Raw genomic sequence first — 98,978 nt, 5'->3', positions numbered from 1 at the left:
GTTTTTGCGGTGTAAGGCCCACTCGATGTAACAAATCTCCTACAGCAGTTAATCCTAAAGGAATACCTAATCTGTCTTTAATGAGATCGGCGATGATTTGCCTTGTCCATAACCCAAAGTCGAAACCATACTGTCGTGGATCACCACTAATTACCCAGCGTTTAACTTCTTCTGCCTCAAAATCACTCAGCGATCGCGCTCGACCTGGACGAGGTTTTGGAGCTAATGCGTCTACCCCCTCTGTTCTAGCAATTTTTAACCATTTGAAAATACTCTTTTCTCCCAACCCATAGCTACGGGTAACATTGGCTGGTGACTCACCGTCAAATACTCTCTGAACGGCTAAACGTCTTAATAATGCTTTTTCTTCTGTTGATAACTGTCGGGCATCATATTTCATACTAATAAGTATGGCATAATTCTAGAAAGTATCCATTATTTCCGACTCATTAGTAACTTTTGTATCACAACTAATATCAGCGTCAGGACAAAGCTTGGAACGAATGCGCACAAAATTGTATACCATAAACCTATACTATCAGCTAAGTTCTGTTTTTCTAAATACAATTCAATAAAGAAAAAAATGATAAAAAGTACTAAAAATAACCCTATATGTTTTTTCAATTTACCAGCGCCACCGTGTTGTTTACATCGCCTGAAAATCCTGAATACCAAATAGAAAGCAAATAAGCATAAAGTAGTCGAGTAAAAGGACTGCTAATATAAGCCCTAAAAACAAGCCCAATACTCCCGCAATCCACCCTTTGCAACTGACTAAAAATAGCCTTACAAATAAATAAGCATATAGTGGCAGACACAGTAAAGAATAAAATAATACCAAAGGCCCAATTGATTCAAAGGATCCAACCTTATACAGCAAACATAGTACAAGTGGGATAAAATAAGTGATTACTGTTATAAGCAGTGTTCGCATCAGCATAGTCATCAATTACAAGCCTAACCTGAAACAAACCTAACCAATGTATGATTTTCACCTTCGAGCTCTTGGTCAATGATTTGTGAAATCCTCGCCCAGTCACCTCCTGCCAAGCCTGCACCAATTAATGGATAACCTATTCGCAAACCTGTGAATTGTTTTTTCACCGCCACCATCACTTTACGAATTGCCTCATAGTCAGCTTTAACTCCTGTTCCACGCCAGTGAAACTGTGTATAAGCATTGACGATAGTGAAGTGGTGTCCACTGTTCTCTACTTCAGCAAATGAATATGTCCCCAGTTTGCCTTTGGAAGATTTTTCAGTTTCACAGTCCGCTGCATACGCATCAGGGAATAGTTTCTTAATCGTTAATGCAATCCCCTTCCCCATCTGACATTGACAGTTACAACCATGAATAATGACATCAAATTCACCATCCATCGCAAGCTTGATTAGGTCACCACAAATCTCTTTCACCCTGACCCCCTCAGCTATTCTTTATCAAGCTTACTACCAGGAAAATAACAATTGCCCCAATGACTGCAAATAAAGCTACAATCCACTTTTCTATCAAAAATCCTAAACTCATAATAATCTATTTATTTAATGACTTTAAATTTATGCTCATTTTAAAATAAGGCACATTAGATTTGAAGAAACGCTCACCAAATACTTCAAAACCTAAGCGCTCATAAAACAGACATGCGGACTCTCGAGCATCACACCACAAATACTGGATTTTACATCTTGCCAAGTACGCCAGTACATGCTTAATCAGTGCAGTACCAATGCCTTGTCCTTGATAATCGTTCAATGTAGCAAACTTACGTAATCTCGCCTGCGTTCCATCAATATAAATAGAGGTAACTGACACCAACTGCTGACCCAAATAAACACCGAAATGAATACCCGCTTCATCCTCATCAACACAGCAAAACGCAATTGGTTTATCAGGCCAAAGCACCTGATGTCTTATCGGCAGAGCATCTTCAGCACTAATTTGTGTTATGTTCATAAGTACCACATTTATCCAAAATGAAAATATGGCCTATTATATACAGCCTCAACAACCTTTGTTAAATCAGCAGTTTCTTCAATATTTAATCATCAACACAGTATTTGCTGCATTTATTAGTTGAATCAACGTTAGATAAATTATCTAACTTCAGCACAAATGACCCTTGCTGCTTCTTTTGGTGCTGCTTGCAAAATGAAATGTGGTCCTTGTATTTTATTGACAGTTAGGCTTTTTAAACCATACTGAAAAACCCTTAGTGAAGAAAAAGTAACCAGCCTGTCATGGGTAGCTTGAATATAACAACACGGTACGACGATACTCTCTAATTCCTTTGTCTTATCAATAACTGAAATAATTTTAATTCGTTGCGCTAGCACCTTTGGATCAACTGCATCAACCGTTCTCCTAAAATGCTTAACAATCTCAGTTGGCGCATTTTTACCAAGACAAAAATAACGAATAAGGAAATCAGGTATATGCCACTTAAGAAGCATTGAAAGAGGTAATTTAGAAATCAAGCTAAGCAACATTGGTCGAGGAGGTTTAGCAAAAGAGGCTACAAAAAAAGCTTTCTCAATTTGATGACTTCTTGCTTTTAGTACTTCGATTGCTACGGGTCCAGAAAAAGATTCTGCCAGTAAAATAAACGACTCATTACTAGGTAAATTCTCTAAAACATACTGAACATGTTCTTTGAATGTTTGTACTTGTGAAGCTGGGTAGCATATGGTTTGGATAATACAATTTGTGGGTAGTTCAGCAATCAAGTCCTTGAATAGTAACCCTGTACCATCAAGACCAGGTAAAAGGATCAGCTTTTTATCGGTAGGCCATTCGCTCATATTGTTTCTAATTAATCCCTGAAGTAGTTACATATGCTCTTCAATGCAGGTACTTTAACAAAAATATGATTCACAAAGACTGAAATACTGCCCACCATGCTCAATTGGGTGTCTCTGTCCCATATTTAGGGCCATCATTATGGAACCATGACTTGAACGCCTTATCGCCAGCTATGGCCTACCAAGTAATAAACTCAGGGCATCCAATGTATTAGCCCTCACATCTGTGCTATCTTCTATAGCATTTGCAGTAGACGTTAATGGTTTTTGATTAAATGTTAGACACTGGCAAAACTTATGAAACGCCTGAAGGTATTCGGCTAGAATTAGACGTCGCTGGTCCACTGGTTAGAGTGACTGCATTTTTGATTGACTTTGTCATTCGGGCTGTTGTCTTTCTCATACTTTGGATTATTCTGGAGATTTTCGGCGACTTAGGCTTTGGATTATTCTTAATTTTTGCGTTTATTATCGATACCTTTTATGGAGCATTGTTCGAAGCCTTTTATAATGGCCAAACTCCAGGCAAACGGGCCATGAATATTCAAGTGATTAATGAAAACTTCACGCCTGTCAGTTTCTCCCGAGCTTTCCTCCGTAACTTAATTCGCTATGTCGACTGGCTGCCACTCTTTTATGTAACAGGATTAATTACAATGGCATTGCGGCATGATTTCAAACGGTTAGGTGATTTAGCCGCTGGCACACTTGTCGTTTATAATGAACCAACACCTAAGTTGAATACACTGCCAGATGTGACGCCAGTTAAACTTCCTATCCCACTTGCTATTGAAGAACAACGCGCCATTATTAATTTTGCAGAACGCTACCGAACAATATCAAATGCGCGAGCTGAGGAGCTTGCCAATATTGTTGAGCCTGTCTTCAAACGTGAAGGTACATCAGCTGTTACCTATTTACACCAATTAGCTAAAGGTCTGTTGTCATCACAATGAAGCAGCAAGATTTTGAACGACGCTATCAAGCTCAGTGGGACCGCCTGCAAACACTTGCCAAACAAGTGACTAAGATTTTTCCAAAACCACTGAGTACTGAAGAAGCGGAAGAGTTTATTACACTCTATCGACAAAGCTGTAATCACTTAGCACTAGCGCGGCAGCGTCAATATAGCCGCTTTTTAACCGAGTACCTTAATCAACTCTCACTCCTGGGTCATCAATGCCTTTATCGACAACGCATAGGCTTTTGGAGCAAACTTGGTCGTTTATTTTTGTATGAGTTTCCACAACTCATACGTCAAGAGTGGCGTTTTTTCTGGCTTGCGACCCTTGCACTGTATTTACCTGCATTGCTCTTTGGTTTAGCGGTATGGATGTCACCGGATGTGTTATACAGCTTTATCGACCGAGAGACAGTTGTCAGTTTTGAGTCTATGTATGAGCCCTCACGTAAGGTCATTGGTTTTGAGCGCGACTCAGCTGGCGACTTTGCGATGTTTGGCCACTATATTAAAAACAACATTACTGTTGGCTTTCGAACCTTTGCTGGTGGTCTGTTAGCAGGTATCGGCAGTTTAATTATTCTGGTTTTTAATGGGCTTATTTTGGGTGGTCTTGGCTCCCATATGATTAACATTGGCTACGTTGAAACCTTTTATTCCTTTGTCTGTGGCCATGGTTCGTTTGAGTTAACCGCTATCGCTATTGCTGGTTGTGCCGGGTTAAAGCTGGGCTGGGCACTGATTAGTCCAGGGAATCTAAGTCGTAAAGCAGCATTGATGAATGCCTCTCAAATATGTATTAAGCTCATTTATGGCGTCATTGGCATGCTGGTGATTGCTGCATTTATTGAAGCATTCTGGTCTTCATCCACCTTATTTCCTGCATACACAAAATACTGGGTTGCTGTCGGGCTGTGGACGATCGTCATCTGCTATTTTATAGGGGTTGGTCGGAGGAAGTCACATGGATCTGAGTAAAATTACGGTTACCGTCCGTCCTCGTAGTAGCTGGCAAGCGGTTGACTTAGGGTTGGCGATGACTAAACGCTGGTTCTGGCCTCCGTTAGTGGTCAGCTTAACGACAACACTCCCTGTATTCTTACTACTTTGTTGGTTCTTTAATGAGAAACCTTATTGGGCCGTGGTGATTATTTGGTGGCTCCAGGGTATCTGGGAAAAGCCAACGCTTTTTTACTACAGTCGTCTACTTTTTGGTGAGTCGTTAAACTATCGGCAGCTACTTTCAGCGGCGGGTAAAACCTGTCGTATTCAGTGGTTTTCTTCGCTGCTTTGGCGACGGATCAGCCCTCACCGCTCGTTCAATTTACCCGTCAGCGTATTGGAAGAATTAAATGGTTCAAAACGCCGCAGACGCTTGCAAATTCTGCATATTCGTGGTGGAGCCTCTATTTTACTAACGCTTATTATGCATGGATTACTTTGGCTTTTTTTAGTCGCCAGCGTCGCGTTTATCAATATAATGATTCCAGATGAAATCGTTCAACACCAAGACCGTGCAGCATTTTTTGGCCTTTTTTCGACAGATATAGCGCTTTGGCTAGGTTGCACTCTGATGTATGTGTTTATTATTTTATTTAACCCTTTTTATATCGCCTGTGGTTTTTCTTTGTACATCAATAGTCGTACTCACCTAGAAGCCTGGGATACCGAAATTGCATTTCGTCGTCTGCTAGCTCGCCACCAGCAATCTCACTCAGCCACTACTAAACTTGCAGGTATTCTCCCCTGGGGATTAAGCCTACTGCTTATGACCTGTTTGAGCTTACCTAATGCTAGTTGGGCACAAGCACCAACGCCTACAGAGGTAAACCAACCTAAAATTGAAGCCAAACAGCAAATTAATGAAATTCTCGCGGATCATGACTTTGGCTACCATAAAACAGTCACCAACTACCGTCTTCCTGATTTCAATTTAAAAAAAGATATTCCAAAACCAAAACCTGATCTTGATTTTTCTGGCGTAGATTCATTTATTAAACTCTTTGCGCAACTGATTGAAATCTTACTGTGGGGGACAGCGATTGCACTCGTTGTCTTTTTGCTTTATCGCTATCGCCGCTGGGTTAATTATTTAGTACCTAAACAGTGGCGCTGGAAGAAAACAGTCAAAGAAAAACCTATTACTGAAATAATGGGGCTGGATATACGACAGTCTCACTTACCTGATGACTTGTTGGCACATGTTCGTACACTCAGTAACCGTCATCCACGAGAAGCCCTAAGCCTGTTATACCGTGGTACCCTCAGCAGGCTACTTCACAACTATCAAATTCGCTTTCAATCTGCTCATACTGAAGGTGAATGCTGCCAGCTTGTTGAGCAGGATACTCCACAGTTCAGTGATTTCTTTCACCAGCTCACCCTGTGCTGGACAACCACTGCATATGGGCATGAATTACCAGATCGAACTACGCTTTTGGCACTTTGCCAGCAATGGCAACAGTTATTTATGCAGGGTGACCAATGACCCGTAAAGCATCATTTGAAGTCAATTGGCCGATTGTCATTATTTTAGGCGTTATTTTACTCTTTGTACTCCTTTTCTGGTTATTGTTAGAACCCTATGACGACACCGAGTGGGTACCCCCTTCAACTGAAGCAAGGCTAAATGAATACCTGGCAGCCGAGCGTTTTATTCAACGTAATAACATTCATATTGAAAGCCACAAAAACTTAAAACTGCTTGATCACCTTCCTAAGACAAGTGATGCCATTATATTAAGTAGTTCAAGAGCTTCTTTATCAGAACATCGTCGCCAGCAGTTAGATACTTGGGTACGCCAAGGGGGTCATCTGTTAGTCAGCTATAGTGAGCCCTGGTTGTTTGACGACCAAGTGCTTGATCCTCTTTTAGCGTCCTGGGGAATAAAAGCTGTCTATCTTCAAGAGGATGAGCTTGATGCATTATATGGGAAAAAATCATCCAGCAAATCTGAAAAAGACAAGAGCGCGAAAGACGTTGCACAATGTGAAACACCTGTCCACTTACCTATTACATTAACCTGGCCTACCGAAAAAGAACCGTTAGCCATCGATTTACGCACTGACTTTGGTTTAGTCAGCACTAAAGGTGAACTACTGTTAAAAAACAGCTTGGAGCCACCTTATCAGCTTATTCAAAAACCCATCGGTGATGGTCGCGTTACCGTACTGACCTATATGGGTATTTGGCAAAATGATGAAATTGGCGATTATGATCATGCCTACCTGCTGCATTTATTACTGAAAGATCACTCATCTGTTTGGTGGTTATATGGGCTGGAATACCCATCCCTATGGCAGTTATTAGTACAACATGCGTTGCCTATACTGGTTTCATTGGGGACATTTATTCTTTTTTTCTGCTGGTATCGTGCCAAACGTTTTGGACCTACAAAACCAGAAGCAAGCCCAGAACGACGCCAATTACTGGAGCATTTACAAGCTGTCGCCAGCTTCTTTTGGCGTAATAAGCAATCAAGTTATCTCATTAACACCTTAAAACAACAGGTTGAACAACGTATTCGACTACATCATAAGCAGTACAGTGAATTGCCTCAAGCAAAACAATATAGGCTATTAGCCACATTAAGTGGCTTACCCGTTGAGGAAATTCAGTGGACTATGTCCCAGGACAGCCTACAAAATGAAATTGAATTTATTCGTGTTACCAGAAACCTGCAACATATCAGGAACCAGCTATGAGTAGCCTTAATCCAGAAATATTCAGCAAGGCCTCGGAACAAGTTAATGCCATCCGTACAGAAATAAATAAAGCCGTTGTTGGTCAAGCATCGGTTGTTGACCAAGTACTTATGACGCTACTTGCCTCAGGTCATGTACTCATTGAAGGCGTTCCAGGATTAGGGAAAACACTATTGGTGAGAGCATTAGCCGCCTGCTTTGGTTGTAAATTTGGCCGCATTCAATTTACCCCAGATCTTATGCCCAGTGATGTCACCGGACATGCCATATACGACATGAAAAGTGAAGAGTTTAAAATACGCCGTGGGCCAGCCTTTACTAACTTATTACTTGCCGATGAAATTAACCGGGCGCCGGCAAAAACCCAAGCCGCTTTATTGGAAGTGATGCAAGAAAAACAAATTACCATTGAAGGTCGTCCGTTACCCCTTCAGCCTCCTTTTATGGTGCTCGCTACTCAGAACCCTATTGAGCAAGAAGGAACTTATCCATTACCTGAAGCAGAGCTAGACCGCTTTATGCTGAAAGTAAGTATTGACTATCCTTCACTGGAAGCCGAAAAAAATCTTGTTGCACTGGTAACTACCAATAAGTTATCTGATGTACTGGATGTGTCTGAACTACAGCAAGTTGTCTCACCCGAAGGGGTTATTCAATTACAGAAAATTACGGCACAAGTTGATGTCGATGACCAGGTAATGGACTACGCCATTCGTATAATTCATGCTACACGTGCCTGGCAAGGGTTAAATCATGGCGCAGGGCCACGAGGCGGTATCGCGTTAATTCGGGTGGCACGCGCTCGGGCTTTACTCAGAGGACAGCATTTTGTCACACCCGATGATGTAAAAGCCGTTGCACCTGCCGCACTTCGTCATCGGCTGGGCTTAGCCGCAGAGCTGGAAATTGAGGGGCTTTCTGTTGAGGAAGTATTGAAAAATCTACTAGACAGTGTTGCTGCACCGAGATCATGACGCCAAGTAAGCACTTACTTTTAATTTCAGGTGGCATTACCGTGGTCACCTGTCTTATTTTTATGGGTAACCTTTTTGGTTACAACCTCAATGTTTTAGCCGCTTATGGACACTATATTTTTGCAGCTATTGTTATACTTTTACTTATTGATAGCCTCACGTTAATCAAATCACCGATCCTACAGATTGAGCGCGAAGCACCTGTCTCAATGTCTCTTGGAGAATGGCATAAAATAAAATTAACCCTGAGCAATCGTGAGGATAGTCTACGACAGTTAAGTGTTATTGATGGTTATCCTCAGGGACATGATGTTAAAGACCTCCCTCAGGCAATTACAATTCCACCATCAAAGCGGTTGGTAATACACTACGAGTTACGCCCTTTACATCGTGGTGAATACAGCTTTGCGCCCAGCTACATTAAAGCCTTCAGCCTTATGGGACTATGGCAGCGCCAGTTTCGTATAGGGCCCACCACGAAAACCCGTGTCTACCCCAACTTTGCCACCATCAGTCATTATTTATTATTGGCCACAGATAATCATGTCAGTCAGATGGGTATTCGTCAAAAGCCTCGTCGTGGAGAAGGTTTGGAATTTCACCAATTACGGGAATACCGTGAGGGTGACAGCATGCGTCAAATTGACTGGAAATCCAGTGCACGAAAACGTAAGTTGATTTCCAGAGAATACCAGGACGAGCGTGACCAGCAAATTATCTTTATGCTCGACTGTGGTCAACGCATGCGCACACAAGATGGTGACCTGAGCCATTTCGACCACTGTCTCAATGCTATGCTACTGCTTGCGTATGTTGCTTTAAAACAAGGGGATGCTGTAGGCCTCATTACCTTCAGTGGGCAACACCGTTGGTATCCCCCTACCAAAGGTCTTCATACCATTAACCAGTTACTGAACCAAATCTATGATTTGCAAGCAACGACACAAGCCAGCGACTATTCATCAGCCGCTAAACACTTAATGCAGTATCAACCAAAGCGTTCATTAATCATCACCTTATCTAACGTGCGAGATGAAAATGCAGATGATTTAATTCCAGCATTAAAATTACTACGTCGTCGACATTTGGTACTACTGGCTAATCTGCGGGAACATATTCTAGACAGCTTGCATATCCAACCGATTGAAGACTTTAACGGTGCACTAAATCATGCTGCCAGTGAAGTCTATTTAAAACAGCGCAAAGCATTACATAATCAGTTAATCAGCCAGTCAATTTTTACCCTGGATAGCTTGCCAGAAAAGCTGCCACCTGCAATTGTGAATCGCTATTTGGATATTAAACGGAGTAATCAGTTATAAGGAATTCAAGTAAGTGTACTGGTTAACCCAAATTGGACACATTTAGTTGAAAATTTTCAAACTCTACGGGTGACACATCACCATTGGCAGAATGCAGTCACTCTATGTTGTAATACTTCATATAAGCAGCCATATCTTGTTTCATAAATGAAAAAAGTTTAGCGCCCTTTTCGGCTTGATGCTTACGATTATTTGTTACAATTATATGATCTTGAAATATTTATCAGCCTCAGTACTTTTGACATAGACTTTAATAAACTAACTATATACTCACTTGTTAAAATATTATGTCATGATATAACAATAAGCACTATAGTGTTTATTTTTTTAAGTTACCCAATGCAATGTTTAGTAATCCGCTAAAATCACCAAAGGCTTCATCTGTTAGATTTAATGCTTGCTGATTGTTAGCAATATAAGTAACAAGTTTAATCACCTTACTTAAAATAGGTTGTAAGTAATCTGGCTTATGTTCAGCGATAGAACAAAAAATAGCAAAGAAACAAGCATAGGATGCTTTTTCGTTATCTGGTTTAAATTTATTGGCTAAGACATAATCTTGATAAGCCAGCATGTAGTATTGGAATGGTTTTTTTGCCATATGGCCCAGGTCAAATGCACGCTCAACTGGGTTCTTATATATAGCTTCTATGGCTTCATCATGGGTCTTGCCATAAAATTCATGAAAGGCAAATATTGCTGGTATATCAAAAGCAATTTCCTTCCATTCAGATTCAGTGGGAGGTGTCATGTATACCTCTCTCAATTACTTTATTAAGAAGTATATCAGTTAATTCTTGATAGATAGAATTTTTAAGTTATCAAGCTAAATTAAAAAAAATTTTAAACGGGTATTGATTAATCTTAACTTTCACTAACGTTGGGTATAGGAACTTAAAACTTTACCTAATTATAACTCACCCCAAGCTATCCTCAGCAATTTTCCTGGTAGCGCAGACGTTCTCAGTGCAACGTAGGCAAGTCTTGGTATAAAATCTTTTAAATTAAACTGTTGATTAAATCGATACTGAAACTCTGCAAGATAACGTTATGCGTACTTAGGCCGAATTGTATGGTACGTACTGCGTAATGCACATTTTAAATTCCTCAAAATGGTATTAACCCAATAAAACTCAGACTCTTCTACGTAACATAAACTCCATGAGTTAACATTATTCGCGGTTCAATCTTTACATAGGAGATATTTCCATTAAAAAAAGACTGATAGCACCCTACCTCACCATCAAGTAATCCAGACTTAATCATTTGCAAGGATCTTTTGTTTGGTACCTGTACCGCATTCAAACACAACACTCTAAGTTAAAACATATACTATATTTCATACAAAGTCAGCAGACATTGTTTTTAAAAGCCATCCTAGAACAGTATTTTTAGTGACAACTCAATTAAAGCCACAATTAGCACACCCTATCATTAACAATTAAAAAGTCACTTCTTTATTTACTTACTCAAAAACAACAAAACAAATAGACACAAATAAAATCTCACCACACAACCTTTTAAACCCAACCAACATAGCAAACCACTATTTATAATTAACACCCTTTTCATTTATTTTTAACAAACCTATAAACATTCTGCCTTTTATCGTTCACACTCTTAACAATAACAAGTGTTAACCTTATGCTTATATTATATAGCATTACTTATCTAACACACTTTTTAACATAGATAATCTTGACGGTTAAACTAATATGAGTATATATACCATGCCTAAAGATTTAAAATACTTTTCAATCCTTTTGTGCCTTTTAAATACAAAATACGTTATTGCAGACACTGCTTCTTTGGGTATTGGAGTTGCTCGCGTACCAGATTATATAGGTTCTGAGGATTATGAAGCTACTCCGATCCTACAAGCATCCTATGAATGGGATAATTTTAACTACATAAAGTTTTCAGGTAATAGCTTAAAGTGGAATATTTTACAAAGCAGTACAATTCACTTTGGCCCCATGTTGCATTATACACCTGAACGCTCAGATGTAGACGATGATCGTGTTGATGCTTTAAAAAATGTAGATAGTTCTAAAGAAGTTGGTTTTTTCATCCAAGGAAATTCACTACCATGGTTATATGGTCTTGAATATTACCATGATATTACAGCAGGGCACCATGGTTATGTTGCTTCAACATTTTTAAGTTATAAAGTATCAATGACAAATAGTGATTTTACAGTTAAAGGTAATGCTGATTACTTAAGCAGCGATTTTATGGATAGTTTTTTTAGTATTGATAATAACGATGCAAACCGGTCAGGACTACCTTTATTTAATGCTGATAGTGGTTTGAATAGAGTTGGACTTACCTTTTCTTATAAGAATATTTTCTCCGATAATTGGCAATTGAATACTTTTTTTAGCTACCAACGCCTTCTAGATGACGCAAGTGACAGTCCAGTAACAGATAATCAGGGAGATAAAAACCAATATCTTTTAGGTTTAAGCTTTGCTTATGTTTGGTCTCTTTAATGATATTAAATAGCTTTTAATAATTAAATATATATGACACTATAACTCCATAACACTGTAGACACTTTTAAGCGGCTATTGAGCTATGGCCTCTTAAAAGTGTCTACAGTATTACTATAAATATCCTGCTTACGATACCCATAACTTCACCAGTCAAGCATTACTCAATGAACACCAATTGTATTTTAGTGTACACTGATGGCAAACAACAGTTGGATAACTTATGTTGAACTGCTTTATCAGACTAAAATTAATTCGATATTTTTCTTTTTAAACCACGCTATATCACTTTCCGGTATACCCTGGTTCGTTATTACTGTTGCAAAATCATCTATTTTTCCTAGTGTTGCTGGGCATATTTTACCGAATTTACTGGCATCGGTTAGAATAATATTACGTTGTTTTTTCTTTAAAATGGTATGAACTACATCAGCACGCATCATATTTCGACTGGTAAAACCTGAATCTTGATGAAAACCATCAACACCAATAAATGCCGTACTGAAATTAATATGCTCAATACACAGTTTTGTTAGCGGTCCAACTAAACTCTCACTTTGCGACTGATAAACGCCTCCCAACAAAATAACATCCACATGATCATTTTTAAGCGAGTGCGCAATATAAGCACTGGGAGTAATGATAGAAACATCACCACGCTGTGCTAATGCTTGGGCTAACAGCGCATTGGCACTTCCTCCTTCGATTAAGACTGTTTCCCCTGGTAATACCAAGTCAGCTGCACGAGCTACCAGCCGTTGTTTTACATCAAAATGAATCGTCAGCCGTTCATTAACATCATCTGTCTGTATTGAAATAGCACCACCATGAACACGCTTTAAGTGCTCTTGCTGTTCAAGGTAAGAAAGATCACTACGAATAGTGACCTCAGAAACACCTGTGTGCACTGCCAGTTCATTAACAGTTAAACGTTTACGCTCATTAACTAAGTGGATAATTTCCAGGTGTCTCGCGTTCACAATGATCCTTAAAAATTATTTCAACATCAAAATGGATGAATTTACCAAATGTAGCTACAACCTGTACCCACAATATTCACACTATGCTTTTAGAAAAGTTTATATTACAAACAATGTTCCGTACGAGCAATAATGTCATTTTGAGCTTCCACGGATAATGCCGTGAAAAAGGCTGAATAACCTGCAACACGCACCACTAAATCACGATATTCTTGTGGATTAGCCTGTGCCGCTAACAACGTTTCGCGAGAAACGATATTATATTGCACATGCCACCCTTTATAGACACAAAAAAAAGTGCGTATCAACATAGATAACTTATGAAAATCCTGAACCGTTTCCAAAGTGCCTGGTGTTAATTTTTGGTTGAGTAATACCCCACCTAAAATCTTATCCGTAGGTAGTTTGGCAATTGAACTATACACTGCTGTAGGGCCATGAATATCAGTGCCTGAAGCAGGACTCGCACCTTCCGCAAGGGGCGCATACGCTTTACGACCATCTGGTGTCGCCATTGTGTTAGCACCAAAAGGAACATTCGCCGAGATGCTTGATGTTCCTGCGTAATACCCACCGCCAATGGGTCCCCGACCAAAACGGGTATTTTTATGATGCTTTAACTCATCAATATACATTTCATAGGCTTCAACCAATAACGTATCTACTTCACAGTCATCATTCCCGTATTTACTGGCATAATTAATCAACACTTGGCGTAACTGTTCACCTTCAATACCACTAAAATTATCTGCCAGTGCTTTAGCTAAAGCGTGCTGTGAAACTTTTTCTTGATCAAACACAAGTTGCTTCAATACCGCTAAACTGTTGCCTAAGTTCGCAATACCCACTTGTAATCCTGATACCCAGTCATATACTGCACCACCCGCTTTTATAGACTTAGCGCGACTAATGCAGTCATCAACCAATGCCGAACAAAAGATATCAGGTGCTAACTGTTCTAATGCCGTATCAACAACGGCATCAATCGCAATCGAATGTCGTGTAAAATACTGAACCTGCTGCTGCCAGGCGGCCATCACCTCATCAAAGCTTTTAAAGTTGCCTTTATGAAGGGATTTTTCATGGGGTAAAAATACCTGCTGGGTAGTAGCATCCTTTCCTTCATCCAGAGCCGCTAATAAAACACGCGCAAAATTCAAAAAACTCATTCCTGTACAACGATAGCCCCATTTACCCGGTACTGCCGTTTCAATACAACCAATGGCCGCATAGTTGTAGGCATCTTCACGGCTTACGCCTAAGTCTACAAATGCAGGTATAACAATTTCATCATTATTAAATGCAGGCATACCAAACCCACACTTAACGACCGCCAAACAATTGAGAAGAAAATCCTGACTGATGCTTTGGTGATAACGTACACTTAAATTAGGTTGTGTTGAACGCAGCTGACCACAGGATTCTAAGATGGCAAACGATAAACTATTCACGGCGTCAATGGGTGAACCCTGCTGATCAAGCTGCTGCCCACCAATGGTGACGTTTTGATATAAAGGACTTCCAGCCGAAGCCTTAGAATGCGTTCCAGAACGAATTTTGTTCACTTCTAATAATTTTAACCAACAGCTTTGCAGCAGTTCTAATGCAAAACCATGAGTGAGTTGTTTTTTTTGCTCAATATCTTTTTTATAAAAGGGATATAAATATTGATCCATTCGACCAAACGAAACAGAATGGCCATTGGACTCAATTTGTAAAATAAGCTGTACAAAGTAGCACAACTGTAGTGCCTGCCAAAAGGTTTCTGGTTTTCTATGAGCAATGTGGTAGCAGTTTTCTGCTATGATTTTCAGCTCATGCTTTCTAAATGCCCGGGTTTCCTGATGAGCCATTTCAGCAGCCAGTTGTGCGTATCGTTCAATATGACTTTGTACTGCCTCAATAACGATATGTACCGCTTCTAAAAAATGCACTCGCTCTAAACGCTCATCATCAGCATTATGAGTGACTAACTGCTTTTGTTGTTTAACGTCTGCCAGTAACCCATCCAGGCCTTTTGCTAATAATTTTTCATTATTGATTGCAAGGTGTGCATCACCAGAGGTCATATTACCTTCGGCTTTAATAATACCTGAATCTAATATGGCCTTTTGTTCGTCATTATATTCCGCATAACACTGGTCTTGTACTGTTTTACCTTGCCAAAAGGAAATAACATCTTTTAAGGTATTTTTATTCTCTTCAGACAATGAAAACCCGGCACCAGGTCGATCTGCAAGCGCATCAATTTCATCCGCTAACCAAGTAACTGTATATTCAGGAAAAATAGGTGCTGCGCGTAAATAGCTTGCCTGATTACCAATAATTAACTCATCATTATCAATCCAGATTGTTCTCGTCGCAAGATGTTCAGCTAATGCTAAGGCTCGCTTCGTCGTAACAGGCAATGCAGGATTTTGTTGATAAATCCGTGTATATGCCACTGCTCGTTCAGGACAAATCGGTGGTTTAATAATATTAATTAATGCATCTTTATGTTTTTGTATACGCAACGGTAAATAGTCAAGATTCATAGCTATCCTCTTACTGACGTTTGAAGCGGTTTTAAAGGATGATGCTCGGCATACGCACACGCTTTTTGTAAAAGCCCAGGATTATCCAATGATTTATCTTTTCCTTGATAGCGTAATCCCAACATTTTATATTTCTGAATACCTAGCGTATGGTATGGTAAAAAATGGATTGCCTTACAACTTGATATTGTTGCAGCAAAATCAGTAATTAATGCCAATTCCTCTATAGTATCATTAAAATCAGGTACCACTGGGACACGAATTGTTAATCCTTTAACTTGAGCTGCCAGTTTAATCAGATTATTTTTGACGAGTGATAACGTGCCACCAGTCCAACGTTTAAATTTATTGTCATCCATGTGTTTTAAATCAACCAGCCATTGATTAATAACAGGAATATTTTTCTCAATTTTCCTCCAACTGACATGTAATGTCGTTTCAATGGCTACATCAATGTTTTCTTCCTGCATTTTTTGGGCAATAGCGTAAACAGCATTTGGGTGTATAAGCGGTTCCCCTCCTGAAAAGGTCACACCACCACCCGATGTTTTATAAAAAGGTTGGTCACGCTTTAATTGTTCACAGACTGTATGAATATCAACAGGCTCACCCGTCACTCTTAAGGCTTTGGCAGGACAACATGTTTTTAAATTTTTTATATCGAACTCATCAATTTGTTGATGATCTATTAATAAATCAGCAGGTCCATGTCGTGTAATTGCACTGCAGCAATCTTGGCATAAGGTACACCCTGCAATACAAGTAGCGGCATCATACATAAGATCAACGTTGCGGCTTCGACTTTCTGGATTTTGGCACCAAACACAGGATAGAGGGCACCCCTTTAAGAACAAAACGGTTCTAATCCCTTCACCATCATGAGTTGAAAAACGCTGCATATCAAAAAAGAGGGAAGCTGACATTTTCATTTCCACACCGACATTTCACTTAACAAAAGTAGATTACTTTTGTTCGAAAGCAGTATTGATTTATATCAACCTTTGTAATGAGAAGTGGAGTATAGTTTAATGAACCAACCAACGGAGTTAGTGTTATGGTAGAGCTTTACCTTGATAGCGCAGATATTGAAGACATACTCAGCTTACACACGAAGATTAAATTATCAGGTGTTACCACTAACCCATCAATTCTTGCCAAATCCAACTGTGGAGTAAATCATTTACTGTCTACCTTAAACACACAACTGGAACCTCCCTGCCGTTTTTTTGTACAAACTATCAGCACCTCCGTTGAAGGTATTATCTCTGAAGCCAAAAAGCTTCATTCCCTGCCTTATAACATTGTGGTAAAAGTTCCTGCGACTGAAGCTGGATTGGCTGCTATCAAAGCACTCAAAAAGGATAATATTCCTGTACTCGCAACAGCTATCTATACAACCGCACAAGGTTTGCTTGCTGCACATAATGGTGCAGATTACATAGCCCCTTATGTTAATCGCATAGCACAAATGGGGGGAGATGGCATTGGCGTTGTCTCTAAATTGCAAAAACTCATTACGACAGCAAATATAAACTGTAAAATACTGGCCGCCAGTTTTAAAAGTGTGCAGCAAGTGGTATCTGTTTTAGAAGAAGGCGTCAAAGCAATTACATTGCCCTGCGATATTATGCAGGCAATGTATACTCACCCAGCAGTAAACATTGCCGTAGATGAGTTTAATGAGCACTGGCAAAGTGCTTTTCCAAATCAGCTTTCCTATGAAAGCTAAGTAATAATATTGTAGTCTCTTTTACCCTGCCATAACCTCATAGTCGCTCATACACTTGAGCGACTTTTGCGTACTGATAACTTTCACTGAGTTATAAATATAATGTGTAACCCACCTATTTGACTCCCCCCAATATCGATAATTTTTATTCTGATGTAAAAATCAATCTACATAACATTAACAGCTTCTATATAGGTATTATTAAAATTTATAGTTCCTTCAGCAATAATACCATTATAGACGTTTGACTCACCTCAAAATTTAATACAACTATTGATTTATAATAATAACGTTTAATCAAAAATAATAATTATGTAAGGGAGGGAGAAAAATGTTACGGACGGCAAAATTTCTAATCCTAACCGTGGTATCAATACTCAGCTTCATTATTCAGCCAAGTACCAGTATTGCAGAAAACTATCTGCCTGCATTCTCAGGCATGAGAATGGAATATGTTAATAATGGGCACACTGGCGAACATGTAAATATTTCAGTCTCTAAAGAAAGATATGGCTGGTACTTATTTGAAGGTTTCCCTGGCTTAATGGGTAAAAAAGTATGGATTCGTCCCAGCCAGGATGGAAAGCTATATATGTGGAATGATAAAACAAAAGAAGCTAATGTCTACGTTAACTTCAATGCAGAAGTAGGTACCACAAACAGCCATTCAGGAATAATGTGCTCTGCAGGAACTGTAATTAAAAATTTTTACCCAGAGTTAACTATTTCTTCAGGCACTTTTTTTGATGTTACCGAAATCCATTTTTTCACTGGCCCACAGCGTTGCTATGATAGTGGAGTTGAAAATATATTCTTTGCAAAAGATGTAGGCATCATTAAATGGCAGGATACAACTATAGGGGGACCAAGGTACTTTGAACTCATTCAATAACCAGCAAACATAATTATTAACAAAAAACTCAATTACCCTCTTTCAATACCCATATATTACGAAGGGTATTCAACATTTGTTGGGTAATGGTATGGTGGCTGGCTTCAGCTGAAGCTGGCCTTTGGAAAAGCTCGTGACACGCTCTGCAAATGACTTGAGCTCATTTACAGGAACAGATAAGGTATAACACACTGACACACCATATGTGCTTTCCAGCAATTCAACGCCATACTCCTGCATCAGCATTTTAAATCGAGATTCTTGGTCATACCCAAGCTCAACGACAAATTCTTCAGTGGCTACTTTAGGTGTTGTTTGTAACGCTTCCATTGCAGCTTGCGTGGCTCCTGAGTACGCACGAACTAAACCACCAGCACCCAGTTTGATCCCACCAAAGTAACGAACCACCACTGCTAAAATATTTCCTACACCATGGTGTTGCAATACATTTAAAATAGGCTTACCTGCTGTTCCTTGCGGTTCTCCCGCATCACTCCAAGCAATTTGAGTAGCCCCCTCAGGAGGCCCTGCAATATAAGCCCAACAATGATGGCGTGCATCAGGGTACTGTTCCGTCAATGTGACCACTTGAGCCAACGCCTGCTGGCGATTTTCCACGGGATAAATCCAACATATAAAACGACTTTTTTTAATCACAAGTTCAGTCATCACTGGCTCAGCAGGTACTAAATAACTGTTTGGATCTTTTTCTCCCAGCGACATGTACTCAGGCAACTCCCTCAACAAACATTAAACCAGGTATACCCTTCGTTATGGGTATATAATAAGGCATTTTAAAAAAACAGTTGTTAATCATTATGAATCAAGATTGTATCAAAATTGTCGTTGGCTCGCAGAATCCTGTAAAAATCAATGCAGTACGTAATGCTATTGCTTCACTCTACCCCAATAACTCCGTTGAGTGTACTGGTATGCATGCACCGTCAGGAGTACCTGACCAACCCATGACAGCAAAGCAAACCCGCGAAGGTGCAGAAAATCGCGTACGGTTTTGTCAGCAACAGATAGAAGCTGATTTCTATGTTGCGCTTGAAGGTGGTGTAGATGTTTTTGAGTATGGACCTGCCACATTCGCCTATGTCGTTGTGGCAAATGACTGCCGCCTTTCCGTGGGCCGTAGTGCTATTTTGCCACTCCCTATGTCCGTATACCAGGCATTACAACAAGGTGAAGAGCTAGGTCATGTCATGGATAGATTATTTAACACACAAAATATCAAACAACAAGGAGGAGCTATTGGCTTATTAACCAACGGACAGGCCACACGAGAAAGCACATATACTGAAGCATTCATACTCGCCATGGCCCCTTTTCTTTATGAAGAACTATACGATAAATAACGTCTACCCTTCATGAATAAACTTTAGACTTTGCTGTGAGTATTTTACTGTTTTGCTAACAGCAGAATATGATTTACGATAGGTACAAACTGAAGAGTTTATTACACACTCACAGCCAAGCCTTGATCAGAAAACAAACGCTGTTCTAGTTCTGTCAAAGAAGAAACCTGATGCCCTGGCGTAATGCTCTCAGGTGTTGGGTTCTCATTTACATTTAACCAACAGGTTTCAAATCCAGCGTTTATTCCCCCCAAAATATCAGTATCGGGGTTATCTCCTACCATCAGCACTTTGTTTCGCTCTGGCTGTCCCATGACAGATAAAGCATGCTCAAAAATAGCTTGATGGGGTTTAGCAAAGCCTACCTGCTCAGAAATAACTAATACATCAAAGTAGTCTCTCAGCCCCAGCCGCTCCAAACGAATCTGTTGCAGCTCTGTGAATCCATTAGTAATAATACCCAGCTTTACCTTACCATAAAGCGCACTCACAAGGCTTTTCGCACCTTCCAATGGTTTACAAATATCAGCCATGGCTGATAAAAAAGCACTATTTAAGTCCTTAGCTGAAACCTTTAGTTTATCTGACCAAGTAGCAAAACGCTGATGCTGAAGCTGCTGGGCACTTATATCACCGTTCTGATAATCTACCCAGAGAGGCTTATTAACTTCCTGATAGGCTTGATAATCATCAGTAGAAAACTCAACATCAAATTGAGCAAACATACGCTGTAGCCCACTGAATGCATCAAAGTGAAACAAAGTTTCATCCGCATCGAACAAAATCCACTCATAGTGCTTCATTCCGTCTTTCGCTCCTTTACTACATTGCCCAACGTGTAAGTATCATCTTAACACTATTTTTTATCTCCTCTCTACATATCGAAATTCTTGTTATACCCATAGCGAAGCGTTTTTGATCAATGCACTAGGGCCTGTTAACACTATTTGAATCACCACTGCCGTAGACTATTTTTTCGCCTAGCAAGGCGCAAGGAATGCCGTGTAGTCATTCTACATAAATGACGTGTAACACCGCTAGGTGGAAAAATAATCACGGCCCGAAGGGTTATGACGGTAAAAGCACTACTCGTTGTGGCTCATTATTCATTTAGAACAACTAAACTTTACGCTTCGCGCCTAGATTAGTGCTTTTACCGTCATAACAGTGATATTCAAATAGTGTTAACAGGCCCTAGGATAGATATTAAAGAAAACTAACCACACTGATACTAATTAAATTAACGACTAAAAAACCAGGCATTCAACTATCAAATAATTACATTATAAACAAACAAAATAATATTAATGACTTATCGCTTTAATTAAGCGTAATACTGTATCTCTGTAAAAGAAAATATCTAAACTAACGAAAGCTAAAAAATTCTCTAAGAGAAGATGCTAGATTAATAATACCTTGGTCGGCTTCAACAATTTCAAAACCAGAGTCAAAATACCGCTGATCTACATCTGGCTTACTCCACTGACTGACAGCTTTAAAATCAATATATACTTCTGTAGGGCTAACTTCATGAGGAATTTTAATACGCATTTCAAAAGCTTCCCCCACCATAACTGGAATTTCACTAATCAGCATAAGTCCTTGAGCAGAAATATTGCCTATATACCCAATCGGACGATCAGTGAAACGATTATATATTGTTAAATAAGCATTTAACTGGTGTCGTGTAATAGCACGTTGTTCTCTAGAAGGATACGCTTTACCCATCGCCGCCCAATACCAAGGTAATAAGCCCACCTCAAATCACCACAAAAAATATGCGAACACTTACCCAAAAAACATGCATTAACTTTCAATCTTAATGCATATTGTTTAATGTTTCTCCCTTATTATGGGATACATTAGTGGGTAAAAATCAAGAACGTATATTTTCGTTAATTTAAGGTATAAGACAATTTAGTTAAACATTAATGACGCATAAAATATACTATCGACCAAATTGCCAAAAGTGCAACTGCTTTAACACCTTAATAAAACTTTTTCAATAAACACATTATACCCATAACGGGGTTCTTTTAGTGTTTAGTGGGGCTAGTCTGGTTTATAAGACGAGCGACAGCAACAATCGCTGTTTTTAAAGCGCTAGCTGGGCCATCAAATGTTGAAACCTTAGGGGGATAAAAATGATTCGTGAAGGGTATACGTTAAAGAATGCCCTTTAATAGGGGAATATTTTATGGCAAGTATCTTATTTCAGAGGGTTTTGCGCACCACCTAACACTTTAAGTCTGGCCCTCGCCCGAAATGCATATTCAGACTCAGGATAAAGTTTCACAATATAGCGATAAGTCTCTACAGCATCCATAAGATAACCTTGCCTTTCCAAGCATAATCCTCGCAAAAAAGAGACCTCTGGCTGTAAATAACGTCGAGCACGGATTAGCCGATCAACGCGACTTAATGAGTGCAATGTCGCAACACAGTCACCGTTATTATAATGCTCATACGCCATATCTAACTGGTTGCTAATACGGTGTGTAGTACAAGCCGATGTAAAACAAACAACAGCCACAATGCTACACCATTTATAACCTCGTGCTAGCAACAACCTCATAGTCAACCACCATTCCCATCAAAGCCAAGACTGTTATAGGCATTATCGGAGTATAGTGCAAAAACTTTAGTATCTTTGGTAAGACATAGGCTTACAGACAGTGAGGCCGACTCATATCTCTGTAGATATAAGCAAACAAACAAAAGTATTTTAGAAGAAGAAATCAGAAAGGATGGAGCAAGCTGGCACCCAAAAACTCAGGTACCAGCTCCATAAAAAAATGACTATTCAGTTATCACTTTTTTAACTTTTTCAACCGCTTTAATATTTGCCATAACACGACGGTTACGCTGACGGCCTTCTGGTGACCCATTATCAGCTACAGGCTCAGACTCACCTTTACCAATTGCAGTTAAACGCCCTGGTTGGATGTTATATTGCTCAATCAGTGCTTGACGAACTGCATCTGAACGAGACTGAGACAACATAAGGTTATATGCATCATTACCCACAGAGTCTGTATGACCTTCTATAGTCACATGGATATTTGAGTAACGTTGCAAGAAAGAAGCAACTTTTTCCAGCTCAGGGTAGTACTCTGGTTTAATAACGGACTTATCAAAGTCAAATTCAATATTTAAACGAATACTAACGGGTTTATCTACATAGATTTCTTTTGGTTGTGGTGCTGGTGGTGGTGGCTCTTTGCGAACAACAGCTCGTTTGGTTTCACCAAGTGCCAACTTCACTGACAGCATTACAGCCTGGTCATGTGTTTCATTATCAAGACTATAGTAATCACGTACATCAGCACGTAATGCGACACGATCTGTCAGCTCACGCTCAACACCAACGCCTAAGCCAAGCAATGTTTCATCATCTGTACTGGCATCACTGGGATCAATACGCATATGAGCGGCACTGGCTAATGCATAAGGTTTCCATTTACCGACAGGTGCAATGTAATACATGCTGTCTAAATGATACCACTTGGCATCAATATTGTTATCCAATCCAGGGTTTTCAGTATCATTAATTTTACCAAACCCCAATTGAACAGCCAGATTGGAATTAATTTGATAACCAAAGTCTAAGCTGTAAAGGTAGTCATCTTCGATATCACGCTCATTATCAAAGAAATATTTGCCGAATGAAGGCGCTACATAAGCATGTGGAACAACTTCCTCTTCAGCCATAACTGTGTGGCTTGCTAGCGCAAAAATAACGCCTGTAGCAAACAGGGATAATTTTTTCATAAGCTTAAAACTTCTCCAGTACTATCACGTTTCTGTGAAAAATTATATTTAATCAATCTGCACAATAACAGTGAAATAATGTAACCTGATGGTAATAATTAGACTTTTTTCTTAAATTTACACAACGTAAACTTTGTAAAAAAAAAAACTACAATAGTTAAAACAACAGTTTAAGGAATGGAACGCCTGTGTCCCAAGAATACTTAATGCAACAAACAACACAGCATGTGCTGCTATTCATTGATTTACATACCAATATTGCATCAACAACAGCAAAATTATCACTCATCCCCAAAAAAAATATCAAACAAGTCACTCTATTTTTGGAATACTATCAACATCACTTTTTTGTGAATCACTTTTTACCAGACTCACTTCAAACAAAGCTGCACCAACAATGGAAAGTACAGCTTGAGCAACACATTAAACCGATCCTAAACTGGTGTATTCAGCATCAATACCATCATCATATTATTTACGGAGAACACGCACACTCGCTAGAAACACTCATTGACTTTATCCAAAAGCAACACGTTGATCTTTATATAAAACCAACGTCTTATCATGAGCAGAAAGCCAACATACTGAATCACAATGATATCTACCTACTTAATACGTGTAGGGTTCCCATTTATATTAGTGATACATCGACATTTGAAGAGGCGCCTGAAGTAACGACTCAGTCAGCCTTAAATGTTCTCATTTGTGTAGATCCGTTACCTGATAATGATGTGTTTTCTTTTGATAGCACACTCATTGAGTATGCCGAGTCTTATTTTAATAACTTACCGGTACATTTTCATATCGTACATACGTATTCGCCCTTACCTGAAACAATTATGCTGGAAACTGATCTTGTTTCAGAATACAAAAAGCATACAGAAAATATGCTCCGACAACGACAAACAGCGCTTTCCAAACTACAACAACAGTTTTCCATTGTAAATCACGGCAGGTGTCATATGCTGCAAGGGATACCCGATGTTGTCATCCCTAAACTTATAGAAGAGTTTAACATAGACATTTGTCTACTGGGTTATCACCCACATAGCCACTGGCAACAAGCTATCTATGGCAACACTACAAAAAAATTAATTGAAAAAATGCGGTGTGATCTACTAATAAAACCAAAAACAAATCACATAAAAAATGCAAAATAAGACAAGCACCAATCTATTGTAAGACAACAGATATACTTAAGATGTGGCCAAAGTTATTTTTTTAACATGTTAAGTCATCTTCACTGGCCTAAACAGGCCAGTGCTAAAAATTTCGTATACAAAGCAAATTATCAGTGATTAAAAAAAAACAGTATTGAATTCACCTTACATACCCTTCGCTTTGTGTACCGTTAACGTCAGACACGACATGTAGATGAACTGCGAGTGATTGTTAGATGAAGAAAAAAAATGGACTACCACTGATGTACTTGTGATAAAGTTTGCATCTAATTATGTAAAAATCTCACTATAAACGGTTTTACCAAATTAAAAAGCCAATAACCTAAAGCGCCCCCAACAACAATAACAGTCACTATTGACCAACCTGATACCCAGTTATTTTTGACTTCATTTTTCTTGAGTCGATGATCAATCTTAACAACCGGTATACTTAGAGGTTGTCCGAGCTTCTTCTCTTGATAATTACCCTCTTGACTAATAGCCTCATTAACTCCACATTTTTTTATTTTATGAGTTTGCTCAATTTTAATTTGTGATCGTCTTAGCGTATTATGCTGATTATCTGGTGGGCCAATTATCATAAACTCTAACTGATCGAGTCTGATGCGATCCCCTGATTTTAAACGTTGTTCAGCAACAGGCGTATCATTGACAAAAGTGCCATTTATTGAGGAGAGATCCTTAATAAAAAGAACGTCCTCCAACAAGCATAATTCTGCATGACGACGAGATAAGTAGGGAGAGTTAATTTTAATATCACAATCAATGGCACGCCCTATAAGTAACGTATCGTTTACAGGATATGTCTTTTCAGGCAAGGAACGATCAACGACCTTTAAAAACCAGCCACTCACTGCTTTTTTTGGGAGTTCAATGGGGGGTTGAATATGTTTTGGGTCACTGAGTAACAACTCAACATGACCCAACCTAATCGTATCTCCCACATTCAACTGACAGCTTGATACGACAGGTACATCATTTACCCAAGTGGTACCCCGTTGAGTTAATTCAACGAGTGTCACACGATTATCTTTAACAATTAAATCTACATGTTCCGGCAAAATACTTGGGTCTTTAATCACAAAATCACAATCACCATGACTGCCTATTGTTACACGCTGAGAAACCAGCCACATCGACTGTTTTGTATGGTATTTATAGCCCAGTTTTAACATGTATAGATTTTCCAACGAAGGATGTTTAGCCTTCAGTACAAGTATGCTCTTAACAGATACTCATCGCGAAGAGTATAAATAACACCACTTTTTTCTCAGTCTGCTAAACACGTACTTAACAGGTAACAAAGCTGGCGTCATAATAGTTTATTTACAGTAAAACCTGCAAAATTTCTACACATTATTGATGAATCGCTGACGATACCCATTATAAATGACGTATTAACCAAGGGTATATACTAATCTATTAATACTATCTACAATATGCTCAAGCTAAATAACTACACTTTACTCTCTCTTATTGCAGGTAACGATAGAAAAAAAGCTTATTATGCTATTGATCGTTTAAAGCAACGTTATGTTATTGTTAAAGTTATTAATCCTTCAAACGGTAATCAAAGCAAATTAGACACAACATTATTTAAAAAAAACGCTGCACTCACTTCAGATCTAATCCACCCCCATATCATCAGTATTTATGATTATGGCTTTACTTCGAGTAACTTCCCTTATTTAGCGATGGAGTACTGTGATAATGGTAACCTCACAGATAAAATTCAAGAAGGTTTAACATTAGACAAAACACTACAAATACTCCAACAAATTGCTAATGCACTCACCTTTGTCCATAAAGCACATATTATTCATGGTCAATTAAAACCCAATAATATTTTATTTCGCAGTGACGGCTCTGTGGTACTCTCTGACTTTAACAATACCTCACTCAACACAATTACCAAGCGACAATCTGCAGCATTTTTTTCGTCTAGCTATACCCCGGAATATATGAGCCCCGAGCAAGCAAGGCGTGTATCATTTGATAGCCGAAGTGACTTGTATAGCCTGGGCATTATCTGTTATGAAATGCTTTTGGGATTTCCCCCTTTTCGAGGAGATAGCCCACTCAGCGTTAGCTTAAAACATTTAAATTCAACTGTTCCTCAACTCCCTGAAAAATACCGTGGATTACAACTTTTTCTTAACCAGTTATTGGCAAAAAATCCCCTACATCGCTTTCAAACAGCAAAAGAGGTTTCATTTGCCTTACGCCAGCTACAATATCAATTTCTTGAGCATGGTCACCTTCGTGCAGCCCCCCCAGAAAACAGAGCTTCCGCCCCTTATATCGTTGCCAACGCACTACCATCCCCCAATGAGCCTCAAAAACAATCTGCAGGAAAATCCTATTTAATTGCAGGTCTGGTCTTAACCATTCCAGGCATATTACTGCTCAATAACAACGGGCTAAAATCTGATACTCCCCATAGCTCAAATGAGCAAGAACACTCAGTGATGAACCAAAATAGTGATATCGTCATCAGAATGCCTTTGATAATTAATGTCACCCCCAAAGATGCGACTATTCAATTTAATCACTCTACCCAGTCATTTCATCAAGGGATGTTACTTGCATCTGGTCATTATTCTCTCAGCATTACCAAACCTGGCTATCAATCACAACAGGTCGAAATACACCATAATAAGCAAATACCAACACAACTAAACCTAACACTTTCTCCTGCTCTTTATTCTGTACATATAAAAGCTCACCCTCCTGGCAGCACCATTCGTATTATTAATATAAAACCTAAGTACACAAAAAATTTGCAATTACCTCCTGGGCGCTACCTTGTTGAGGTTTCTCACCCAGGCTATCAAGCTAAACGGCAATGGTTAGAAATAAAGTCCTCTACAATCAAACAAACTATCAACCTGTCACCGGCGATGAAACAAGGGAAAATTCTTCAACACTCTTTAGCCAAAGGGGGTTATGGACCGAAAATGGTTGTAATACCTAAAGGCCGCTTTCGGATGGGAGATAATGATGGCATGGGTTCGGCAAGTGAAAAACCGCTCCATTGGGTAAACTTAGCTAATGACTTCGCGATGAGTCAGTACGAAATCACTCAGACAGATTTTGCCCAATTTATTAAAGAAACAGGTTACGTATTTCATAATAAAATCAATAAAAAAGATAACAAAAAACCTATAACCCACACATCATGGCATGATGCTCAAGCCTATGCCCAATGGATCAGTAAGCAAACAGGATACACATATCGCCTTCCCAGTGAGGCAGAGTGGGAATATGCTGCCAGGGCGGGAGGATACACGCGTTTTGTTTGGGGAAACCAGCCGCGCACAGATAACGCTAATTGTTTAGAAGACTGCTGGGAAAATCCCTTGAAAGGCTTACTGAAAGGCTCACAAACTCTACCTGTAGGGCAATACCCAGCAAATGACTTTCAATTATTTGACATGGCGGGCAATGTTGCAGAGTGGACACTGGACTGTTACCAAAACTCATATCGTCAACATCCAGCCGATGGTCGCCCAGTAAACAAAGCCCACTGTAGTCATCGCGTCATTCGTGGTGGTAGTTTCACTGATCCTATTGAAAACCTTCGCATTGCTCGAAGAGCAAAGCGAACGCCCGCATACAGGGATGAACAAATTGGCTTTAGACTTGTGCTTGAGCTAAAACGTTAGTCAAGCACATATTCCTTTCTTATTTTATCGAGCCAGCTGCTGAATCACTTTACCACAAAACTGCTGTGCAATATTGTCAGTAAATTGCTTAGCTTTTTCTCGCGCATAAATGTTGGGTGCTGTAGCAGGATTATATTGATCAAGCGCTTCCAATGGGAGGAGTTTAACCTCACAATAAGCACTTTCTTCAGTCATTCTCTCCGCAAGCTCTCGCCTACTCTGGTCAGAATTTTTAACAATAACAATGTCCCAACGGCTTCGATTCCAATAAGGTTTTATTTCTTGAGCACGCTTAGCAGGTGTAGCTTGCTTCATTGATTTGGAACTGTTTGCAAACTTCATGTTAACCACTGCTGGTGACTCTACGACAGGTTGATCATTAAGTATAATGTAACCCAATTTAGGCCACTCTTGATTTAACAGTCGGTTCAACAATGTAACGTTATAAGGGTTATCTGTATTAAAAACATTACTTAAACTATTTGATAGCATCCAGCTTTGCATAACACAGCTGGTAATACCTTCTGACTCTCGTGTGGGACACTGACTTTCCACACTTGCAACAAATCTAACGTGATATTTCAAAGTGTTTTTTAAGGACACTAACCGTAAGCCATAATTATTACGATATTCGTGAAATAAACGTGTTGTGCGATCAATATCAGGAATAATTTCCAGCTCATCCGTTAATTTATAAGCTGGTGTTAGCAGTCCTTTTTGCTGCTTTAACAAACGTTTAATGAGCTGATGATCACCAGAAGGTATGAAAAAAGTAGCAACTGCGTAAGGTTTAGCAATAAGTTGCGATTTAACAACACGACTGGCTTGACTGAGTTGTGTGTTCGTTAATCCCGTTGGTTGGCCTGCTGCATCAAAGAAAGCAAAGTAATATTGCCCATTCCCTCCTGTCAGCCACTGATGAGGCCGCTTAAACTGTGCTTCATAGGCACCTAAACGTTTTGCGTAATCATCACCTTTATAATCAAATGGAGCATCTTCAGGACTTACAGAGGAAAATCCTCCTCCAGAACGAGTGCCTTGCGATCCACACCCCACCAACAACACACTCAGCAGTAACAAACAACTCTGTGACAACTTCAGCATTGCAACACACTCTCAAATAGCATTTATTATTTACTGCTAATACAACAAGAAGCAGAATGTTGCTTCATAACTGATGAAGCTATGGATACAGCAATGCGTTACGCTATACCCAAGCAACCTTGCTCAGCAACACTAAAATTAGCAACTTGTTACCCCGGATAATACAACACCGCTTGGTGCCATTAGCTAATTACCAGTGAAAACTGTTTTCTGTCACTAAAATACTAGCAAACTGTAACTTTATCACTGGGTTACTCTATCATTTTTCTTAAAAACGTAGCCATCCTACTCTATTCACTTTGAGTTGACTCACTTGGCGTGATAGAGCTATCAGAGGATTATATCGCTATCCGATTGATATGCTGTGATGTCTTATAACTAAGAACTGTGACTTGATTTAGCATTTTAGTACTTCACGTTCCTATACGTCAGCAATAGTACTCCAGATAAATCCATAACGAAGGGTATAAAGACGATAAACTATAGGGTGAGGGCCTTATACAGGCCCTGTTAACGATTACGTAACTGTCGCACTTCATTTTTGAGTGCTAATAACTGGCTATTAACCTGGCGGCGGAAAGCATCAATCGAGCGAATCGATTCATCGACATTTTTCAATTTGGCGGCTACATCAGACTGTAACTGCTTGCCAGAAACCTGCTTGTCGAGCTGAGCAAGTTGCTCTTGTAACGCAGCCTGAGTTGCTAATTGCTCAGTACTGGCAACTGACACTTGGCTAGACAATGATTGTAACTTACTCTCCAAACTTGAAAGCGCCTTTTGTAAAGCCTGCACTTGCTGAACGCTCTTTTTGGCCTGTTGAGCATCAGCAGAAATTTGTTTATAGCTTTTTTCAAGTGCCTGCAGCGACTGATTGGTTTGTTTTAGCTGATTGGATACAGGTTTTAGTTCTGCTAAGCTTTTTTCTTGCTGAGCCAGCTGCTCAGTCACTTTAGCAATAGCAGGCTTATTACGCTTATTTGATAAGTCCCATAGCTTACGAATTTCTGAATGAGCAAGCTTTAAATCTATTTGAATTTGATCAATGGCCTGCTGAATTTTGCTGCCAGATTCCGTAATAGATGCATCAGTCTCTGATACTTTACCTGTCACATCCTGCAATTGCTGAAGTGCTTGGTCATAAGCTTGCTTTGTGGTATTCAACTCAGCTCGTAACACTGTCAGCTGCTGATAACCCAAAAATCCACCACCAGATACAACTACGACTAAAACCAGTAACAGTAAAACCCAAAAAGGATTGGTGCGTGTCTTAACTTCAGGTTGATTAACCTTACCTGGTGAGCGTCGATGAATTGCACGGTCAGCAATATCGTCCCTAGCAATTGCCATACTAGGCAGATCGTCATCGATGTCTTCAAGGTGTCTACTCATACAGTTGATGCTCAATAGTTACTCAATAAATACTGTACCGCTGATTGTAGTGTAATGCAGTACTTAACCCAAGTACTGGCATTAGCTGCCTAAACCTTTGATAATGATTCTCTGGTAACGTGCCATGATGAAAAGCAAAATGAATCATAAGATTGCACTCGCGCCAAGGTAACACTACAAGATAATTTAGGAGATTTCACAGTGTTCCGAAAATCTCTGGAACAATTGTCGCATAGCGACTTTAAGGAACTACTGAGTGGTAGAAAGTGTTTGTTGTATGGCGCAAATGGCTACACAGGGACCTTAGTAGCTCGTAAAGCACATGCGCTTGGATTATCCCCCATCCTTGCAGGGCGACAAGAGCAGTTTATTGTACCCTTAGCGACTGAACTTGGCTGCTCTTATCGTATTTTTAATATTTTAAAAGCCGACGAGGCCAGTGAACAGCTTAACGATGTTGATGTTCTAATCAACTGTGCAGGACCATTCCCCCAAGACACGAGTGCAATTATCCAAAGCTGCCTCGCAAATGCTGTACACTATTTAGATATCAATGGCGACTTAACGACTCTCGTCAATGTGCAACGCTTCCATACCAAAGCACAGGAGACTGGTGTTGTCTTATGTCCTGGCGTAGGCTTTGATGTCATCCCCACTGACTGTATTGCAGCAACCTTGAAGCATGCCTTACCTGATGCCATTTCCTTATCCTTAGGTTTTGAAGTACATGGCAAACTAAGCCCAGGCTCTGTTAAAACGCTTTACAATGTTGTCGCGAATGGCTGTCTGATAAGACAAAATGGCCTGCTTACGCCAGTACCCTTTGGCTATCATATGCGTCGTTTTGATGATAAACAAAGCGAAAAGATGGTAACGGCTATTCCATGGGGAGATTTAGCTTCAGCGTATTTCAGTACTCAAATCCCCAACATTGAGTGTCTTTACCCTATCGATCCTGAGCATCTTCCTTGGCTGAAACGTTTACGCTGGTTTAGAAGTCTACTTAAGTTACCTTGGCTTAAAAAACTTGCTTACCTGCTTATATCTTCACGTTTTCAAACACCAACCCCTGTAGAACGTCAGCAAAGTGTCACTTATTTCTGGGGGGAAGTTAAGAACTCAGCCGGGCTGGTTAAGCGAGCGTCTTTGAAAGCCGCTGATGGCTACGATTTAACGGTTGCAGGGGTATTACTTGCCCTGCAGTTTCTACTAAATTATGCCGGTGATGGAGGATATTTCACCCCCTCACAACTTATGGGGCGAAACTGTGTAGAAAGCCTTCCCAACACATCCAATATTCGTATTACTACTCAATTACCCTCTTGAAAAGTCTCACACTAAACCCCATACCAGCAAACAGGACATACTGAATGAAGTGTACAAATAACCACACACGAATCACGTAGATAGGCAATGGGCAAAATGCTAAGATTGCAGCATAAACTATAATGTACTGCTTAATGTTTATTTTTCAGACAATATAGGTTTTTTAAGCAACGGTATTGAACTTAGCCTTTAGCGTTTTAACTAATACCCACAACCAGGGGGTATTAGTAACAACATAAGTTTGCATAAAAACTGACTCCCTAAATGAATGTTTTACGGGTAACATCATGTGACCTCCTATACGGCAATATACCCAAAGCAAAGGTATACACGTATCTGAGTAAAGAGGAATATTAAAATACCTCTCTATAATAACTTTCTTAAAGGGAAGACCTTATTGCCTAAACTACAGTTAACGTATTTTTGTAACTGTAGTTTAGGCAATCCGTAATTGATTAGCACCTAATGATGAGATAATTGGAGTAGCATATGGCTATCGAACTACCTGCTTTACCTTATGAGCGCAATGCACTTGAACCTCATATCTCTGAGGAAACCCTCAACTACCATTATGGCAAACACCATAAGACTTACGTTGATAAATTAAATGGTTTACTGCCAGGCACAGCACTAGAAGGTAAAGATCTGGAATACATTGTTAAACATGCTGAAGGTGGTATGTTCAACAATGCAGCACAAATTTGGAACCACACATTCTACTGGCACTGTCTAAGCCCTAATGGTGGTGGTGAGCCAACAGGTGAACTTGCTGATGCAATCAATAAAGCATTTGGTTCATTTGAAGAATTTAAAGCACAGTGGAATGATCGTGCAGCTAATAACTTTGGTTCTGCCTGGACATGGCTAGTAAAAAATGAAGATGGTAGTGTAGAAATTGTGAACACCAGCAATGCCGCTACCCCTTTGACGACTCACCAAAAACCTCTGTTAACTGTTGATTTGTGGGAACATGCCTACTACATCGACTATCGTAACTCTCGCCCCGACTACCTGAAAGCATTTTGGGCTTTGGTAAATTGGGAGTTTGCTGCGAAGAATTTTGCAGAATAATGCGCGATATAAAAGTACAGGTTAAACCTTAACCTGATACTTACCCTCAAAAGCCAGTTACACTCTCGCAACAAGTAGCTGGCTTCAAAAAACAACAGTGTATGTCAATCTTACTTACCCTGTTGATCAGCAATACTCATAGCTCCCACTAATAGGTAGTTGACGCCCAGCCCCAAAGGATCGACGCTGTACACGAATGATAGGTGGAGCCTGGCGACGTTTAAACTCTGCTCGGTCAACTAGCTTTTTGACCTCCGCAATCTCTTCAGAAGACACCTGCTGTAAGATAGTACTAGCCTGTTGACGCTCATGATCTGAAATTAAATCGCCTTCAATATATTGTTGTAAAATGGCATCTAATACTGGATAGTCAGGTAACGAGTCACTGTCTTTTTGATCTTCAGCCAACTCAGCGGATGGGGCTTTATTAATAATTTCCTGAGGAATAACAGCTTCAGGGTGCAGCTCGTTATAATAGTTTGCTAACGCATAAACTTGTGTTTTATACAAATCCCCCAAAGCATTTAATCCACCACACATGTCGCCATATAAAGTGGCATAACCAACGCTAAGTTCACTTTTATTACCCGTTGATAACACTAAATAACCTGTCTGATTACTGTACTCCATCAAAACTCGACCACGAATTCTGGCCTGGATATTTTCAGCGGTAATTCCTTTTGCTGGTTCACTAAAAACACTCGAAAAAGATTGCAAAGATAAGGCAAACTCATCATCAATAGAATATGTATAAAGCTTAATGCCTAAGTTATCACAAAGCGCTTCCGAGTCTTGTAGACTGCCTTCTGAAGAAAAGCGCGATGGCATGGTGATAGCGATAACCTTATCGGCTCCAACAGCTAGCTTCGCAAGCGCTAATGTCAAAGCGCTATCAATACCACCAGAAGAACCAATGACAATGCCCGGAAAACCACACTTAGCCACATAATCCCTGATTCCCATAATGAGCTGCTGATAATAAAGTGCCGTATTATCCATGGTGAGCAAAGAGATACTGGGTAATTTTTTTTGATCAGAATCAGGCAAGGCTATTGTCATAACATGCTCTTCAAATGCCGGCAGTTGCAGCACCCCTTGCCCTTTTTCATCACACACAAAACTGGCACCGTCATAAACAATATCATCATTAGCCCCTGTTTGATTCACATAAACCAAAGGTGCCTGACAGTGTTTTGCAATATGCGTAAAACGTAAAACCCGTTCTTGTTGTTTTCCCGTATTTGAAGGCGAACTATTAATTGAAACCACTAGATCGGGCTTTTCCCGTGCAAGATCCTGCACGGGGTTATTCTCATAATAAAAAGGCGCTTGATCATTCCATCCATCTTCACAAATTAAAAAACCTAACCGCCGTCCACGAAACAGGCAAACACCCGGTATTTTTCCAGGTTCAAAATGACGAGCTTCAGAAAAAATATTATAAGTAGGTAATAGTTTCTTGTGATAAATAAAACGGCAATTGCCTTTTTCAATTAACATCAATGCATTATGATAAGGTTTCCCCGTAAATGTGTTGCGATCCACAAACCCTATGATAATGCCTGAGGAATATTGTTCAGACAGTTTTTTAATCTTTTCGATATACTTTTCCTGATTTGCAATAAACGCAGGTTGATCTAGCAAATCTAAGGGGTAATACCCTGTAATACAAAGCTCTGAAAAAATAATTAAATCTGTTTTATTTCCCAGTTTTTTTATAACTTCAATTATTTTTTTACAGTTTCCGGCCAAGTCCCCAATACGATAATTAAGCTGAGCTAAAGTTACTTTCATCATCACTCTCCTTTAGGCTGCAACCGCAAATACCTGTTTTAAATAAGTCACAAATGCTTCGTCATGACACATGACTTTTCCTGGGCTATCCGATAGTTTTGCAACAGGTTGACCATTACACTCCACTAATTTTAATACCATATTTATCGCAGGCACGCCTAAGTCATGACTTAGATGAGTACCAACACCAAAACTGGTTTGTGTCCGTCCTTTAAAATGCTCATAAATATTAAGTGCTTGAGTGATGTCTAACCCATCACTAAAAACCAGTTGTTTGGTTTTAGGGTCTATATCAAGCGCTTTATAATGTGCTAAAGCCTGCTCTCCCCATCGTATGGGGTCTCCAGAGTCATGCCGTAAACCATCAAACACTTTTGCCAGATAACGGTCAAAGTCACGTAAAAAGGCCTGCATGCTAATTGTGTCTGTTAAAGCAATACCGAGTTCACCTCGATACTCTTTCACCCATGCTTCAAGTGCTGCTTTTTGACTATCCACAAGCCTGACATCTAATCCTTGATGAGCCTGAATCCATTCATGTGCCATCGTACCTATAGGCACAATATCCATTTCTCTGGCAAGATAAACATTACTTGTGCCAATAAAAAGGTCTGGCAATTCGTGCTTTAACACGTCAACAACTTCATAATGCCAATTCCGGCTAAATCGCCGACGCGTTCCGAAGTCAACTAACTTAAAACCAAACCGACCAGCTTCAGGTTCCGCTTGCTTAATTCGCTTTATTTTTTGATAAAGTCTCTGTCTACCTTCATCAATAGATACTGTTGAGTAATACTTACGACTATATAATTCACTGATAATGGCCAACAGATAAATCTCAAAATGCGTTACTTGAACCCAAGGACCCGCAACAGTGACCGCAAGCTGACCATCTTCAATACCCACATTTATATAGTGAGCCTGTAGCTTAAAGGTTGCTAAAAAATCAACAAAATCAGGTTTCAAATACGGCAACTGTTTTAAAAAACGTATCTCATCCTGTTTAAACGTTAAGCCTGCTAACGCCATCACTTGTTCACGTAATTCAGGGAGTAACCCTTTTAAGTCAATAGGACTACGGCATTTAAACTTAGCAACAACATCAGTATTAGGGTATTGATGCAACATAGCCTGTTGCATGGTGAATTTATATAAATCAGTATCTAATAATGAGGTAATAATTTGTTCTCTCATGTTACCTCTCCTCTACAACTCGACCTTCAAATCACTACAACAGGTAATAAATATCACGCCAGCGTTTTCCATTTCAGCTTTAGCACCAGCAACGGAGTCAACCGTAAACCCTCTTGTTGCCGCTAAATTAACAATAACTTTGAAACCAGCAGATCTAAGTTGTAAAGCTGTCGTTTTAACACAATAATCCAATGCCAGTCCTCCCAACACAATCCATTGAATTTGGCGAAAATGTAAGAACTCGATAACACCCGTACTGAGTTTATTTGATAAATCGTGAAAACATGCTCCATAAGGATGCATATCCAACTCAACCCCTTTCCAAACAAAAAAATCATATGCCGCAGGCTCTGGTAACCCAGATAGCAGCGTAAACCCCTTTGTTCCAGGTACAGCATGTACAGGCCAGCGGATATCAACATGCTTGCCTTCAACTGGCTGTAATGGAGGGTGATGCTCATCGGCTACCCAAATAGCATGGGGACTATGCGCATCTTTGGAGCCAAGGCGCCAACCCGCCAATTGTGCCTGAGCATTAAGCTCTTTCACAATAGTATGTCCATCAGGCACGGGTAACTCATTTGGACATAGTGGGGTAAATGTTTGCTGGGCATCTACATCAAAACTAGCGACAAACTGCTTTTTACCGAGGAACATGACACCCTCCTTAATGAACTAAATTCACTTACATAGTGAACCTAATTCATTTACATGTCAAGCTTATCGCTCAACTTTCGACTTTGTTTAAAGTGCTTACATAGCGTAAACTGGCCTCCGGCTGATGAGTCTTGTGTTAAACCATGTTTATTTAGTCAAAACGCAGTGACAACCGAAGAAACTAAGTTTTAATGTAAGTATCATCCGAATATTTAATTAAAAATATTTGCAGATCAACAGCATAAGCTATATATACATGACACATGGCTTAACACGATTAATATCCGTTGTACGGTGCTGATAACAGGCGGAGGCGAAGTTAGATGCCCATTGATCACACTATGATCAGTGAAGAAGAATACTTGCAACAGTACAATATAAACCACTACACAACACCACTCTGTAGTGTCGATGTGGTGATATTTCGACTTCACAATCAACATTTACAGGTGCTTACGTGTGCACGTAAACAGCACCCTCATATAGGGCAGCTTGGTCTACCGGGTGGTTTTATTGATATTGATCAAGACAGAGACTTGGATGCCACGGCTCATAGAAAACTTCATGAAAAAACAGGCATGAAGGCCCCTTACCTAGAACAGGTTGGAACCGTTGGTAACCCTCAACGAGACCCTCGCGGTTGGTCTGTCACTGTTATCTACTATGCCCTGTTACCAGGTACTGACATTCAACAGCAAACAGAAGATGTACGTTGGTGTAATATACTTGGAGACAGTGTCACAGAGCAGTTAGCATTTGACCACAACCTCCTTATTTCCCAAGCGCTAGAAAGACTCCGTAACAAAATTCAATATACTTCTTTGCCTGTCTACTTATTGCCCGAAGAGTTTACACTTGCTGATATACGTGACGTCTTTGCCGCTATTCTGAAAAAAGCCCCTCCTATGCGCTCTATTCGTAATCGCTTTTTACACGAAGACTTACTCGAAGATACAGGGAAAAAACGCTATGGAAGTAACCGTCCAGCAGCACTTTACCGCTTGAAAAAAACGGCAAAAGCCCACTTTTATAATCGGCTTTATCACACAACTCAGCAAGAATAAGTAGTTATCCTAATATAGATACACTATTTTCTTGACAAAATGTCTATTACAGCGTGTTTTTTAGACATGTGGTCATCGCCGTCAATGTATCCGCTAGTTATGTTATTAACTTCATAGCTTTTAAGTCTCAGACTCAGTCATAATAATAAGGCTAATAATCCTAAATTGATGTTTAAGGAATAAGCAGGCTAGCGGTATTAAAACCTAAATACTAAAAAATGTGAGGAAGGCTATGCACACAAACACTACAACTTGCTGGCATAAACAGTTGTTACTTTTCTTCACTGTGTTTTTATTTGCAAATACTGGGATAGCGGACGTTCCACCAGAACAGCAAACGGAAATCAACCATCTTGTTGATTTTGTCCGAAACTCTGCTTGCCTCATGGAACGAAATGGCGCCAAACATAGTTCAACTGAGGCTGCATCCCATATTTTAAAGCGTTATGATTATTTTCGTGATGAAATTAATAACACCGAAGATTTCATTTTAATGACCGCCTCACGCAGTACTATTACAGGTAAAGATTACCAGGTACTTTGTCCCAACCATGCGCCATTACGAGCTCAAGACTGGCTACTTGCAGAGTTAGATAAGTTTAGAGCATTACAAAGCAAAACGACTTCCGTCTCTCTTAATTGATCTGCGATATCTAATGATAATGTGATTGCTCAGTTTAATTACCTAGTGAGAAGCAGTGTTGCTAATAAATGAACGCCGCAAAAATAGAACTATGGTAATATGTTAAGCATTTATAAAATAGGAAAAGTGAGCAATCACATTATCATCATCAGCTTTCTACAGAGTTCTAAATTTCTCTCTTTTCAACCCTTCCCCACTTCAACGGTTATTCACACCTACCTGCTAGTGTCTAATACTCTTTATTTTTTGCTAAGCTTACAAAAGCGCTTAATCACCTAACTCAATAAACAGGAGCATTATGATGAAAGTGATGGTCGATCTTTGCATTATTCCCTTAGGTGTTGGCGTTTCGTTATCTCCTTATATAGCAGCCTGTAAGCCTATTCTTGATCAAGCGGGACTAAACTGGGAGCTACATGCATATGGCACAATTATCGAAGGCGATTGGGATGTAGTGTTCAAAGCAATTAAAGCTTGCCACGAAGCCATTCATGCCATGGGAGCACCACGCATCACAACAACATTAAAAGTTGGTACCCGAACTGACCGAGAACAATCCATGACAGATAAGGTATCAAGTGTACAAAATAAATGGTAACCCTTCTCTTCAAACATTAACTGCGACTTTAGGTTTACAGATTTGTTTTTCTAAACTCACTGCCAAGAAAATAACGAGGGCTGCACAACCAATATATCCCCAGTCCTGCCATGTCAAAGGAGCACTGTGGAAAATTATCTGCATTGGGGTCCAATAGGTGTAAAGTACTTGCAGTCCAGTCATAAACATGGCGCCCAACAGCAACCAAGGATTACCAAGCAATGTTGTAAAAATGGGCGAAACATACAGCTTACGACAATTAAATAAATACAACATCTCACCAAATACAAACACATTAACAGCCATCGTATGTGCTTTAGCCACATTACCTGAATCAACTAACGCTTGGTGAAAGAGCCAAAATGCACTTAATACCAGTAACACTGAAACAATAATAATGCGTAAAATAAGTTGTTTCCCTAAAATAGGTGCATTCGGCAACCTTGGCGGTCTGATCATAATGCCCTGCTCTTTAGGTTCAAAAGCCAACATTAACCCCAGACATATCGCTGTTGTCATATTAATCCATAAAATCTGTACGGGTAGTATAGGCAATGTGGTACCCAGTAGCACTGCCATCAAAATAACGAGCCCTTCCCCTACATTGGTGGGTAATGTCCAGGTAATAAATTTAATCAGATTATCATAAATACCTCGTCCTTCTTGTACTGCAGAGACAATAGAAGAAAAGTTATCATCAGTCAGTACCATGTCTGCAGCTTCTTTAGCAACCTCAGTGCCTTCTCGCCCCATGGCTACTCCAATATCGGCCTGCTTTAGTGCAGGAGCATCGTTCACCCCATCCCCCGTCATCGCTACCACTTCACCCTGCGCTTGTAATGCTTCAACGAGACGTAATTTTTGTTCTGGAGCAATACGCGCAAACACTGACACTTGTTGTACTTTTGCTATCAGCTGCTGTTCATTCAGTTGTTGTATTTCAGCCCCCATCATTACATTATGGGGTGATTCCGAAGTTAATAAGCCAATTTGCTTGGCGATAGCCAATGCCGTCACACCATGATCTCCTGTAATCATTTTTACTGAAATTCCAGCGGTGTGACACTGTTGAATCGATTCAATCACTTCTTTTCTGGGCGGATCAATCATGCCTTGCAAGCCAAGAAAAACTAACTGCTCAGCAACATGATCATGGCCTATAGCCCCTAACGCAACCTCATGTTCAGTGCGCGCAAAAGCCAAGACACGCATTCCCTGTGCGGCTAATTGTTGCATTTGTTGTTCTATTAACTCAGTCTTTAATGCCTGCTCATTACCACTTTCATCAAGCATGGACTGACAGCGGGACAAAATACTTTCAACAGAACCCTTTAAATAGACTAAATGTGTATCCTCACTTTCATGATGATGGACAGTCGCCATATACTGGTACTCAGACTCAAAAGGTATTGCATCACAACGAGGATGATCAGAGTGTAAAACTTCATGATCTAACCCTCCTTTATTTGCAGATACGATAAGTGCCGCTTCTGTCGGGTCTCCCTCAATACACCAACTGCTTTCTTTCTGAAAAAGCCGGGCTTCATTACATAAAACCCCCGCTTTTAAGCACTGAGACAGCGCTTGATTTTTAGTTAAATCTGCGGTTTCCCCCTGATAATGAACCTTGCCATGAGGAGTATATCCCGCTCCCGTTACTTCATACTCTATTCCTGCCGCTATAATTCTGGCAACAGTCATTTGGTTCTGGGTTAATGTCCCGGTTTTATCAGAGCAGATAACAGTGGTACTACCTAATGTTTCTACGGCAGGCAATTTTCGAATAATGGCATTGCGCTGAGCCATACGTGCAACACCAATACCCAATGTAATGGTCATCGCGGCAGGCAATCCCTCTGGTATAGCTCCAACGGCTAAGGCAACAGCCGCCATAAACATATCCAGCCAAGACTCACCATGCATAATACCAAATAAAAATGTCATGCCAGCCAGAAATAAAATCACCCAAAGCAATGCTTGGCTAAACTTCTCCATTTTTTTTAATAATGGAGTTTGTAGCTTGGTTGTCCTGGCTAATAATGCATTTATTTTCCCTATTTCCGTCGCATCACCCGTAGTTACGACAACACCCTTACCAACGCCATAAGTCACAAGTGATGTTGAAAAAGCCATGTTATGTTGGTCAACCAACATCGACTCTATAGGTAAAAGTGTTGTATTTTTTGCAACAGGTACTGACTCACCCGTTAGCGAAGATTCATCGATATATAAATCCCTGCTGTGTAATAACCTTAAATCCGCTGGAACCTTATCACCTGACTGCAGTAAAACAAGATCTCCAGGAACAAGTTGCTGAACAGCAATCTGTCGTTTTTGTTTATCCCTGATAACCGTTGCCTCATAATTCATCGCATTAGCAAGTGCTGCAATAGCTTTAATGGCCTTACGTTCTTGCATAAAGCCAATAACCGCATTGACCAAAACCACACCAAAAATAACCGAGGCATCTACCCACTCTTTAAGTAACAGTGTGATAAGGGTTGCTGCTAATAAAATATAAATAAGAGGCTGATTAAACTGACTAAAAAACAATCGTAAGTTGCTTTTTTGTTGCTTCACTGAAAGCTGATTCAAACCAAAACATTTTTGGCGTTCATACACCTGGTCACTGGTTAAACCACGTATTTCATCCGTTTCTAACGCATCAATACTCTCTTTATCCGTCAGGTGATGCCAGTGCTTCTTTTCCAAACTAAGCATAATTCGTCCTTCCCAACATCAGTGAGCTTTGATAATAAGATACACTATATGAATATTACTGTCTTCAAGAAAGGAGAGTATGAAAGTTTGAACGAATAAAGGCGATACAGAATAACTGAAAGCGGACAACCAGCTGTAAAGAAAAACAAATAACCTATTAATTAACTAAACAATTACCCCTTATAATCATAAAGTCATTTTGCAGTGAATGTAACATTATGCCGGCTATAAATTGCTTTAATCTGTCCCGAGCTGATGAGAGACTGTATTGTTGAATTTAATGCGTCTTTTTGATTGGCGTAAGGTGACTTCTTAGATAACGCAAAATAAACAGGTTCTTTTCTGACATGGACATAGTCAGCATACACATATTGACTGCCCATAGCACCGCCAAGTTCTTGTTCCTGCATTTTACGGTCAGACTCAATCACAGCCAAGACATTAACCTCACCACTTGATAATGCCCGTGCCATTGCAGAATAATGCCCATACAACTTTTTATTTAAAGAATCATCATTATTAAATTCCTCAAAGTAGAATGAACCTCGTTTCGCGCCTACAACCAAGCTATATAAGTTGTTATAGCTTGATATTTTTGCTTTAAGCGCAGCCTCAGTTAAAAAAAGCGTATTAGCAAGTCGATACCCTACAGGCCCTAAAAAATGCAAGAATTTTTCTCTTTCTTCATTGAGAGATACTCTAGGTATAATATCAACTGATCCCAGTTTGATATCTTTAATACTGCGTTGAAAGGGACTCTTACGCCAGGAGATTCTGTAACCTCCTTCTTTTGCCACTAAGTTCAGAACATCAACTAAAGGGCCTCCAGGCTTACCATTAACCAAAAACATCAGGGGAGGACGCTCACGAAAATCTGCACGTAATACTTTAATCTTCGCTGCATGAGTAAGCTCACTGAACATCAGCAGCGCTGATAAAACAACTATTATTTTTTTCATCATTCTTTATCCTACTCATAACTTGTTCAGTATTCGCTGTTCCTTTTGCGCCCCCCCTTTTTAGGGCCCGTTAATAGGCCCTGACTAAGGTTAATTATACCACCTTTACTAAGTTTTCACATGACAGGAAGTCACATCAAAGAATAAGATAATAATGATGATTCACTCATTAATGATATACCCTTCATGAATCATTTTTAGGGTTTGTTATGGGTATAATATGCTTAATATTAATTTTTTTATTTACAGGCGTCGCAACCGCACATGCAAATAAATCTTGGCGGTTTATCAACTGAAGAGAACAATATGACTTCTCGTTATTAAATTCATAATAGACTTTTTGCAATTCCTTATCAGGGTCAATGCAAAAACTATTGATGGGTAACGCCATACCTAGTCCTGATAACTTCATCACCGCTTCTTTGCCTACCCAAATACGATAAAACTGCTGGATCAGATCTGAACAATCTACATCATTAGAAAAAATGTTATACTCGTCAGGGTGAAAATAATCTCGTGCTATTTCCTGCCAGTGTTTTCTTGAATTAATGTATTCAATATCAATTCCCACTGGGACATCACAAGAAAGCAAATATATATATTTATTTTCAGCGTGAGATACATTAAAAAACAAAGACGCTTCTTTAAGCATGGGTTTACCATGGGTTCCTAGCGTAATATCAACCGAACATGGAGAACAAGATAAGTAGTGCCCCAACAAAATTCTAAGCACCGCTCTACTTACGATCACACGATCATATGATTGAACATATTTTATCGATGAAACATGTTTTTTTTCAGAAGGCGTCAGATAGTGTATAAGCTCATCATGTGTAGGTAAAACATGTCGATCCAATTCAATTAAGAAAGCAGACCCGCCCTTAAGTTGCGAAGGAATAGAGTTCAACAGCAAATGACTAATAGTATTACTCACTCCATGCCTTCCAGTTCAATATTGAGTGCTTCTCCAGAAATCTGGATCTCCCATAGCGAACATAATAACGACAATGTAATAAAGGCTAAGCTCAACCCAAATAGAGCTTCACCAATACCTGAATATTCAAGCAAAATAGCTATCATAGAAAAGGTACATAACAAGAAGCTAAAGACACCAAACCATTGCATGCTACGAATCAAATTAACCCTTTTTCGTAAGTTCGTTATTTGTCGTTTTGTATTACATGCTTTGCCCTGGTCAATACGTTTACGTAACTCCCTGATAAGTTGGGCAATCACTAAAAAACGGTTCGTATAGGCTAATAGTAACAATGATATTGCAGGAAATAATAAGCCAGGTGTGGTAATGGTAATCTGCATAAAAAAATACTTCAGCTAAACAAGTTTTATCAAAATTATACAACGAACTTACGGCATTGAGCTGTTAGAAATCAATGAGTAGAGGTTATATAGCCTCTATACTCTCTCCCACTGTGCCTTTTGCGATAAGTCAGATATAGCAGACAAAGCAACTGATAACCGTTCTATCAGTCTATATCTCAAACTGCTCAGAGTTTGCTTATACAACACACTACAGTAAAATAAGATATATAGTTATAACAAAATAGAATAACCTTTGGTGTTCACACTATGCTGACAACTTTTGGGGATTTTGGCGACAACACCACATATATACTGACAACAAAGGTGACGAGCCCTACGGCTAAGGATTGCACTCATACGATATGCCACCACAGTAAAGGTTATAAAACCAAGGGTATTTTTCTCAGACTAACATTGGAGTCATTATGACAATAGAAGCACGACACTGGGTAAATACTGCAATTCAAAAAATTGAGGCCGACTTTAAGCGCTCTGCAGATACTCATCTGATTAAACTGGACATTCCAAGTGTTCCAAATATTGATCTCTACTTTAAAGATGAATCAACACACCCTTCTGGAAGCCTGAAACATCGCCTTGCCCGCTCACTCTTCCTTTATGGCCTTTGTAACGGCTGGATTAAGGAAGGCACACCGATCATTGAAGCCTCTTCAGGCAGTACGGCCATTTCAGAAGCTTACTTTGCTCGGCTATTAGGTCTTCCATTTATTGCTGTAATCCCTAAAACCACAGCCCCCCAAAAAATCGCACAGATTGAATTTTATGGTGGACAATGTCATTTAGTTTCACCGGACCAAATTTATGCTGAGTCAGAACGTCTCGCACAAGAGTTAAATGGCCACTATATGGATCAATTTACCTTTGCTGAACGGGTCACAGACTGGCGCGGCAATAACAATATTGCTGATTCTATTTTCAGACAAATGAGCGCGGAACGTTATCCTGTCCCCAACTGGATTGTCGTCAGTGCGGGTACCGGTGGAACATCAGCCACTATTGGTCGATATATTCGCTATCATCCTCAACGACACCATAATACCCAGTTAGCCGTAGTAGACCCTGAGCACTCTGTCTTTATTGACTACTTCAATAGTGGCGATGCAAACTTAACAAGCCACCAATGTTCCCGCATTGAAGGCATTGGCCGCCCCCGTGTTGAGCCTTCCTTTATTGCAACGGTCATTGACCGTATGCAACGCATCCCTGATGCCGCATCATTTGCCAGCATTCACTTTCTTGAAAAGATATTGGGACGGAAGCTAGGTGGCTCCACAGGTACGAACTTTTATGGAACCTTGCAAATAATCAGTGAGATGCAGCAACGTGGAGAACACGGAAGTATTGTCACCTTAATTTGTGACTCAGGTGACCGCTATTTAAACACGTATTACAACGATCAATGGCTGAAAGATCAACAATTTACCTTAGCCCCTTATACACAAGCATTAGAATCATTTTGGAATACCGGTTACCTACCTAATATCCAACAATAGCATTCCTAATCACCAGCATATGAAGAGCAGAAAAGATGATAGTCTACTGACTATCATCTACATATGAACTTAACGGCTTACAAGGCACAATAAAATCTACATGATAGTGCTCATCATGCCTGACCCATGAGCGTCGCTTGGAAAACGTTAAATTTTTGCGTAAATAAGCGCCATCTGCTGTTTGCCAAAGATAAGGTTGTAGTTTGGGGTCAAAAATTACCCGCCAGATCTTAATACCATGCTGTGCTGCAGCCTGGTGCAATGCTTTTAAATGTGCTGCTACAGCAGGAAAATCAATATAGAAATCTTCTGTTCGACCCGCATTATCAAACTCAATGTCATAACCAAACTTATTAAAAATATGGGTTGGTAAAATACCGGGCTGTCCGGACTTATCTTTCACAGGCACCATAAAGTCAACAGATAAGCCATTTTGGTGAGTTTTATGCGGTCTAAAACGTCCACCCTCTTTAAAACCTGTTTCAGCATATTTGAACTGTGTTTTTGGCAATGTTAGGGAAAGCGTTTTATACGCATCCAAAATCACGTCACGCACAGTGGAATGTACATAGGTTCGCCCTAAAGCAATAGCTGTATCACTATAGGCTACGTAGTTTTTACCTTCACCAGGTAAGGATACACCATTTAATAGACGCCCCTTTGCTGTTGTGCCATAACACGTGCTATCAACTTGCGTGCTCGCTAAAACCACACTACAACAGCCACCGACAACAAAACCAAACAGCGTTTTTACTAACATGACTTATTACTACTCAGCTCATAATACACCACATACAATCTAACATATTCAACGCTTGAATACTTTTAGTTCCATATTCTAATGCTAAAACAGCTGAACTTCTTTCAAGTAAATTAGAGACTTCATACCCTTAAATCTTTAAACATAAAAAAACGATAGCTTTCGCTATCGTTTTTTTGACAACTCGGCAGCTGTATGGCTGCTTATACACTACGCCTTATGGAATGCTCCACGTTCCACTCCCTGCATTTCTATTATTTTTGGTTGCAGTCCACCGCCCATGCCCCGTACATGTTGGTGCACCCACAATGGTTCCAGTAATGTTAATGGAGTAACCATCCTGTTGGATCGTTACATTCACATCAAACTCAGGGGGAGGACCAGGCTTAGTTGTCACTAAATTCCCACTACCTTTACGACCACTCACAGGGTCTCTAGGTTGAGATTGACCGTTAACTGTCCAGTCAATACTAACAAACTTATTATTGGTTAAAGAAAACGTTGTGTTGACATCCATTGATATGCCTGTTGTCACATCAGCTCCAACCCCTTTCATGGTCCCCGTCATAGCACCACAGTTTGCTAAAACCGCAGGAGGAGTCACGGGTGCAGGTGTTCCACTACTATTCCAACATCCTGAAAAAAATGATGATAGTGCAACAACCCCTATACCTAAATATGCCTTCATATGCAGCTTCCTTTCATTTTTTTTACACGCTTAGTGTCTTATTTAATGTAATATTGAGACAGTCTCTAAATCATTTGCTCAAACTCTAAGAGTAGCCTACAAAACTATTTTGTATTCATCACTTGACTGTTAACATGATTATTTGGTGACAAATACTAAATACACCTTTATTAAAACTTTCACCAAAGAGATAAACACTAATTTCCAAGGAGGAATAACAATGAACAACTCAGACAATTTAATTACTGTTGCAGAAAATATATGGATTTGTAATGGGGAAGACGTTAATTTTTATGGATTTTCTTATTCTACACGTATGACTATTATTAGACTAGCCAATAATGAGCTATGGATTCACTCACCGATTCGCTTAAATGAGTCATTACAACAAGCACTAAAGGAACTAGGCGAAGTACGTTACTTAATTGCACCCAATAAGCTACACCATTTATTTTTATCTGACTGGGTAGTTTCATACCCCAAAGCATTAACATTTGGCACACATGAAGTTTGCCAAAAAAGAGATGATATTTCCTTCACTGCGGAACTAACGGATACTCCAGAAACATATTGGCAGCAAGAAATTGACCAAACCATCTTTCATGGCAGTCCAGCAATGGAAGAAACCGTCTTTTACCATAAACCATCTAAAACATTAATAGTGACAGATCTTATTGAAAACTTTGACCCTGATCATTTTAACCGTTGGCAGAGAGCCATTGCTCGATTTACAGGGGTTCTTGCCCCCCATGGCAAAATGCCCGCTGATTGGAGACTGAGCTTTTCCTTTGGCAGCAAACAACAAGCCCTACAATCTCTTGATTTAATATTAAGCTGGGATATTAAGACGATCATTCTTGCTCATGGAGAATGTATTTTTCAGGATGCTCGTTCCTTTCTAATAGAATCATTTAAATGGTTAGAAGCACATCATTGATATGTAAAATAGGGCAATAAGCGTACCGTTTGAAGACCGTAAATCAGATCTAAATAACGCAATATTAAATCAGTTCCCTCGCATAAACTAAGAATAAACAGCAGTATGAATACTTTGAGCAGTGCGCCTGGGGCTGATATCTTCAGGTGTCTTTATATAGCCAACACGGGCAACAAAAACTATACGCTCATTATGACACTGCAGTAATCTTTGCAGAGCTTCTCGAGGTTCATCATGTTGCAACAGTACACTCAATGGATGAAATGCCACGCCAGCGTGATGAGCCTGTAACCACACCTCCATCAATCGGGCTCCTGTCATCACCAAATTTCGCTTACTTAAACGTTCAGTGTTCATTTTAATAACCAACAACTGAGCTGATTTCTCAACCAGCTTACTCAGCTCTTTAGCCATATAGTGTGGTACATTAACCAAACGCAGAGCCTGCATTACTAAAGGGGATAACATATATTCGTAAAATTTTATTTTTCGCTTTGGCATGGGGCCAAATAAGCTTTGCAAATAAAAGCCATCTTCGGTACCTGCCTGTTGATCAAAACGTATATATCGATAGGTCTCTTTCCAGGCTCGATAACTCGAAAAATCCAGTGCAGCATACTTTGCTATAAGCTTTGTAGTATTACGAATAAACCCACTATTTTGTTCAAGTTGAACTAAAGCTTCTCCCCCCGTGATAGCCTGTGGCCAGCGGCGAGATAATAAGTTCTCTATCATTTCATGATCAAATGACTTCTCTTCAAATAAACCCCGAAACGTACGTCGTGTACTGACCATATCCAGTAAATGATTAAGCTTAGATTCGACAGTGCTCACTTGATTATTTCTTATCTGGTCACGATTTTCAGCCGTAATAACCATTGCGACCAGTAATTCACTTTCATGTTCAGAAGCCACCTGTAACCATGATAGATTTAACTCAGCATCACATAACCAGTGAAAGCGGCAATGTGCTTTTTGCTGACTAACCGCCAACCAAAACAACCCTAAAAAAAGACCGCAACTTATGTACATTTCAAACTGTAAACTAGGTAAAGCACTCAATTGACGTTTTTTATCCAATGCTAAGCAACATAATAATTCATTTGACTTTAGCGGCTGGTTAAACAGTGCATCATATTGCTTACCTGCATCTTTTAAAGTAATAACCTTCCATGGCTGACAATTATGAGATGAAGGTGCCCATCGAGCAATTTCAATCGCTTTACTTACGACATCCAACAAATTTTTGTTCATGATGGCTCCTCAACAGGAAAATAAATACTAACAAACGTGTAAATTAGAAAACAAAAAAACGATATTCATAGCTATAGGTAAATTCATCACGAACTATTTTTATATACAATTGCCCTGAGCATACCCCTTAAGAATTGGCTCTATAACCAAGCCCCAACTGAACGCCTGATACTTCCTCAACAACTTCAGCCATGGAAGTAAAACGAGAAACAAGTCCAGCAAAAACATCAGTACTCATATCATTATTAAAATCAGTGTGATTGGTCACTTTAATAATTTCTACATAATGATACGAAGCATCAGGTGCTTGAGAGACTCGATGCACATCAAACTGTAAAACACTGGGTAAATCGGGGCATGTCGCATAGTCTGTTGTTTCTACCCAGTGCTCGAAATCAGCTGCTTTATTTATATCTAACAGTCGTATTTTATGTATAATCGTATCCATAGATCTTCTCCTTTGTAATTAAAATTTAATTGTTATTACATGCAGAAACTAATAAATGGTAATTAATACCTCCTGTACCAAAGGAGCTTACCGCAGCATATCGCCTATTATTATTTTCTGGCCATTTTTTATTGCATGATACTATTTCTGCAGGTATTTTGATTAATGGTAACTGAGGATCTATCTTACGTCTTAATAATGTCGCTGGTATTATCTTATGATGTAACGCTAACACCGTCTTCATTAAACCAGCTCCACCAGCCGCAGCAAATGTATGTCCATTACTCGCTTTAACAGAACCTACCATCAATGGTGCAGTTCTTGAAACATAAGTTTCTACTTTATTACCATATACATTTTTAATTGCTGTCAATTCAGCCATATCGCCTAAACGTGTTCCAGTACCATGAGCCTCTACATACTGCACATCACTCGGTTTATATTTTACTTGAGCAAATGCTCGCTGGATAGCAAGGGTTTGCCCTTCTGCATTAGGAGCAGTCATTGACCCCGCATCAGCAGATCCACCAATAGCATCTATTGTTGCATAAATTTTATCACCAGCACGCTGCGCATCTGATAGCCGTTTTAATACAAAAAATGCTGCGCCATCTCCAGGTGAAAATCCATCAGCTTGATCAGCAAAAGGAGATATTTTGTCTTTAGAAAGCATCATTTGCGCAGAACAAAGTACCAAATCTCGCAGGTTTACAGGTAATTCAATGCCTCCAGCCAACACAAAGTCATAGCGCCGTAGCTGGAGTGCAAGTACTGCATTCTGTAAAGCGGCAAACGTTGACGCACAAGCAGCCTCAATTGCATAGGGTGCCGCAGGTAAGTGCATACATTGTGCTATTAAACTTGCCGTACCACTTGCCAAAGAACCATCCAACATTAAATGATTTGTAAATTCTACTTCATTAGGAGTATTTTGATGGGCTATAAATTCAGGATAAATCTGCTGAATAATTCCGTTTAATTTATGTCGACATAAATTCACAACACGTTCACGCTCTTTCGAGAGAGACAAGTTACTCGCAACGAGTATCGCAGCATTAACATCCTGTTGGTGTTTGTCACTAAAACCATAATCCTGTAATGCTTCATCAGCAATCGCCAACGCAACCTTTTGCACTTTATCCATTAATTCTAGGCGCTTTGGAAATAACTTAAATCGCGCTAAATTAAAATCTCGTTTCCTCAATGCCGCTCCAATTTCAGCATAACTTGATAAATAGTGTGACTGTCCCTCTTGATAAAACTGTTTTCTTGGTAATAAATCATTAGGAATCTGTTGTAAGTGATCAGTTGAAGCCAATAAATCCTGCCAAAAATCATTTACAGAATCACTTTGACCAAATGCACCACCTAAACCGACAATAGCAATAGGTTCACGATCCAATGTTATATTCTTTTCTTTAAGAACAGCGTTATGTCTCTTGCTAGCCTGCTGGTTTATAACACTTGATGTCTTTCTGGATTCTATTGGATTACTTAATATTATATTCCAGTTCAGTCCATTTAATGCTGATCCCATAATACTTGCGATATATCGGTTATTTTCATTATACCAAGGTTGGGCATGTGGAATATTATCAGTAACAGGTGACTGATGAGATAAAGTCGTGACGCTTTTATTTTTATCTAATACTGATGTTGGAAAGTTTTTATGGTGTATAGCCAAACTTGTGGCAAGTACCCCCGTCATGACAGCATTTGCAAAAGTATGCCCATATATTGCAACTGAACTATTGATATATAACGGCTTGTCTTTCACTGTTGCTGAATAAATGCTGTCGATCGCTCTTAATGTGGCTGTAGCGTCTGACTCACCACCTGCAAAAATACAGTCAAAATACTCAATATCCTCTGTTTGGATACTTGCATAATGGCAAGCTTTTTCTAAGGCACTCACTTTAGCTTTACTATCTGGGTTATATTTCAAGCCATTAGCAGCAGTGCTTGTAGCAAAGCCCGAAATAACTGCATATATATGATCACCATTATCTTGAGCATCAGCTAACCGCTTTAATACAATACCTGCGGCACCTTCACCCAATAAAACGCCATTATTTTGTGATGAAAATGGGTTGCTTGTTCCTGTTCCTGCAAATCCTTTTTTACTCAACAACAGTGGCATCAACAAACTTTCAATGCATTGGCCTGTGATCACCATTACAGCATCACTTAATCCTGCTTGTAATGATAAAGCAGCAGACTCCAACGCAAAATATCCACTTACATCAGCACTTTCAATCGCCTGTACGCGTCCACGCAAACCAAAATAACTCGCCACACGCGCAGGAATACTACTCGCCATTTCTCCGACACGATCATGCGAAGTACAACCAAAATATTCCTGAAGCAAGTTTTTCAATAACTGAAGTTTATGTTTGTCTTTTAGTAATACATCATCCAGTGATGCGACACCCTCTATTTTTAATGCATTTAAATATGTACTATCAAATCCAAAACATGCTCCACATATCACATCAATTTTATTCGTTGATGTCGCTATGTTTGCCAATGCTGCACTCTCAAAGCACTGTTTAGCAACATCTAAATACATACCTGTAATTGAGGCAATCGCTTTCCTATAAATAGGTGGAATTCGGAATCGCTTTAAATCAAATTCAACTGTTTCAAAAAACGATCCCTGCCAATTAGAAAAAAGTGACTTTAGATTATCATTATAATGAGGAAAGCGCGATGGTGATAATGCACTAAAACGACTTTCTGCTTGAACTAACTGATGCCAAAATTTTTCTACATCACTACCTTGAGGATATAAACAACCTACTCCTACAATGGCAAGTGGTTGTTGGCTATCAACGACTTTCATACTTTATTCCAATTAAGTCAGAAGCTATTCTTCTCTGTAGATATACCCTTTACAAATCAGCTCTGAGGTTTAAGTAACCTTTTCAACAGTTTCAACTTTAACATTGCTAGTCTTAGCAGACTTTCCTTGATGTATTTCAGAGAGTTCTTTTAACGCTATATAATCTATCTTACCATTAGCATTTTTGGGTAACTCAGGTAATCGTCTAATAAACTTTGGAATCATATAACGCGGAATTTTTTGTGTACAATATTGTTTAACTGTAATAGAAGTAATCTTATTGTCCTGCTCAGCTAAACTATAATAGGCGACAATATGTTGAGATGACTCCGTTAACTCTGTAATAACAGCGACTTCTTTTATAGCTTGCATTGAGCTAATGGCAGCTTCGATTTCACCGAGTTCAACCCGATTACCATTTAACTTTATCATGCGATCTTTTCGCCCTAAATAGGTTAATAGACCACGTTCATAACTAACCAAGTCACCAGTAGCATGGTAACCTTTTGCATGATGCTCTGAGTTTACACTATCATAATGCCGCCAATAGCCCGGAGTAACACAAGGCCCTTTAACCAGTAACTCGCCGATACAGCCTTCTTTTGAAATCGACTGTCCATGTTCATCAATAACATCTATGGTTAAACCAGGTAAAGGTCGACCAATATATACTGGCTTATTACCTTGTAATACACTTTTCTCTACCTGATAGTAAAGACAAACATTCGTTTCTGTGGGTCCATACAAGTTAAATAATTCACACTTATCAGGCAAATAGTTTTCCAGATCACGTAGGTGCTTGATAGGAAAAACCTCTCCAGCAAAGAGTACATAACGTATTGAAGACATAACCTCATGTCGATCAAACTGCGTATTATTTAATAAAATTAATACTGAAGGCACACTGTACCAAACTGAGATATGATATGTTTTAATGCCTTGAATAAGGGCATGGACATTGCGCTGTTCATCATCTCTTATAACCCAAACAGCTGCACCCACCGCAGCCGCTGCAAATAAATCAAATGTACTTAAATCAAAATGATAACCTGCATGATTAGCAAAAGTATCTTGACATGAAAGGTCAAAAGTATTTATTGCCCAGTAAATAAAGTGATGTAAATTACCATGACTAATTTTTACGCCTTTCGGCACTCCCGTAGATCCTGAGGTGAATAAAATTGCTGCAAGATCGTGTTTATCACATGCTATAGGTTCAGGTAATGGAATACCCATATAAGGTAGTCTTGATAGAGGAATTACCCGTGCAGAAAAATCAGGCTTTATTTCAAAACCCAAATCAGCATCTATTAAAATAATAAGTTTAATACTCGATGGATATTCAAAATCTAAAGCTTCAAAGCGTGCGCAATCTGTCACCAGAACCATTGGTTCTGATTTATCAAGAATTTTACAGGCTCTATCTAATGGTTGTGAGCCATCCATAGGCACATAAACAGCACCTATCTCCATTGCAGCATAAATAGCTAAAGGATATTCACCACATTTAGGCAACCAGATAGCAACGCGTTCTCCTTTTTCAACCCCATAAGTTTTAAAACATCCTGCCAAGGTCTGAACACGACTATAAAATTTTTGATACGTAATTTCATCAATACCAACAAAAGCGTTATTGTCAGCATAATAGTGAGCAGACAAGCGTAAATAATCTATTACTGGACAAAAAGTATTAGTCTCCATCGTAGCCTCCAGCATATACCCTTTTGTAGTAAAAAAATCCTTTATCAGCAATACCCACAGAGAAGATCTTTAAACGTTTTAATTCAAAATGTCTCTATGGGTATGTAAACAAACATCTCTAGTGACTATTTGCTACAGGTATATTAACTTCTTTTGCCGAGTCTACTAATATTTGAGCCGCTAGATCCAAATCTTCTATGGTATGCTCACTCGTAACACTAATACGCAAACGTGCATCACCCACAGCAATACCAGGATATACAACGGATTGACAATACATTCCTTTGGCTCTCACAGCACGACCGAACTCTAGCGTTTTTTGGTCATCTCCAATCACAATAGGTAATATTGCACTTGCAGAATTTTCCAAATCAAAACCTGCTGATAATAAGTGGCTTCTTAAGTAGTGAATATTACTCCATAACTTACTTAAACGCTGAGGCTCTTTCTCCATAACGTCAATAGAAGCAATTAAGCCTGCGGCAACTGCAGCAGGTATTGTTGCTGCAAAAACATAAGAATTAGAGTAAAAACGCAAGTACTCGATGACATCCTCATCACCACAGATAAAACCACCCACACCTGCAAGTGCTTTACTCATAGTGCCAAGTTCTAAGTCAACTTCTCCTTTCATACCAAAGTGCTCTGTGGTTCCAGAACCTGTTTTACCTAAAACCCCTGTTGAATGGGCATCATCAACTAACACTCTGGCATTATATTTCCTAGCAATCTGCATCAACCTTGGTAAATCAACAATGTCACCATGCATACTAAACACACCGTCTGTAACAATGAGCTTACCCCCCTCATGTTCAGCGTATTTATCAAGCATTTGTTCTAAGTTATCAAGGCTATGTTGATAAATCTTACGCCCTGCGCCTGAAAGCTTACAACCATCCTGAATGCTCATATGGTTAATAGCATCAGTGAAAACAAGATCTTTTGGTCCTGCTAATGCAGAAATACCACCTAAATTAGCAGAATAACCAGATGGATAAACAATACAGGATTCTCGACCTTTTAGTTTAGCCAGTTTGGTTTCTAACTCCTTATGTAGTATATTACTACCTCCGATTAAACGACATCCCGTATTTGTTGCCCCATATTGACGAGCACCCTCACAAATTGCGTCAATAACACTTGGGTGATTAGCCAGCCCCAAATAATTATTTGATGCAAACATCAAAAACTCTCTTCGTTTACCTGTTGTCTCATCATAGATAAGGGCACGGTTTTGGCAACGTGACTCTAATGGCATTCCATACCAATAGAGTTGCTGTCGTTGTTTTTTCTTATAAAATTTACGAAATTCACGTGTTTTGTGAAAAAGATCTTTATGCTCGATAGCCACAAAATCCTTCATGGTTCGAGGATCATTATCTCTTATTTCTTCGTCTTCATTTACATGCGATACTTGATTTATTATTTCTTTTATTGGTGCTAGCTCAAACTCTTTACTTGCCTGTATGTAGTGCAATATTTTTTCAGGCGTATCACAGTCGCTAAGCCTTATTTGATTTGGCATATGAAATTCATGCGTCAACTTATTATACAACTCATTAACATGGTGCTGATTAAAACCTAGCGATGAAAAACTAAATTTAACTTTATTTTCAGTTAATGTGCTATCATCATCAGTCGAAAGCAATTGACTTAGAAAATGTTTCCAACTACTATCATCGTCCTCATGATCACTGTCTATACTTTTTTCCACTTTAGGTTTATTGATAGTTTCTACTTCAACACCATCTTCTTGATTATATTCTTCCAATACAGATTTTTTTTCACTATCAATATTAGTATCAAGGTAATGAATAAGTGCCTCAATGGTTCTGAGATTTTCAGGTAGTTTAAGCCCATCGATAGCTAAGACACTTGGAATATCAGCGAGTATTGATACCAAAGTAACAGAATCAATCCCTAAATCACTTTCAAAATCAACATTAACATCAAGTTGGTCAATCGAGTATCCTGTATGCTTTGCAAACACTGACTGAATCTTCTCAACTAATAACGAATTACCAGCGTTATCATCTTCATGTTTGCTATTCACTGTTTGTGAATCTATCTTTTCAATATTTAATTTTGATGATATAAAATCAAAAATATCATTTAGCGTATTAATGCTATCAGGAACTTTTGACGTAGGTATTCTATACTCTTTTATAATATCCGATAACAATGTCGTTAATGTTATTGAGTCAATGCCATAGTCACTATCAAAATGATTATCTAAGACTATGTCAGACTTTCCATAACCCGTATGACTTGAAAATAGCTCTAGTACTCGTTGCTGTACACCTTCAAAGCTCTCAGCTACACCATGCTCTTCCATAACCACGTCAGACATAACACTTCTCCGTAAGTCCAAATTAATAGGCCTTTTTCTTAGGCTAAAGACCTATCAAGCAACAATTGCTTCCTGTTGTTTTATTATTTTTGAAACAAGTTTAGTAATATGTCGTACCGTAGAAAAGTTGCTGGGCGTTATTTCATTGACAGGGATTTGCACACTTGTTTCCTTTGATAGCATTGCCACTAAATCAAATAATGCACTTGAATCAATAATATTAAACTCAAGAAGTGGCGTATCTAGATCAAAGTCATCTGCATCATCCTCAAGGTAATTTTCCGCAATATAGTGAATCAATTTATTTTCTAACATATCAGCCACCCACCTTTAATTATTTTTTTCTTTTGATTATTTTTTTTCACCAACAAACAGTGTTCTTGGACCTTTAATTGAAAGCACTCTTGTATTAACAAAGCCTGCCTCATTAAAACGTTGTAAATACTCCTGACGCGTTGACTCTACACCTCCATCGGTAGAAACGAGCATGTTAATCGAAAGCAACGTCGTAAATAATGGTCCTGATTCATCATCATTTAATGGAGTTTCACTTGCAATAAATGTTGCACCATTTGGTAATGAGTCATAAATATTTTTTAATATTTTACTCTGAATCGATGGACTATAATCATGAAGCATCCAACCTAAATGAACCAAGTCAAAGTTATTACTTGATAATTTGTCATCAATTATATTTCCAGTAATTACCTCGATATTTTCGCCGCCTTCTGTGACCATAAGACGATCACGCAGGTAACTGGCCGCTTGAGGAAGCTCACAAATTGAAATCTTTAAGTTTGGATAACGTTTAGCCACAGCGACAGGCAATGAACCAATACCGCTACCTATGTCGAGAAAATGCTGATATTGTGAAAAATTAAACTCTTCAACCATTCCATCTATAAAGGGTCTGGCAAAAACGCCAAGGAATTCTTGAAAGTCAACAACATCTTGTGGGTTTTGATAGAGAATATCGAACCAACTTCTTGTATCTCCAAATACCGTGTTCCGCTGATCAGAGTCTTCCTTTATTGCTTTAGCTGTCTGAGCCCAAAGGGGATATAAAAAACTGTCAATATGTCTTGCCAACCATCCTAACCACTCTTTTGAATCACTGATCAAGTAAGATTTTGCACTCTGATTCAGTAAATAGCTATTATTTTCCTTGTTAACCAAACCCATTGCTGTTAAAGCGATCAGCAGACGTTTTCCAGAATCCACAGGAATATTACAACGAGTACAAATATCATCTAACGTTAGCGCTGTATCACTTATTGCATCAAATATTTTTAATTCAAAAGCAGATGTAATGACCTTCGCTTTAAAAAAACCCATCATCTCATCGACAATAGCTTCTTTAGAAAAATCCATTATATTTCTCCTAGTTTAGGAATGTTGACATCTCTTCACACACCATTGAAAAAGATGCTATAAAATAATCTACTTCCTGTTTAGATATCACAAGAGGTGGCTGAATACGTATAACTGTTGAGCTATTCGCCGTTACAAATGTTAAAATTTGATGGTCATTATTTAATTTGGACACAAACCTCATACAAAACATTTCTGCTAGCGACTCTTCCATTTTATCGATCGCAGCGCTGAGATGCTCCCTAACCTCATCAGGGAAAAATCGATAAGTTAAATGCCAGTCACCCGGTAATCGTGTACCAAATTCACGAGCACATGCTTCAATTGCACCTTCAAACTCATTTGCAAACTGGATACCAATCATCAATCCTTGGCCTCGCACTTCTCCAATAAATGGATAATCCTTGGTTACACGTATAAGTTCATTCTTAAAATACTGTCCTAATTTTTCTGCATTATCGTAGAGTTTATTTTGAAATATCCCTTCTAACACTGCTAATCCAGCAACTGCAGCGATATTACATCCACCAAAGGTAGAGGTATGCAATAAAAAGCGTCCAGTGGTACCATAGGCTGCATCCCAGATTTGTCTAGAGCTTAATGTTGCGCCAATGGGTATTAAACCTCCAGATAACGATTTAGCTAAAACCAGTATATCGGGTTTGATGCCTTCCCACTCACAAGCAAACATACGCCCTGTTCGCCCTAAACCCGTTTGAATTTCATCGACAATAAGCAAACAACCAGCATCATTACATAATTGTTGAACACGAGTTAAATACCCTTCTGGTGGAGTATATACACCACCCTCACCTTGTATAGGCTCAACAATAAATGCTGCTACATCACCCGATTCAAGTACATTCTTCAACGCGTCAATATCACCAAAGGGGACTGACTCACAACCAGGTATCAATGGGATAAAATGTTTACGATGCTTTTCCCTGCCTGTGACAGATAACGCACCTAATGTTTTTCCATGATAACTATTTTTGGCATAGATAAATCGTGATTTTCCCGTTGCAGCTTTTGCTAATTTTAATGCTGCTTCAACTGCTTCAGTGCCAGAATTACTGAAAAAAACACGTTCCATGTTTCCTGGTGCAATTTCACAAAGTTTTTCAGCTAATAAAGCTGTTTGTTGTGGTACAGATACATATTGAATAAAATTCGCTGTTGAATTTCCCAAAAAGTCTTGTAATGCTTTTACAACAATATCAGGATTATGACCTAAGTTTAAACAACCATAACCTGAAACCATGTCAAGGAACTTATCACCATTCGTATTTATAAGAGTACAACCTTTAGCGGTATCAAAAACCTGATCACAACGCTGCATATGTAAAAAATCAGCCATCATTGGATTTATATGGTTTCTATATCGCTGTAAAGCTTTTTCACGACGAGAAATTTCACTCTGCTCAATGGTATAATGAGCTGCGCTTGACTCACGATGATAATAACGACGTAAGTTTATTACTCGATCTTTTTCAACTCTCTCACCAAATGATGCAAAAGGATAAGCATGAAAGCCATGTCTCTCAGCAATAGCACCTATTTCAAGTACTTTTTCCTTTTCCAAATAGCGACCAATAGAAAAGCACTCATTACGTTGTTCGAGCGTTAATACTATTGTTTCAGCCAAACACCCATTGATTTGCTGCTTTAATGCAATATTTAATGATTCTCCGCCAAACTTAACCTGTCGAGCAGCAGTGACACAACCCCCTTCTAGTAAAAGCACATCGTTTCTATCAGCACCAGCTCGAATAACATCATGAGGTAAAGCAATATCAACAACAATGGAACCGGCTTGTAAACGTGCTGGATCAATAATTCCTCCAGAGGAAGTTGCTGCTGCAAATAGTTGATTACGTTGATAACAAGCCTCAATATTGCTAACTAAATTGACCTGATCATGATATTTATCAGGAAGATGCTTGAGTAACTCTTCTTTACTTTTTTCTGAACCAGAATGCACCAAATCAAGTTTACAGCCTAAGTCTAGTAGTAGTTTCGACAACGCTAAACAAATCGAACCAGGATAACCAATAATCGCAACTTGTGTGTTTTCAGGGTGTATTTCTAACCAATCAAATATCTGGCAAAATGCTTTGTAGGCTGCATAAGTGGTTAATGAATTACCACTAGTAACAGGAATATTCGACTGATTAGCGGTCTCTATGCCACGTTTTCCAACAATTGAAGTAAAGCCACCTAAACCGACCAGTTCAGCACCTTCTTCATGCAGCTTTTCTATACCATTTAAAACTCGTTTTTGTACTGTACGTGCTGATGACAACATTTCTTCAGCTGTTAATGGTAGATAATGAATTACCCCTTCACAGCTCGCCCCATTTATGGATTTAATTCTACAAAAATCAATAAATGGAATTAGATTTTCACGTTGCCAAATTTCACGATGATAACCTATTTCCAAATCACGAGAAGTTCGCTGTAAGATATCCAACATTTTCACATAACGTTTTAACGAAGTTGAAGTTGGATGAGCAATAAAACCAAATTTCATAGCTTTTCCTTAGCCTATTACTTCAGAAGAAAATACAAGCTTTATGAGCAAATATATCTATTTATATCAATAGCTATAATTTTCAGTATTTTTTATACTGGCTCAAGCTGTTTTTCAACTTTATCTGAATTTATAGTGTCAGCAGTATTCTTCACGCTATCTCGCTGCCACCCTGTAGCCGTGGCTAAACTAATCCCATCACCTTCATTGTTATGTGATACAATAACAGAAAATAAGTTAATGCAATTTTTTTCTTGAAGAGCCGCCCTCAGCATATCGTGATCAAATACATCAATGGTTCTTGACTTAACTTTTAAGCCATATATCTGCTCTTCCCAGTCAGGTGTATTAATGTTAATCAAACGCATCTGTCGTGATGTTCTGTTAAAAAGGATTCTTTCTTGATAAGTATTTATCACAGAATGTCCACCATTCATGAAATAAAATATCGTAATATTCTTATCTAAACACTCTGGATAAGTTAAGGCATTTTCCACAAGGCTTGGCAACACGTCAGGAACGAGCCCTTTTGCTCCATCACCAATAAAGGCAACTAGATGAGTCGGACACGTTGAAGCAAGACTTACAACTGACTGTAACGCATCGCCCATTAAACCACGGCCATACCACCCCGAAAATCCTCTTCGCGTTCTTACAACATTCCGTACTGCAGATATTCCACAACGTCCAACATCATATAATCCAGTATAATCGTAGTTATCTTCAACGATCATTTTCTCAAACAAACTATTTAATCTAGAGAAAAAATAATTAGGAGATATAGGTATTTTAGGTAGTTTACTCACAACATCTGATGAGGTTTCATTCACACATTGAATTGCAGACATTCTTTTATTCTTTAGTTCTACAGACACATCAAGATGAGCATCCACATACCTTAAAAAGGTATACAAATTCATCACTAAAGGATAATCAGTATAAGGTGAAATATGTTCTGCATTATTTGTCAATTGTACAATATTCAATCTCCGCTTTAGCCGACCATCTGAAAATGGTGTTGCAGCCTGATGCAATTTGCTTTTCAAAAAGAATAAACATTGTTCAGATGTTGAGTTCAATTTATCTTTTGTATGTAAAAAGTTATAAACTCTTGGGCTATAACCATATACAGCTAATGTACCGAGATAATTTTTATTGAGTATACCATTGTGATATTTTGATACACTTCCTGGATAATTTAATGAATCAACAAGTGCAATACCAGCTCTTTCTGCTATTGATAATACTAACTCATGCTCATTGTCAGATAGTGGTCCACATTGCCATACAATTTTTTCGGGTCCTCTATTAATAATATCCATAACTTCATCAAGCAGCTGAATCAGTTCAGGCTCAAGAGGTAAATCACTATATTCGTTCTCCACAGCAGGCAACTGTAAATTGATTATACCACTAGCATCTAATACTGCTTGTGTTGCCATAATGACGACTGGCCCTTGATTTGAATTATATAGCTCAATCGCTTTTTTGAAGTCCTCTTCAATACTCTCTGAGTCATCCATAAATATATGCGGAATACGCTTTGCTTTAAGTACATCACGCGTATCCTCGTCTTTAGAAACAGTCCCCTGAAACGCAAACCACTGATTAGGCCTGTTTTCTGCACATACTATAAAACCTTTAGCGCGTGCTTCTCGTAAGTTTGCCAAGGTCCCTTTAAATTCATCGATCATGCCACTCGTGACAACAATTAAAAATGCTTTTTTATAAAGCTGCCAGTTAGCCATAGCACCACATGCCAGACTATGTTCACTTGGGCCGCGTAATAACTTAATACCTGTTCTTTTTGCCTCTATTTCGAGGTGATTAATCAAATTTGAAACGAGCGAACCTGTAAAGTAATAACCATTCCAATTATCTTTTGACGTATCTGTTAAATAACCACATAGTAACTGCCCAAGCGTATTATTTGCGAATCCCTTAATCTCTGGTTTTACTCGTCGATTAACCAACGCCATTTCTATAAAATCCATCCACAAACAAAGGAGCTCAGCTTGTAATATAGCTCTGTTATGTGGAAGACTGCATTCTATAAACTCCATGGGCTGATAACGTATTTTTTTCTTGCAAGGAAGAGTAAATGCAGCCACAGAGAAAGACGAGTAAAATGCAGAAATATTATTTTCATTTAGAATGTTATAGAAACTGGAAACTTCCTCATCAATATCCTTGATAGATAACATTTCATATTTAGGATTAGCATAATCCAAATAAATCATGCCAACCTGAAATAATTCATTGTCACTTATACTTTTTGCAAGACTTACAATTTTTGAGGTTGCTTCACTCAAAGTACTGGCCTGAACAACTCTCATCGATACCCGTTCTTTACGTTTAGTCATAAAACGTATTGCTTTTTCTCTGGCTTCATCATAAACAGGATGATGACTAGGTGTTAACTGTTCAGCACTAATATCTGAGTCAATAGTTACTCGCTGAAAAAGTTCCCCACGTATATCACTTAAAACACTTAATCCTGTTTCAAAGAAATAGCGACTTTCAGTAACTACAACAACCCCGATAGTAATATCCATATCAGCCTCTTCGTAATATCTTTTAATTTTTGCTATTCACTACGAGTTTAAATATCTACCAATTTGTTTATTAAACTGCCAATGCTTTCTCATATTTCTGCTTACTATTGACTACGTTTGTTTGTATTCTTACCTCACCATTATTTCCATCCAAATAAAGGATATCGCCTGTTTTTATGTGTAAACAGGCTACTTTTGTGTTTACAACCGCTGGTATACCAAATTCTCTAGATACAATAGAGCTATGAGACAACATTGATCCAATATCTGCAATAACACCTGCAGCAAGAACAAACAGAGGAGTCCAAGATGCATCTGTAAACTTAGCAACTAAAATTTCTCCTTGTTGAAGAGTAGCTGCTTCTTTATCGAGATCATTGATTACTCTTGCTCGAGCAACAACAATTCCTGGGCTAGCACCAACGCCTTTAATTACATCAATATCCGTTGATGAAGTCTCTACTTTTTTAGTTCGAGGTTTATATCCACCGATAATAGCCATTGGTGGTTCTTCGCTGTTGCGATTAACAAGATAGTCTTTTTTATTTTTTTCTATAAGCTCTCTGGAAAAAGCCTCTTCTGCATTTAGCTTCCCAGAAACGTAATTACGAAACAAATTAAAGTCAATAAAAGGCAATTCATCTTTGGAAACAATATTATCGTTATCCAGTCTACTGAGTACTTCTGTAAGAATCTTTCTATAAAACCATGTTTCAGCGATATAAGTAGGCCTAGTATTCTCTCTGCGCTCAGCCATTTTGGCGTATGTCGCTATAACGAATTTAAACTTGAGCCGAGTAGATAATGGTAATTTTTTTAATAATGACTCTGTATCACTTACTCTTTCTTTATCTACTTCTGCAATTTTTTCTTCCAGTTTTACATCACTGACTAAGTACATCTTGATGACTTTAAGCAAATAACTTGGATCATCATTCCATCGAGGAATACTTAGCTCAAACTCTTGCCGACCTCTTGTTCCATACTTATTCAGGAAAGCTGCAAATTCACTAGTAATAAATTGATTTCCAAGGCTATTACTTGCTAAATTAATCTGTAAATGATCAGCATCTGAATTTACAAAAATAGCACGTAAAGTCGGGTTTGCTTTCACTTGTTCCGTAAGTTGATAAATACCTCTTGTTACTTCAATGGTTCTAAGACTATTCATAGATGCTTTAATCCTATTTTGTAGCCCTTCACCTTTTCCTGCCAACCATTTTTCACACAATTCAGCCAGCAAATCATAAAGCGCAAATGATTGTAAAAAAAATGGCATGTAAGCTTTACATGCTTTTAGAAAATACTTATCAATTCTGCTAAGCTCATCATTTAACTCGGAAAGTGACATAGACTTTAAGTCTAACGTGTAAAATCGATCAATCTCATCTTGACGCATTGTTATCATGTCATTAACAATGCGCTCTGCAGTAAATAAATTATAAATCTGATAGCCAAACCAATATAAGCTACTTTTAATTAATTTCCACCCTGATACGGGCTCACCATAAGGATTAAGATAATGTGTAAAATCTATATCATCAGTGGCATATCGTTTCGTGAATTTCATTAAATCTCTTGTGGGAGGACATTGACTGAGAAGCATAGCAGAAGCTGAAATATTTAAGTAAACTTGTCCTTGAATATATCCCATGTAATGCTGAGAATTCCCAATATCAAAAAGCCCCATCGTTTTAATCGCAGGGCCGTGTATATTATGTTGATAGAATTTACAAAATGAAAGACCTAATGGTGTCATAAGCCCTGTGACAATTTCACCAGTATCCATTCTCGAAAACAATGCATTATCACGAATATAGTGATCAGTTTCATATTCATCTGCAAAATAAGTTATTGTATCAGACAATTTGGAGGTTATTGGCCTTGCTTGTAATATATATAACTCATCATTTTCTATCCCCCACTCTATATCCATTGCCTGATTATAATACTGACTAATTTCAACGACCTGTTTTGCCAGTTTCTTATACTGCTGAACCGATAATACTGGTTTTTTTATATACTCATTATCAACATTAACAATATGAGTTTCCCCATTATCCTTTTTTACACACTTTATTCTTTTTTCACGTACTTCTGATCCAATAAGTTCATAATTACTCTTACTAATGCGATAGCTGTCTGTGATAACTTGCCCTGAAACAACGCCTTCACCAACACCCCAACATGCATCAATAATAATGTAACTTTCATCACCGCTTACTGGATCTTGTGAAAAAGCCACACCAGCACTTTCCGCATCAACCATCTTTTGAATAACGACAGCAATTTTACAGTCATCAATATTTATATCGTGCTTTGCTTGATAAAAAGTGGCTCTCATTGCCCATAAAGACTTCCAACAACGGCGAACACATTCAAGTACCTTTTTTTCGCTATTAACATATAAATATGTCTCATACTGACCTGCATAGGATTGCGATAAGCCATCTTCATTAACAGCTGATGAACGAATAGCCACTTGTCCCTGGCCCATATTTTTGTAGACCTCAAGTATTTCATCTGCCAAGTCTGAAGGTATGTCTGCTTTATCTATTTTCTTTACAATGTCTTCAGCCGTTATCGGTTTTAGAGATTGTTCTTCGATTAAACTTGAAATTCCAGTGCAATTTAAAAAGTACTCATAAGCACCTGTCGTAATACAATGTGCTTCTGGCACTAAAAAACCATTTTTGACCAACTTGTTTAGAGAAACAGCCTTACCGCCAATCTCACTTTTTGACAAATTGTTTTTACCTGTTAAAGCGATCACATACTTCTGGCTGCTCATTGTACTCCAACTCCCTTTTTTTAGTGCCATAAAGGCATTTATTCCTTGCTCATTGTATATACCCTTTATTATGGGTATAGCATCTAGTAATAGTTATTTTATGCAGATGCTGCACTGGCAATATCTTCTGGCTGTTGAGTTTCCAACCACTTTTTGGCCTGTTCTGCAGCTTTAAATCCTGCACTAACAGCACTCTCAAGATTACCTAAACCATTGGTATCCTGATTAGCAAAAAACAGCCCATTTATTGGCATAGATGCTTTGATAAAAACATCATTTTTAAGTTGCCCAACCTTAGGTACAACAAGTCCTTTATTCCACCGCCAAATCTTAATATCTTCAATCAATTCTGGGGCCACTCCAACAGCATTAAGCATTAAAACAGCTTCTTGATAAGTTGATTGCTGTAATTTATCAAAACTGGCTTCTTTTAATTTCCCTTGATCTTTTTCACCAAAAACAGGTTTTAACAACGTTAATACACCAATATCTTTATCAAAAGATTTATCTTTCCAATTAGCCACCAGACAAACTCCACTTCGGCACCAACTGTAAGGTTTTTTATTAATGCTTGCTCCTTCAATCACATAACCGCCAAAATGACTTTTTAATACAGCTTTTTTAAGAAAAATATTGGCTATACAATAATCTCTATGCTCTATTTCTGAAATAGCTTGACGTTGGCTATTTGGAATATTACTAAGAACTTGTTGGGCAACATACTTGGGAGCAGCCCAAATAACCGTTGAAGCTGTCACTTTAAACAACATTTCATCTTGCATATAAACAACTTCATAACCACTACCAATCTCTTCAACTGCAATGACTTTTGCATTAGGTTGGCAATTGCAAGATGGCTGCTCTGAAAGTTTAGTTTTGAGATTTTCACTTAAAAAACCATTCCCCCCAGGAAATGTTACCAATGTACCAAATAAATACCCTAATAAGAAATGTAAACCAACATAAGCAGAAACATCTTTAATAGATAAACATTCAACCCGCAATGTTGTTTCAATTGCATCTTTAACTAACTCTCCAAGCTCCTCATTTGGCTGCAGATCAGCAGGTAATCTTCCTTTTACAGTTGGGTCAAAAAATAAATCATGCAGTGAAATACTGTCAAAAATTTCCATTTCCTGCCTAGACCAATCGCACTCTTCTGTCCATGGTACAGCAGGATATTTACCTGATCCTGGTTTAAACTGTTCTAGATACTTAAATAATTTTGCGAATACAGGATCACCCAATTTCTTAGGAGAGACAATAAAAGGCTTGTTCATTATAGCGCCTTTTATCAAGTCAAAGGTTAATTTATACATTCCTGGGATTAGTAGTGCTTTTGGCTGATTGATTAAAGCCATGCAAACTTCACCCATACCTTTCAATAACCGTTTAGTATCAAATAACACAAGGGATTCTTGATCAGCTGCTTGCCACTGCTGCCATAGTCCTAATTCATGTAATAAACTTGCGACCTCTCCACCTTCAATTGGGTTCTGAAAACAACTTCCAGCACTTGCATAACGTAAACCATCTCTATATTCCAAGCGAGCATTACCACCCAACTTATTTCTTTCATCAAGTAACAGCACTGAATTTGACTTTAACTGCCAGGCAGCACTCAATCCTGAAAGCCCGCCACCAATAATGATTACATCGTAATGTTTTTGATTTTTTATTGGTTCACAATCAAGCGTATTATAATCAGGCTGTGTAACTTCATATTTTTCTGAAGGTAGTTTTTTTATATTATTCGTGCTCATTACCAATCTGCCTTATATACTGTACTTTCATAATTTTAATAACAACTATATGTATACCCTTCACGAATTATTTTTATCCCCCTAGGGTACGGGTTTTGGATATATTTAACCACCAAGAACGATGGGAGTGCAGTTTACGCATAATGAAATAGTGTTTTTAAGTAAGAACAACACTAAAGTTAAAACAGCATCTATCCTGCTTGATATATTTTTTTTAGCTCAGTACTTTTTTGTTTTCTTAGCGCAAACTGTTCTTTTAATACAAATAGAGCGAATATAAAAAATACAGAATCCATAATAATCACTTGCCAATAAGCCTTATGTAAAATTATTACAAAACATATTAGCATTAAAATTTGACCAATAGAGGATGCAATCAAACATCGATTAATGAGTAAAGTAATACCGGCTAAAGATAAGCTAACACCAGCAATAACTGTTATCATTAATTCATGAGCATATAAAAAATTACTAACCTCAGATAAGATGGTACCTTGATTTGCAATAGCTGCATTTTTTAATACAATTCCCACATCTTCAACCTGAGGAAATATTTTAGCAATACCGGCCAAAAGATAGAGAGTCCCAAACAAGTATTTAAAATATTTCATTATGCATAATCCTTTATGTCTACTGACATCCTTCATGATGAATTTTTACCCCTTTATTGCCGTAGAGGGATAAAAGTCTATTGCTTTTGCATATATGGTTTGTGTAATTTTTTGTATAATATATTCACATCTATGATGAGCATATAAGTAAGATTAATATTTGACTTTCACAAATATTAATCTTTACGAGCGCAATCCCATACTTCTCGATATAAACTCTCTTTGAATTTCTGACGTTCCCGAGAAAATCCTTGATGGCAGCGCATCGAGTAACAGACGATCAATACCAAGCTCAGAGCATACACCCAATCCACCAAATATTTGAATCGCATCAAGTCCACATTGAACAGCTGACTCTGATATCCATAATTTGCTTTGAGCAATAGCTTCTTCATAAGGCTTATTGTTGTCATATAGCCATCCCGCTTTATACAACAGTAAGCGTGAAGTTTCTAAGCGTAGCTTAAAGTCCACAAGCTTATTTGAGATAGACTGATTTCGGCCTATTGGTTGATCATACTGTTTTCTTTCTTTACTATACTCAATACTCTGTTGAAGTACTCTTTCCATTGCCCCTACATAAGCTGCAAATAAACAACCTCTTTCCCATATCATAGAGTCATGAAAAATGGGTGAGCCAGCCCCTTCTTCACCTATTCGAAAGTGGCTTGGAATTGAGCATTCATTAAAGTGAACACTACCCCATGGACTCGTTACTAATCCTATTTTAGCTGACTCAGTAGTTATTTCTATGCCAGGCATATCTTTTGGAATTAAAAAAGCACTACTATTAAAATACCCTTGACCTTGCTTGGTTTTTGCATAGACTAGCAGGAGATCTGCAATGGGAGCATTAGTAATAAAACACTTTGATCCATTTAAGATATAATGATCTTTTTCTTTTCTTGCAAAAGATTTCATGCTATACGCATCTGAGCCTGAAGATGGCTCTGTAATTGCGTTTGCAACAATTAATTGCCCTGATGCAATTTTAGCTAAGTATTTATCCCGTTGCTCATCTGTACCATGTCGCCAAATAGGAATAGCACATGCGAACATATGCGCACAAAGAGAAAAAACAAGTCCCATATCTGTGCAACCACGTCCTAATGACTCAATAGCCAGCATTGTGTCTAAAGCCCCTAACGCCGAGCCTCCCCACTGCTCAGGAATAGGTAACCCTGCCAACCCAAACTCAGAGGCTTGTAACCAACCATCACGATTAAACTTATGGGAAACAGGATGGGCGTTTTGTGGTTTAGATAAGACTTCTTTAGCGAAGCTTTCAATATGCTGACAACGTGTTTTTTGCTCTAATGTTAGCGTAAAATCCATATACGAACATTCCTTAGTATTATTTTAATACTACTTAGTACAATCTCATGCAAAGCATTATGCTGCTATCCTCTTACAAAACACTTCCTTGAGGATTTATCTATATTCACCATGAATCAATTTTTTTAGCATGCAACCACTTCGCCTCTCGATCCAGCAAAGCTTTCTAAATTCATCAAACAAATTAGCAAAGTATGATTCTTCGTTTTACCACTATTGATAGTGGGTATATTATCTACGCTAATATACAGCAATGTTATCCATATTTATGTATAAACAATTAATTGTTTGACTAACTTTTGCTCTACTGCTTAGCCAAGTACCTAATACAACGTAGGCATATCAAAATACCTGATATTATACTTACTCTGCTACTCGTGCTGACATATTATGAAATCGCTGATAACACCGCTTGAAGCAAACTAGCCTATAGCAGGCTTGTCTAAAATTACGAATCTAACATGCCCTAATAACATAACACTTTCTCAAAGCAAAAATAAACTGCTATTAGCTTCTTTTGTCAATTAAATTTTATTAAGAAACTTATATTACATATATATTACAATAATTAGTCACCTACACTTGCTGCAGAAGTAATCAGTCACTATTTAAATAATTCCTGTTATTATTATTTTTCCAATTAGAGTATAGAGACATAAATATCTATAAAAGTTCAGTGACTATATACGCGTTGTGTCGTAAGCATAGTGTTTGTTTATTCACCACTCACTAGTTTTAACTCTATATTTCATTATAGGGTTTAGTATGTCTCTTATTATTTTCATACTCTGTAATCGAAGCCTGATTTAATTAATAGTTACTAATATAGTACCTATAGCCTTGCCAAGCAGGTTATACTAAACTAGACATGCATGACGTTAAAATTAAGGTAAAAATACTATATTATGACAACGCTTTAGATATAATTACCCCCATATTATCTTTATCTATAAAGTTATTTAACTTTTTTATAGATCACTGAAATTTTACTTACGCTACCTTCATTCACATCTACTTCTTTTAGGGATATGGCGGGTAGAAACTTATTTTTATTTACAGTGTAAACACTTCCTTGAACTACGTATTTTCCTGGTACTACATTGAATACTGTTGTTTCTGCATGACTAATTGGATACTGATATACTCGTTTTGTTGACTTATCTTTAAGGCTTAATATTGGGCGAGCACCTAAGGGTAACCCTCTCACCTCAATCAAAACAGGCACCATCGTTTTACTTAGTTCAGATTTTGCTACATACTGCAACGAGAATTGATCTACTGCATTGTTATCTGCAGTAAATTCGTAAGGCCTCTTATGGGTTATATTTGGTAAGTATTTAGTACCGTTATAAGTAAAACCATCAGCCCATAACCGATAACGATGCCCCATAATAAGGTTATTCAATACATGATCTTTCCCCCAAACGATACGTTTAGTTTGAGGAAGACCACCTCTCGTTAAATTTTGTAGGTAAATTTTTTTTTGGATATTGGCTGACACTGGTTTTTGCGGCATTGTTATAGTCAAGCGTGTAGTATCTACATAATGCTCATAATCAACCAATAAAGAAGCTGAAGGCGATGAACGTGTAAGAGCCACGTGTTGATCTGTTCCCCCAGGAAAATACTCTAATGAATTGGTATGAATAGAATAATCACCATACGGTAATTGGTCGATAATATGCGTTTGTCCCCAGTCCAGCATAATCTGCTGGTGAAAGCCTTCTTCACCAAAAACTTCAACACTTGGAGACTGACTGACAAATAGCGCTTCTTTAGGAAGTGGTGTTTTTATCAACAGCTGTCCAACTTTCATTTGTGGAGATGGATCTAGCAAAAGTTTAAGAGAAGTTCGTACATCTTCTAACTCAATTCCTAACGGTGGTGCATCAAAACTTAATTGAATGCTAGCGCCAGGCTTTAAAATAGTATGTTCATCTCCAAGTTGAGGTGGCTCAGCGCTATAAGCAAAGGTAAGTGAGTTTCGGTAGCCCTTTGGGTGGCGTTCTGAAACGAATATTTTATTTGTTGGCCAACTGAGTGTGCCAAAGTCACCTTCTACATTTTCTAAATGGAATGGCGTAATAAACTGAATCACCCCATTTCGGAGGTCTATTTCATTAGACGAAGTATTTGTAATAAGGAATGTATACAACAACTGATGAGCAGAGCCAAAGGAAGTATCACTAATTGCTACCAACTGAGTACTAATTTCAGCAGATCCAGATTGAGAAACTAGCGTACCAATATTGCTTTCTGCTGACACACACAGGATACTTTCATGCAATATTATACATAAAGTGATATAGCGCAGAACCCTTTTTAGACTTATATACATTTACACTTATTCTTTTTACCTAGTGACCAATATTCATACTTATTTAAGAACTCCCCTTTTAGGCGCTAACAGTGTTATCACCTCTCTCATGACTCTACTATCAGATCATAATCATTTAGCTATTGAAGGTAATTATATCGCTATGACTTAATTCTCATGTATAATTTATGAACAATTCGCTGATCGCCTTTAGGGCACCTCTAAAATGAACTTTATAAGATATAATGAGAAGCTCTTTCTAAAATAAATATATCTAGAAGAGCCTTAATGACGGTATATGACTTATCTCTCAATATTATATCTCAAGAGCATTCAGTTAACATGTCTTTATAAATAATGCAAGTGAACTATTAAGCCACAAAATAACTCTAAATATTTATGTGATGCACACCTCAAAACACCTAGTTCATCACTTATCATCATCTCCCGCTAAACGTCTCCTTTTTTTAAAATGAATTTTAGTTTTATTAGCTTCAGCGCGAATATAACGATAAGGTTTCTTAGTTATGCGGCCTGTTCTTCTTCGTCTAATTTTTGTGAAGTACTCTTTCAAATCATTTTCAATACGATCACGATCTTCATAAATTTCTAACCGTTTAATTGATATCTCTTTGGGAGCAAACGTTTTAACTTTGACTCGCTGTCTACTCTCGCAAACAGACTCAAATACTATCACTACATCATTTCCAATACATATAGCTTGATCACTACTTAACGTTAAACTCAACATAAAAAGTCCCTTTATGAAATATACATCATTGACAAAAGCATATTAATGATCGTTCACAATGATGAATTAGCGTAAAACCTAAATGAATCCTCTCCAGTACTCGCTTGTTCTATTTATGTACACCACCAAACTGTTTACTTTTTGTTCACTCAATCTATTATAAACAACTATGGTACAGTGCAAATGCGAGTAAATTCACTGGCCTATAAAGTTCAATAACCTATGTAACTAATTCTCAACTAAAACACATAATGGATGGCATATTTTGACCTTTTGATTTATTACCTGAAATTAGTCAAGGATAAAATAAGCAAATATCATCAATATAAAAAACAACTAATCACATGCATTTCATACCAAAGTCAATGCCTTAAGCCCCATAAAATCAGGTATACACGACTTAAATCTATATTGTTAAAATTTCTCTCCATACATTAGTGGCTTATAAATAAAATCATCCATTATATTTTCAACAGAAATAAACTTACTTAATATAGACAGCACAGAATTCGTGTGACCTAATACAAAAACATATACAATACAAACTATCCTTATTTTATGGATAAGTATTTTACTTGCTGTGCTTAACTGCATAGTTATACAAAGAACATCAAGAATGTATATAAATTTACATTTTATATATAAAAGTACACGATTAGCCGTCATTTGTAGCTATTAGGCCACATAAAGTCAGAGGAAGGGAAATAAGACATTTTGGGAAGAAGGAAATAACTAAGAGACTAAGCACATTCCTTTGTGCTTAATTTTTCTCACTAAATATACTCATCAGTATGAGTATATTTACATAGTTTATAAACAGATGTTTTAATGTTCACCTGTTAATGCATAAGTCATTCGGCGACGCTGAGAGAATAATAACGCCCCTAAACCTAATAACATTGCCCCATATGTGCCTGGCTCAGGTACAAATTGAATGGTGGGGGACAACTCTGTTTCACGTGTCCATGTAGTAGAACCTTCTGAAATAGGCTCAGGTGAAACAACCGCTGCTTCATCAATATTGGTATCTAAACGCCACATAATGCTGATGGGTGGTGTAAGATCGAGCGCCCAGATGTCATAGAAAGCATGCTCTCCTGCAATGGGATCAGAGAAATTAAAGAAATCTTCAACAAACGATCCGCATGCTGGATCACACCAACTGTAATCAACAATACCAGTCAACAATACATTTGTGGGTTCAATCATACTTGATGTTAAAGCTAACTCTAATACTTTAGTTTCTGTCCCCATAAAGTCATCAAAAAAGATACTTGCTGTACCATCGGTAAAGACTGCTGCTAACTCATCTGGAATACCACCAGGTCCCACAACAGCATAACCACTGATCGTATAATCAATCGTTAATCCCCAATCGTTATTAAACCCTTCTAATGCAGGACCAACTAAAGCTGCGGCATCATTAGTCTCTAAAGAACCAATATTTGAGTGGCCGGTATCAACTACCTTGTCACCAGTATCAAGTGTTGTGTCATCACCACCAAATATATTGTCATCAATGGTGTAAGTAGATGTGGCAATCACACTAAACAATAGTTTTTCAAAATCATCAGTTCTTGAGTCTGCATCTGTCGCATTGAAACTTGTTCCAACATCAAGAAAAATATCATCGGCATGCGTCATACCGCCGCTTAATGCAGTTAGCGCGCAAGCATAAATCAGTGGTTTTAACTTAGTCATTTTTTTACCCTTTATGGAAGCTCATGCTACCCCAGCCTAATAACAATTACTGTGCCAGAAAGGGCGGTATAAACTAAACCGTTGTCTTACAAGAGAAAAAATATAATTTCATGATTACTACATAACCATTTAAATTAAATGTGTAAAAACACACGACAAAAACAGTAATAGAACTCACAAAAAACACAATACAATTTTATGAATTAAATATTTCTTGATAAATACCAAACGATTTAATTAAAATAACAGCAGAAACACTTTAACCAGTATTTCTGCTGTTAACTAAATTATAAAGAAAAATCTATTTCAGATACTAACGTAAAAGCATCTCGTGTAATATTTTCAGTACCTTGATGGTTAATGATTACAGTATCTTCTATACGAATACCACCAAAGCCACATAATGTATCAATAAGCGACCAGTTAACCCACTTTGCATGTTCACTTTCACGTAATGTTTTTAGCAGCATTGGAATAAAATAAATACCTGGCTCAATTGTGGTTGCCACACCAATGTCTAACGGACGCAATAAACGCAAAAATGGGTGTTTTGAAGGTGACTCAAACATTGTGCCATTGGTATCTTTCTGCCACCCACCAATATCATGCGTTTGCACACCAATCAAATGGCCAAGCCCATGAGGGAAAAATACATGGGTAATTTCATTATTAATAATTTGCTCTACAGGCAAATTCACAATCTCAAATTGGTTTAATAAAATGGCTATTGCTTCATGCATTCTTTCATGTAAATACACAAAAGACATTCCAGGTTCAATTTCTGAAATTAATTTTTGTTGCGCAAGATCAAGTGCCTGGATCAGTTCACTGAATACATGAGACTCTCCTGCACAATGAGTTCGCGTGATATCAGCAATATAACCATTGTAAACAGCGCCTGCATCGAGTAAAAAACTTTTCATTTCAGTTGTTGCACTTGTTAGATAATGGTCATAATGCAAGATGGCACTATGATCATTGAAAGCAACAATACTATCATAAGGCAACTGACTTTCTCTTAACTGACACGCCATTAAATAAGCACAATGTGTTTCTAACTCAGTTTTCCCTGAATGCCAAGCTTGATAGGCCGCATTGTGTCCTTTAACGGCTCGTCTATTAGCCATTCTTAAACACTGCTGCTCATATGCAGTTTTATAGGCTCTATTATATTCTAAATGAGCAAGCAAGGAATTAGGATTAATGTGTTGAATAGGCCAATCAAATAATTCTTCCGTTGTTTCACCAATAAAAGCCATTGTGTTCCAATCTATGGCTAACTGCTGTCGAATCTCTGACACAGAATGGACAATGTTAATATCCCATTCATTGAGCCAAAAACCTTCAGGTTCTGGCGGTACCGCATGCCAAAAATCTTTTGGCTGTAAATAAAAAAGTTTTGGTTTTTTTTCTGGTGTTATCCATAACATACAACCAGGCTGTTCTGGCAATGGCAACCAATGCTTAAAATGAGGATTGGCTTTAAAAGGGTAAGGGTTGTCATCTCGAAACGCTACTGATGACGTACCAGAATAAATCAATACACTATCAAATTCATTTTCAAGTAAACTTTGCTGCAACCTTTCCATTAACACGGCTACATGCTCTTTGTATAATGATTGCCAATCATGTTGTCCTTGAATAATATCCATCTATCATTCCCCCAACTGAGTAATCACATTACAAATGCCTTGGCAAAGCAAGGTAAGTTGTTCTTTTGAAATAATATAAGGTGGCATAACATAAACCAACTTGCCAAACGGGCGAACCCAGATGCCCTGCTCAACAAACATAGGCTGAACCTGATGCATATCAACAGGTTGTTTTAACTCAACAACGCCTATCGCCCCCAAAACCCTCACATCAGCCACCTGTGGTAGTGAACGACAGTATGCAAACCCCTGTATAAGACCTTGTTCTATCTGAGCAATAGTACCTTGCCAGTCTTGCTCAAGCAGCAAATCAATACTGGCATTAGCAACACTGCAAGCAAGTGGGTTAGCCATAAAGGTGGGACCATGCATCAATACTCCTTCCTTGGATATGGCTTGACTAACCTCTTCCGTACATAAGGTGGCCGCAAATGACATATATCCACCCGTCAAAGCTTTACCAACACACAAAATATCAGGTGCTATGTTGGCGTACTCACAGGCAAAAAGTTTACCTGTTCGGCCGAAACCTGTGGCTATTTCATCTGCAATGAGCAAAACCTGGTATTGATTGCAAAGCTTTCTAATTTCAGCCAAATATTCGGGTGCATAAAAACGCATGCCGCCGGCACCTTGGACAATCGGCTCAAGAATAAAAGCCGCTATCTCAGAGTGATGTTGTTTAAATAATTGCTTTACGGCTGTCAACTCTCCAGGTTGCCACTCACCTCTAAAAGAACTTTGAGGAGCAGGCGCAAATAATTGTTTAGAAAGCACCCCCTGAAACAGCGTGTGCATACCTTGCTCAGGATCACAAACCGACATCGCAGAAAAGGTATCTCCATGATAACCCCGTTTTACTGTCAGTAAACGTTTCTTCTGGGTATTTCCTCTCGCATGCTGATATTGCAATGCCATTTTTATCGCAACTTCAACTGCTACTGACCCGGAGTCAGAGAAAAAAACCTGTTGCAAAGGCTCGGGGGAAATAGCGACTAATTTTCGAGCCAAATCAATCGCGGGCTTGTGGGTTAATCCCCCAAACATCACATGGGCCATTAACCCTAGCTGCTGCTGAATGGCCTCATTCAATATTGGATGGTTATAGCCATGAATGACAGACCACCAAGATGCCATACCATCCACTAGCTGTCGTCCATCATTCAGCGTTAACTGAGCCCCTGCGGCGGAAACGACAGGAAACATCTGATAACGGTTTTGCATAGATGTATAAGGGTGCCAAATATGGGCTGCATCAAAACCTAGATCATCCTCGCTCACCAACGGCTTAGTCAAAGTCTTACTCCTTTAGTCATCTGCTGTGGATATGATTCAAACATGTTAGACGATGGCTTAAGGCACATCTTAAAAAAGATGCTAACGACTGATACACGATATCTCAACCACTTCACAGAGTTACAAACAGATTTAGCTCATCACCTAATGACGGAATGGCCTATTTTTAATAAAGATGCAGTCAACACAAAGTGAGGGTGTTTTCGTCCCCCTAGAATAAGGTAAAATCACTTGTTTAATCACTAGACTTAAGTTTTATGGCATCTTTATTTGTTGAACAGCTAACCGTTATTGACTTTTCCTATTTATGCCCTGAGCGTGGTCTCGTCGGCGAAAGTTGGTTAGTCGATGTAATACTTGATGGCTCACTTAACGAACAAGGTATGGTGTTTGATTTTGGCAATGTAAAAAAAGACATCAAGCAAGCCATTGACAGTACCATTGATCATACACTTGTTGTACCTTCTCACTGTGATGCCATCCAACTGGTTGATCATGATAAAACACGTGAAGTCACTCTTTCTACATCCCAAGATGACATCATTCACTGTCTAGCACCCAAAGCAGCCATTGTACCTATTCCTGTTGATACAATTACACCCATAACATTAAAAGCCGTCGTTGAAAATCACCTAAAAAGTGTTGTACCTGACAATGTAGATTCTGTATCTGTAAATCTATACCCTCAAGCCATTCAAGAAGCCTATTACCATTACAGTCATGGACTGAAAAAGCATCATGGCGACTGCCAACGCATTGCACATGGACACCGGTCACCGCTAAAAATTAAGCTGGATGGAAAGCCCGCTCCCCAATTAGCACAGCAATGGGCCAAGCACTGGCAGGATATTTACCTTGTGACTGAAGCAGATATTCTGGACCAATTTGAACAAAATGGCATTACCTATATAAAATGTGGCTACCAGGCACCTCAAGGCTATTTTGAATTAACCATTAATAAAAAACGCTGTTATTTTTTCCAAACAGACACGACCGTAGAGCTAATTGCCCAACACTTAGCGCAAGAAATAAAAAAAGAGAACCCTAATCAAGATGTTACTGTACAAGCCTATGAAGGCTATAAAAAAGGGGCAATTGCTACAGTATAATCTTTTTTTGAACGTTCATTATTTATTTCAAAAAACAATTAAGCAAAAAGGGTACCTCTAAAAATACATACATTATGAAATGCCCTCAATAACACAGTGAAGTGTTCCCCGAGGGCTCATAATACTTCTGTGACACAAACAAAAATAACACTTATCAGCAGATTCATAATAGCCTCAACCTGAATGAACGCTTAAATTAAAATCCACGCTAAACAGGAAAAACAGTTTCTTTCTTAACATGATACTGAAGCACCGAGTATCCATATTAAGAGACTATTCATACCACGAATAAATTAATATTTTTGACTTTCTTATATCCAGTATTTAGCTAATCTGATTAATAAGTTATTCATGAAGTATTTAAAGGCTGCTATACCCTCTTGTGGAAAAAGCCACACTGGATGTAACGCCTTTAGTAAAACAAAATATACTCATAATAAAGGGTATACTTATTCAATTTGTTACTTTACTGAATAAGCACACTGATTAAGTGAGTTGCTTATTATTGCAAATCTGAATATTTAAGCGTTTTGACGAATGATAAAACATTTCGCATACTGGAAGTGGTACAGACCCCAAGAACGTCACGTTGTAAAAGAGGGACTGTGATTGGCTTTAACAATACCTAAAAGAGATCGGTTATCTGTTAAATTACTGCGCGTGGTGTTATTTTCTGCATTCCTCGTGGGTGTAGTCTTGAGTGTCGCGCAAATCGTTTTTGATGCATACAGCTCCGACGAGACCATTGATAACCAGGCTTATGCAATGTTGGCCATGGTTCGTGATCCTGCTATTCAGGCGGTGTATAGCCTGGACAAAGAAATGGCATCACAAGTTGTTGAAGGCTTATTCGAAAATCAATCTATCCGATATGCAGCTATTGGGCATCCCGATGAACCCATGCTGGCAGAGAAACGCCGGCCACTCATCAGCACCCCCTACCGCTGGTTTACTGATAAAATCTTTAATACTGAGCGAACATACAAAGTCAATCTATTTGGACGACTGCCCTACAGTGAATATTATGGTGATCTGATGATTACCATTGACACTGCGCTAAGTGGTTCTGAGTTTGTCAATCGTAGTATTATCATTTTTGTGTCTGGCATTTTGCGTGCCATCGCAATGGCCACAGTACTTTATTTAATTTACACCATTCTATTGACCAAACCACTTACCCGAATCATTGATAATTTATCTCATATTAACCCCGACCACCCTGGTCAAAAAAAGATCCCCATGCTGAAGGGTAACGAAAAAAATGAAATGGGGATTTGGATTCGCACCGCCAATCAGCTGCTTGAGTCAATAGATCGCAACAATACTAAACGCCAAAAAGCAGAAGCGCATGTGCTTCGCCTTGCTCAATATGACTTTCTTACCGGTTTACCTAATCGCGTCATGCTGCAAAAGCAATTACAGCGAATATTACAAGAAGCAGGAGGCAAAAATTGTCTCGTTGCTATTTTATGTTGTGGTATTGATGATTTTAAAGGCGTAAATGAACAGTTTACCTACAAAGTCGGTGACCATATTTTAATGGCGCTAGCAGACCGCTTACGTAACCAAAGGAGTAGCGTACGTGCCGTTGGCCGCTTAGGAGGAGACCAGTTTGCCATTATTCAGGACAATATTGAACAGCCTTATGAAGCCGCAGAGCTAGCTCAAAATGTCTTAAATGATGTAGAAGAGCCTTTCGTCATCAACAATGAGCCTATTGGTATTCGTGCGACCATAGGGATTACATTATTTCCTGAGGATGGAAGTAACCCGGAAAAACTGCTACAAAAAGCAGAGCAAACAATGACATTGGCAAAATCCCGCAGTCAAAACCGCTTCCAATTCTATATAGCCAGTGTGGATACAGAAATGCGTATCCGCAAACAACTCGAAAAAGACCTGCTTAAAGCGTTAGAAAATAAAGAATTACACTTAGTCTATCAACCTCAAATTGACTATTCCACAAACCGTGTCATTGGTGCAGAAGCACTTTTACGCTGGATACATCCTGATAAAGGTTTTATTTCTCCAGAATTATTCATTCCATTAGCCGAAAAGAATTTATCCATTATTCCTATTGGCGAATGGGTACTCCAACAAGCGGCTCAACAGCTTCAGTTTTGGCATAATATGGGCTTTGAAGAATTCCGTATGGCAGTGAATTTATCCGCTATACAATTACGCCAGGAAAATATTGAAGAAGTTATTACTGAAACATTACAAAAATATTCAATACCACCTTACTGTATGGAGTTGGAGGTCACTGAAACGAGTATCATGGATGATGTATCTCTCGCCGCAGCACGACTGGAAAGTATTAAACGCTCAGGTGTAATGATCGCCATTGATGATTTTGGTACAGGTTATTCCTCTCTAAGTTATTTAAAGAAATTACCCTTCGATAAAATAAAAATTGACAAAGGGTTTATGCAAGATGTTATTCAAGATGAAGATAATTCGGCCATTGTAAGAGCAATCATTCAGCTAGGTAAAAGCTTAGGACTTAAAGTTATTGCTGAAGGCGTAGAAACCCAGGAGCACGAAGATTATATTATCAGTCAAGGCTGTGAAGAAGGTCAGGGGTATTTCTACAGCAAACCAGTGTCCTCTGAACAGTTTCAACAATACGTAAAAAAAAACAACAAAGCAGCCTGAAAAATGAAAACAATAATGGGTTAGAACCATCCACAGCGAGCTAATCACACTTAATCTCTGCTGACGATAGCCACTGCTACACTCTTACTAGCCTAACAATATAATACACAGCAATACCTGACTTTCACGAAGTAAATATAGGCTTTTATCAGCTAAAGTCATATTCAAGCTTTACAGGTGAACGGTTCCTGTTGTATACATCATAGATGGCAAGATAGCCACTGTAAAAACTTAACACTTTACAACGAGCGTCTTATACTCCTTAGAAAGTGTTGTAAGCAGTAACAGGGGGAATTAAACAAGCCCCTTAAAAAGCAGTCCAAAACCTATGGAACAAGATAGAGTAAGTCTTTGGCACGGAAGAGCATAGTCTTCTTTTGTAGTACAACATATTTATTGTGATACCAGAAGCAGACTACCAGACATTTTACAGCTTGCTGAAAAATACCATGACAAACAAAAAAGCCGTTCTATTTTCCGGGATACTATCCTCAGTTTCAGCTGTATTTACAGCACCAATACATGCTTTACAGTTAGGGGATGCAAGCCTTTTTTCAGTGATGAATGAGCCTTTAAAATCACATATTGAAGTGCTTATTCCTAACAACCGTACAACATCTGCCAATACAGTACATGCACGCTTGGCGAGCCAATCTGCTTTCTACCAGGCAGGGGTTGAACCTGTAAATATCTTACAGCATTTACAATTCAAGACGGTGACTCGGCCCAATGGCACCGCTTATATTGAAGTGACCAGTAATCAACCGATACGAGAGCCGTTTTTAAATTTTGTTATTGAAACAGAATGGCCTACAGGACGTCTTCTCCGCCAGTATACTTTGCTACTTGATCCCCCTGCACCAACGTCGACGACACCCACACTGGATTTTAATACCAATCAGTATCAAATAGCAGATAACTCATCAGCGCCTCAAACTAGCAGTGCCCCCCCGACAGGTGAAAGTCAACCTTCACCACAGCAAACAGAAAGCTACACGATTAAAGCAAACGACACCTTATGGGAAATCGCACGAGACGTTCGTCCAAGCAAGTCAATCAGCATTCAACAAATGATGATTGCTTTACAAGCCCTTAACCCTCATGCCTTTATCAATGACAACATCAACCTATTAAAACGGGGTAAAGTGTTAAGAGTTCCAACCCAAGCGCAAATTGCGGTTATCACACCACAAGAATCCGTAGAACTGATAGCGGCTCAGTCCAATGACCCTCAGTCGTTAACCGCAACGCCCTTGGATGCAACCCATCAGGATTCTCCAACCTTTGCTGGACGTCAAAATGCAGCTGACAGACTCTCCATTGTCACTCATGTTGATCCAACAGCAACGGGAAACTCAGAATTACAACCCCATACATCAGATACAGCCTACAATACAAAGCTCACAGTCACACAAGAGCAGCTAGATAAATCGAAACGTGAAAATGACGAGTTAAAATCACGGCTGAATGACTTACAGGAACAAATTAATACCTTAAAACGCCTGCTGGTCCTCAAGGATGAACAGATGGCAAGGCTTCAAGCCAGACTGGAAGAACTTGAGGCACCAGAAACAGTACCTCAACAGTCACTCACCCAAGTCCCCTAATCCCATACGTTTGGTTGAGAAGAATAGGTTTATAAGCTTACTGTTTGGGTAGCCGCATTTTCTGACAAATCAGAACGCATATCGAAGCTACCCATCACCAATTTTAAACCTGGCTCAAGTCTTGTCTGTTCCCGCTGATTGCGCTGCATGACAAAGTAAATTGAGTGAGAAGCGGTCTGCATCCCACAATAGTCCCGAAGAAATGCTTCTTGGGTATAGCCTTTAACCTGATAAAACTCACGAACGCATTGCACATTGCCAAGCGCACTATCGTCAATCGTATCTAACACTTCAAAGCGTTTGGACTCAATTGTCGCACCAGGTATTTCAAGCTGCTTGAAGGTATCGGAATACCCCTGAGCATAAGCCATGATATTAATCTCATCACCATAAAGCGCACGTGTTTTTTCCTGAACACGGGACTCAATATTGATATCAACACCTAATGTAAATACACCTTCCAGTGATATCCACTGGTGCTGTCCATCAGTATTCTGATAATCCACATCCCATGAAGCAGGATAACGAAACGATATCCCATCCTGGCTAAATTGTGCTGTTTCTGTCGTATCCAGCGCCATATCACAGCCAGATATCATCAAACTACTCATGAGAAATGCTATTACTGTCTTCATATGAATAATCAATCAGTTATACAAACTACTTCACACATTACCTCATTAATCTTTACTATAGAATGAATTTTGCGACAAAACTCACTAAATGGATGTGATAAAGCGACAAATACCATCTTTACGCAAAATGAACCTGGCCAGATATCGTTACAAACTGCCCACCTTTTAAACGATAAGCATTATCATTATAATATGGTAATAGTTATTATTAGCTTCTTATCCAAACACTAAGCAATGATGTACCTCAGAAGGAGTTTATCCCGCATGCTACGTCAGACAGCACTTACCTACTTACTTACGTCGATAGTCGCCTTACCATTATCCGTGCAAGCCAAAGCAGAGAATAATCAGGCTCCCTCTCTGAAAGCTGTTGTAGGTCACTATGCTGATATTGCCTACGCTAATTACAGTGATGCCCTGCAAACCGCTCAGGCACTGCAAGAAGCAATCAATCAGCTAACAAAAAATCCTAATAAAGAAACCCTTAAACAAGCAAAACAAGCTTGGTTTCAAGCACGAATTCCTTACCAACAAACTGAAGTATTTCGCTTTGGCAACAAAATCGTTGATGACTGGGAAGGTCAAGTGAATGCATGGCCTCTTGATGAAGGTTTAATAGACTATGTTGACACCGAGCACTATGAGTATGAACTCGGCAATAGTGGTGCAAGTGCTAACATCATTGCTAATAAGCAAATCAAAGTCGGAAGCAAAACAATTGATGCAACGAATATTACACCCGAATTATTAGCGTCACTGAATGAGCTGGGTGGCTCTGAAGCAAATGTGGCAACAGGCTATCACGCCATTGAATTTTTACTATGGGGACAAGATCTACATGGCACACAGGCTGGTGCGGGCGAGCGTAAAGTAACTGACTTTATGCCAGGCAAGCAGTGCACTAACCAACATTGTGACCGTCGTGTCGCCTATCTAAAAGCAACCTCTGAACTTCTGGTTAATGATTTAAAGGATATGGTCACTCAGTGGGCTCCGAAAAAATCCGACAACTACCGCCATGAACTACTCAGCGATTCACCAGAGCAAGGTCTCCGTAAAATGTTTTATGGTATGGGTAGCCTGGCTTTGGGGGAACTTGCTGGGGAACGTATGAAAGTCGCATTAGAAGCTAATTCTACTGAAGATGAACATGACTGCTTTAGCGATAACACCCACAATTCCCATTATTACAATGCACAAGGCATCAACAACATTTTCTTTGGTAAATACCAGCGTATAGATGGGTCAACCGTAACAGGTCCCAGTGTGGCAGATCTGGTAAAAGCAAAACAACCTAAAACAGCTCAACAAATTGAACAATTATTTAATACGACTCAATCTGCAATGCAAACAATGGTTGATAAAGCTGAAAAGGGTATGGCATTCGACCAAATGATTGCTGCAAACAATAAAGAAGGCCATACCATTGTTCGTAATGCAATACAGTCTCTCGTTGCACAAACAGAAGGGATTGAAAAAGCGGCGAAAGTGATTGGCATAGCTAACTTAAACCCAGATAATGCTGATCATAGTTTTTAATTAAAAAAACAGCTTATACACAGTTTAAATACAGCCTAGCCCTGTTAAAGGGGCTAGTTATTATAACATCAATGCAGTAAAGCTATCGTGAAACCTGTTATAACTCTTACGCTACTCATACCCTCTTTTATCCTCAATGCTGCGCCATTAAGCCGTGACGAACTGTCTGGTGGTGAGACTACAGTAAAAAATACAACACATAACGCTTATTCACTTCCTGCCGCCAATTTACCCATTACCCAAAAACTCGACTTTAGTGTAGGCAACAGTTTTTTTCGTAATCCCTGGGTACAAGCACCATCATCAACAACTGCACGTGACGGACTGGGGCCCTTATTTAATACAAATGGTTGCCAGAATTGCCATATTAAAGACGGTCGAGGTCATCCTCCAGAACCGAATGACCATAATGCTGTTTCCATGCTCGTTCGACTAAGTATTCCTGCAGTCACAGAGCAACAACAAGCACAATTAAAAAAGCAAGGGGTTATACCTGAACCTACGTATGGTGGACAACTCCAAGACTTTGCTAATGACCCCATCCCCAATGAAGGAAAAATAAATATTACCTATACGGAACAAGTCGTATCATTTGAGGATGGATATCAAGTGAGTTTACGGAAGCCAACACTGACTATAACTGAGCTTGGTTATGGTAAATTCCATCCTGAAACGATGATGTCAGCGCGCATTGCTCCACCTATGATTGGTTTGGGCTTACTGGAAAGTGTTGATGAGCAAACTATTCTTACCCATGCTGACCCAGAAGACAAAAATAAGGATGGTATTTCTGGCCGTGCGAATTATGTATGGGACCACCGCTTACAAAAAACACAATTAGGACGCTTTGGCTGGAAGGCAGGACAACCTTCATTAATGCAGCAAAATGCAGCTGCTTTTAATGGTGATATAGGTGTTACTTCACTGATGTTTCCCCATGATGACTGTACTACACAGCAAAAAGCCTGTAATAAGGCACCCTCTGGTGGAAAACCTGAAGTAAGTGAAAAAATTCTTAATTTCGTTGAGTTTTATACCCAGCATTTAGCGGTTCCCGCACGAAGAAATAGTAATGATCCTTTAGTCAAAAAAGGGCAGACTCTATTTAATACCAGTGGCTGCAATAGTTGCCATATTCCTCAATTAAAAACAGCACGCCGTCCTGAAAGAAAAGCACTATCAGAACAAGTTATTTGGCCCTACACTGACCTGCTTTTGCATGATATGGGAGAAGGGCTTGCAGATCACCGCCCTGAATTTAAAGCATCTGGAAATGAGTGGAGAACTCCACCTCTTTGGGGTATAGGACTCACAAAAACGGTTAATGATCACACCTATTTTTTACATGACGGACGAGCTAGAAATTTGATGGAAGCAATTCTCTGGCATGGTGGAGAAGCTGAAAAGTCGAAACAGCATGTATTAAAAATGAATAAAAAAGAACGTGCCGCCCTATTGGTTTTTCTAAATTCACTATAACCCACATATTCAAATACCACGTTACCAATATGGTATTTGAGCAAGAGTTTTTATTTTATGAAATACTCACAAATAAAACATAACTTTCGTATAAGCATAAAGAGTTTTATCGCTTATTGTATCTTAGTTACCTTCCCCGTTCAGGCCAATTTAGATAATTTAACTACACATGTCGATGCAATATATGCCAACCTATCAACACAGGTTGAAACACTTCATCAATCCAGCCAGCAACTTTGTAAAACAACGGCAGCTTCTCAGCAACCGGAAAAATTAAGCGCTACCCAACTAGCCTGGGAAAATGCAATGAATGCCTGGGTTAAAGCGGATCTCATTAATTTTGGCCTGGTCGTAGATGAGAATATTGCTTGGCGTTTTCAATTCTGGCCAGATAAAAAGAATTTAGTGAAACGAAAAGTTGAGCAGTTTTTACAACAACACTCCGACGCCATTACAAACAAGCAAGTAGCTGAAGCCAGTGTTATCATTCAAGGACTTTCAGCTGCAGAATATTTACTTTTTGAGCCTATTACACCTTCGATTGCTAACAATAAGCAACGCTGCCAACTGTTAGAAGAAGTATCCTCAGTCCTCGTTCAAAACAGCCACTATCTTCAAAAGCACTGGAATAAACAACCATTAGCGATTAAAAATCAACATGACTATCTTACGCTGGTAAGCAATGCCTTAGCGTCCTACTTAGAAAAAACATATAAAAAATGGTCTTTAGCTGTATTAAAACAAAATCCTTACTTCGCTGAATCCTGGCGTAGCCAACACTCAAATGAAAATATTCAGCAAAGCTTAGTCGCAGCTAACAGCTGGTATCAGCAGCTTATTTTACCTTACTTACAAGATACCAAAGAAAAAAAAGACCTAGCAAAAATCCTTAACACCGCCTTCAAAAAAAATATTACTCAATTTAAACAGTTGCCAAATTCATTATTTTCTATATTACAAGCTATTAAAAATCAAGAAAAACACTCAGCAAAAAATCTATTACAATTACAAGAGACAACACAGCAATTTCGTCAATTAAAAAAACAAATAACGCTGGACTTACCTAAAACACTTGACGTGTTAATTGGCTTTAATGCAAATGATGGGGATTGATCATGTCATTTACGCGTTCAGTTAAACGCCGTGCTTTTTTACAGAAAGGTCTTTTAGGTTTAACCGCTTTTTGCATACCATCACTTTATGCGTCTGAGCTGCTACGCAAAAAAGCAACTAAATCACCACAGCTCCTAAGCGCGGCAAAAGACAATAAGGGTAAATATCATATTTGTATTTTTTCGCCATGGCAGCAACAACTTTTTTCGTTCCCCCTCCCCCACCGAGCACACAGCATTACACCACACCCCAAAAAACCTATAGCGATCTGTGTTGACCGCCGACCTGGTCGACAACTTTACGTTTTTGATTATCAAAAACACCAGTTACTAAAACAAATAACAGCTCTGCCCAATCATCATTTTTACGGTCATGGTGTTTTCAGTCATGATGGTGAATATTTTTTCACCACGGAACAACACTGGCCAACCAGTAAAGGTCAAATAGGCGTATACCATACGCGTACTTTTGAACGTGTTGATACCCTCAATAGTGGTGGAATGGGACCTCATGAATTACGCCTACATCCACAGCACAATCAGTTAATCGTCGCCAATGGCGGTATAAAAACTCATCCAGACTATGACCGACGTAAACTAAACGTTGACTCCATGAAGCCTAACTTAAGTCTTATCAACTTAGCAAAAGGCGATGTACAACAACAATGGTCATTTAATCCTAAACAATTAAGCATTCGACACCTGGATGTTAGTGATGATGGGTTGATTATTGTGGGTTTACAATATCAGGGCGATCAAAGTGATATTGTGCCTCTAGTACTTTATCAGCAAGGTAATAGTGAATTACAGCCTATGCATACTGATGAAATCGGTTGGCTTCAACTCAATCAGTATATCGCCAGTGTCTGTATCATGACTCAAAGCAATACCGCTGTTATTACTGCACCACGAGCCAATAAAGTCACATTTTGGGATTTGAAAACTAAACAATTAACAAAAACAATTCCCTTAACGGATGCTGCAGGAGCCGTTGCGCTCAGTGACCATCTCTGTGCTGTAACAACAGGAACAGGAGAGGTACACCTTTTTGATTGCAACACTGGCATCAAAAAAGTACACACCACAAAATACAATAAAATTGCCTGGGATAATCACCTCAATACGACCAGTGCATTGGTATAAGCCTTAAAATATACCCGTTAACCTTAAAACGTGCCAGAAGACTTTTTGTGAAACACTTGCTGGGAGCGCGGTACTTATTGCAGGCCAAAGGTGGCCTTGTGATGAGTATGGAGCAAATAGTCCTTACACCAATACACCTCAAGCACACCGGCACCAAAGCGCTACTTGCAGTTTATTTATTTCGCCCACTCTAAACATCACTGCTAAACTCTTAATATCACACAGTACTGGTTTTATATGATAGATTGAGGTAACTCATGGGGTTGCTCAAGAAAAGTCTCTTAGCGAAGGTTTATTTTATACCTTTTTTAGTGGGCGCTATACTTTTAGCATTAAATGCATTCAGCCTATGGCAGACCAACAATGCGTTAAAAGAGTATAACTCCCTAATTAATGAAGAGTTCTATCACAGCCAACAAATTGATCACTTAAATCTTCTTTTTAAGCGACAAGTTCAAGAATGGAAAAATGTTCTACTTCGCGGCCATGATAGTGGCAACAGGGAAAAGTACTGGGGAGCATTTGAAAAACAGCAACAAGATATTCAACAAATCGCCAAAGAATTACTACCACATATTACTGAAACGGATGAAGCAACAGCTAATGAACTAAAGTCATTTATTCAAACCCATCAACAGCTCTTCAGCCAGTATCAACAATCTTATAATAAATTTACCCAAGGCGATAATGATTATAAAGCTGCAGATAAGCAAGTAAAGGGAATAGACAGGAAACCGTCTACACAACTGGAAGAGCTTCAAAAAAAATTAAGTGATATTTCAAAAACTAAAAGCGCATCACTTTCGTCAAGTAGCTTAACATTATCCAATAGCTTGTTTTTCACTACGTTTGCAGTATTAGTCATTATCCTTGTTATCGCATTCGTTTGGTTAAGAGCTTTGTTAATTAGGCCTCTTCAAGCATTATCAAACCATATTTTTGCGTTAGAGTCAGGACAGCTTGAGTTTCACAGTGAACTTAAACCCCGTGATGACGAACTTGGTCTTGTTTCTAATTCAGTCGCCAAACTCCAATCTTCATTAAAAAATACCACAGATAGTTTAAAGAGTGTTTTACAAAGCCTAAAACAATCATCACGTTCACTAAGTCATATTTCTCAGGATATTTCTCGCGGAATTAACGAGCAGCATTTACGTACTGACCAAGTTGCTACTGCAATGAATCAGATGAGTGCAACAGCACACGAAGTCGCCCAACATGCCGCAAATGCTGCTGAAGCAGCAACAAATGCAGATAACTCTGCCCAAAACACTATGAGCATAATGAATAACACGATTGATACCATAAATAGTATGTCAAAAGAAGTCAGTAATACATCGGATGTTATTCAGCATTTGGAAGAAGAATCAAAAAGTATAGGCACAGTACTCGATGTTATTCGTGGTATTGCAGAACAAACTAATTTGCTTGCACTTAATGCCGCTATTGAAGCAGCTCGAGCTGGTGATCAAGGTCGTGGGTTTGCAGTTGTTGCTGATGAGGTTCGTACGCTTGCCCAGCGTACCCAGCAATCTACAGCTGAAATACAAGATATTATCGCCAACGTTCAAAATGGTGCTCATGATGCCGTCTCTGCCATAGAGCGTGGTCGTAATCAAACAGCAGAAGGCGTAGAAAAAGTCACAAAAGCGGGTGATTCATTACAATCAATTACCCACGCCGTAGAAGAAATTCGTGATATGAACCATCAAATAGCAACAGCCGCTGAAGAACAAACCTCCGTTGCTGAAGACATCAGCCAAAACCTTCATGATATTACTGAAATTGCCTCAACCAATAGTAAAAATGCAGATAAAACAGCAGAAAACAGTCATAGCTTAGAGGATTTGGCCAAGAAGTTAGAAGACTTAGTGGTACAGTTAGCTAAATAGAATCAAATTCAAGATAGTAGAAACATGCTACTTATTTAGTACACATGAAAATCCATTCATTTACGAAGTAGATAGTTTAATTTTCTATTCAAAGCGACATTCTACTTATAACTGAATAAATCTTGGCAGTAACATTAAACCTGTACCAATTAAGATTAACGCAATTGCATTGTCAACAAAATACGGATAAACCATCAACGCGATACCCGTTAAACGAATGACAATATTTGACTGTTTTTTTCCATATATGAAATAACCCAGACCTATAGACCCAAACAGTAGCCCCCAAAGAATGGTAGCGGTATTCATGGTAACTATTTTCCTAATGAATTTAGCTAAACTACTTATGACTGATTAATAGGGCTAAAATCTTAATCCCATCATCTTATTATGCGCTTCTTTATTAAAAACTATATGCTTTAAATGTAGTCATCTAAACATAAAAACAAATTATTTATCTATAGGCATAAAAAAACCCCCGCGATGCGAGGGTTTTTTTTAGGTGCTAATAAAGCAGGCAATTACATCATGCCGCCCATACCACCCATTCCGCCCATACCGCCCATATCTGGAGCAGCTGGCTTATCTTCAGGGATTTCAGCAATCATAGCTTCTGTAGTGATCATCAGACCAGCAACAGATGCAGCCGCTTGCAGCGCAGAACGAGTTACCTTAGCAGGATCCAGGATACCCAGCTCGATCATGTCGCCGTATTCGCCAGTTGCCGCATTGTAACCGTAGTTACCGTCACCTTTCTTGATGTTTTCAACCACAACAGACGCTTCATCACCTGCGTTAGCAGCGATTTGACGCAGAGGTGCTTCAAGTGCACGCAGAGCTAAATGAATACCTGCATTTTGGTCTTCGTTATCACCTTGAACAGTCACTTTTTGCAGTGCACGAATAAGAGCAACACCACCACCAGGTACAACACCTTCTTCTACTGCAGCACGAGTCGCATGCAATGCGTCTTCTACACGTGCTTTTTTCTCTTTCATTTCTACTTCAGAGCCAGCACCCACTTTAATGACAGCAACACCGCCAGCCAGTTTAGCAACACGCTCTTGAAGTTTTTCTTTGTCATAGTCAGAAGTAGATTGCTCGATTTCTGCACGGATTTGCTCTACACGTGCTTTGATATCTGCAGCAGAACCAGCACCGTCTACAACAGTAGTGTCTTCTTTAGTGATTTGGATGCGCTTAGCTTGGCCCAACTCGTCCAATGTTGCTTTTTCCAAAGAAAGACCAACTTCTTCAGAAATAACAGTACCGCCAGTCAGAATAGCGATGTCTTGCAACATAGCTTTACGACGATCACCAAAGCCAGGTGCTTTAACCGCACAGACTTTAACAATACCGCGCATGTTGTTAACAACCAAAGTAGCTAATGCTTCGCCTTCAACATCTTCAGCGATGATTAACAGAGGCTTGCTTGATTTTGCAACAGCTTCCAATACGGGCAACAATTCGCGAATGTTAGCGATTTTCTTGTCAACCAATAGGATGTATGGGTTTTCAAGCTCAGCGCTCATATTTTCTTGGTTGTTGATGAAGTATGGTGACAAGTAGCCACGATCAAACTGCATACCTTCAACTACTTCAAGCTCATTCTCAAAGCCGCTACCTTCTTCTACAGTGATAACGCCTTCTTTACCTACTTTTTCCATCGCTTTAGCAATGATTTCACCAACGTGAGCATCAGCATTGGCAGAAATAGTACCTACTTGAGCAATAGACTTGGAATCTTCACAAGGAATAGCCATGTCTTGCAGATGATCAACAACTTCAAGTACTGCTTTGTCAATGCCGCGCTTCAGATCCATTGGATTCATGCCAGCAGCAACAGACTTCAAACCTTCGATAACAATTGACTGAGCCAATACAGTTGCAGTAGTCGTACCGTCACCTGCTTTGTCATTTGCTTGAGACGCAACTTCTTTAACCATTTGTGCGCCCATGTTTTCGAACTTATCTTTTAGTTCGATTTCTTTTGCTACAGAAACACCATCTTTAGTGATAGTTGGCGCGCCAAAAGATTTTTCCAATACAACGTTACGACCTTTTGGACCCAACGTAGCTTTAACCGCATCAGCCAAAACGTTTACACCCTTGATCATACGTGAACGGGCGCTATCGCTAAACAAAACTTCTTTTGCCATATCTAGAATTCCTTAGAACGTTAAATGGGATTAACCATTAATATAAGCGTTTAATAAAACTGCGAATGGTGTAGTACTATACTTAGCCTTCCAATACACCATAGATGTCGTTTTCACTCATGATGATGAGATCTTCGCCATCAATTTTAATGGTGTTACTATCAGCGTATTTTCCAAAAACTACTTTATCGCCTACTTTTACGCTCAAAGGACGTACTTCGCCGTTATCCAATATCCGACCAGAACCAACAGCAACGATCTCACCTTGGTTTGGCTTTTCTGCTGCACTACCAGGCAGCACGATACCGCCAGCAGTTGTCTTTTCTTCTTCTTGGCGACGAACAACAACTCTTTCGTGTAACGGACGGATTTTCATCAATATCTCTCCAGTTTTTACCTATTCGCTGAGTTACGCTCAACAAGGTTATCCAAGCGTGAACAGCTATTGAAGTAGCCATTCACCATCCCTCTGTCAGGGCGCCTGTTACTCACTCAAAACAAGCTTAAAGCCTTTTAATGCTTAATTCGTAAGCGTTGCTTGAGTTCTAAAATTCGTGTGTCCATTAATGGGGATCACAAAAAATAATTTCAATGGTTCCCACCAAAAAATTTATTTTTTTTCTTCACTAGAATCTTCTCGACGAAACTCACCATCAATCACATCCCCATTCAGAGGACGGTCAGCGGATTGCTGATAATAGCTCTGCGAGGTATGTGAAGTTGATGTATATGCCATAAACTTACCTGATCTGAGGAGTGCAGCAATCATCGCACGCCGAGTCATTGGAAGCAGACAGCAAAAACCAAATGCATCAGTTACAAAACCAGGTGTTAATAACAAGGCTCCTCCTACTGCAAGCACAATGCCCTCAAGCATCTCTTGAGCAGGTAACGTGCCCGTCTGCAGTTTTGAGCGAGCCCGCATTAGTGTGCTAAAGCCTTGCTGACGTAAGAGATTCAGGCCAATAACCGCAGTTAACAGCACGAGTCCTACTGTTGGCAATGCGCCTATCCAGGAACCGACTTTAATTAGCACCAGCATTTCAACAACTGGCACCACAATGAATAAAAGCAATAAAATGCGCATGACCCCTCTCATTTACTAACTGTTAACGTGTACAGCAATTAACCATGGCATTGGCATAATGCATAGGGTGCTGTTTTGTTAAATGACGACGCTTTGCCCAAATTCAAGGGGTAAAGCTTAAAATCTAGCAATATTGGCTAATCATTGTTGTGAATAACTGCTGGGCATCCCCAGGCACGCTAGCAGACGTTGGAAAGTTAATACGATACAGCTCATCTAACCTTCGGACTGTAAACCCTAAGCTATCAATACCTGCTAGCATCACATGCATATGTTCCATTTCCGGCATTGTGATGATTAATTTAGATATAAGTAATTTAGTGATTAAATGGCGATAGGATTCATTCATTTTTATCAATAAGGCAAACTCTTCAGGTTCTGAAAAAAGTTTCGATGGGCTTTGAAACACCTCAGCATCTAACCAGCAAACCTTGCCAAATCCTCCCACATAATATCCTTTAACTACTTCTAACTGATAAAAATTAAAGTCCAACTCATTGCAATAGTAGTGAGCGTTTGGGAAATGTCGATAATAGCGCCCTACATGATTATCAGCCAAGGTGCTACGTTTTACTTGTCCATAAACACATAAGCGCGGCTGTTGCTGTATATCTCCACCACCTTGATGATAAAGGGTTAATGAAACCTTTGGATTAGCCTTGATATTCTTAGTATGCTGGGCAAGATCACTGAGTAAAAATAGCGGGCTACCTTGTTCATCAAGGCAATAGGGGACAACTGACCCTAAAGGATAGCCTGATGCTAACTGTGTTGATAATACACCTTGATAGAAGCCTAACAGCATATGGCAAGCTGCATCTTCTACTTTTTTGAGCGGCTCTAATTGACTGGGTGTCACTTTTTTACTCGATGTCACTTTGCTCTTCTCCCCTTCACTTATCCACAAAGGTAGATGGCATCATAAAACCTGCGTAGTATGACAACTTGTTTACGAAATTCATTTATCGAAAACGAAGGAAACCCCCATAAAAACAATCAAATAAGGGAGTAATACCATGGAACTTAAAAATCGCACCATTATGATCACGGGTAGCGCCCAAGGTTTGGGAAAAACCATGGCACTACATTTAGCCAATCAGGGCGCTAACATAGCCTTAGTTGATTTAAATGCTGACCTGTTAACACAAACAGCCAACGAGTGTGAAGAGAAAGGCATTAAGGTGACAACGCATATTGCTAATGTCTCCAAAGAAACAGATGTTGTAGAGGCGGTTAAAAGCATTGTACATCAACATGGCACTATTGATGGCCTTATCAATAATGCGGGTATTCTTCGGGATGGAATGTTGGTCAAGGTCAAAAACGGAGAAATTGTCAAAAAATTCAGCCTGGAGCAGTGGCAGTCCGTTATTGATGTCAACTTAACGGGTGTATTTTTATGTGGCAGAGAAGTCGCAGCCCATATGATTGAGCATCAAACATCAGGTGTCATCATCAATATTTCCAGTATTGCCCGCTCTGGTAACATTGGTCAAACTAATTATGCTGCAGCAAAAGCAGGGGTCATTGCACTGACAACCACCTGGGCCAAAGAGCTTGCTCGTTATAACATTCGCTGTGGAGCCATAGCACCTGGCTTTATTGCCACGGATATGACGGCAAGTATGAAGCCTGAGGCTTTGGAGCGCATGACCGCGGCAATACCACTTCAGCGTATGGGTAGTCCTCAGGATATTGCTCAAGCAGCCGAGTTTATTTTCACAAATGAATACTTCTCAGGACGTGTTCTTGAAGTCGATGGGGCCATGCGACTATGACCCTCATGATGGTGATTAGATATTAAGTGTTTGCTGTTATAAGACAATTGGGAAGTAAACAGGCTTTTGCCGACACACCTTCTTTTGTACATGAGGCTTATTAAGCATAAACCCCACAACAGAAATCAAGTGTCGGCAATCAGTATTACCACGAATAACCTAGACCCACAGAAACAGCAGAATCTCGCTTTTCTTTTCCGTCATCAGGCTCATTATCGTAGTCTAATTCATACTGAAGAACAGCAGATATATTGTAAGGTAACTTGTACTCTAAACCTGTTTCACTCTCAAACAGTAACTTATTACCTTCTGTGCGGGGAATAAGTAGCTCATGCTTGTGGAAAAAGGATAACTTATCAAGAAATACAGTTGCTTTCTCATAATCAGTTGCCCAACGAAATACATCCACATGACTATCACCAGAATCACGGTAACGAGACCAGACCCGAGCCAAACCTCCCTCAACAGAAAAACGGTGTAAGGGTGTATTGAAAAACTGGTAACCTAAACCAAACCCCAGTGTTGTGCGCTCATTAAGGTTTTTCAAACCATCTTCTTCATAAGACACGTAGGTATTAGCGAACCAGTGCTCATCTAAAAAGCGGTCGTAATTGTAGTTAGCCTCTAACTTGTCTTCTGTTAGCCGCTCATTTTTTTCTGCACGCTCAGACTCAAACTCAAAACGATGCCGATTCATACCGTGAACCAGGTTCATATCAAGATCAAGCTTCAGCTCTTTTGACTCAGTGTTCCCATCCTTAAGTTCTGCAAATGCTCGCGCTTTACCAGAAAATTTCAGTGGTTTGGAGTTTTTCTCTTGCGGGTACATTTGATCAATACCCTGCAGCTCAGCAAACTCTATAACCTGCCCATTTTCTTGCTGTACTTTGTGATTTTTTCCATCTGCAAGCAACTTTCCGTGAATGGTTTCACCACTTTGCGTAAGAATCGTGACAGGCTTTTTAGTTTCAATTTTTTTTACTTTTGACCAGTTAAGCTGAATAGTCGCATAAGAGGTTTTAATCACCAATACTTCTTGATCAAGGTACTTTATTGTTCCGGAAATTTGGTCGCCATTACTGAGTTCAAGACGGTCTGCAAACACAAAGCAAGACATTCCCAGTAAACACGACACCAGAGTGCTTTTAATTAAGAAATGCATTCGTTTACTAACACTATTACACTTATGTTAAGGATTACAACTGATTACTACTGTGACACTTTTTAGTGCCAGCCTTGTCTGTCATAGAGTCTGAGTAAAGAATCATCTATGATGTTCAAGGTGAATGTGAATAAATGTCGATTAGAGCAACGTATGGAAGTATCTAAACACGCGCGCATATGGCAAGTGGTCAGTATGATTCCTACGGGCAAAGTGGCTACCTATGGCCAAGTCGCCCGAATGGCAGGGCTAAAAAATCATTCCCGTATGGTGGGTAGTGTACTCAGTCAACTGCCCCCACATTCCGGGTTACCTTGGCACCGGGTTATTAATAGCAAAGGGAGAATTTCATTTCCCCAAAGTAGTCCACAATATAACAAACAGAAACAATTATTATTAGCGGAAGGGATTAAGTTTATTGCAGATAAAGTTCCATTGTCCAGCTATCAATGGCACGCTGAGGAGTCCGCTTAAATCAGCTTGGCAATTGCTGTATATTTTTTAAATATCGTGTTAATAACAATTTTAAAGGCCATTAACAGTATTAAAATTATTATTAACACAATGCATAAGTTGTTTTGGTTAATAAATGAAAATGACGCCCTTTTTTCAATCGATTCTTAATCGCCGAATGTTAATCTGTCTCTTTACAGGTTTAGTGTCGGGTTTACCCTTATATATTTTAATTTCCATGCTACCGGCATGGCTTCGTACGGAGGGTATAGGCCTCAAAGAAATTGGCTTATTAACGCTTGTACAAATCCCTTATGCCTGGAAGTTTATCTGGTCGCCAATCATGGACTCAGTCAAATTGCCATGGCTGGGTTTACGTCGCGGTTGGATGTTAATTTCTCAAATAGCCTTATTGATATGTGTTTGCGGCTACGCATTAGTTGATCCAACAGACCTAATATGGGTAGCTATAATTTCAACGGCTATTGCCTTCTTTAGTGCCAGCCAGGATATTGTGATTGATGCTTATAGACGGGAAATATTACCTGATGAGGAGCTTGGCCTAGGTAACTCATTACATATTAATACCTACCGCCTCTCTGGTTTGATTCCTGGGTCTTTAGCACTGATTCTTGCAGATACACTCCCCTGGTCAACAGTATTTTTAATTATTGCCTTATTTCTCCTGATAGGTATTGGTCTTACGTTGAGTATTGCTGAACCCAAGCATCAGCTTCCTCCTCGCCCAACATTTCACTCAGCCGTCATTGAACCATTTCATGAGTTTTTTACTCGTCACGGACTTCGTTATGCTTTAGCTGTTTTAAGTTTTATGGTGCTCTATAAACTGGGTGATAATTTAGCAACAGCACTATCAACGGCTTTTTACTTAGACAAAGGCTACAGTCTTACGGAAATTGGATTGATTGCAAAACATGCAGGTCTTTGGCCAATGATTTTTGGAGGATTACTGGGTGGATTAATTATGATCCGCATTGGTATCAACCGATCACTTTGGCTTTTCGGATTTGTGCAGATAATCTCTATTCTTGGTTTTGCATGGTTAGCAGAGGCTGAAAAAAACTTATGGCTGCTTGCGCTCATAATCAGTTTTGAGTATTTAGGTGTTGGTCTTGGCACTGCAGCATCTGTTGCCTTTATTGCAAAAACAACCAGCAAGGCGCATGCAGCCACTCAGTTTGCCTTATTTACTGCCTTAGCAGCATTACCACGTACAACACTGAATACCTTTAGTGGTTATTTTGCCGAGTGGTTAGGTTGGACTCACTTTTTTATCTTTTGCACAGTATTGGCGATTCCAGGCATGCTACTCCTCTTTTATATTGCGCCGTGGAATGGAGCCACTCATTCAGCCCCAAAGCCTCCAGCTCAACCCGATGATGAGAGTACACTAGCGGCCAAACCAGTCAATGCGTCACAATCGACCTAAACTAAGCGCTACAAGATATCAACCGTTAATCAAACCAAGGGACAACGACAGTGTGTCCCTTATCTACCCTTCGTTATGGGTAACATATCACTCAACTATTTAGTCCCTAAAGTTATTGTATTGAAGCGGCAGATCTAAATCAGCTTCCTTCAAAAGCGCAATAGCCTCTTGCAAATCATCCCGCTTTTTCCCTGTCACTCGTACTTTATCCCCTTGGATTGATGCTTGAACCTTCAACTTTGCATCTTTTATCCGCTTAACAATTTTCTTACACGTATCTTTATCAAGGCCTTGCTTTACAGTGATATCCTGTTTCACTTGCTTGCCTGAGCCATAGTGATC

82 protein-coding genes and 2 pseudogenes (1 of these 84 cut by a window edge) are annotated in these 98,978 nt (G+C 39.0%); 30 read left to right on the top strand and 54 right to left on the bottom strand.

Annotated features, from left to right (window positions below; translation table 11 throughout):
* The 4 genes from ACQ96U_RS11835 to ACQ96U_RS11820 form a co-directional block, all read right to left on the bottom strand.
* Nucleotides 1-400, bottom strand: a 400-nt coding sequence (locus tag ACQ96U_RS11835) for a winged helix-turn-helix domain-containing protein (RefSeq protein WP_431721456.1), incomplete at its 3' end; no start/stop codon positions are given.
* A 557-nt stretch (nucleotides 401-957) separates the two neighbouring features.
* Nucleotides 958-1,416: a macro domain-containing protein gene (locus tag ACQ96U_RS11830; RefSeq protein WP_431721455.1), complete on the bottom strand. Its 459-nt coding sequence runs from the start codon at nucleotides 1,414-1,416 to the stop codon at nucleotides 958-960.
* Between the two features lie 118 nt (nucleotides 1,417-1,534).
* Entirely contained in the window at nucleotides 1,535-1,954 is a 420-nt protein-coding gene (locus tag ACQ96U_RS11825; RefSeq protein ID WP_431721454.1) for a GNAT family N-acetyltransferase, read from the bottom strand.
* A gap of 140 nt (nucleotides 1,955-2,094) precedes the next feature.
* Entirely contained in the window at nucleotides 2,095-2,799 is a 705-nt protein-coding gene (locus ACQ96U_RS11820; protein WP_431721453.1) for an alpha/beta fold hydrolase, read from the bottom strand.
* 275 nt (nucleotides 2,800-3,074) lie between these two features.
* Here ACQ96U_RS11820 and ACQ96U_RS11815 point away from each other — a divergent pair, with 275 nt between their 5' ends.
* Genes ACQ96U_RS11815 through ACQ96U_RS11790 form a run of 6 tightly spaced genes read left to right on the top strand, consistent with a single transcriptional unit; the run spans nucleotide 3,075 to nucleotide 9,761 of the window.
* Nucleotides 3,075-3,755: an RDD family protein gene (locus ACQ96U_RS11815; protein WP_431721452.1), complete on the top strand. Its 681-nt coding sequence runs from the start codon at nucleotides 3,075-3,077 to the stop codon at nucleotides 3,753-3,755.
* On the top strand, nucleotides 3,752-4,738 hold the full coding sequence (locus ACQ96U_RS11810; RefSeq protein WP_431721451.1) for a stage II sporulation protein M: 987 nt from the start codon (nucleotides 3,752-3,754) through the stop codon (nucleotides 4,736-4,738). Before ACQ96U_RS11815 ends, ACQ96U_RS11810 begins: the two co-directional genes overlap by 4 nt.
* A complete protein-coding gene (locus ACQ96U_RS11805) occupies nucleotides 4,725-6,248 on the top strand; it encodes a DUF4129 domain-containing protein (RefSeq protein ID WP_431721450.1) in 1,524 nt (507 codons plus the stop codon). The genes ACQ96U_RS11810 and ACQ96U_RS11805 overlap by 14 nt, the downstream gene beginning before the upstream one ends.
* The gene (locus ACQ96U_RS11800) at nucleotides 6,245-7,465 is read left to right on the top strand and encodes a DUF4350 domain-containing protein (protein WP_431721449.1); all 1,221 of its coding nucleotides are present in this window, start codon (nucleotides 6,245-6,247) and stop codon (nucleotides 7,463-7,465) included. Before ACQ96U_RS11805 ends, ACQ96U_RS11800 begins: the two co-directional genes overlap by 4 nt.
* Nucleotides 7,462-8,439 carry an AAA family ATPase gene (locus tag ACQ96U_RS11795; protein WP_431721448.1) on the top strand — a complete coding sequence of 326 codons (978 nt, stop codon included), beginning with the start codon at nucleotides 7,462-7,464 and terminating at the stop codon, nucleotides 8,437-8,439. Before ACQ96U_RS11800 ends, ACQ96U_RS11795 begins: the two co-directional genes overlap by 4 nt.
* On the top strand, nucleotides 8,436-9,761 hold the full coding sequence (locus tag ACQ96U_RS11790; protein WP_431721447.1) for a DUF58 domain-containing protein: 1,326 nt from the start codon (nucleotides 8,436-8,438) through the stop codon (nucleotides 9,759-9,761). The genes ACQ96U_RS11795 and ACQ96U_RS11790 overlap by 4 nt, the downstream gene beginning before the upstream one ends.
* A gap of 22 nt (nucleotides 9,762-9,783) precedes the next feature.
* Here ACQ96U_RS11790 and ACQ96U_RS11785 read toward each other — a convergent pair.
* The 3 genes and pseudogenes from ACQ96U_RS11785 to ACQ96U_RS11775 all read right to left on the bottom strand — a co-directional run.
* Nucleotides 9,784-9,909: pseudogene (locus ACQ96U_RS11785) on the bottom strand (IS3 family transposase); the annotation flags it as partial.
* Nucleotides 9,910-10,080: 171 nt separating this feature from the next.
* The gene (locus ACQ96U_RS11780) at nucleotides 10,081-10,512 is read right to left on the bottom strand and encodes a hypothetical protein (RefSeq protein WP_431721446.1); all 432 of its coding nucleotides are present in this window, start codon (nucleotides 10,510-10,512) and stop codon (nucleotides 10,081-10,083) included.
* A gap of 159 nt (nucleotides 10,513-10,671) precedes the next feature.
* Nucleotides 10,672-10,908: pseudogene (locus ACQ96U_RS11775) on the bottom strand (transposase); the annotation flags it as partial.
* A gap of 583 nt (nucleotides 10,909-11,491) precedes the next feature.
* Here ACQ96U_RS11775 and ACQ96U_RS11770 point away from each other — a divergent pair.
* Entirely contained in the window at nucleotides 11,492-12,253 is a 762-nt protein-coding gene (locus tag ACQ96U_RS11770) for a MipA/OmpV family protein (RefSeq protein WP_431721445.1), read from the top strand.
* 239 nt (nucleotides 12,254-12,492) lie between these two features.
* Here ACQ96U_RS11770 and ACQ96U_RS11765 read toward each other — a convergent pair whose 3' ends face one another.
* The 3 genes from ACQ96U_RS11765 to ACQ96U_RS11755 all read right to left on the bottom strand — a co-directional run bounded on the left by ACQ96U_RS11765 (nucleotide 12,493) and on the right by ACQ96U_RS11755 (nucleotide 16,690).
* The gene (locus ACQ96U_RS11765; RefSeq protein WP_431721444.1) at nucleotides 12,493-13,233 is read right to left on the bottom strand and encodes a DNA-binding transcriptional regulator YciT; all 741 of its coding nucleotides are present in this window, start codon (nucleotides 13,231-13,233) and stop codon (nucleotides 12,493-12,495) included.
* Nucleotides 13,234-13,337: 104 nt separating this feature from the next.
* Nucleotides 13,338-15,767, bottom strand: a complete 2,430-nt coding sequence (locus tag ACQ96U_RS11760) for a formate C-acetyltransferase/glycerol dehydratase family glycyl radical enzyme (protein WP_431721443.1) — start codon at nucleotides 15,765-15,767, stop codon at nucleotides 13,338-13,340.
* 2 nt (nucleotides 15,768-15,769) lie between these two features.
* A complete protein-coding gene (locus ACQ96U_RS11755) occupies nucleotides 15,770-16,690 on the bottom strand; it encodes a glycyl-radical enzyme activating protein (protein ID WP_431721442.1) in 921 nt (306 codons plus the stop codon).
* 131 nt (nucleotides 16,691-16,821) lie between these two features.
* On the opposite strand from ACQ96U_RS11755, the gene ACQ96U_RS11750 reads away from it, so the two are divergent.
* Complete coding sequence (locus tag ACQ96U_RS11750) at nucleotides 16,822-17,496, top strand: transaldolase family protein (protein ID WP_431721441.1); 675 nt, start codon at nucleotides 16,822-16,824, stop codon at nucleotides 17,494-17,496.
* A gap of 331 nt (nucleotides 17,497-17,827) precedes the next feature.
* The gene (locus tag ACQ96U_RS11745) at nucleotides 17,828-18,388 is read left to right on the top strand and encodes a hypothetical protein (RefSeq protein ID WP_431721440.1); all 561 of its coding nucleotides are present in this window, start codon (nucleotides 17,828-17,830) and stop codon (nucleotides 18,386-18,388) included.
* Between the two features lie 69 nt (nucleotides 18,389-18,457).
* Here the strand turns inward: ACQ96U_RS11745 and ACQ96U_RS11740 are convergent, their stop codons facing one another.
* Nucleotides 18,458-19,111, bottom strand: a complete 654-nt coding sequence (locus ACQ96U_RS11740; protein ID WP_431721439.1) for a YigZ family protein — start codon at nucleotides 19,109-19,111, stop codon at nucleotides 18,458-18,460.
* A gap of 95 nt (nucleotides 19,112-19,206) precedes the next feature.
* Between ACQ96U_RS11740 and yjjX the strand changes: the two genes are divergently transcribed.
* Nucleotides 19,207-19,749, top strand: coding sequence for an inosine/xanthosine triphosphatase (gene yjjX, locus ACQ96U_RS11735; RefSeq protein WP_431721438.1), 543 nt, complete (start codon nucleotides 19,207-19,209; stop codon nucleotides 19,747-19,749).
* 101 nt (nucleotides 19,750-19,850) lie between these two features.
* On the opposite strand, the gene yjjG is transcribed toward yjjX, so the two are convergent.
* From yjjG to ACQ96U_RS11715, 4 genes are all read right to left on the bottom strand, one after another.
* A complete protein-coding gene (gene yjjG / locus ACQ96U_RS11730; protein WP_431721437.1) occupies nucleotides 19,851-20,552 on the bottom strand; it encodes a pyrimidine 5'-nucleotidase in 702 nt (233 codons plus the stop codon).
* Between the two features lie 562 nt (nucleotides 20,553-21,114).
* Nucleotides 21,115-21,507, bottom strand: coding sequence for a PilZ domain-containing protein (locus ACQ96U_RS11725; protein ID WP_431721436.1), 393 nt, complete (start codon nucleotides 21,505-21,507; stop codon nucleotides 21,115-21,117).
* Nucleotides 21,508-21,958: 451 nt separating this feature from the next.
* Nucleotides 21,959-22,324, bottom strand: a complete 366-nt coding sequence (locus tag ACQ96U_RS11720) for a hypothetical protein (protein WP_431721435.1) — start codon at nucleotides 22,322-22,324, stop codon at nucleotides 21,959-21,961.
* Between the two features lie 224 nt (nucleotides 22,325-22,548).
* Nucleotides 22,549-23,520, bottom strand: coding sequence for an OmpA family protein (locus tag ACQ96U_RS11715; RefSeq protein ID WP_431721434.1), 972 nt, complete (start codon nucleotides 23,518-23,520; stop codon nucleotides 22,549-22,551).
* Between the two features lie 188 nt (nucleotides 23,521-23,708).
* Here ACQ96U_RS11715 and ACQ96U_RS11710 point away from each other — a divergent pair, with 188 nt between their 5' ends.
* Nucleotides 23,709-24,680: a universal stress protein gene (locus tag ACQ96U_RS11710; RefSeq protein ID WP_431721433.1), complete on the top strand. Its 972-nt coding sequence runs from the start codon at nucleotides 23,709-23,711 to the stop codon at nucleotides 24,678-24,680.
* Between the two features lie 287 nt (nucleotides 24,681-24,967).
* Here ACQ96U_RS11710 and ACQ96U_RS11705 read toward each other — a convergent pair whose 3' ends face one another.
* On the bottom strand, nucleotides 24,968-25,876 hold the full coding sequence (locus ACQ96U_RS11705) for an FHA domain-containing protein (RefSeq protein ID WP_431721432.1): 909 nt from the start codon (nucleotides 25,874-25,876) through the stop codon (nucleotides 24,968-24,970).
* A gap of 264 nt (nucleotides 25,877-26,140) precedes the next feature.
* On the opposite strand from ACQ96U_RS11705, the gene ACQ96U_RS11700 reads away from it, so the two are divergent.
* On the top strand, nucleotides 26,141-28,366 hold the full coding sequence (locus ACQ96U_RS11700) for an SUMF1/EgtB/PvdO family nonheme iron enzyme (protein WP_431721431.1): 2,226 nt from the start codon (nucleotides 26,141-26,143) through the stop codon (nucleotides 28,364-28,366).
* A 24-nt stretch (nucleotides 28,367-28,390) separates the two neighbouring features.
* Here ACQ96U_RS11700 and ACQ96U_RS11695 read toward each other — a convergent pair whose 3' ends face one another.
* Nucleotides 28,391-29,470 carry a hypothetical protein gene (locus tag ACQ96U_RS11695; RefSeq protein WP_431721430.1) on the bottom strand — a complete coding sequence of 360 codons (1,080 nt, stop codon included), beginning with the start codon at nucleotides 29,468-29,470 and terminating at the stop codon, nucleotides 28,391-28,393.
* 510 nt (nucleotides 29,471-29,980) lie between these two features.
* Nucleotides 29,981-30,862: a hypothetical protein gene (locus tag ACQ96U_RS11690; protein ID WP_431721429.1), complete on the bottom strand. Its 882-nt coding sequence runs from the start codon at nucleotides 30,860-30,862 to the stop codon at nucleotides 29,981-29,983.
* A gap of 201 nt (nucleotides 30,863-31,063) precedes the next feature.
* Between ACQ96U_RS11690 and ACQ96U_RS11685 the strand changes: the two genes are divergently transcribed.
* Nucleotides 31,064-32,188 (top strand): saccharopine dehydrogenase family protein, encoded by a 1,125-nt coding sequence (locus ACQ96U_RS11685; RefSeq protein WP_431721428.1) that lies wholly within the window; start codon nucleotides 31,064-31,066, stop codon nucleotides 32,186-32,188.
* A 163-nt stretch (nucleotides 32,189-32,351) separates the two neighbouring features.
* On the opposite strand, the gene ACQ96U_RS11680 is transcribed toward ACQ96U_RS11685, so the two are convergent.
* A complete protein-coding gene (locus ACQ96U_RS11680; RefSeq protein WP_431721427.1) occupies nucleotides 32,352-32,477 on the bottom strand; it encodes a hypothetical protein in 126 nt (41 codons plus the stop codon).
* A gap of 200 nt (nucleotides 32,478-32,677) precedes the next feature.
* Here ACQ96U_RS11680 and sodB point away from each other — a divergent pair, with 200 nt between their 5' ends.
* The gene (gene sodB / locus ACQ96U_RS11675; RefSeq protein ID WP_431721426.1) at nucleotides 32,678-33,259 is read left to right on the top strand and encodes a superoxide dismutase [Fe]; all 582 of its coding nucleotides are present in this window, start codon (nucleotides 32,678-32,680) and stop codon (nucleotides 33,257-33,259) included.
* Nucleotides 33,260-33,385: 126 nt separating this feature from the next.
* Here sodB and ACQ96U_RS11670 read toward each other — a convergent pair whose 3' ends face one another.
* From ACQ96U_RS11670 to ACQ96U_RS11660, 3 genes are read right to left on the bottom strand one after another with little or no spacing between them, the layout of a single operon-like run.
* Nucleotides 33,386-35,056 carry an NAD+ synthase gene (locus tag ACQ96U_RS11670; protein ID WP_431721425.1) on the bottom strand — a complete coding sequence of 557 codons (1,671 nt, stop codon included), beginning with the start codon at nucleotides 35,054-35,056 and terminating at the stop codon, nucleotides 33,386-33,388.
* 9 nt (nucleotides 35,057-35,065) lie between these two features.
* Nucleotides 35,066-36,247, bottom strand: coding sequence for a nicotinate phosphoribosyltransferase (pncB, locus tag ACQ96U_RS11665; protein ID WP_431721424.1), 1,182 nt, complete (start codon nucleotides 36,245-36,247; stop codon nucleotides 35,066-35,068).
* A gap of 12 nt (nucleotides 36,248-36,259) precedes the next feature.
* Nucleotides 36,260-36,904, bottom strand: a complete 645-nt coding sequence (locus ACQ96U_RS11660; protein ID WP_431721423.1) for an isochorismatase family protein — start codon at nucleotides 36,902-36,904, stop codon at nucleotides 36,260-36,262.
* 323 nt (nucleotides 36,905-37,227) lie between these two features.
* Between ACQ96U_RS11660 and ACQ96U_RS11655 the strand changes: the two genes are divergently transcribed.
* The 3 genes from ACQ96U_RS11655 (at nucleotide 37,228) to ACQ96U_RS11645 (ending at nucleotide 39,209) form a co-directional block, all read left to right on the top strand.
* Nucleotides 37,228-37,968, top strand: coding sequence for an NUDIX hydrolase (locus ACQ96U_RS11655; protein WP_431721422.1), 741 nt, complete (start codon nucleotides 37,228-37,230; stop codon nucleotides 37,966-37,968).
* A 232-nt stretch (nucleotides 37,969-38,200) separates the two neighbouring features.
* A complete protein-coding gene (locus ACQ96U_RS11650) occupies nucleotides 38,201-38,611 on the top strand; it encodes a DUF5329 family protein (RefSeq protein ID WP_431721421.1) in 411 nt (136 codons plus the stop codon).
* Between the two features lie 298 nt (nucleotides 38,612-38,909).
* A complete protein-coding gene (locus ACQ96U_RS11645) occupies nucleotides 38,910-39,209 on the top strand; it encodes an MTH1187 family thiamine-binding protein (protein WP_431721420.1) in 300 nt (99 codons plus the stop codon).
* Between the two features lie 9 nt (nucleotides 39,210-39,218).
* Here the strand turns inward: ACQ96U_RS11645 and ACQ96U_RS11640 are convergent, their stop codons facing one another.
* The 4 genes from ACQ96U_RS11640 to ACQ96U_RS11625 form a co-directional block, all read right to left on the bottom strand.
* Nucleotides 39,219-41,930, bottom strand: coding sequence for a cation-transporting P-type ATPase (locus tag ACQ96U_RS11640; RefSeq protein WP_431721419.1), 2,712 nt, complete (start codon nucleotides 41,928-41,930; stop codon nucleotides 39,219-39,221).
* Nucleotides 41,931-42,124: 194 nt separating this feature from the next.
* On the bottom strand, nucleotides 42,125-42,892 hold the full coding sequence (locus ACQ96U_RS11635; protein WP_431721418.1) for a substrate-binding periplasmic protein: 768 nt from the start codon (nucleotides 42,890-42,892) through the stop codon (nucleotides 42,125-42,127).
* A 181-nt stretch (nucleotides 42,893-43,073) separates the two neighbouring features.
* Entirely contained in the window at nucleotides 43,074-43,823 is a 750-nt protein-coding gene (locus ACQ96U_RS11630) for a 4'-phosphopantetheinyl transferase family protein (protein ID WP_431721417.1), read from the bottom strand.
* On the bottom strand, nucleotides 43,820-44,206 hold the full coding sequence (locus tag ACQ96U_RS11625; protein ID WP_431721416.1) for a DUF2721 domain-containing protein: 387 nt from the start codon (nucleotides 44,204-44,206) through the stop codon (nucleotides 43,820-43,822). Before ACQ96U_RS11625 ends, ACQ96U_RS11630 begins: the two co-directional genes overlap by 4 nt.
* 428 nt (nucleotides 44,207-44,634) lie before the next feature.
* Here ACQ96U_RS11625 and ACQ96U_RS11620 point away from each other — a divergent pair, with 428 nt between their 5' ends.
* Entirely contained in the window at nucleotides 44,635-45,723 is a 1,089-nt protein-coding gene (locus ACQ96U_RS11620) for a PLP-dependent cysteine synthase family protein (protein ID WP_431721415.1), read from the top strand.
* A gap of 43 nt (nucleotides 45,724-45,766) precedes the next feature.
* Here ACQ96U_RS11620 and ACQ96U_RS11615 read toward each other — a convergent pair whose 3' ends face one another.
* Entirely contained in the window at nucleotides 45,767-46,483 is a 717-nt protein-coding gene (locus tag ACQ96U_RS11615) for a penicillin-insensitive murein endopeptidase (RefSeq protein WP_431721414.1), read from the bottom strand.
* A gap of 217 nt (nucleotides 46,484-46,700) precedes the next feature.
* The gene (locus ACQ96U_RS11610) at nucleotides 46,701-47,171 is read right to left on the bottom strand and encodes a hypothetical protein (protein ID WP_431721413.1); all 471 of its coding nucleotides are present in this window, start codon (nucleotides 47,169-47,171) and stop codon (nucleotides 46,701-46,703) included.
* A 220-nt stretch (nucleotides 47,172-47,391) separates the two neighbouring features.
* On the opposite strand from ACQ96U_RS11610, the gene ACQ96U_RS11605 reads away from it, so the two are divergent.
* The gene (locus tag ACQ96U_RS11605) at nucleotides 47,392-48,108 is read left to right on the top strand and encodes a DUF4336 domain-containing protein (protein WP_431721412.1); all 717 of its coding nucleotides are present in this window, start codon (nucleotides 47,392-47,394) and stop codon (nucleotides 48,106-48,108) included.
* A gap of 87 nt (nucleotides 48,109-48,195) precedes the next feature.
* Here ACQ96U_RS11605 and ACQ96U_RS11600 read toward each other — a convergent pair whose 3' ends face one another.
* From ACQ96U_RS11600 to bioA, 18 genes are all read right to left on the bottom strand, one after another.
* Nucleotides 48,196-49,362: a nitroreductase family protein gene (locus ACQ96U_RS11600; protein WP_431721411.1), complete on the bottom strand. Its 1,167-nt coding sequence runs from the start codon at nucleotides 49,360-49,362 to the stop codon at nucleotides 48,196-48,198.
* Between the two features lie 127 nt (nucleotides 49,363-49,489).
* Nucleotides 49,490-49,810 carry a RedY protein gene (locus ACQ96U_RS11595; RefSeq protein WP_431721410.1) on the bottom strand — a complete coding sequence of 107 codons (321 nt, stop codon included), beginning with the start codon at nucleotides 49,808-49,810 and terminating at the stop codon, nucleotides 49,490-49,492.
* Between the two features lie 25 nt (nucleotides 49,811-49,835).
* Nucleotides 49,836-52,652 carry a polyketide synthase gene (locus ACQ96U_RS11590; RefSeq protein WP_431721409.1) on the bottom strand — a complete coding sequence of 939 codons (2,817 nt, stop codon included), beginning with the start codon at nucleotides 52,650-52,652 and terminating at the stop codon, nucleotides 49,836-49,838.
* A 69-nt stretch (nucleotides 52,653-52,721) separates the two neighbouring features.
* The gene (locus ACQ96U_RS11585) at nucleotides 52,722-54,353 is read right to left on the bottom strand and encodes an AMP-binding protein (RefSeq protein WP_431721408.1); all 1,632 of its coding nucleotides are present in this window, start codon (nucleotides 54,351-54,353) and stop codon (nucleotides 52,722-52,724) included.
* Between the two features lie 118 nt (nucleotides 54,354-54,471).
* Nucleotides 54,472-56,703, bottom strand: a complete 2,232-nt coding sequence (locus ACQ96U_RS11580) for an aminotransferase class I/II-fold pyridoxal phosphate-dependent enzyme (protein WP_431721407.1) — start codon at nucleotides 56,701-56,703, stop codon at nucleotides 54,472-54,474.
* A gap of 54 nt (nucleotides 56,704-56,757) precedes the next feature.
* Nucleotides 56,758-57,018 carry a phosphopantetheine-binding protein gene (locus tag ACQ96U_RS11575; protein ID WP_431721406.1) on the bottom strand — a complete coding sequence of 87 codons (261 nt, stop codon included), beginning with the start codon at nucleotides 57,016-57,018 and terminating at the stop codon, nucleotides 56,758-56,760.
* Nucleotides 57,019-57,054: 36 nt separating this feature from the next.
* Nucleotides 57,055-58,074, bottom strand: coding sequence for a methyltransferase (locus ACQ96U_RS11570; RefSeq protein ID WP_431721405.1), 1,020 nt, complete (start codon nucleotides 58,072-58,074; stop codon nucleotides 57,055-57,057).
* Between the two features lie 10 nt (nucleotides 58,075-58,084).
* The gene (locus ACQ96U_RS11565; protein WP_431721404.1) at nucleotides 58,085-60,604 is read right to left on the bottom strand and encodes an aminotransferase class III-fold pyridoxal phosphate-dependent enzyme; all 2,520 of its coding nucleotides are present in this window, start codon (nucleotides 60,602-60,604) and stop codon (nucleotides 58,085-58,087) included.
* Nucleotides 60,605-60,696: 92 nt separating this feature from the next.
* On the bottom strand, nucleotides 60,697-63,159 hold the full coding sequence (locus ACQ96U_RS11560) for a biosynthesis protein PigD (RefSeq protein ID WP_431721403.1): 2,463 nt from the start codon (nucleotides 63,157-63,159) through the stop codon (nucleotides 60,697-60,699).
* A gap of 70 nt (nucleotides 63,160-63,229) precedes the next feature.
* Nucleotides 63,230-65,980 carry a PEP/pyruvate-binding domain-containing protein gene (locus ACQ96U_RS11555; protein WP_431721402.1) on the bottom strand — a complete coding sequence of 917 codons (2,751 nt, stop codon included), beginning with the start codon at nucleotides 65,978-65,980 and terminating at the stop codon, nucleotides 63,230-63,232.
* Nucleotides 65,981-66,048: 68 nt separating this feature from the next.
* Entirely contained in the window at nucleotides 66,049-67,713 is a 1,665-nt protein-coding gene (locus ACQ96U_RS11550; RefSeq protein ID WP_431721401.1) for an FAD-dependent oxidoreductase, read from the bottom strand.
* A 191-nt stretch (nucleotides 67,714-67,904) separates the two neighbouring features.
* Nucleotides 67,905-68,324, bottom strand: coding sequence for a DUF6041 domain-containing protein (locus ACQ96U_RS11545; protein ID WP_431721400.1), 420 nt, complete (start codon nucleotides 68,322-68,324; stop codon nucleotides 67,905-67,907).
* Between the two features lie 183 nt (nucleotides 68,325-68,507).
* Nucleotides 68,508-69,659: an acyl-CoA dehydrogenase family protein gene (locus tag ACQ96U_RS11540; protein ID WP_431721399.1), complete on the bottom strand. Its 1,152-nt coding sequence runs from the start codon at nucleotides 69,657-69,659 to the stop codon at nucleotides 68,508-68,510.
* Nucleotides 69,660-70,614: 955 nt separating this feature from the next.
* Nucleotides 70,615-71,925 carry a hypothetical protein gene (locus tag ACQ96U_RS11535; RefSeq protein ID WP_431721398.1) on the bottom strand — a complete coding sequence of 437 codons (1,311 nt, stop codon included), beginning with the start codon at nucleotides 71,923-71,925 and terminating at the stop codon, nucleotides 70,615-70,617.
* A 481-nt stretch (nucleotides 71,926-72,406) separates the two neighbouring features.
* Nucleotides 72,407-72,727, bottom strand: a complete 321-nt coding sequence (locus tag ACQ96U_RS11530; RefSeq protein WP_431721397.1) for a carbon storage regulator — start codon at nucleotides 72,725-72,727, stop codon at nucleotides 72,407-72,409.
* Nucleotides 72,728-73,552: 825 nt separating this feature from the next.
* Nucleotides 73,553-74,428: a PEP-CTERM sorting domain-containing protein gene (locus ACQ96U_RS11525; protein ID WP_431721396.1), complete on the bottom strand. Its 876-nt coding sequence runs from the start codon at nucleotides 74,426-74,428 to the stop codon at nucleotides 73,553-73,555.
* 287 nt (nucleotides 74,429-74,715) lie between these two features.
* Entirely contained in the window at nucleotides 74,716-76,080 is a 1,365-nt protein-coding gene (gene pepQ / locus ACQ96U_RS11520; RefSeq protein WP_431721395.1) for a Xaa-Pro dipeptidase, read from the bottom strand.
* A gap of 3 nt (nucleotides 76,081-76,083) precedes the next feature.
* Nucleotides 76,084-77,376, bottom strand: a complete 1,293-nt coding sequence (gene bioA, locus ACQ96U_RS11515) for an adenosylmethionine--8-amino-7-oxononanoate transaminase (RefSeq protein WP_431721394.1) — start codon at nucleotides 77,374-77,376, stop codon at nucleotides 76,084-76,086.
* A 257-nt stretch (nucleotides 77,377-77,633) separates the two neighbouring features.
* Here bioA and ACQ96U_RS11510 point away from each other — a divergent pair, with 257 nt between their 5' ends.
* From ACQ96U_RS11510 to ACQ96U_RS11500, 3 genes are all read left to right on the top strand, one after another.
* Nucleotides 77,634-78,485 carry a 6-carboxytetrahydropterin synthase gene (locus ACQ96U_RS11510; protein ID WP_431721393.1) on the top strand — a complete coding sequence of 284 codons (852 nt, stop codon included), beginning with the start codon at nucleotides 77,634-77,636 and terminating at the stop codon, nucleotides 78,483-78,485.
* Nucleotides 78,486-79,094: 609 nt separating this feature from the next.
* Complete coding sequence (locus ACQ96U_RS11505) at nucleotides 79,095-81,140, top strand: putative bifunctional diguanylate cyclase/phosphodiesterase (protein WP_431721392.1); 2,046 nt, start codon at nucleotides 79,095-79,097, stop codon at nucleotides 81,138-81,140.
* 449 nt (nucleotides 81,141-81,589) lie between these two features.
* A complete protein-coding gene (locus ACQ96U_RS11500) occupies nucleotides 81,590-82,747 on the top strand; it encodes a type IV pilus assembly protein FimV (RefSeq protein WP_431721391.1) in 1,158 nt (385 codons plus the stop codon).
* 29 nt (nucleotides 82,748-82,776) lie between these two features.
* Here ACQ96U_RS11500 and ACQ96U_RS11495 read toward each other — a convergent pair whose 3' ends face one another.
* Entirely contained in the window at nucleotides 82,777-83,358 is a 582-nt protein-coding gene (locus ACQ96U_RS11495; protein ID WP_431721390.1) for a hypothetical protein, read from the bottom strand.
* Between the two features lie 288 nt (nucleotides 83,359-83,646).
* Between ACQ96U_RS11495 and ACQ96U_RS11490 the strand changes: the two genes are divergently transcribed.
* The 5 genes from ACQ96U_RS11490 to ACQ96U_RS11470 all read left to right on the top strand — a co-directional run bounded on the left by ACQ96U_RS11490 (nucleotide 83,647) and on the right by ACQ96U_RS11470 (nucleotide 90,547).
* On the top strand, nucleotides 83,647-84,921 hold the full coding sequence (locus ACQ96U_RS11490) for an imelysin family protein (RefSeq protein WP_431721389.1): 1,275 nt from the start codon (nucleotides 83,647-83,649) through the stop codon (nucleotides 84,919-84,921).
* Nucleotides 84,922-85,008: 87 nt separating this feature from the next.
* Nucleotides 85,009-86,400: a di-heme oxidoredictase family protein gene (locus tag ACQ96U_RS11485; RefSeq protein WP_431721388.1), complete on the top strand. Its 1,392-nt coding sequence runs from the start codon at nucleotides 85,009-85,011 to the stop codon at nucleotides 86,398-86,400.
* A 57-nt stretch (nucleotides 86,401-86,457) separates the two neighbouring features.
* The gene (locus ACQ96U_RS11480; RefSeq protein ID WP_431721387.1) at nucleotides 86,458-87,513 is read left to right on the top strand and encodes an imelysin family protein; all 1,056 of its coding nucleotides are present in this window, start codon (nucleotides 86,458-86,460) and stop codon (nucleotides 87,511-87,513) included.
* A gap of 2 nt (nucleotides 87,514-87,515) precedes the next feature.
* Nucleotides 87,516-88,655 (top strand): DUF1513 domain-containing protein, encoded by a 1,140-nt coding sequence (locus ACQ96U_RS11475; protein ID WP_431721386.1) that lies wholly within the window; start codon nucleotides 87,516-87,518, stop codon nucleotides 88,653-88,655.
* Nucleotides 88,656-88,912: 257 nt separating this feature from the next.
* The gene (locus ACQ96U_RS11470; protein WP_431721385.1) at nucleotides 88,913-90,547 is read left to right on the top strand and encodes a methyl-accepting chemotaxis protein; all 1,635 of its coding nucleotides are present in this window, start codon (nucleotides 88,913-88,915) and stop codon (nucleotides 90,545-90,547) included.
* A gap of 105 nt (nucleotides 90,548-90,652) precedes the next feature.
* Here the strand turns inward: ACQ96U_RS11470 and ACQ96U_RS11465 are convergent, their stop codons facing one another.
* The 5 genes from ACQ96U_RS11465 to ACQ96U_RS11445 all read right to left on the bottom strand — a co-directional run bounded on the left by ACQ96U_RS11465 (nucleotide 90,653) and on the right by ACQ96U_RS11445 (nucleotide 94,670).
* Nucleotides 90,653-90,856 (bottom strand): hypothetical protein, encoded by a 204-nt coding sequence (locus tag ACQ96U_RS11465; protein ID WP_431721384.1) that lies wholly within the window; start codon nucleotides 90,854-90,856, stop codon nucleotides 90,653-90,655.
* Between the two features lie 212 nt (nucleotides 90,857-91,068).
* Nucleotides 91,069-92,706: a chaperonin GroEL gene (gene groL, locus ACQ96U_RS11460; protein WP_431721383.1), complete on the bottom strand. Its 1,638-nt coding sequence runs from the start codon at nucleotides 92,704-92,706 to the stop codon at nucleotides 91,069-91,071.
* A gap of 82 nt (nucleotides 92,707-92,788) precedes the next feature.
* Nucleotides 92,789-93,082, bottom strand: a complete 294-nt coding sequence (locus ACQ96U_RS11455; protein WP_431721382.1) for a co-chaperone GroES — start codon at nucleotides 93,080-93,082, stop codon at nucleotides 92,789-92,791.
* 234 nt (nucleotides 93,083-93,316) lie between these two features.
* Entirely contained in the window at nucleotides 93,317-93,793 is a 477-nt protein-coding gene (locus tag ACQ96U_RS11450; protein ID WP_431721381.1) for an FxsA family protein, read from the bottom strand.
* Nucleotides 93,794-93,917: 124 nt separating this feature from the next.
* On the bottom strand, nucleotides 93,918-94,670 hold the full coding sequence (locus tag ACQ96U_RS11445) for a HugZ family protein (protein ID WP_431721380.1): 753 nt from the start codon (nucleotides 94,668-94,670) through the stop codon (nucleotides 93,918-93,920).
* A gap of 139 nt (nucleotides 94,671-94,809) precedes the next feature.
* Between ACQ96U_RS11445 and ACQ96U_RS11440 the strand changes: the two genes are divergently transcribed.
* Nucleotides 94,810-95,571: an SDR family oxidoreductase gene (locus ACQ96U_RS11440; protein ID WP_431721379.1), complete on the top strand. Its 762-nt coding sequence runs from the start codon at nucleotides 94,810-94,812 to the stop codon at nucleotides 95,569-95,571.
* 145 nt (nucleotides 95,572-95,716) lie between these two features.
* Here the strand turns inward: ACQ96U_RS11440 and ACQ96U_RS11435 are convergent, their stop codons facing one another.
* Nucleotides 95,717-96,676 carry a DUF481 domain-containing protein gene (locus ACQ96U_RS11435; RefSeq protein ID WP_431721378.1) on the bottom strand — a complete coding sequence of 320 codons (960 nt, stop codon included), beginning with the start codon at nucleotides 96,674-96,676 and terminating at the stop codon, nucleotides 95,717-95,719.
* A gap of 183 nt (nucleotides 96,677-96,859) precedes the next feature.
* Here ACQ96U_RS11435 and ACQ96U_RS11430 point away from each other — a divergent pair, with 183 nt between their 5' ends.
* Nucleotides 96,860-97,207: an MGMT family protein gene (locus tag ACQ96U_RS11430; RefSeq protein ID WP_431721377.1), complete on the top strand. Its 348-nt coding sequence runs from the start codon at nucleotides 96,860-96,862 to the stop codon at nucleotides 97,205-97,207.
* Nucleotides 97,208-97,322: 115 nt separating this feature from the next.
* A complete protein-coding gene (locus ACQ96U_RS11425; protein WP_431721376.1) occupies nucleotides 97,323-98,636 on the top strand; it encodes an AmpG family muropeptide MFS transporter in 1,314 nt (437 codons plus the stop codon).
* 99 nt (nucleotides 98,637-98,735) lie between these two features.
* Here the strand turns inward: ACQ96U_RS11425 and ACQ96U_RS11420 are convergent, their stop codons facing one another.
* Nucleotides 98,736-98,978, bottom strand: the 3' portion of a protein-coding gene (locus ACQ96U_RS11420; protein ID WP_431721375.1) for a YajQ family cyclic di-GMP-binding protein. The gene runs 240 nt beyond the window's last position; only the last 243 of its 483 coding nucleotides appear in the window; its start codon lies beyond the right edge, outside the window; it ends in the stop codon at nucleotides 98,736-98,738.

The sequence above is a fragment of the Zooshikella sp. RANM57 genome, from assembly GCF_050749885.1.
In the GTDB taxonomy this organism is placed as follows: Bacteria; Pseudomonadota; Gammaproteobacteria; order Pseudomonadales; family Zooshikellaceae; genus Zooshikella.
The sequence above is the reverse complement of the archived record's forward strand: the minus strand, read 5'-3'. Positions and strand labels throughout refer to the sequence as shown.

Coding starts and splice junctions, on each gene's coding strand:
- ACQ96U_RS11825 (WP_431721454.1), bottom strand. CDS start 1,954: ATGAACATAACACAAATTAGTGCTGAAGATGCTCTGCCGATAAGACAT.
- ACQ96U_RS11820 (WP_431721453.1), bottom strand. CDS start 2,799: ATGAGCGAATGGCCTACCGATAAAAAGCTGATCCTTTTACCTGGTCTT.
- ACQ96U_RS11815 (WP_431721452.1), top strand. CDS start 3,075: ATGTTAGACACTGGCAAAACTTATGAAACGCCTGAAGGTATTCGGCTA.
- ACQ96U_RS11810 (WP_431721451.1), top strand. CDS start 3,752: ATGAAGCAGCAAGATTTTGAACGACGCTATCAAGCTCAGTGGGACCGC.
- ACQ96U_RS11805 (WP_431721450.1), top strand. CDS start 4,725: ATGGATCTGAGTAAAATTACGGTTACCGTCCGTCCTCGTAGTAGCTGG.
- ACQ96U_RS11800 (WP_431721449.1), top strand. CDS start 6,245: ATGACCCGTAAAGCATCATTTGAAGTCAATTGGCCGATTGTCATTATT.
- ACQ96U_RS11795 (WP_431721448.1), top strand. CDS start 7,462: ATGAGTAGCCTTAATCCAGAAATATTCAGCAAGGCCTCGGAACAAGTT.
- ACQ96U_RS11790 (WP_431721447.1), top strand. CDS start 8,436: ATGACGCCAAGTAAGCACTTACTTTTAATTTCAGGTGGCATTACCGTG.
- ACQ96U_RS11780 (WP_431721446.1), bottom strand. CDS start 10,512: ATGACACCTCCCACTGAATCTGAATGGAAGGAAATTGCTTTTGATATA.
- ACQ96U_RS11770 (WP_431721445.1), top strand. CDS start 11,492: ATGCCTAAAGATTTAAAATACTTTTCAATCCTTTTGTGCCTTTTAAAT.
- ACQ96U_RS11760 (WP_431721443.1), bottom strand. CDS start 15,767: ATGAATCTTGACTATTTACCGTTGCGTATACAAAAACATAAAGATGCA.
- ACQ96U_RS11755 (WP_431721442.1), bottom strand. CDS start 16,690: ATGTCAGCTTCCCTCTTTTTTGATATGCAGCGTTTTTCAACTCATGAT.
- ACQ96U_RS11750 (WP_431721441.1), top strand. CDS start 16,822: ATGGTAGAGCTTTACCTTGATAGCGCAGATATTGAAGACATACTCAGC.
- ACQ96U_RS11745 (WP_431721440.1), top strand. CDS start 17,828: ATGTTACGGACGGCAAAATTTCTAATCCTAACCGTGGTATCAATACTC.
- ACQ96U_RS11740 (WP_431721439.1), bottom strand. CDS start 19,111: ATGTCGCTGGGAGAAAAAGATCCAAACAGTTATTTAGTACCTGCTGAG.
- yjjX (WP_431721438.1), top strand. CDS start 19,207: ATGAATCAAGATTGTATCAAAATTGTCGTTGGCTCGCAGAATCCTGTA.
- yjjG (WP_431721437.1), bottom strand. CDS start 20,552: ATGAAGCACTATGAGTGGATTTTGTTCGATGCGGATGAAACTTTGTTT.
- ACQ96U_RS11720 (WP_431721435.1), bottom strand. CDS start 22,324: ATGAGGTTGTTGCTAGCACGAGGTTATAAATGGTGTAGCATTGTGGCT.
- ACQ96U_RS11715 (WP_431721434.1), bottom strand. CDS start 23,520: ATGAAAAAATTATCCCTGTTTGCTACAGGCGTTATTTTTGCGCTAGCA.
- ACQ96U_RS11705 (WP_431721432.1), bottom strand. CDS start 25,876: ATGTTAAAACTGGGCTATAAATACCATACAAAACAGTCGATGTGGCTG.
- ACQ96U_RS11700 (WP_431721431.1), top strand. CDS start 26,141: ATGCTCAAGCTAAATAACTACACTTTACTCTCTCTTATTGCAGGTAAC.
- ACQ96U_RS11695 (WP_431721430.1), bottom strand. CDS start 29,470: ATGCTGAAGTTGTCACAGAGTTGTTTGTTACTGCTGAGTGTGTTGTTG.
- ACQ96U_RS11690 (WP_431721429.1), bottom strand. CDS start 30,862: ATGAGTAGACACCTTGAAGACATCGATGACGATCTGCCTAGTATGGCA.
- ACQ96U_RS11680 (WP_431721427.1), bottom strand. CDS start 32,477: ATGATGTTACCCGTAAAACATTCATTTAGGGAGTCAGTTTTTATGCAA.
- sodB (WP_431721426.1), top strand. CDS start 32,678: ATGGCTATCGAACTACCTGCTTTACCTTATGAGCGCAATGCACTTGAA.
- ACQ96U_RS11670 (WP_431721425.1), bottom strand. CDS start 35,056: ATGATGAAAGTAACTTTAGCTCAGCTTAATTATCGTATTGGGGACTTG.
- pncB (WP_431721424.1), bottom strand. CDS start 36,247: ATGAGAGAACAAATTATTACCTCATTATTAGATACTGATTTATATAAA.
- ACQ96U_RS11660 (WP_431721423.1), bottom strand. CDS start 36,904: ATGTTCCTCGGTAAAAAGCAGTTTGTCGCTAGTTTTGATGTAGATGCC.
- ACQ96U_RS11655 (WP_431721422.1), top strand. CDS start 37,228: ATGCCCATTGATCACACTATGATCAGTGAAGAAGAATACTTGCAACAG.
- ACQ96U_RS11650 (WP_431721421.1), top strand. CDS start 38,201: ATGCACACAAACACTACAACTTGCTGGCATAAACAGTTGTTACTTTTC.
- ACQ96U_RS11645 (WP_431721420.1), top strand. CDS start 38,910: ATGATGAAAGTGATGGTCGATCTTTGCATTATTCCCTTAGGTGTTGGC.
- ACQ96U_RS11640 (WP_431721419.1), bottom strand. CDS start 41,930: ATGCTTAGTTTGGAAAAGAAGCACTGGCATCACCTGACGGATAAAGAG.
- ACQ96U_RS11635 (WP_431721418.1), bottom strand. CDS start 42,892: ATGATGAAAAAAATAATAGTTGTTTTATCAGCGCTGCTGATGTTCAGT.
- ACQ96U_RS11625 (WP_431721416.1), bottom strand. CDS start 44,206: ATGCAGATTACCATTACCACACCTGGCTTATTATTTCCTGCAATATCA.
- ACQ96U_RS11620 (WP_431721415.1), top strand. CDS start 44,635: ATGACAATAGAAGCACGACACTGGGTAAATACTGCAATTCAAAAAATT.
- ACQ96U_RS11615 (WP_431721414.1), bottom strand. CDS start 46,483: ATGTTAGTAAAAACGCTGTTTGGTTTTGTTGTCGGTGGCTGTTGTAGT.
- ACQ96U_RS11610 (WP_431721413.1), bottom strand. CDS start 47,171: ATGAAGGCATATTTAGGTATAGGGGTTGTTGCACTATCATCATTTTTT.
- ACQ96U_RS11605 (WP_431721412.1), top strand. CDS start 47,392: ATGAACAACTCAGACAATTTAATTACTGTTGCAGAAAATATATGGATT.
- ACQ96U_RS11600 (WP_431721411.1), bottom strand. CDS start 49,362: ATGAACAAAAATTTGTTGGATGTCGTAAGTAAAGCGATTGAAATTGCT.
- ACQ96U_RS11595 (WP_431721410.1), bottom strand. CDS start 49,810: ATGGATACGATTATACATAAAATACGACTGTTAGATATAAATAAAGCA.
- ACQ96U_RS11590 (WP_431721409.1), bottom strand. CDS start 52,652: ATGAAAGTCGTTGATAGCCAACAACCACTTGCCATTGTAGGAGTAGGT.
- ACQ96U_RS11585 (WP_431721408.1), bottom strand. CDS start 54,353: ATGGAGACTAATACTTTTTGTCCAGTAATAGATTATTTACGCTTGTCT.
- ACQ96U_RS11580 (WP_431721407.1), bottom strand. CDS start 56,703: ATGTCTGACGTGGTTATGGAAGAGCATGGTGTAGCTGAGAGCTTTGAA.
- ACQ96U_RS11575 (WP_431721406.1), bottom strand. CDS start 57,018: ATGTTAGAAAATAAATTGATTCACTATATTGCGGAAAATTACCTTGAG.
- ACQ96U_RS11570 (WP_431721405.1), bottom strand. CDS start 58,074: ATGGATTTTTCTAAAGAAGCTATTGTCGATGAGATGATGGGTTTTTTT.
- ACQ96U_RS11565 (WP_431721404.1), bottom strand. CDS start 60,604: ATGAAATTTGGTTTTATTGCTCATCCAACTTCAACTTCGTTAAAACGT.
- ACQ96U_RS11560 (WP_431721403.1), bottom strand. CDS start 63,159: ATGGATATTACTATCGGGGTTGTTGTAGTTACTGAAAGTCGCTATTTC.
- ACQ96U_RS11555 (WP_431721402.1), bottom strand. CDS start 65,980: ATGGCACTAAAAAAAGGGAGTTGGAGTACAATGAGCAGCCAGAAGTAT.
- ACQ96U_RS11550 (WP_431721401.1), bottom strand. CDS start 67,713: ATGAGCACGAATAATATAAAAAAACTACCTTCAGAAAAATATGAAGTT.
- ACQ96U_RS11545 (WP_431721400.1), bottom strand. CDS start 68,324: ATGAAATATTTTAAATACTTGTTTGGGACTCTCTATCTTTTGGCCGGT.
- ACQ96U_RS11540 (WP_431721399.1), bottom strand. CDS start 69,659: ATGGATTTTACGCTAACATTAGAGCAAAAAACACGTTGTCAGCATATT.
- ACQ96U_RS11530 (WP_431721397.1), bottom strand. CDS start 72,727: ATGTTGAGTTTAACGTTAAGTAGTGATCAAGCTATATGTATTGGAAAT.
- ACQ96U_RS11525 (WP_431721396.1), bottom strand. CDS start 74,428: ATGACTAAGTTAAAACCACTGATTTATGCTTGCGCGCTAACTGCATTA.
- pepQ (WP_431721395.1), bottom strand. CDS start 76,080: ATGGATATTATTCAAGGACAACATGATTGGCAATCATTATACAAAGAG.
- ACQ96U_RS11510 (WP_431721393.1), top strand. CDS start 77,634: ATGGCATCTTTATTTGTTGAACAGCTAACCGTTATTGACTTTTCCTAT.
- ACQ96U_RS11500 (WP_431721391.1), top strand. CDS start 81,590: ATGACAAACAAAAAAGCCGTTCTATTTTCCGGGATACTATCCTCAGTT.
- ACQ96U_RS11495 (WP_431721390.1), bottom strand. CDS start 83,358: ATGAGTAGTTTGATGATATCTGGCTGTGATATGGCGCTGGATACGACA.
- ACQ96U_RS11490 (WP_431721389.1), top strand. CDS start 83,647: ATGCTACGTCAGACAGCACTTACCTACTTACTTACGTCGATAGTCGCC.
- ACQ96U_RS11480 (WP_431721387.1), top strand. CDS start 86,458: ATGAAATACTCACAAATAAAACATAACTTTCGTATAAGCATAAAGAGT.
- ACQ96U_RS11475 (WP_431721386.1), top strand. CDS start 87,516: ATGTCATTTACGCGTTCAGTTAAACGCCGTGCTTTTTTACAGAAAGGT.
- ACQ96U_RS11470 (WP_431721385.1), top strand. CDS start 88,913: ATGGGGTTGCTCAAGAAAAGTCTCTTAGCGAAGGTTTATTTTATACCT.
- ACQ96U_RS11465 (WP_431721384.1), bottom strand. CDS start 90,856: ATGAATACCGCTACCATTCTTTGGGGGCTACTGTTTGGGTCTATAGGT.
- groL (WP_431721383.1), bottom strand. CDS start 92,706: ATGGCAAAAGAAGTTTTGTTTAGCGATAGCGCCCGTTCACGTATGATC.
- ACQ96U_RS11455 (WP_431721382.1), bottom strand. CDS start 93,082: ATGAAAATCCGTCCGTTACACGAAAGAGTTGTTGTTCGTCGCCAAGAA.
- ACQ96U_RS11450 (WP_431721381.1), bottom strand. CDS start 93,793: ATGCGCATTTTATTGCTTTTATTCATTGTGGTGCCAGTTGTTGAAATG.
- ACQ96U_RS11440 (WP_431721379.1), top strand. CDS start 94,810: ATGGAACTTAAAAATCGCACCATTATGATCACGGGTAGCGCCCAAGGT.
- ACQ96U_RS11425 (WP_431721376.1), top strand. CDS start 97,323: ATGAAAATGACGCCCTTTTTTCAATCGATTCTTAATCGCCGAATGTTA.